This is a genomic window from Azospirillum soli, from assembly GCF_017876165.1.
GTDB classification, from domain to species: domain Bacteria; phylum Pseudomonadota; class Alphaproteobacteria; order Azospirillales; family Azospirillaceae; genus Azospirillum; species Azospirillum soli.
The window spans coordinates 223978-339320 of record NZ_JAGINQ010000001.1 but is presented as its reverse complement, the minus strand read 5'-3'; the positions used below and the strand labels follow the sequence as shown (position 1 = coordinate 339320).

99 protein-coding genes and 1 riboswitch (2 of these 100 only partly in view) are annotated in these 115343 nt (G+C 68.3%); of the genes, 71 read left to right on the top strand and 28 right to left on the bottom strand.

Annotated elements, in window-relative coordinates:
* The 6 genes in view from J2852_RS01605 to J2852_RS01580 are tightly spaced (at most 42 nt apart) and all read left to right on the top strand, a layout consistent with a single transcriptional unit that may run on beyond the window.
* On the top strand, positions 1-466 hold the final stretch of the coding sequence (locus J2852_RS01605; RefSeq protein WP_209869894.1) for an ABC transporter permease. Its footprint begins 509 nt before the window's first position; the window shows 466 of its 975 coding nt (coding positions 510-975); its start codon lies beyond the left edge, outside the window; it ends in the stop codon at positions 464-466.
* Positions 466-876 (top strand): cytidine deaminase, encoded by a 411-nt coding sequence (gene cdd / locus J2852_RS01600; RefSeq protein WP_209869891.1) that lies wholly within the window; start codon positions 466-468, stop codon positions 874-876. Before J2852_RS01605 ends, cdd begins: the two co-directional genes overlap by 1 nt.
* Positions 877-878: 2 nt before the next feature.
* Positions 879-1712: a purine-nucleoside phosphorylase gene (locus J2852_RS01595; protein ID WP_209869889.1), complete on the top strand. Its 834-nt coding sequence runs from the start codon at positions 879-881 to the stop codon at positions 1710-1712.
* Complete coding sequence (deoC, locus tag J2852_RS01590) at positions 1709-2527, top strand: deoxyribose-phosphate aldolase (protein ID WP_209869886.1); 819 nt, start codon at positions 1709-1711, stop codon at positions 2525-2527. The genes J2852_RS01595 and deoC overlap by 4 nt, the downstream gene beginning before the upstream one ends.
* 42 nt (positions 2528-2569) lie before the next feature.
* Entirely contained in the window at positions 2570-3892 is a 1323-nt protein-coding gene (gene deoA, locus J2852_RS01585; RefSeq protein ID WP_209869883.1) for a thymidine phosphorylase, read from the top strand.
* 4 nt (positions 3893-3896) lie between these two features.
* Positions 3897-4796: a DMT family transporter gene (locus tag J2852_RS01580; protein WP_209869878.1), complete on the top strand. Its 900-nt coding sequence runs from the start codon at positions 3897-3899 to the stop codon at positions 4794-4796.
* Here the strand turns inward: J2852_RS01580 and J2852_RS01575 are convergent.
* The gene (locus J2852_RS01575; protein ID WP_343206658.1) at positions 4775-6931 is read right to left on the bottom strand and encodes a phytoene desaturase family protein; all 2157 of its coding nucleotides are present in this window, start codon (positions 6929-6931) and stop codon (positions 4775-4777) included. The two genes, J2852_RS01580 and J2852_RS01575, sit on opposite strands and share 22 nt — an antisense overlap.
* A 210-nt stretch (positions 6932-7141) precedes the next feature.
* Between J2852_RS01575 and J2852_RS01570 the strand changes: the two genes are divergently transcribed.
* Together J2852_RS01570 and J2852_RS01565 are read left to right on the top strand one after the other, a co-directional pair.
* Positions 7142-8089 carry a DMT family transporter gene (locus tag J2852_RS01570; protein WP_209869876.1) on the top strand — a complete coding sequence of 316 codons (948 nt, stop codon included), beginning with the start codon at positions 7142-7144 and terminating at the stop codon, positions 8087-8089.
* Between the two features lie 52 nt (positions 8090-8141).
* Positions 8142-9035 (top strand): DMT family transporter, encoded by an 894-nt coding sequence (locus J2852_RS01565; protein WP_209869873.1) that lies wholly within the window; start codon positions 8142-8144, stop codon positions 9033-9035.
* 16 nt (positions 9036-9051) lie between these two features.
* Here J2852_RS01565 and J2852_RS01560 read toward each other — a convergent pair whose 3' ends face one another.
* Together J2852_RS01560 and J2852_RS01555 are read right to left on the bottom strand one after the other, a co-directional pair.
* The gene (locus tag J2852_RS01560) at positions 9052-11133 is read right to left on the bottom strand and encodes a methyl-accepting chemotaxis protein (RefSeq protein ID WP_209869870.1); all 2082 of its coding nucleotides are present in this window, start codon (positions 11131-11133) and stop codon (positions 9052-9054) included.
* Positions 11134-11272: 139 nt separating this feature from the next.
* Entirely contained in the window at positions 11273-11587 is a 315-nt protein-coding gene (locus J2852_RS01555) for an STAS domain-containing protein (RefSeq protein WP_209869859.1), read from the bottom strand.
* A gap of 215 nt (positions 11588-11802) precedes the next feature.
* Positions 11803-11903: riboswitch (TPP riboswitch) on the top strand.
* 56 nt (positions 11904-11959) lie between these two features.
* Between J2852_RS01555 and J2852_RS01550 the strand changes: the two genes are divergently transcribed.
* The 6 genes from J2852_RS01550 (at position 11960) to J2852_RS01525 (ending at position 19847) form a co-directional block, all read left to right on the top strand.
* Positions 11960-13081: an ABC transporter substrate-binding protein gene (locus J2852_RS01550; protein ID WP_209869856.1), complete on the top strand. Its 1122-nt coding sequence runs from the start codon at positions 11960-11962 to the stop codon at positions 13079-13081.
* A 157-nt stretch (positions 13082-13238) separates the two neighbouring features.
* Positions 13239-14111: a branched-chain amino acid ABC transporter permease gene (locus J2852_RS01545; RefSeq protein WP_209869853.1), complete on the top strand. Its 873-nt coding sequence runs from the start codon at positions 13239-13241 to the stop codon at positions 14109-14111.
* Positions 14104-15864, top strand: coding sequence for a branched-chain amino acid ABC transporter ATP-binding protein/permease (locus J2852_RS01540; RefSeq protein WP_343206657.1), 1761 nt, complete (start codon positions 14104-14106; stop codon positions 15862-15864). Before J2852_RS01545 ends, J2852_RS01540 begins: the two co-directional genes overlap by 8 nt.
* Positions 15861-16583, top strand: coding sequence for an ABC transporter ATP-binding protein (locus tag J2852_RS01535; protein ID WP_343206656.1), 723 nt, complete (start codon positions 15861-15863; stop codon positions 16581-16583). The genes J2852_RS01540 and J2852_RS01535 overlap by 4 nt, the downstream gene beginning before the upstream one ends.
* Positions 16584-16816: 233 nt before the next feature.
* A complete protein-coding gene (locus tag J2852_RS01530; protein WP_209869850.1) occupies positions 16817-17959 on the top strand; it encodes a hypothetical protein in 1143 nt (380 codons plus the stop codon).
* Between the two features lie 91 nt (positions 17960-18050).
* Complete coding sequence (locus J2852_RS01525; protein ID WP_343206655.1) at positions 18051-19847, top strand: chloride channel protein; 1797 nt, start codon at positions 18051-18053, stop codon at positions 19845-19847.
* Here the strand turns inward: J2852_RS01525 and J2852_RS01520 are convergent.
* Positions 19832-20665, bottom strand: a complete 834-nt coding sequence (locus J2852_RS01520; protein ID WP_209869843.1) for a polyphosphate kinase 2 family protein — start codon at positions 20663-20665, stop codon at positions 19832-19834. The genes J2852_RS01525 and J2852_RS01520 overlap by 16 nt on opposite strands.
* A gap of 146 nt (positions 20666-20811) precedes the next feature.
* Here J2852_RS01520 and J2852_RS01515 point away from each other — a divergent pair, with 146 nt between their 5' ends.
* Both J2852_RS01515 and J2852_RS01510 read left to right on the top strand, forming a co-directional pair.
* A complete protein-coding gene (locus J2852_RS01515; protein ID WP_209869840.1) occupies positions 20812-24159 on the top strand; it encodes a maltotransferase domain-containing protein in 3348 nt (1115 codons plus the stop codon).
* Between the two features lie 227 nt (positions 24160-24386).
* The gene (locus J2852_RS01510; protein WP_209869837.1) at positions 24387-25106 is read left to right on the top strand and encodes a hypothetical protein; all 720 of its coding nucleotides are present in this window, start codon (positions 24387-24389) and stop codon (positions 25104-25106) included.
* Positions 25107-25152: 46 nt separating this feature from the next.
* On the opposite strand, the gene J2852_RS01505 is transcribed toward J2852_RS01510, so the two are convergent.
* Entirely contained in the window at positions 25153-26091 is a 939-nt protein-coding gene (locus J2852_RS01505) for a glycosyltransferase family protein (protein ID WP_209869835.1), read from the bottom strand.
* A 168-nt stretch (positions 26092-26259) separates the two neighbouring features.
* Here J2852_RS01505 and J2852_RS01500 point away from each other — a divergent pair, with 168 nt between their 5' ends.
* The 7 genes from J2852_RS01500 (at position 26260) to bfr (ending at position 39255) form a co-directional block, all read left to right on the top strand.
* The gene (locus J2852_RS01500; protein ID WP_209869832.1) at positions 26260-26556 is read left to right on the top strand and encodes a hypothetical protein; all 297 of its coding nucleotides are present in this window, start codon (positions 26260-26262) and stop codon (positions 26554-26556) included.
* A gap of 134 nt (positions 26557-26690) precedes the next feature.
* Positions 26691-29990: a maltose alpha-D-glucosyltransferase gene (gene treS, locus J2852_RS01495; RefSeq protein WP_209869830.1), complete on the top strand. Its 3300-nt coding sequence runs from the start codon at positions 26691-26693 to the stop codon at positions 29988-29990.
* A 223-nt stretch (positions 29991-30213) separates the two neighbouring features.
* Positions 30214-32460, top strand: a complete 2247-nt coding sequence (gene glgB / locus J2852_RS01490; protein WP_209869827.1) for a 1,4-alpha-glucan branching protein GlgB — start codon at positions 30214-30216, stop codon at positions 32458-32460.
* A 560-nt stretch (positions 32461-33020) separates the two neighbouring features.
* Positions 33021-35174, top strand: a complete 2154-nt coding sequence (glgX, locus tag J2852_RS01485; RefSeq protein ID WP_209869824.1) for a glycogen debranching protein GlgX — start codon at positions 33021-33023, stop codon at positions 35172-35174.
* 73 nt (positions 35175-35247) lie between these two features.
* Positions 35248-36270 (top strand): response regulator, encoded by a 1023-nt coding sequence (locus J2852_RS01480; protein ID WP_209869821.1) that lies wholly within the window; start codon positions 35248-35250, stop codon positions 36268-36270.
* Positions 36271-36456: 186 nt separating this feature from the next.
* A complete protein-coding gene (malQ, locus tag J2852_RS01475) occupies positions 36457-38643 on the top strand; it encodes a 4-alpha-glucanotransferase (protein ID WP_209869818.1) in 2187 nt (728 codons plus the stop codon).
* Positions 38644-38778: 135 nt separating this feature from the next.
* Positions 38779-39255, top strand: coding sequence for a bacterioferritin (bfr, locus tag J2852_RS01470; protein WP_209869815.1), 477 nt, complete (start codon positions 38779-38781; stop codon positions 39253-39255).
* Between the two features lie 171 nt (positions 39256-39426).
* On the opposite strand, the gene J2852_RS01465 is transcribed toward bfr, so the two are convergent.
* Positions 39427-39891 carry a hypothetical protein gene (locus tag J2852_RS01465; RefSeq protein WP_343206654.1) on the bottom strand — a complete coding sequence of 155 codons (465 nt, stop codon included), beginning with the start codon at positions 39889-39891 and terminating at the stop codon, positions 39427-39429.
* Positions 39892-40137: 246 nt separating this feature from the next.
* Here J2852_RS01465 and J2852_RS01460 point away from each other — a divergent pair, with 246 nt between their 5' ends.
* Positions 40138-41877: a putative bifunctional diguanylate cyclase/phosphodiesterase gene (locus J2852_RS01460; protein WP_209869812.1), complete on the top strand. Its 1740-nt coding sequence runs from the start codon at positions 40138-40140 to the stop codon at positions 41875-41877.
* Positions 41878-42316: 439 nt separating this feature from the next.
* On the opposite strand, the gene J2852_RS01455 is transcribed toward J2852_RS01460, so the two are convergent.
* On the bottom strand, positions 42317-42757 hold the full coding sequence (locus tag J2852_RS01455) for a pilus assembly protein TadG-related protein (protein WP_209869809.1): 441 nt from the start codon (positions 42755-42757) through the stop codon (positions 42317-42319).
* Positions 42758-43240: 483 nt separating this feature from the next.
* On the opposite strand from J2852_RS01455, the gene J2852_RS01450 reads away from it, so the two are divergent.
* The 11 genes from J2852_RS01450 (at position 43241) to J2852_RS01400 (ending at position 54927) form a co-directional block, all read left to right on the top strand.
* Positions 43241-43447 carry a Flp family type IVb pilin gene (locus J2852_RS01450; protein WP_209869806.1) on the top strand — a complete coding sequence of 69 codons (207 nt, stop codon included), beginning with the start codon at positions 43241-43243 and terminating at the stop codon, positions 43445-43447.
* 163 nt (positions 43448-43610) lie between these two features.
* A complete protein-coding gene (locus J2852_RS01445; protein ID WP_209869803.1) occupies positions 43611-44099 on the top strand; it encodes an A24 family peptidase in 489 nt (162 codons plus the stop codon).
* Positions 44100-44113: 14 nt separating this feature from the next.
* A complete protein-coding gene (cpaB, locus tag J2852_RS01440) occupies positions 44114-45115 on the top strand; it encodes a Flp pilus assembly protein CpaB (RefSeq protein WP_209869800.1) in 1002 nt (333 codons plus the stop codon).
* A 41-nt stretch (positions 45116-45156) separates the two neighbouring features.
* Positions 45157-46608, top strand: a complete 1452-nt coding sequence (locus J2852_RS01435; protein ID WP_209869797.1) for a type II and III secretion system protein family protein — start codon at positions 45157-45159, stop codon at positions 46606-46608.
* An 8-nt stretch (positions 46609-46616) separates the two neighbouring features.
* Complete coding sequence (locus tag J2852_RS01430) at positions 46617-47072, top strand: CpaD family pilus assembly lipoprotein (protein ID WP_209869793.1); 456 nt, start codon at positions 46617-46619, stop codon at positions 47070-47072.
* Between the two features lie 2 nt (positions 47073-47074).
* Positions 47075-48298 (top strand): CpaE/TadZ family protein, encoded by a 1224-nt coding sequence (locus J2852_RS01425; protein WP_209869790.1) that lies wholly within the window; start codon positions 47075-47077, stop codon positions 48296-48298.
* Positions 48298-50232, top strand: a complete 1935-nt coding sequence (locus J2852_RS31375) for an ATPase, T2SS/T4P/T4SS family (protein ID WP_246499238.1) — start codon at positions 48298-48300, stop codon at positions 50230-50232. The genes J2852_RS01425 and J2852_RS31375 overlap by 1 nt, the downstream gene beginning before the upstream one ends.
* 1 nt (position 50233) lies before the next feature.
* On the top strand, positions 50234-51229 hold the full coding sequence (locus tag J2852_RS01415) for a type II secretion system F family protein (protein ID WP_209869787.1): 996 nt from the start codon (positions 50234-50236) through the stop codon (positions 51227-51229).
* Positions 51226-52203, top strand: coding sequence for a type II secretion system F family protein (locus tag J2852_RS01410; protein WP_209869784.1), 978 nt, complete (start codon positions 51226-51228; stop codon positions 52201-52203). The genes J2852_RS01415 and J2852_RS01410 overlap by 4 nt, the downstream gene beginning before the upstream one ends.
* A gap of 115 nt (positions 52204-52318) precedes the next feature.
* The gene (locus J2852_RS01405; RefSeq protein ID WP_209869781.1) at positions 52319-52996 is read left to right on the top strand and encodes a hypothetical protein; all 678 of its coding nucleotides are present in this window, start codon (positions 52319-52321) and stop codon (positions 52994-52996) included.
* Between the two features lie 596 nt (positions 52997-53592).
* Positions 53593-54927 (top strand): exonuclease domain-containing protein, encoded by a 1335-nt coding sequence (locus tag J2852_RS01400; RefSeq protein ID WP_209869778.1) that lies wholly within the window; start codon positions 53593-53595, stop codon positions 54925-54927.
* Here the strand turns inward: J2852_RS01400 and J2852_RS01395 are convergent.
* Positions 54896-55360, bottom strand: a complete 465-nt coding sequence (locus J2852_RS01395) for a YaiI/YqxD family protein (protein ID WP_209870677.1) — start codon at positions 55358-55360, stop codon at positions 54896-54898. The genes J2852_RS01400 and J2852_RS01395 overlap by 32 nt on opposite strands.
* Before the next feature lie 124 nt (positions 55361-55484).
* Between J2852_RS01395 and ettA the strand changes: the two genes are divergently transcribed.
* Entirely contained in the window at positions 55485-57161 is a 1677-nt protein-coding gene (gene ettA, locus J2852_RS01390; protein ID WP_209869775.1) for an energy-dependent translational throttle protein EttA, read from the top strand.
* A 162-nt stretch (positions 57162-57323) separates the two neighbouring features.
* Here the strand turns inward: ettA and J2852_RS01385 are convergent, their stop codons facing one another.
* The 3 genes from J2852_RS01385 to J2852_RS01375 form a co-directional block, all read right to left on the bottom strand.
* Positions 57324-58805 carry a pentapeptide repeat-containing protein gene (locus J2852_RS01385; protein WP_209869772.1) on the bottom strand — a complete coding sequence of 494 codons (1482 nt, stop codon included), beginning with the start codon at positions 58803-58805 and terminating at the stop codon, positions 57324-57326.
* Between the two features lie 152 nt (positions 58806-58957).
* Positions 58958-59575: an MlaC/ttg2D family ABC transporter substrate-binding protein gene (locus J2852_RS01380; RefSeq protein ID WP_209869769.1), complete on the bottom strand. Its 618-nt coding sequence runs from the start codon at positions 59573-59575 to the stop codon at positions 58958-58960.
* Positions 59576-59657: 82 nt separating this feature from the next.
* Positions 59658-60434: an MlaA family lipoprotein gene (locus J2852_RS01375; RefSeq protein ID WP_209869766.1), complete on the bottom strand. Its 777-nt coding sequence runs from the start codon at positions 60432-60434 to the stop codon at positions 59658-59660.
* Between the two features lie 385 nt (positions 60435-60819).
* Here J2852_RS01375 and J2852_RS01370 point away from each other — a divergent pair, with 385 nt between their 5' ends.
* The 6 genes from J2852_RS01370 (at position 60820) to J2852_RS01345 (ending at position 68416) form a co-directional block, all read left to right on the top strand.
* Positions 60820-61803, top strand: a complete 984-nt coding sequence (locus J2852_RS01370) for an ArsR/SmtB family transcription factor (RefSeq protein ID WP_209869763.1) — start codon at positions 60820-60822, stop codon at positions 61801-61803.
* On the top strand, positions 61800-62681 hold the full coding sequence (gene metF, locus J2852_RS01365) for a methylenetetrahydrofolate reductase (RefSeq protein WP_209869760.1): 882 nt from the start codon (positions 61800-61802) through the stop codon (positions 62679-62681). The genes J2852_RS01370 and metF overlap by 4 nt, the downstream gene beginning before the upstream one ends.
* A 42-nt stretch (positions 62682-62723) precedes the next feature.
* On the top strand, positions 62724-66215 hold the full coding sequence (gene metH, locus J2852_RS01360) for a methionine synthase (protein WP_209869756.1): 3492 nt from the start codon (positions 62724-62726) through the stop codon (positions 66213-66215).
* Between the two features lie 50 nt (positions 66216-66265).
* Positions 66266-66760 (top strand): thioesterase family protein, encoded by a 495-nt coding sequence (locus tag J2852_RS01355; RefSeq protein WP_209869753.1) that lies wholly within the window; start codon positions 66266-66268, stop codon positions 66758-66760.
* 41 nt (positions 66761-66801) lie between these two features.
* On the top strand, positions 66802-67302 hold the full coding sequence (locus tag J2852_RS01350; RefSeq protein ID WP_209869750.1) for a pentapeptide repeat-containing protein: 501 nt from the start codon (positions 66802-66804) through the stop codon (positions 67300-67302).
* An 85-nt stretch (positions 67303-67387) separates the two neighbouring features.
* A complete protein-coding gene (locus J2852_RS01345; RefSeq protein WP_209869747.1) occupies positions 67388-68416 on the top strand; it encodes a GGDEF domain-containing protein in 1029 nt (342 codons plus the stop codon).
* Between the two features lie 883 nt (positions 68417-69299).
* On the opposite strand, the gene J2852_RS01340 is transcribed toward J2852_RS01345, so the two are convergent.
* The 3 genes from J2852_RS01340 to J2852_RS01330 all read right to left on the bottom strand — a co-directional run bounded on the left by J2852_RS01340 (position 69300) and on the right by J2852_RS01330 (position 74817).
* Positions 69300-70367, bottom strand: coding sequence for an NAD(P)H-dependent flavin oxidoreductase (locus tag J2852_RS01340; protein WP_209869745.1), 1068 nt, complete (start codon positions 70365-70367; stop codon positions 69300-69302).
* A gap of 101 nt (positions 70368-70468) precedes the next feature.
* Positions 70469-72520 (bottom strand): molybdopterin-containing oxidoreductase family protein, encoded by a 2052-nt coding sequence (locus J2852_RS01335; protein ID WP_209869743.1) that lies wholly within the window; start codon positions 72518-72520, stop codon positions 70469-70471.
* 89 nt (positions 72521-72609) lie between these two features.
* Positions 72610-74817: a DNA topoisomerase gene (locus J2852_RS01330; RefSeq protein WP_209869740.1), complete on the bottom strand. Its 2208-nt coding sequence runs from the start codon at positions 74815-74817 to the stop codon at positions 72610-72612.
* A 20-nt stretch (positions 74818-74837) separates the two neighbouring features.
* On the opposite strand from J2852_RS01330, the gene J2852_RS01325 reads away from it, so the two are divergent.
* From J2852_RS01325 to J2852_RS01310, 4 genes are all read left to right on the top strand, one after another.
* The gene (locus J2852_RS01325; protein ID WP_209869738.1) at positions 74838-75608 is read left to right on the top strand and encodes a trypsin-like serine peptidase; all 771 of its coding nucleotides are present in this window, start codon (positions 74838-74840) and stop codon (positions 75606-75608) included.
* An 87-nt stretch (positions 75609-75695) separates the two neighbouring features.
* Complete coding sequence (locus J2852_RS01320; protein WP_209869735.1) at positions 75696-76043, top strand: RidA family protein; 348 nt, start codon at positions 75696-75698, stop codon at positions 76041-76043.
* 232 nt (positions 76044-76275) lie between these two features.
* Positions 76276-78423 carry an elongation factor G gene (gene fusA, locus J2852_RS01315; RefSeq protein WP_209869732.1) on the top strand — a complete coding sequence of 716 codons (2148 nt, stop codon included), beginning with the start codon at positions 76276-76278 and terminating at the stop codon, positions 78421-78423.
* 341 nt (positions 78424-78764) lie between these two features.
* Positions 78765-79298 (top strand): tetratricopeptide repeat protein, encoded by a 534-nt coding sequence (locus J2852_RS01310; RefSeq protein ID WP_343206670.1) that lies wholly within the window; start codon positions 78765-78767, stop codon positions 79296-79298.
* Positions 79299-79456: 158 nt separating this feature from the next.
* On the opposite strand, the gene pyk is transcribed toward J2852_RS01310, so the two are convergent.
* The gene (pyk, locus tag J2852_RS01305) at positions 79457-80899 is read right to left on the bottom strand and encodes a pyruvate kinase (protein ID WP_209869727.1); all 1443 of its coding nucleotides are present in this window, start codon (positions 80897-80899) and stop codon (positions 79457-79459) included.
* Positions 80900-81238: 339 nt separating this feature from the next.
* Between pyk and rpsM the strand changes: the two genes are divergently transcribed.
* The 5 genes from rpsM to J2852_RS01280 all read left to right on the top strand — a co-directional run bounded on the left by rpsM (position 81239) and on the right by J2852_RS01280 (position 84463).
* The gene (gene rpsM / locus J2852_RS01300; protein ID WP_209869724.1) at positions 81239-81607 is read left to right on the top strand and encodes a 30S ribosomal protein S13; all 369 of its coding nucleotides are present in this window, start codon (positions 81239-81241) and stop codon (positions 81605-81607) included.
* 15 nt (positions 81608-81622) lie between these two features.
* Positions 81623-82021, top strand: coding sequence for a 30S ribosomal protein S11 (rpsK, locus tag J2852_RS01295; protein WP_209869721.1), 399 nt, complete (start codon positions 81623-81625; stop codon positions 82019-82021).
* 131 nt (positions 82022-82152) lie between these two features.
* Complete coding sequence (locus J2852_RS01290; RefSeq protein WP_343206653.1) at positions 82153-83172, top strand: DNA-directed RNA polymerase subunit alpha; 1020 nt, start codon at positions 82153-82155, stop codon at positions 83170-83172.
* 149 nt (positions 83173-83321) lie between these two features.
* The gene (gene rplQ, locus J2852_RS01285; protein ID WP_209869715.1) at positions 83322-83741 is read left to right on the top strand and encodes a 50S ribosomal protein L17; all 420 of its coding nucleotides are present in this window, start codon (positions 83322-83324) and stop codon (positions 83739-83741) included.
* 143 nt (positions 83742-83884) lie between these two features.
* Entirely contained in the window at positions 83885-84463 is a 579-nt protein-coding gene (locus tag J2852_RS01280) for a YqaA family protein (protein ID WP_209869712.1), read from the top strand.
* 43 nt (positions 84464-84506) lie between these two features.
* Here the strand turns inward: J2852_RS01280 and J2852_RS01275 are convergent, their stop codons facing one another.
* Positions 84507-84770: a hypothetical protein gene (locus J2852_RS01275; RefSeq protein WP_209869710.1), complete on the bottom strand. Its 264-nt coding sequence runs from the start codon at positions 84768-84770 to the stop codon at positions 84507-84509.
* Positions 84771-84891: 121 nt separating this feature from the next.
* Here J2852_RS01275 and J2852_RS01270 point away from each other — a divergent pair, with 121 nt between their 5' ends.
* Together J2852_RS01270 and J2852_RS01265 are read left to right on the top strand one after the other, a co-directional pair.
* Positions 84892-85287, top strand: coding sequence for a hypothetical protein (locus tag J2852_RS01270; RefSeq protein ID WP_209869707.1), 396 nt, complete (start codon positions 84892-84894; stop codon positions 85285-85287).
* A gap of 1 nt (position 85288) precedes the next feature.
* On the top strand, positions 85289-86611 hold the full coding sequence (locus J2852_RS01265) for a replication-associated recombination protein A (RefSeq protein WP_209869704.1): 1323 nt from the start codon (positions 85289-85291) through the stop codon (positions 86609-86611).
* 169 nt (positions 86612-86780) lie between these two features.
* Here J2852_RS01265 and J2852_RS01260 read toward each other — a convergent pair whose 3' ends face one another.
* Positions 86781-87410 carry a hypothetical protein gene (locus J2852_RS01260; protein ID WP_209869701.1) on the bottom strand — a complete coding sequence of 210 codons (630 nt, stop codon included), beginning with the start codon at positions 87408-87410 and terminating at the stop codon, positions 86781-86783.
* Here J2852_RS01260 and J2852_RS01255 point away from each other — a divergent pair.
* On the top strand, positions 87409-88389 hold the full coding sequence (locus tag J2852_RS01255) for a hypothetical protein (protein WP_246499236.1): 981 nt from the start codon (positions 87409-87411) through the stop codon (positions 88387-88389). The genes J2852_RS01260 and J2852_RS01255 overlap by 2 nt on opposite strands.
* Here the strand turns inward: J2852_RS01255 and J2852_RS01250 are convergent.
* Positions 88386-88961, bottom strand: a complete 576-nt coding sequence (locus tag J2852_RS01250; protein ID WP_209869698.1) for a cysteine hydrolase family protein — start codon at positions 88959-88961, stop codon at positions 88386-88388. The two genes, J2852_RS01255 and J2852_RS01250, sit on opposite strands and share 4 nt — an antisense overlap.
* Before the next feature lie 99 nt (positions 88962-89060).
* On the opposite strand from J2852_RS01250, the gene crcB reads away from it, so the two are divergent.
* The gene (crcB, locus tag J2852_RS01245; protein WP_209869695.1) at positions 89061-89462 is read left to right on the top strand and encodes a fluoride efflux transporter CrcB; all 402 of its coding nucleotides are present in this window, start codon (positions 89061-89063) and stop codon (positions 89460-89462) included.
* Positions 89462-90484, top strand: a complete 1023-nt coding sequence (locus J2852_RS01240) for an RluA family pseudouridine synthase (protein ID WP_209869693.1) — start codon at positions 89462-89464, stop codon at positions 90482-90484. The genes crcB and J2852_RS01240 overlap by 1 nt, the downstream gene beginning before the upstream one ends.
* Here J2852_RS01240 and J2852_RS01235 read toward each other — a convergent pair.
* Positions 90441-92246 carry a 50S ribosomal protein L11 methyltransferase gene (locus tag J2852_RS01235; protein WP_209869691.1) on the bottom strand — a complete coding sequence of 602 codons (1806 nt, stop codon included), beginning with the start codon at positions 92244-92246 and terminating at the stop codon, positions 90441-90443. The genes J2852_RS01240 and J2852_RS01235 overlap by 44 nt on opposite strands.
* Before the next feature lie 114 nt (positions 92247-92360).
* Between J2852_RS01235 and J2852_RS01230 the strand changes: the two genes are divergently transcribed.
* Positions 92361-93092: an HAD-IA family hydrolase gene (locus J2852_RS01230; protein WP_343206652.1), complete on the top strand. Its 732-nt coding sequence runs from the start codon at positions 92361-92363 to the stop codon at positions 93090-93092.
* Positions 93092-93787: an ATP12 family chaperone protein gene (locus tag J2852_RS01225; protein WP_209869687.1), complete on the top strand. Its 696-nt coding sequence runs from the start codon at positions 93092-93094 to the stop codon at positions 93785-93787. The genes J2852_RS01230 and J2852_RS01225 overlap by 1 nt, the downstream gene beginning before the upstream one ends.
* A 74-nt stretch (positions 93788-93861) precedes the next feature.
* On the opposite strand, the gene J2852_RS01220 is transcribed toward J2852_RS01225, so the two are convergent.
* The 3 genes from J2852_RS01220 to J2852_RS01210 form a co-directional block, all read right to left on the bottom strand.
* Complete coding sequence (locus J2852_RS01220) at positions 93862-94437, bottom strand: PRC-barrel domain-containing protein (RefSeq protein ID WP_209869685.1); 576 nt, start codon at positions 94435-94437, stop codon at positions 93862-93864.
* A 152-nt stretch (positions 94438-94589) separates the two neighbouring features.
* Entirely contained in the window at positions 94590-95495 is a 906-nt protein-coding gene (gene ygfZ / locus J2852_RS01215) for a CAF17-like 4Fe-4S cluster assembly/insertion protein YgfZ (RefSeq protein WP_209869682.1), read from the bottom strand.
* A 130-nt stretch (positions 95496-95625) separates the two neighbouring features.
* Positions 95626-96024 (bottom strand): GreA/GreB family elongation factor, encoded by a 399-nt coding sequence (locus J2852_RS01210; protein WP_209869678.1) that lies wholly within the window; start codon positions 96022-96024, stop codon positions 95626-95628.
* A 241-nt stretch (positions 96025-96265) separates the two neighbouring features.
* On the opposite strand from J2852_RS01210, the gene J2852_RS01205 reads away from it, so the two are divergent.
* From J2852_RS01205 to J2852_RS01190, 4 genes are all read left to right on the top strand, one after another.
* A complete protein-coding gene (locus J2852_RS01205) occupies positions 96266-97831 on the top strand; it encodes an ABC transporter ATP-binding protein (RefSeq protein ID WP_246499235.1) in 1566 nt (521 codons plus the stop codon).
* Between the two features lie 213 nt (positions 97832-98044).
* Positions 98045-99136 carry an ABC transporter permease gene (locus J2852_RS01200; protein ID WP_209869675.1) on the top strand — a complete coding sequence of 364 codons (1092 nt, stop codon included), beginning with the start codon at positions 98045-98047 and terminating at the stop codon, positions 99134-99136.
* Entirely contained in the window at positions 99133-100065 is a 933-nt protein-coding gene (locus J2852_RS01195) for an ABC transporter permease (protein ID WP_209869672.1), read from the top strand. Before J2852_RS01200 ends, J2852_RS01195 begins: the two co-directional genes overlap by 4 nt.
* 73 nt (positions 100066-100138) lie before the next feature.
* On the top strand, positions 100139-101215 hold the full coding sequence (locus tag J2852_RS01190; protein WP_209870666.1) for a BMP family ABC transporter substrate-binding protein: 1077 nt from the start codon (positions 100139-100141) through the stop codon (positions 101213-101215).
* Positions 101216-101278: 63 nt separating this feature from the next.
* On the opposite strand, the gene J2852_RS01185 is transcribed toward J2852_RS01190, so the two are convergent.
* Together J2852_RS01185 and corA are read right to left on the bottom strand one after the other, a co-directional pair.
* Positions 101279-101677, bottom strand: a complete 399-nt coding sequence (locus tag J2852_RS01185) for a hypothetical protein (protein ID WP_209869671.1) — start codon at positions 101675-101677, stop codon at positions 101279-101281.
* A gap of 29 nt (positions 101678-101706) precedes the next feature.
* A complete protein-coding gene (gene corA, locus J2852_RS01180; protein WP_209869668.1) occupies positions 101707-102696 on the bottom strand; it encodes a magnesium/cobalt transporter CorA in 990 nt (329 codons plus the stop codon).
* A gap of 168 nt (positions 102697-102864) precedes the next feature.
* Between corA and J2852_RS01175 the strand changes: the two genes are divergently transcribed.
* From J2852_RS01175 to J2852_RS01165, 3 genes are all read left to right on the top strand, one after another.
* Positions 102865-103194 carry a hypothetical protein gene (locus J2852_RS01175; RefSeq protein WP_209869665.1) on the top strand — a complete coding sequence of 110 codons (330 nt, stop codon included), beginning with the start codon at positions 102865-102867 and terminating at the stop codon, positions 103192-103194.
* 234 nt (positions 103195-103428) lie between these two features.
* The gene (locus tag J2852_RS01170; RefSeq protein WP_209869662.1) at positions 103429-103908 is read left to right on the top strand and encodes a hypothetical protein; all 480 of its coding nucleotides are present in this window, start codon (positions 103429-103431) and stop codon (positions 103906-103908) included.
* 115 nt (positions 103909-104023) lie between these two features.
* Positions 104024-104641, top strand: a complete 618-nt coding sequence (locus J2852_RS01165; RefSeq protein WP_209869660.1) for a hypothetical protein — start codon at positions 104024-104026, stop codon at positions 104639-104641.
* Between the two features lie 133 nt (positions 104642-104774).
* On the opposite strand, the gene J2852_RS01160 is transcribed toward J2852_RS01165, so the two are convergent.
* Together J2852_RS01160 and J2852_RS01155 are read right to left on the bottom strand one after the other, a co-directional pair.
* Entirely contained in the window at positions 104775-105656 is an 882-nt protein-coding gene (locus J2852_RS01160) for a diguanylate cyclase (RefSeq protein WP_209869657.1), read from the bottom strand.
* A gap of 63 nt (positions 105657-105719) precedes the next feature.
* Positions 105720-106949: an MFS transporter gene (locus tag J2852_RS01155; RefSeq protein WP_209869654.1), complete on the bottom strand. Its 1230-nt coding sequence runs from the start codon at positions 106947-106949 to the stop codon at positions 105720-105722.
* A gap of 130 nt (positions 106950-107079) precedes the next feature.
* Between J2852_RS01155 and J2852_RS01150 the strand changes: the two genes are divergently transcribed.
* On the top strand, positions 107080-107967 hold the full coding sequence (locus J2852_RS01150) for a LysR family transcriptional regulator (protein WP_246499234.1): 888 nt from the start codon (positions 107080-107082) through the stop codon (positions 107965-107967).
* Between the two features lie 55 nt (positions 107968-108022).
* Here the strand turns inward: J2852_RS01150 and J2852_RS01145 are convergent, their stop codons facing one another.
* Together J2852_RS01145 and J2852_RS01140 are read right to left on the bottom strand one after the other, a co-directional pair.
* On the bottom strand, positions 108023-108265 hold the full coding sequence (locus J2852_RS01145; protein WP_209869649.1) for a helix-turn-helix domain-containing protein: 243 nt from the start codon (positions 108263-108265) through the stop codon (positions 108023-108025).
* The gene (locus tag J2852_RS01140; RefSeq protein WP_209869646.1) at positions 108265-108819 is read right to left on the bottom strand and encodes a DUF2975 domain-containing protein; all 555 of its coding nucleotides are present in this window, start codon (positions 108817-108819) and stop codon (positions 108265-108267) included. The genes J2852_RS01145 and J2852_RS01140 overlap by 1 nt, the downstream gene beginning before the upstream one ends.
* Positions 108820-108894: 75 nt before the next feature.
* On the opposite strand from J2852_RS01140, the gene J2852_RS01135 reads away from it, so the two are divergent.
* The 5 genes from J2852_RS01135 to J2852_RS01115 form a co-directional block, all read left to right on the top strand.
* Positions 108895-109551, top strand: coding sequence for a hypothetical protein (locus J2852_RS01135; RefSeq protein ID WP_209869643.1), 657 nt, complete (start codon positions 108895-108897; stop codon positions 109549-109551).
* 190 nt (positions 109552-109741) lie between these two features.
* Positions 109742-110632, top strand: coding sequence for a ribose-phosphate diphosphokinase (locus J2852_RS01130; RefSeq protein WP_209869640.1), 891 nt, complete (start codon positions 109742-109744; stop codon positions 110630-110632).
* Positions 110633-110681: 49 nt separating this feature from the next.
* A complete protein-coding gene (locus J2852_RS01125) occupies positions 110682-112256 on the top strand; it encodes an MBL fold metallo-hydrolase (protein WP_209869637.1) in 1575 nt (524 codons plus the stop codon).
* A 127-nt stretch (positions 112257-112383) separates the two neighbouring features.
* Positions 112384-112890: a hypothetical protein gene (locus J2852_RS01120; RefSeq protein ID WP_209869634.1), complete on the top strand. Its 507-nt coding sequence runs from the start codon at positions 112384-112386 to the stop codon at positions 112888-112890.
* A gap of 170 nt (positions 112891-113060) precedes the next feature.
* On the top strand, positions 113061-115343 hold the 5' portion of the coding sequence (locus J2852_RS01115; RefSeq protein ID WP_343206649.1) for a bifunctional diguanylate cyclase/phosphodiesterase. 492 nt of this gene lie beyond the right edge of the window; the window shows 2283 of its 2775 coding nt (coding positions 1-2283); the start codon lies at positions 113061-113063; the stop codon falls past the right edge of the window.

The window sequence follows — 115343 nt, the reverse complement described above, 5'->3', positions numbered from 1 at the left end:
CGTGACGCATTGGGTGCTGACCCGCTCCCGCTTCGGGCTGCGCCTGCGCGCGGTGGGGGAGAGCCCGGCCGCCGTGGACACCGCCGGCCTTTCCGTCACCAAGCTGCGCTATCAGGCGGTCATCCTCACCGGCGTGCTGACCGGCATGGCCGGGGCCTACCTGTCCACCGCCCACGGCGCCGGCTTCGTGCGCGACATGACGGCGGGCAAGGGCTATCTGGCGCTGGCCGCGCTGATCTTCGGCAAGTGGCGGCCCTGGCCGACCCTGTTCGCCTGCCTGCTGTTCGCCTTCACCGATGCCGTTCAGGTGCGGCTGCAAGGCGTGCCGCTGCCCATCGTCGGCGTGATCCCGGTACAGTTCATCCAGATGCTGCCCTATGTCCTTACCGTGCTGCTGCTCGCCGGCTTCGTCGGCAAGGCCATCGCGCCGAAGGCCAGCGGCATCCCGTACGTGAAGGAACGCTGATGCCCGATCTGAACGCCCTCATCGACGCCGCCCGCGACGCCATGGGGAATGCCTACGCCCCCTATTCGAATTTCAGCGTCGGTGCCGCAATCCTCGGCCCCTCGGGCCAGATCTTCGCGGGCGCCAACGTGGAGAACGCGGCCTACCCGCAGGGCCAGTGCGCGGAAACCTCGGCCATCGGCGCGATGATCCTGGGCGGCGACCGCGCCATCCGGGAAATCGTCGTGATGGGCGGTAAACCGGGCGACGGGCTGCTCTGCACGCCCTGCGGCGGCTGCCGCCAGCGCCTGCGCGAGTTCGCCGCGCCCAACACCCCGATCCACGTTTGCGGCCCGGAGGGGTTGCGCCGCACCTTCACGCTCGCGGAGCTGCTGCCGCACTCCTTCGGCCCCGATAACCTGGATTTTTAACGATGACCGCCGCACGCGCCGCCGCCGAAATCCTGCACCGTGCCCCCGGCGTCAAGCCGAGGGTCGGCATCGTGCTGGGCTCCGGCCTCGGCGGCGTCGCCGACCGCATCGCGGACGCCGTCGCCATCCCCTACACCGAACTGCCCGGCTTCCCGGTCCCGAGCGTGGAGGGTCACACCGGCCGCCTCGTGCTCGGGACTCTCGGCGGCCAGCCGGTCGCCTGCATGCAGGGCCGCGTCCACGCCTACGAGGGCGCCGGATTCGACACGCTGAAGACCGCGATCCGCGCGCTGAAGCTCGCCGGCTGCGACATCCTGGCCCTCACCTGCGCCGCCGGTTCCCTGCAACTTGATGTCGGTCCCGGCTGCCTGATGGCGATTTCCGACCACATCAACATGCTGGGTGCCAACCCGCTGACCGGCCCCAACGACGACAGCTTCGGCCTGCGCTTCCCCAGCATGACCGACGCCTGGGACCCGGCCCTGCGCGCCCTTCTGAAAGCCAAGGCAGCAGCCATTGGCATCGACCTTGCCGAGGGCGTGTACGTCGCCTATCCCGGCCCGTCCTTCGAGACGCCGGCCGAGGTCCGCATGTTGAAGCTGCTGGGCGCCGACGCTGTCGGGATGTCCACGGTTCCGGAATGCATCATCGCGCGCCATTGCGGCCTCCGGGTGGTGGGCTGCGCGGTCATCACCAACCTGGGCGTGGGGCTCGGCGACGGGCCGGTGGACCATGACCAGACCCTGCGCGCCGCGTCGGCCGCCGCCTCCGAGCTGGAGCGGCTGCTGGTCGGCTTTCTGGAAGGGCTGCACGAAAAGGACGGACCCCGGCCATGAAACTCTCCACCGACCTGCAACGGGCGCTCGACGCCGCCGCCTCGGCCAAGGCCACCGCCAAGCTGGCCGCCCGCGCCATCGGCATGCTGGACCTGACCAGCCTGAACGACGACGACACCGAACACACGGTGGAGAAGCTCTGCAAACGCGCTGTCACGCCGGCCGGCAAGGTCGCCGCCGTGTGCATCTGGCCGCGCTTCGTGAAGCCCGCGCGCAAGGCGCTGAAGGGCTCCGGCATCAGGATCGCCACGGTGGTCAACTTCCCCACGGGGGAGGGCGACGCCGCCTCCGTCGCGGCGGAGACCAAGGCCGCCGTGAAGGACGGCGCGCACGAGATCGACGTGGTTCTGCCCTACCGCGCCTTCATCGATGGCGCCCGCACCCAGCCGATCAACGTCATCCGCGCCTGCCGCGAGGCCTGCGGCGCCGACACGACCATGAAGGTGATCCTGGAGTCGGGCTGCTTCCCCGATCCAGAACTGCTGGCCTGGGCCGCGCGCGACTGCATCGCCGCCGGGGCCGACTTCCTGAAGACCTCCACCGGCAAGGTCCAGCCGGCCGCGACGCTGGAGGCCGCCGCCGTGATGCTCCACACCATCCATGAATCCGGCAAGGAGCTGGGCTTCAAGGCGGCGGGCGGCATCCGCGACGCCGATGGTGCCGCCGCCTTCCTGGCGCTGGCCGACGCCATCCAGGGCAAGGGCTGGGCGACGGCGAAGACCTTCCGCTTCGGCGCGTCGAGCCTGCTCGATTCCCTGCTCGCCGCCGCCGGCCACGGCACCCCCACCGCCCAGCCGGCGACCGCCGGCTACTGAACCGCCCAGCCGGCCACTGCCGGCTAATGAACAGAAGGCACCATGCTCCCCCAGGAAATCATCCGCCGGAAGCGCGACGGCGCACGCCTCGACCCCGCCGAGATCGACGCCTTCGTGCGCGGCATCACCGACGGTTCCGTGACGGAAGGGCAGGCGGCGGCCTTCGCCATGGCCGTCTTCTTCCGTGGCATGGAGCTGGAGGAGCGCGTGGCCCTGACCCGCGCCATGACCGGCTCCGGCACGGTGATGCGCTGGGACCACCTGTCGCTGCCCGGCCCGGTGATGGACAAGCATTCCACCGGCGGCGTCGGCGACAAGGTCAGCCTGATCCTGGCCCCGGCGCTGGCTGCCTGCGGCGGTTTCGTGCCGATGGTGTCGGGGCGCGGCCTTGGCCACACCGGCGGCACGCTCGACAAGTTCGAGAGCATCCCCGGCTACCGCGCCAAGCCCGACCGCGCGACGCTTGAAAAAGTTGTGAAGGACGTTGGCTGCGCGGTCATCGGCGCCACCGACGACATCGCCCCGGCCGACAAGCGCCTGTACGCCATCCGCGACGTGACGGCGACGGTGGAGTCCATCGACCTCATCACCGCCTCGATCCTGTCGAAGAAGCTGGCCGCCGGCCTCGACGCGCTGGTCATGGACGTGAAGTTCGGCTCCGGCGCCTTCATGCCGACCTTCGAGAAGTCGCGCGAACTCGCCCAGAGCATCGTCACGGTGGCCGAGGGCGCCGGCCTGCCCACGGTCGCCCTGCTGACCGACATGAACGAGGTGCTGGGCCTGACCGCCGGCAACGCGCTGGAAATGCGGGAGTGCATCGACATCCTGCGCGGCGGCGAAGCGGAGCCCCGCCTGTACGAGGTCACCGCCGCGCTGGCCGCCGAACTCCTCGCTCTCGCCAAGCTCGCGCCCGACGCCGCCGCCGGCCGCGCGATGTTCGACAAGGCCATGCGGAGCGGCGCCGCCGCCGAGCGCTTCGCCCGCATGGTTCACGCGCTGGGCGGCCCGGCCGACCTGTTGGAGGCGCCCGACCACCACCTCGACGCCGCCCCCATCGTCCGCCCCGTTTACCCGGACCGTTCCGGCGTCGTCTCCGCCATCGACACCCGCGCGGTCGGCATCGCCGTGGTGGCGCTGGGCGGTGGCCGGACCAAGACGACTGATCCCATTGACTTCGCCGTGGGTCTCGCCGACGTCGCTGGCCTCGGCGCCTCGGTCGCTCCCGGCGGACGTCCGCTCGCCATCGTGCACGCCCGCAGCGATGCCCAGGTGGAGGACGCCACCCGCCTGTTGCGCCAGGCCTTCACCATCGCCGACGTGGCTCCGGCCAAGGGTCCTCTCATCGCCGAGCGCATCGGCCGGTAGAGTGATGAGCGGGGACCGGCGCACCAACCTGCGGGCCATCGGGATCATCCTGGTCGGCTTCGTCGGCCTCGCGATCACCGACGCGCTGATGAAGTTCCTGTCCGGCAGCTACCAACTGCCGCAGACCGTCTTCTTCAACGCGCTGTTCTCGCTGGTGCCCATCGCCGGCTTCGCCCTGTGGCAGGGTGGGCCGCGCATGCTGGCGACCCGGAGGCCGGGGCTGCAACTGCTGCGCGGGCTGCTCGGCCTCGGTTCCGGCTATGGGGCGTTCTTCGCCTTCGCGCGCATGCCGCTGGCCGACGTCTACGCGATCCTGTTCTCGTCGCCGCTCATCATCACCGTCCTGTCCGCCCTGTTCTTCCGCGAGCGGGTGGACGCCCGGCGCTGGCTGGCCGTTCTGGTGGGGTTCGGCGGCGTGCTGGTGATGCTGCGCCCGACCGAGGCGATCATCGACACCGGGGCCATGGGTGCCATCGTCAGCGCCCTGTGCTTCTCCTCCTCCGCTCTGCTCGTCCGCCATTGGGGCCGGCAGGAGACGACGGCGTCCTTCCCCTTCTACGGCAATCTGCTGGCCGTGCTGCTGCTGGGGCCTGTGCTGCCCCAGGTTTACATCCCGCCGGCTCCGCAGGACTGGGCGCTGATGGCGCTGTGCGGCCTGAGCGCCGGGGTGGCGCTGCTCTGCCTGCTGACCGCCTTCCGCATCGCCCCGTCGCCGGTCGTCGCTCCCTTCCAGTATTCGCAGATCGTCTGGGGCGTGCTGATCGGGCTGGTCGTCTTCGGCGACGTGCCGAGCCCCTGGCTGGCGCTGGGCACCGCCATCGTGGTGGGCAGCGGCCTCTACCTCCTGCGCCGCGAGGCGGAGGCCGCCCGCCAAGCCCGCTCTCAAGCCGCCCAGACCGCCTGATCCGGTTCCGGCACCTCCGACTGCTCCCAGTTCCCCTTCAAGGCCTCGGCCGCCAGCCGGCCGGAGATGACGCAGGCCTCCACCCCCGGACCGGGGAACACCCCGCCGCCCGCTAGGCACAGCCCCGGAATGGGCGACTTGCGCGGCAGCGGCCGCTGCGCCGGATCGACGCCGTAGATCGCGCCGCCCGTCGTGTGGGCGTAGCGGGCGAAGGTCGCGGCGGTGGCGTCCTGGCGGTGGACGATGTGCCGCTTCAGGTCCGGAATCGCCCGCGCGGCGGCGGCGATCATGGCGTCGCCCACCCGTGCCTTGCGCTCCCGATAGTCGTCCGCCGTCCGGTCCCACCCGCCATCGGCCGGGGCCAGCCGCATCAGCGTCACCGCCGCACACCCCGCCGGAGCCAGCGAGGCGTCGTGCACCGACGGCACCGCGATGCCGACGCCCGGCTCGTCCAGCACGAAGGACATGGCTGGCAGGTCGGGCAGGATGTCCAGCCCCAGCGTCACCATGAAGGCCGAGGCGGACGGACGCAGAGCCCGGCAGCGCGCCGCATAGTCGGCCGGCAGATGCTCCGCCCCCACCAGTTCCAGCATAGTCCGCCGCACGTCGGCGTTGGACACCACCGCCGGGGCCGCGATCCGCCGCCCATCGGCCGTCTCGACCCCCGCCGCGCGTCCGCCTTCCACCAGGATTCGCCGCACCGGCGTGCGCAAATGGACCTCTCCGCCGTTCTCCCGGATCGCCTCGACCAGCGCGTCGGCCAGCCGTTGCGACCCGCCCTCCGGGTAGAAGCCGCCGTCGAAGAAATAGCCGAAGATCGGCGCCATTTGGTTGGCGCGCAGCAACTCCGGCCGGTCGGACAGATAGCAGGTCAGGCTCGCCAGAAAGGCCCGCGCCCCGGCGTCCGGCACGAAGCGTTCCAGCATCGTCAGGAAGCTCGTGTCCTTCCAGCGGAAGGCGGTCGGGCAGGTGCGGGGATAGGCGCGCATCGCCTTCACATCGCGCGGGATGTGCGGCAAGCCCGTCTCGGCGCAGCCCAGATACAGGTCGCGGTAGATGCCGCGCATCTCCTCCACGAAGGCGGCTACGCCCGCCGCACTGTTTGGATAGTCCCGCGCGATCATGGCGACCAGCCCGTCCGCGTCGTCCGGCAGGCGGCGAAGCTGCCCACCCACGTACACGCCCCGGTTCACCGCCTGCCAGTTCACCCGGTCCGCCACCCCGACCGTGCGCAGCAGGTGGCCGACAGGGCCGTTCTTATGGGCGCCGCTGATGTCGTGCACGCCCGCGTCGAAGACGAAGCGCCCGACCGTCCCGTCCGCCCCGCGCACTTTGCGCTCCCAGGAGGAGCAGTAGCCGCCCGGCCGGTCGTGCGCCTCCACCACTGTCACCCGCGCCCCGTCCGCCGCCAGCTGCGCCGCCGCCGTCAACCCGCCGATGCCGGCCCCGACCACCACCACGTCCCGTGCATCGCCGTCTCTTGAACCGATCACTACCGGTGCCGGCCAGTCATAGGGCTCCATGGCGGCGAGCTGCTTGGCGATGGCCCGGCCGGATAGCCAGTTCGGCAGCTTCCGGTTCAGCACGATCCCGACCACCGTCGCGGCCATGCTCATGAACGGCGCCCACAGCGGGGCCAGCCAGAAGGCCGCCGTGCTGACCAGGAAGATGGCGCCCCACACCGCTGTGATTGCCGAATTGATCGCAACGAACTGCGGCATTTGCCAATAGTCGCGCGGCCACGCGTCGCGGGCGTATTGCAGGGTGAAGGGGCTGCCCGTCGCCAGCGTGCCGAAGGCCATCCCCGCCAGCACGAGGTGGATGACCAGTCCGATGTTCTCCCCCGGCCAGCTCCAGCCCAGCAGCCCGCAAGCCGGAAGCACCGCGAAGAAGATGGCGGCCACCAGCTCCGGCGCCTTCAGCGACCCGCCCCGCCGATCCACCGCGCAGAGGATGACGCTGAGCAGGAACGCCGCCGCCGTGGCCCATAGGCCGCCGGCCGGCTGCAACGCGCCGAAGGCGATCCAGGGGGAGAAGCCGAGAAGGATGCGCAAGCCGGTCGAATGGATCATGGCCGTGCCTTTCATGCAGAAGATGCCGGCGGCCAGCCTCTCCAATCCGGCGATCCTCGCCACCGTCGATCCGCGAAAGGCAGGGAATCCTTCGCAAAACAGCCGTTCCCGCGTTTCGCGAAGCGCGAGTTGCAGGGGAGGGGATGGAGCATTCGCCCCACCGCCACGCTCGGACATCGGGGACAAAGGGCGGGCATCGGCGGTTCGCACCCCGGGATCACGGGCATTCGCCTAAAAAGCCGGTAATCGTTAACTATAATTGCCGGTGTGGCCATGCCCTCGGACACCGCGTTGATCGGCGCTCTTCCGGTTCCTGTTTCCACCCCCGTCTCCATTCCTTCTCCCCGCGCGGACAACCCGGTGCGGCGCGGGGTGGGGTGGATGCTGCTCTGCCTGTTCCTGTTCGCCCTGATGGACGTGCTGCAAAAGGAACTGGTCGCCCATTACCCGGCGATGGAGGTGATGTTCTTCCGCTCCCTCTTCTCGCTGGCGCCGCTCGCCGTGGTTCTGGCGCGCATGGGCGGCTGGGGCGCGCTGGCGACGCGGCGACCGCTCGGCCATCTGCTGCGCTCCATCGTCGGCGCTCTGTCGGTGGCCGGCTTCATCCACGCCTTCGGCGGTCTGCCCTTCGCCGACGTCTACGCGATCAGCTTCGCCGGCCCGCTGTTCGTCACCGCCCTGTCCGCCCCGCTGCTGGGGGAGGCGGTGCGCGCCCGCCAATGGGCGGCGGTCGGTGTCGGCTTCCTCGGTGTGCTGGTGATGCTGAATCCGGGGGCGGGCCTGCTGTCCGGCACGGCGCTGCTGTGCGTCGTCGCCACGCTGTTCGGCGCGCTCGCCTCCATCTGCGTGCGCCGGCTGTCGCGGACGGAAACGAACGTCTCCATCGTCTTCTACTTCACGCTGGCCTGCGGGGTGTTGGGCGGCGTCGGCATGATTCCGGACTTCGTCATGCCCGACGCGCGCGGCCTTGCCCTGATGGCCGGGGCGGGGCTGCTGTCCACCGTGGCGCAGCTTGCCATGACGCAGGCCTACCGGCTGGCTCCGGCCGCCGTGGTGGCGCCTTTCTCCTACAGCTCCATGCTGTGGGCGGTGATGTTCGGCGCGCTGCTGTTCGGCGAGATGCCCGGCCTCGCCACCCTCGTCGGCACGGTGATCGTGATGGGAAGCGGCCTGTACCTCCTGCAAGGAGGCAGCTTACAAGGAGGCGGCGCGCGGGCCTGACCTGCGGTTGCGGCATTGGGCCGTATGGGCGCGGTTCGGTTAGGGTGCGACCATGACCCGGACCGACGCCCTCCCGACCATCCAGACCGACGACACGCGCCAAGCCATCGGCTGTTTCCTGCTGGCGATCCTGCTGTTCGCCGGTATGGACACGCTGATCAAGTATCTCAGCGCCGGCTATCCGGTGGCGCAGCTGATGTTCGTGCGCTCGGCGGTGGCGGTGTTGCTGGTCGGCGGCATCTCGATCGCGCGCGGCGGCTGGAGCGGCATGCGCACCCGCCGTCCGCTCGCCCATGTCTGGCGGGCCTTCGCCGGACTGCTGTCCATGGGCTGCTTCTTTTACGCCTTCAAGCATCTGCCTCTGGCCGAAGTGTACGTCCTCAGCTTCGCCGGCCCGCTGTTTATCACCGCGCTGTCCATGCCCCTGCTGGGAGAGCCCGTGGGCTGGCGCCGCTGGGCGGCGGTGCTGGTCGGATTCGGTGGCGTCGTGGTGATGGCCCGGCCCGAGGCCGACGCGCCGCTCCTGCCGGTGCTGGTCGGCTTGGCGGCCGCCTTCTTCTACGCGCTCGCCATGATCGCCGTGCGCGGCCTGTCGCGGACGGAGAGCAACACCGCCATCGTCGTCTATCTTCTGCTGACGACCACGGTGGTGAGCGGCATCGCCGCCGTGCCCGTGTGGCAGGCCCCCGGCCTTGCCGATGCCGGCCTGATGCTGCTGGTCGGCACGCTCGGCGCCGGGGCGCAGGTGTTGATGACCCAGGCCTTCCGCCTCGCCCCCGCCGCCGTGGTGGCGCCGTTCGAGTACACGGGCATGATCTGGGCGACCCTGTTCGGCTTCCTGGTGTTCGGCGACGTGCCGACGCCGACGGTGCTGACGGGTGCGGGCGTCATCATCGCCAGCGGCCTCTACATCCTCCACCGCGAGACGATGCGCCGCCGCGCGTAAAGCGCGAAGGGCAGGGCTACCCCTCGCTGCCGATGCGGAAGGCGCCCCAGTGCTTGCCCTTCACGTAGACCGGTGCCGACACGTCCTTCATCGAGGCGACCAGCCCGCCGCCCATGTCGCGGCGATAGGTCTGGATCAGCACCGGCTGCCGGTTGCGCGCGGCGGCGAGGCCGGTCGCGTCGTCGAACATGCGGCGGTTGCGGCAATGCGCCTTGTTCCAGTCCGGATCGCCCGGCCGTTGCGGCTCCGAATATTTCCTGTTGTGGGTCGGCAGGTAGCCATTGCGGTCCACCGCCGCGCAGAAGACGATCCGCCGGTGCTTGCCCAGCACGGGTTCCTGAAGGCTGGGCAGCAGCCGGTCGCACAGCTCGGTAAACGTGGTCGTGAACTGCTGCGGATCGCTGCCCGGCACCGGTTCGTAGTCGGTGGAGAAGATCTGCTCGAAGCTGGTCTGCCCCTTGTCGATGGCCGCGTCGAACAGCGCGCCGATGGATTTGGCCGTATCCTGGGCGAGGCCGACCAGCTCCGCGTCCGCCGCGTTCCAGCGGGTCAGCGCCTGCGTCAGCCGAGCCGCGAAGTCCGGGGCCAACGGATCGAAGCGCACATGGGCGATGTCGCGTTCGGTCGCCACGATGGTGCCGGTGGTGCGGCCCTGCCCCTCGATGTCCAGCTTGATCGCGTAGCCATCCGCGCTCGCCAGCTGCAACTCCCGCACTTGGCAGCCGCCCATGGAGATGTTGTCCAACCGGCTCTGGAACCTCAGCCCGTCCACCTCGACCGTGCAGGCGATGTCCACGGCGATGCGGTCCTCCCGGCGGCGGTTACCGAAGCGGGTGCCGCGCAAGCTGGCCGTCACGCGCCGCTTGATGCCGTAGATCTGCTTCACGAGGCCCGTGGCGTTCTCCCACAGCTCGCTGGCCTTCTTGGTGGAGCGTTCGGCCGCCTGCGCCACGTTCTCGATGCGCTCGTGGACGCTCTGCATGCTCTCGGCCATCTCGTCGGCGTTGTCCGCGATGTCGCGGGTGACGATGGCCTGTTCGGCGACGGATTCGGTGATGGAGGCGATGTCGTCGGTGACCGTCAGCACGCGATGGGCCACGGACTCGATGGCCGTGACGGTCTGGTTGATGGAGGCCTGCATCGCCTCGATCTGGGTGCGGATGTCGCCGGTCGCGTTGTTGGTCTGGTCGGCGAGGTTCTTGACCTCGTTCGCCACCACCGCGAAGCCCTTGCCGGCGTCGCCCGCCCGCGCCGCCTCGATGGAGGCGTTGAGCGCCAGCAGCCGCGTCTCCTTGGCGATCTTCTCGATCAGCTTGACGACGCTGCCGATGCGCTCCGACGCCTCGGCCAGGGTGGTGGCGTAGACCTGCGCCTCTTGCGAGCGGGTGGAGGCGTCGCGGGAGCTTTCGGTGGCGTGCTCCACCTTGGCGGTGATCTCGCTGAAGGATTCCGACAGCCCGCGCGCGGCCAGCGCGATCAGGCGGGCGTTCATGTTGGTCTGTTCCGACGCCTGGGTAACGTGCTCGCCCTCGGTCGCCACCTTATTGGCGGCACCCAGCACCTCGTCGGCGGCACCCTCCATGCTGGCAGCGTTGTGACGGACGAGGTCCACCGTCTCGCGCAGCTCGCGCTCGAAGCTCTCGGCGAACTCCTCCATCTCGCGGGTCATGTCGGGAGACGCGACGGCCTCCGGCTGCGCCGCCAGCGACGCTTCCACCCCCAGCAGCACGCCGCGGATCAGCGCCCCGACCTCCACCGCCGCGCGTTCCCGGTCGAAGCGGTGGGCGCGGATGACGTGCGCCGCCATGCGCTCCAGCAGCAGCGCCCGCCCGGCCAGCGCCGAGTCCACGCCTCTCGCGCTTTCCATGAACCCGGAATCGAACCGTGCCGCGAGCACGGCGTCCAGATGCGCCCGCAGAGCCCGCCGCTGCTCGTCCGAATCCGCCGCTTCCCCCAGGGTCCGCTCGACCACCGGCCCCAACGCCGCCCCCAAAGCCTGCAACGCCGCCTCGGTGCGCGCGTCGATCCGCCAAAGCGCGCGGTCGGGAGCCGTCGCCTCATTCCGTGGGGCCTGCGCGGCGGCTGCGGTGGGGGGCATCAGGCGTCCTCTTCGGCGATGAAGTCTGCCCTCGGTTCGCTAAAAACTCTCAAACCGAAGGAACGGTTCATTTGTCCGTAGAGATTGGCAGAATATTGCTCGCGCATACCGGGCGACCAATTGCCGCAGAGCACCTCCGTCACGCCGCGCAGGGCTGCCCCGGCCAGGAAGGCGCCGACCAGGACTGCTCCGGCGCGGCGAGGGCGGCGACCCCGCTGCGCTCCAGAATCCGCCGGACGCGCGGCGTGAGGTTCTCAAACCCGATGCTGCCGCCCTTTTCCCGCACCGTGTTGCGCATCGCCAGCAGAAGCCCGATGCCGCAGGAGTCCATGAACTCCACCGCCGACAGATCGAAGCGGACGCACAAGCTCGCGCTCTCCTCCACATGGCGGAGCAGCGGCCTCATCGCGGCTAGCGCGGTGTAGTCGATGCGCCCGGCCAGCCGGACGCGCACGCACCGTGCCTCGTCCTCCGGCCCATGTCCCGAGGTGCATCGTGTCGAAGTCCACATGGTCGAGCGGCTTTCCCTTATGCGGCGGAGCGCCGCGGATCGGCCGCCGGACATGACCACAGTCGCTCTGCGGTTTCGTGGCGTTTCGATTGCAATTTTGTGATTCCCGGACGCAACGCCCTTTCTTGACAGCGCCGCCGCCGGGTTCCACTGTGCGGTCATCACGGCTGGGGTGCCCGCTTCTCCGGGGCGGGCTGAGACCACACCCATCGAACCTGATCTGGGTCATGCCAGCGAAGGGAGCCGACCGTGCGAAGCGCCGCCACGGCAGTGACTTCGCGACGGCTTCCCGCCGGCCAGGAGGAGTTTCCATCCATGCGGCGGTTGCTACCCGTTCTCCTTGGTCTTGCGATTGCGGCGGCCGGTCCGGCGCGGGCCGAGAGCTTGTCCTTCCCCGTCCTCGTCCCGCTCACCGGCTTCCTGTCGCTGGAGGGCACCAGCCAGCGCAACGGCGCGGTGTTGGCGCTGAAGGACGCGCCCGCCAGCGTGACCATCTCCTCCGATGTGATCGACACCGGTACCTCGCCGGAGGCCGCCGTGACGGCGCTGGAGCGCGCGGCCGGCCGGAACGTCGCCGCCGTCGCCGCCAGCATGCTCGGCACGCAGATGCTGGCAATGCTGCCGCTGGCCGCCGAGTATAAAATCCCGCTGGTCACCGTCTCCGGCACCGCCAGCATCACAGAGCAGGGCAACCCCTGGGTCTTCCGCTTCTTCCCCGGCGACGCCGTGACGAAGGAGGCCCACGCCCGCTACGTGGTGGAGGAACTTGGCAAAAAGCGCCCCGCGCTGATCTACCAGACCACCGCCTATGGCCAGTCCGGCAAGGCCCACCTGACCGAGGCGTTCAAGTCCCTCGGCGCCGATCTCGTCTTCGAGGAAGGCGTGGACCCCGCCGCCAAGGATCTCCTTCCCGTGCTGACCAAGGCGCTGGCCGCCAAGCCCGACGTGCTGGTCCTGCACCTGCATTCCGGCCCGACCGCCCTGTTCATCCGGCAGGCCGCCGCCAACGGCGTGGAAGTTCCCATCGTCGCCGGCTCCGCCATGCACCAGCCGAGCACCGCCGCCTTGCTGGAGCCCGCCGAGCTGAAGGGCGTGTGCGCGGAAACCGCCGCCTCGCCCATCTCCGGCGGCAGCCCGGAGGTGGAGGACTTCACCGCCGCGTACCGCAGTGCCTTCAACACGGAGCCCGACGCCTTCGCGCTCGGCCAGTACGACGGCATGCGCATGGTGCTGGAAGCCGTGAAGGCCGGCGCCCGCACCCCCGACGACATCCGCAAGGCGCTGTCCACCGGCACGCACCGGGGCCTCGCCATGACCTACAGGTCCGACGGCAAGGGCAACATGGCCCACTCGGCGGTGATCGTCTGCTACGACGGCACGTCGCGCGTCCCGAAGATCGCCAAGCGCTACGACAACGTGACCGGTGTGGTGAAGTGAGGGGAGTGGTCGCCGCAAGCCCCCTTCCTCCCAGCCTTCGGTTGGGCCCCTCCTTCCCCCACTGCGTGGGGGCAGGTTTGATTCCCTCCCCCGCCGTCAGGTGGGGGAGGGTTAGGGTGGGGGCTCGCCGCGCGGCTTTCCCGTGGGGCAAGTCACCATGATCACCCTGCAACTCCTCATCAACGGCGTTGCCCTCGGCGCGGCTTACGCGCTGGTCGCGCTCGGTTTCGTCCTCGTCCTGAACGCCACCTCTGCCGTGAACTTCGCGCAGGGCGACCTCGTCATGGCCGGCGGGCTGCTCGCCGTGGCGCTGGCGCCGCATATTCCCTTGCCCGGCATCGCGCTGCTGCCTCTCACCATCCTCCTCATGGCCGCGCTCGGCCTGATCCTCGCGCTGGCCGCCTACCTTCCCCTGCGCAACCGCCCACCGGTCGGCGTTTTCATCAGCACAATCGCCACCGGCATCATCCTTCAGAACGGCGCCACCATCCTGTTCGGGCCGGAGCCGCGCGCCGCACCACCCCTGTTCTCCGGCGGCACGGTCAGTGTCGGCGGACTGACCGTCGCGGAACAGTCGCTCGCCATCATCGCCGTGGCCGCTATCCTGATCGCCGCCCAGCAATGGGTCTTCGCCAGGACGCAGCTCGGCCGCCGCCTGCGCGCCACCGCCCAGGATCCGGAGATGGCCCGCGCCTGCGGTGTGCCCGTCACGGCGATGATCCTCGTCACCTTCGCGCTCGGCACGGCCTACGCCGGGGCGGCGGGGCTGCTGCTCGCCAACCGCTATTTCGTGACGCCGACGGCGGGCGGGGATCTGATCCTGAAGGCCTACATCGCCGTGACCATCGGTGGCTGGGGCTCGGTGCCCGGTGCCGTGGTCGGCGCGCTGCTGATCGCCCTGTTCGAGGTCGGAGTCTCGTCCGTCCTGTCCTACCCCGTTGCGCTCGGCGCCCTTTACGCCACGCTGCTGGTCATCCTGGTCGCCCGCCCGCAGGGCCTGTTCGGGGAGGCGGCGCGGCGCCGTGCGTGAGACCGTGTCGAAGCGAGCACCCACCCTGAACCTCCCCCACATTGCGGCAGGGGAGGGGATCGTTGCTGTCGTCGTTGTCGCCCTTGTCGCCTACGCCGCCCTCTACGCGTCGCCCTACGGCCTGCGCGTGCTGACCGTGGCCGGCGTCTACGCGCTCGCCACCATCGGATTCCAGATCGTCTTCGGCCTGGGCGGAGCCCTGTCGCTCGCGCAAGGCGCCTTCTTCGGCCTCGGCGCCTACGCCACGGGCATTCTCGGCAGCCAGTGGGGATGGACCTTCGCCGCGACCTTCCCGGTCTCCCTCCTCGTCCCCCTCGCCGTAGCGCTGCTCGTCGGCCTGCCGGTGCTGCGCCTGGAATCGCACTACTTCGCCCTCGCCACGCTCGGCATTGCCCAAGTCGTGCATCTGCTGGCGGTCAACAGTCCCGGCCTGACCGGCGGCGCCAACGGCCTGCCCGGCGTCCCCGGAATCGTCCTGTTCGGCTGGGCCGTGCCGCGCGGCCTGCCGCTCGCCGCCATCGTCTGGAGCTTCGTCGCCATCGGCGGCCTGATCGCGTGGACGCTGGCGCGCGGGCGCTGGGGCCGCGCCCTGACGCTGGTGCGCGACGACCCGCTCGCCGCCGGCACGCTGGGCCTCGACGTCGGGCGGCTGCGCCTGACCGCCTTCGCGCTCAGCGCCGTCTACGGCGGGGCGGCCGGAGCGCTCGCCGTGCACACCCAGCGCGTCGTCTCGCCGGAGGTGCTGGAGTTCCCCGTCATGGTCTCCATCCTGACCATCGCGGTGGTCGGCGGGCGCGGCCGGGTGGCCGGCGCGATCCTCGGCGCGGTGCTGCTGATCCATTTGCCGGAGTGGTTCCGCTTCCTGGAGCGCAGCTATCTGCTGGTCTACGGCGTGGCCCTCCTGGCGGCCATCGTTCTGGCCCCGCACGGCCTGACGGGCCTCATCGACCGCCTGTTCCCGCCGCGTCCGAAGCCGCTCCCCATCCCTGTCGCACCCCCGGTCCCCCAACCCGCCACCGGCCCGGTCCTCCAGATCGCCGACCTCGGCAAATCCTTCGGCGGCGTGCGCGCGGTGGATGGCGTGTCGCTGGTCCTCGACGCAGGCTCGATCACCGGCCTGATCGGCCCGAACGGGTCCGGCAAGACGACGGTCATCAACCTCGTCTCCGGCCTGGAGCGCCCCGACCAAGGCCGCATTCTCCTGTCCGGCCAAGACATCACGGGTTCCGACATCTCCGGTTGGCGTCCCGACCGCATCGCGCGGGCCGGCATCGCCCGCACCTTCCAGGCCGTCAGCCTGCCGCCGGGCGCCACGGTGCTCGACGCCGTCGCCGCCGCCCGCCTGGACCGCGATCGCTCCATCGTCGAGGCCGAGGCCCACGCCCTCCACATCCTGGGCCGCCTGAACGCCGCCGACCTCGCCCCGCGTCCCTGCGCCGACCTTCCGGCCGCGCTGCGCCGCCGTGTCGAATTGGCTCGCGCGCTGGCCCGCCAGCCGTCCGTCCTGCTGCTGGACGAACCCGCCGCCGGCCTGACCGATGCGGAGAAGGCCGACCTCGCCACCCACCTCCGCGCCATCGCCGCGACCGGCACGGCGCTGCTGGTGGTTGAGCACGACATGGGCTTTCTGCTGCCGCTCGCCGGTCACGTCCTGTGCCTCGACCAGGGCCGCATCCTCTACGATGGCCCGCCCGAGGGCGTGCGCAGCGACCCCACCGTTGTCGCCGCCTATCTGGGGGAGGGCGCCGCGTGACCGAACCCCTCCTGACCGCCCCCCTCCTGAGCATCGACGGCCTCACCGCCAGCTATGGCGGCGCCACCGCCCTGCACGGCATCTCGCTCTCGCTCCGCGCCGGAGAGGCCGTCGCCCTGCTCGGCGCCAACGGGGCCGGCAAGTCCACGCTGCTGAAGACCATCCTCGGCCTCATTCCTGCCAGCGCGGGCCGCGTCCAACTCGACGGCGACGACATCACCAACCTCGCCACTGAACGGCGCGTGCGCCGTGGCCTCGGCTATGTTCCCGAGGGCCGGCGCGTCTTCCCCGGCATGAGCGTGCGCGACAATCTGGAGGTCGCCAGCCCCCTCGGCCGCGCCGACCGCGCCCGCGACGTGGAGCGCGTCTTCACCCTCTTCCCAGCGCTGGCCGAGAAGACCGCCGATCAGGCGTGGCGCCTCTCCGGCGGTCAGCAGCAGATGCTCGCCGTTGGCCGCGCGCTGATGGGCCGTCCGCGCCTTCTCCTGCTCGACGAGCCGTCGCTCGGCCTGTCGCCCAAGCTGGCCGGGGAGGTTTTCACCGCCGTCCGCGCCATCGCCGCCGAAGGCACCACCGTCCTCGTCGCCGAACAGAGCGCCGCCCGCGCGCTGTCCGCCACCAGCCGCGCCGTCCTGCTGCGCCTCGGCCGCATCGTCCACGACGGCCCGGCCGACAGCCTTCCCCAGGAAACCTTGCGCGAAGCCTTCCTCGGCGGGTAAGGGCGAAGCCTCCCGGTGGGGCATGGAAGACACGGCTAGACGCGAATCAAGAGCACCGGAAATCCGTGTCCATCCGATAGAATCCGTGTTTATCCGTGTTTTGAAGGGACTTGACCGCCGTGCCCCTCCCTCGAGCCCCAAAAACCACCCCCGAAGCCTGGCCCCTTTTGCTTGCGGAGGTCGGTTGCTGCGGCTAGCCTCCGCCGTCGCTTTGCCCGAATGGACTAATTCTTATGATTCGCAAGCCTGCCGCCGCGCTCTCCGCCCTCCTGCTGCTGGGCGCCACCGCCGTCCACGCCGAGAACGCGCAGCTGGCCGAACTCGTGCCGGTCGATCCGCCCGGCCTCTACTACCCGCTGCCCGCGTCGGAACCGCCGCCCCCGCCGCCCGCGCCCGTGAAGACCGGCCCGGCGGCTCTGGAGGACGGCTGGGTTGGCGGCCCCGCCAAGGACAAGGACGGCAAGTTCTCCTACTGCGTCATCGAAGGCCGCTTCGATTCCGGCCATTCCCTGATGATCGCCCGCAACGCGAAGGGCGAGGTGAACCTGGGCGTTGCCATTCCCGGCGCCGAACTGCCGGGCGGGCAGCAGTGGCCGGTCAAGATCTCGGTGGACGGCAAGCTCACCCGCGAGCGCACCGCCGTGGCCCCGCAACCCGACATGCTGGTCGTCCCGAACGGCAAGGACGAGGAGCTGTACTCGGCCCTGACCAACGGCAACGAGCTGACCTTCATCTCCGCCGCCGATCGCATCTCCTTCACCCTGAAGGGGACCAAGAAGATCCTGGCCGATCTGAAGACTTGCGTGGAGAAGTCCGGCAACGTCCCGCCGCTGACCACGGCGACCAAGCCGCCGGCGCCTAAGGAGACCGCCAAGCCCGGCGCGCTGCCGCCCGGCCTGACCGACCTGCTTCTGGCCGCCGGCCTGCGCGAGGTCGAGCCGGTGTCCATGGACAAGATCCCGAAGGAAGAGCGTCCGGCCGACGTCGCCTGGCGCTTCGGCCCGGTGGTCGGCGGCATCCGCGAGCGCGTGGTGGGCGAGGACGCCAAGCTCGCCGATCTGTCCGGCAGCTTTGCCGAGGCCATGAAGAAGCGGTGCGACGGCACCTCAACCATCAGCCTCAACCCGGTCGAGACCGTGTCGGGCGTGTCGCTGCGCACCGGCGCGGTGGACTGCACGATGAAGGACGGCGCGAAGATGCACGTGTCGCTGACCTTCTTCCTGTCGCCGGCCCGCCTGTTCACCGTGCTGTTCCACGAATCCTCCGACACCGACAAGGCGCTGGCCGACAAGGTCCGCGACAACCTTGCCGAGGTTCTGCGCAAGGCCGCCACGGCTCCCGCTCCTGCGGCCCCCGCCCAGACGAGCAAGCCCTAACGGGTAAAGCATACCCCGCGCGCTGGAACCGACCGGCGCGCGGACCGGTTTTCCCGTCATGCCGGACGATGTGACGGGTATCAGAGGCGCCGTGAACCCCACGTGCGCCACGGCCGCCGAGCGGCCTGCGGGGGCGCAGGCCCGGCGGATGCTGCGCGACAGCCCGCTCGGTCTCGTGCTCCTGTCGGGGGTGATCGGGTCGGGCGTCGGCTTGGCCGTGGCCCTGCTGCACGAGGTCGTGGTCTGGGCGCAGGCCACCGCCTTCGCCCTGCCCGAAGGCGAGCAGCTCGGCCAAGCCGTGGTCGGCGACCCCTGGTGGCGCGTGCTGGCGATTCCCGTCCTCGGCGGGCTGGTGCTCGGTCTGCTGGTCAAGCTGGTCCGCCGCTGGCGCCCCAACGACATTGTGGATCCCATCGAGGCGAACGCGCTCTACGGCGGCAAGATGTCGTTGATCGACAGTCTGCGCCTGACGCTTGCCACCATGCTGTCCAACGGCTCCGGCGCTTCGGTGGGGATGGAGGCCGCCTACACCCAGGCCGGATCCAGCATCGCCTCGGCGCTCGGCCAGCATTTGCGGCTGCGCCGGGCGGATCTGCGCACGCTGGTCGGCTGCGGGGCGGCGGCGGCCATCGCGGCGGCCTACGGCGCTCCTCTTGCCGGGGCCTTCTACGCCTTCGAATTGGTGCTGGGCGGCTACACCATCGCCACGCTGGCCCCCATCGGCGCGGCCTCGGTCGCCGCCGTGGCGGTGGCCAATTGGCTGGCCGACCCCGGCATCCCCTTGCTGTTCGACCGCCCGGTCCAGATCGAGGGCTGGGACTACGCCGCCTGCGGAGCCCTGGGTTTCCTGGCCGGCTGGCTCAGCATCGCCGCCATGCAGGCGGTCACGGTGGCCGAGCGTGCCTTCCGCGCGCTGCCCGTTCCGGTCTGGCTGCATCCGGCGCTGGGCGGGCTCTGCGTCGGCCTGTTGGCGCTGGTCGTGCCGCAGGTGATGGGGGCGGCCAGCCCCGACACCGTGCCGGCCTCCCTCACCGGCGGTGCGGCGCTGCTGGCGACCGTGCTGGCGGCGAAGGTCGCGGCCTCGGCCGTGTCGCTGGGTTCCGGCTTCCGGGGCGGGCTGTTCAGCGCCTCCCTGCTGCTGGGCGGCGTCTTCGCCGGCCTGCTCTCGGCCCTTGCCGGCGGCCTGCTGCCGGAGTTCGGGGTGGACCGGAATCTGCTGGTCCTCGTGGGCATGGGCGCGGTGGCTGCCGGCATCATCGGGGCGCCGGTGACCATGGTGCTGCTAGTGCTGGAATCGACGCAGGATTTCTGGGCGGCGTCCGGCGTGCTGATCGGCGTGGCGGTCTCCACCACCATCGTCCGGCAGTTCTTCGGCTACTCCTTCGCCACGTGGCGTTTCCACCTGCGCGGCGTGCCGATCCGGGGTGCCTACGACATCGGCTGGGTCTCGGAACTGACGGCGCTGCGTCTGATGCGCGCCGACGCCAAGACGATCCTGAACACCCAGACGGTGGAGACGCTGCGCCGGCTCTATCCCCTGGGTTCCGCCAAGATGGTCTATGTGGTGGACGGCAACGGCCACTACGGCGGGCTGATCGACATGGACCTGATCCACGACCCGACGCAGGGCGAGGACGGTGCCGACCGGCCGGTGGGCGAACTGGCCCGCCACGCCGGCAGCTTCCTGCTGCCGGGCGACGACGTGCGGACCGTGCTGAACCGCTTCTGCGGCGCGGAGGTGGAGGCTTTGCCCGTCCTGACCGCGCGCGGCGACCGGCGCATCGTCGGCTACGTCACCGAAGCCTACGCCCTGCGCCGCTACAGCCAGGAGCTTGAACGCCGCCGTGGCGAAGAACTGGGCGAGCGCGGCCTTTACGGCGGCGACTGAGCGTCGGTCTCCATCTGCATGTGGATGCCCAGCACCTCGGCGGCGATCTTGGCGACGGAGATGTCCACCGGCGGCGGGGCCACGTTGACGTCCTTCTTCAAAGCCTCGGTCACGATCTCCAGCACCCGCAGGCGGGCGTACCATTTGGAGTTCGCCTCGACCGCCTGCCACGGGGCGTTCTCGGTGGAGGTCTTGTCGAACATGCCCTCGATGGCCTTGACGTAGTCGTCCCAGCGGGCCCGGTTGCGCAGGTCTTCCTCGGTCAGCTTCCAGCGCTTGTAGGGGTTGGACAGCCGCTCGCGGAAGCGTTCCAGCTGCTCCTCCGGCGAGATGTGCATGAAGATCTTGATGATGCGCGCCCCGTCGTCGGTCAGCATCTTCTCGAACTGGTTGATCTCATCGTAGGCGCGCTTCCATTCGTCCTTGGACGCGAAGCCCTCGACCCGCTCCACCAGCACCCGGCCGTACCAGGAACGGTCGAAGATGGCGAAGGAGCCGGGGGCGGGCAGGCGGGTCCAGAAGCGATAGAGGTAGTGCTTGCCCTGCTCGTCCCGCGACGGGGCGCCGATCGGCCAGACGTGGAAGCCGCGCGGGTCGAGCGGCTCGGTCAGGCGGCGGATGCAGCCGCCCTTGCCGGCGGCGTCCCAGCCTTCGAACACGATGATCGCCCGGCGCTTCTCGTGCCAGTAGGTCTGCTGGATGCGCAGCAGCTCCTTCTGGAGCTTGCCGAGTCGGCGCTCGTACTCCTCCTTGCTGTCGAAGTGCGCCGCCTTCATGTCGAGCTTGTCGAGGCGAATCTTGCCGTTGCCGTTGGCCATGCTGGTCCTTCCACAATTTTGCGGTCGCGGAACCTTCGCGCCGTCCTGGGGTTGAGCGCGTGCGCCCCGCCGAGCCTCCGTTGCGCCCCCTGGGTTGTCAACCGGCCAAGGCGTCGCGCGCCGCAGCCGACCCATGAGGAGCCCCGATGGCCACCGCCGGACCGCGCATCTACAACCTGTTTCCCACCCTGATCGGTCCGGTGCGCGACTGGGCCGGACACCTGCCGCGCATCCAGGGCATGGGGTTCGACTGGGTGTTCCTGAACCCGATCCATTACCCCGGCTTCTCCGGCAGCCTCTACGCCGTGAAGGACTATTACCGGCTGCACGACCGCCTTCAGGGCGGCGCGCCGGAGCACCCGGACGAGCTGCTGCGCGGCTTCATCGCCGAGGCGCGGCGGCACGGCCAGTCGGTCATGCTGGACCTCGTCATCAACCACACCTCCAAGGACGCGCTGCTGGCCGGGGAGCATCCGGACTGGTACCGGCGCGACGGCAATGGGGAGCTTTACAGCCCGCGCGCCGTGGACCCGGTGGACCCGTCGCTGGTCACGGTGTGGGGCGACCTCGCCATGCTCGACTACGACAAGGCGGAGGCGCGGGCGGGACTGATCGACTATTGGACCCATTACCTGCGCCACTGCATCGGGCTGGGCGTGAAGGGCTTCCGCTGCGACGCCGCCTACCAGATCCCGGCGGAGATCTGGAAGACGCTGATCGACCGCTCCCGCGAGGTCGATCCGGAGGTCAAGTTCTTCGCCGAGACGCTGGGCTGCACGGTGGAGCAGGTCCGCGACCTGTGCGGTGCCGGCTTCGACTTCCTGTTCAACTCCGCCAAATGGTGGGACTTCAAGGCCGACTGGCTGCTGGACCAGTATGAGGAATACCGCTGGATCGCCCCCAGCATCGCCTTTCCGGAAAGCCATGACACCGACCGTCTCGCGGCCGAGGTCGGCAGCCAGGACACCGAGCGTCTGGCCCGGCACCTGAAGATGCACTACCTGTTCACGGCCAGCTTCTCGACCGGCGTCATGATGCCGGTCGGCTTCGAATACGGCTTCACCCGCAAGCTCGACGTGGTCAACACCACGCCCGAGGACTGGGAGCAGCCGAAGCTCGACCTCACCGGCTTCATCGGCAAGGTCAACGCCATGAAGGCGGAGACGCCGGCCCTGAACGTCGAGGGGCCGCAGCGCCGCGTCACCTCGCCCCACAACCCGGTCGTTGGCCTGATCCGCAGCACCGATGGCTGGGCCAACGGGGCGGGGGAGGGCTGCGCCGTGATGGTCATCAATCCCGACGAGGGCCAGCCGCACCCCATCGACCCCGGCCCGCTGCTGGCGGAGACCGGCGGCACCTTCAGCGACTTCGAGGACGTGACGCCGGAGGCCGAACCGCTGCCCTTCGACCCCGGCCAGACCATCCGCCTGCGCCCGCTGGAGCTGCGCGTCTTCCGCGCCCGCCAGCAGCAGCGCCGGCCCATCGAGCTGAACCACTTAGGCGAGCAGGGGCCGCAGCACGACAAGGACTCCCGCGCTTGGATGGACGAATTGGCCGCCCGCCGCGTGACCATCGAGAACGTCTATCCGGAGATCGATTCCGGCCGCTTCCCGGTCAAGCGGGTGGTCGGCGACCTGATGGACGTGTGGGCGGACATCTACACCGACGGCACCTTCGTCCTGTCCGCCGTCGTCACCTACCGCCCGGTGGACGAGGAGGCGTGGCGCGAAGTCCCCATGACCCTCTTCGAGAACGACCGCTGGGTCGGCAAGGTGCCGCTGACCCGCAACACCCGCTACGTCTACACCGTGCTGGCGTGGCGCGACGTGTGGGAAAGCTGGCGCGCCGACTTCAAGAAGAAGTTCGACGCCGGCCTGGACGTCAGCCTCGAACTGGTCGAGGGCCGCCGCTTCGTCGAACACGCCGTGGGCATGAACGAGGGCGAGGGCCGCGCCGCGCTGGAACGCGTGGTCGAGCGGATGAACACCCTCCAGGGCAAGGACCTGACCGACTACGCCCTGTCCGACGAGCCACGGCAGATCATGCACAAGTACGGGGAGCGCCAGTATCTCTCCCGCTACGGCTGCGAGCTTGAGGTCTATGTGGACCGCACCGCCGCCCGCTATTCCGCGTGGTTCGAGATCTTCCCGCGCTCCGCCTCGCCCGACCCGTCGCGGCCGGGCACCTTCGACGATGTGTCGAACATGCTGCCCTTCATCCGGGACATGGGCTTCGACGTTCTGTACTTCCCGCCGATCCACCCCATCGGCCGCAGCTTCCGCAAGGGCCGGAACAACACGCTGAACCCCGGCCCGGACGATCCCGGCGTGCCTTACGCCATCGGTGCCGACGAGGGCGGGCACACCGACATCGACCCGATGATCGGCGACTTCGACGGATTCCGCCGCCTCGTGAAGGAGGCCAAACGCCACGGCATCGAAATCGCGCTGGACTTCGCCGTGCAATGCTCCCCCGACCACCCGTGGATCAAGGAGCATCCGCAGTGGTTCTACTGGCGCCCGGACGGCACGATCCGCTACGCCGAGAACCCGCCGAAGAAGTACCAGGACATCGTCAACGTCAGCTTCTACCGCGAATCCTACCCGGATTTGTGGTACGCGCTGCGCGATGTCGTCCTGTTCTGGTGTGACGAGGGTGTCCGCATTTTCCGCGTCGACAACCCGCACACCAAGCCTTTCCCCTTCTGGGAATGGATGATCCGCGAGGTGCAGGACCGCTACCCCGACGCCCTTTTCCTGGCCGAGGCCTTCACCCGGCCGAAGCTGATGCGCCGCCTCGCCAAGATCGGCTTCACGCAGTCCTACAGCTACTTTACCTGGCGCAACACCAAGGCGGAGTTGACCGAGTACCTGACGGAGCTGACCCAGGGCGAGTCCAAGGACTACATGCAGCCCAACTTCTTCGCCAACACGCCGGACATCCTGCCGCCGATCCTGGTCCACGGCGGGCGGCCCGCGCACATGATGCGCGCGGTGCTGGCGGCGACGCTGTCCAGCACCTACGGCCTCTACACCCCCTACTTCGTGTGCGAGGCCGACCCGTACCCCGGCAAGGAAGAGTACAACCACTCCGAAAAGTACGAGGTCCGGCACTGGGACTGGAACAAGCCCGGCAACATCGTCGAGTACATCACCAAGCTGAACGAAATCCGCCGCGAGAACCCGGCGCTGCATCGCTTTACGAACCTGCGCTTCTACAACGCTTTCGACGACAACATCCTGCTCTACGGCAAGATGACGGAGGCGAAGGACAACATCATCCTGATCGCCGTGAACCTCGACCCGCACAACGGCCACGGCGGCACCATCGAGGTTCCGCTGTGGGAGCTTGGCTTGCCCGACGGCGCCCACGTCCAGGTGGAGGATCTGTTCAGCGGCCACCGCTTCACCTGGATCGGCAAGTTCCAGCACGTCTGGCTCGACCCGCAGCAGAATCCCGCCGCCATCTGGCGTATCAAGCCACCGGGGGCGTGAGCGGGCATTTTCTCCCTCTCCCCTCCGGGGGAGAGGGAATCCACATGCAGCCGGCGCCATCTCATGGTGTGAAGGGAACTTGCTCGTCGGCGCAGCCATTGGGCAAGCAAACGAGCAAAAAACAACTTTTCTTCTTCATTGCCCCCCAATTCCTATGAGACTATCCAGCCCCGCAGGTCAGGCCCCGAACCATTGGGTGCGCGCGCCTTGACGGGCGAAGTGCGGGGATGATCGCGCAGGAAAGGCCAGCGGGCGTTTCTCTGGATCGTCTTTCCACAAAACCAATACTCTCCGCCTTTTCATCAAGGATCATCATGCGCGGTTTCGGCGTTCTTGCGGTTGTTTCCCTTATTCTCGCCGGTTGTCAGACGAGTGGCTCGGGCGGTTCATCCGCCACCGCCACGGTGGTCGGGCCTGCGCCGCAGCTTCCGCCGTCGCACCTGCGTTGCCCCAAGGACGGGACCATCTTCGCGACCTCGCAAGGGGAGGTTCGCTTCGAGGACTCCGAAGGCGCGCTCTGCAAGGCCGAGGCTCGCAGCCGGGAAATCAACACCATCTACGGCTTGCTGCCGGCTCCGGAGCGCGCACAGTGGGCCTCCAGCAAGCGGCACCTGGAGGAAGGAGCCAAGGCCCTGGGAGAGCTGGTGTTGCAGGTCGGCAAGAGCGTCTCCTACGCCAGCATCGGCGGTCTCGACTGCCAGAAATGCATGTGGGAAAACACCTTCACCGTTGAGCGGACCGAGCGGATTCAGATCCGTGCCGGCGTCTTCGATACTTTCGTCATTCGCTGGAACCAGGCCAGCGGCGGCTTCGAACGGGATGTCTGGTACTGGTATGCGCCCGACGTCGGTTTCCCCGTGAAGCGGGCAGCCCAAATTCATCGCGGCGGCGCCGGCGGTGACGTTAGACCTTACGAAGCCAAGAAGATCGTCGTTCCGAACAACTGATGCGCGCGGTTGGGGAGCCGCACCCACAGCACCCCAGCGCCGAGCGTCAGCCGACCTTCTCCGCCTGCCGCGCCCAGGCCGGATAGCGCAGGCTCAGCATGTGCTCGCGGTCGTTCATGTCCAGCACGGGTCGGCGCACGGTCGGGTCGGCGCGCATGGCGTCCTCGCCGGCCATGTGCACGATGCCCAGGCGGCGGTTCGGCAGATAGTATTCGACCAGTTCGTTCGTTTCCGGATCGAAGCGCCAGGGGCCGATGTAGTTGCACCATTCCGGCAGCAGCTCGATGGGCAGCCCGTCCAGATAGACCGCGCCGGCCATCGCCAGCTGGTCGGAGGTGAACAGCCGGCCCTTCTTCAGCACCCGCGCCTGCCAGCGCTGGAACGCCTCCCAATGTGGGGCGTCGGATTTCAGCGCGTAGGCGCCCGCGTTCAGCGTCGGCCGGGTGGCCAGCGCGCGGCATTCCGCCGTCGTCAGGCCGGCGCGGCTGGCATTCTTGTAGAGGATGGAGCGCACTCGCGCGAACGGCCCGAACAGCCAGTTGAGGCGCAGCTCCGTCTCGGCGAAGCGGCCGAACTGGGCGACGATGGCGAAACGGCCGGTCGCCGCACCCCGGCGCAGCAGCTCGATGGCTTCCCAGTCCTGCACCCAGGCGTCGGCGTCGATCCAGATCACCGTGTCGTAGCCCGGGAAGTAGGTCGGCAGGTGCAGCTTGGCGAGGTTGGCCTTCAGGTGGATGCGGTTGCGCAGCCGGTGCGCCGGAATGTCCACCGGCCAGGGCGGGGTGACGACCTTCACGCCGTCCGCCTTCAGTTCTGCCTTCTGCTCGTCGGTCAGGCCGGCGTCCACCACACCGACCGGGCATTCTCCAGCGGCATTCAGGGAGGCGGGTTTTAGGGCGCGCAGCGAGGCGATCAACTCCCGGATCAGCGGGCAGTAGCGGGAATCCCCGCCGGTGACGATGATGAAGGAGCCAAGCGGGGCCATGGGTTCTTGCGCTCCGGCAGCCTGATCGGAAGGGTTTGCCCTCGAACCTGGACGGGGCACATATCGAAAGTCAAGGAGACCGCGACCGCCTCTGCCGAAAGGCTGGTTTTTGTCCCAAATCGGCGATAAACAGGTACCACCTTTCGTTTTGGTTCGACCTTCAGGTGCATGTTGAAGTACCGGCTCGACGACGAGGCGTCGCTGTGCTCGATCGAGATCCTGGCCGAGGCGGTCGATCTCGTCTGCGTGCAGGGTGTGCTGGAACTGCGCATGCTGCGCAACGCGTTGCGCGAGGCGGCGGCCAACCCGTCGAACGAGGCGATCAAGACCGCATTCGCCATGTTTTCGCGCGTGGACCGCGACTACCGCCGCCGCATCGCGCATGAGGCGCTGACCCTGGCGAACCGGCAGCGGGGCCGCTACGCGCCGAGGCCGCGAGTCTTCCGGCGGGCGAAGGTGGGGTAGCGGAGCGCCGGGCCTCTGCCGAAAGGGATTCTTCCTTCGAAGGTGTGGATGGTACGCTTCGCTATGCAACTTCGCTGGCTGTTCGTTGTTGTCCGATGCGACCCACCATCACCGTCGCGAAAGCGCAAAGCCCCATGATCGATCGGCAGGACCGGCTCTGGTACAAGGACGCGGTCATCTACCAGCTCCACGTCAAGGCGTTCTTCGACGCCGACAACGATGGCATCGGCGACATCGCCGGGCTGACGCAGAAGCTCGACTACATTCAGGAGCTGGGCGTCACCACGCTGTGGCTGTTGCCCTTCTATCCCTCGCCCTTGCGCGACGACGGATACGACATCGCCGACTACAAGGCGGTCAATCCGTCCTACGGCAACGTGCAGGACTTCAAACGCTTCCTGCGCGAATGCCACGACCGGGGCCTGCGAGTGATCACGGAGCTGGTCATCAACCACACCTCCGACCAGCACCCCTGGTTCCAGCGGGCGCGGCTGGCCAAGCCCGGATCGAACCACCGCAACTATTACGTCTGGTCGGATACCGATCAGAAATACCAGGGCACGCGCATCATCTTCTGCGACACGGAAAAGTCCAACTGGACCTGGGATCCGGAGGCGCAGGCGTATTTCTGGCACCGCTTCTACTCGCACCAGCCCGACCTGAACTTCGACAACCCGAAGGTCCTTCAGGAGGTGCTGAACGTCATGCGCTTCTGGCTGGACATGGGGGTGGACGGGCTGCGGCTCGACGCCGTGCCCTACCTGAAGGAGCGCGAGGGCACCAACAACGAGAACCTGCCGGAAACGCACGACGTCCTGAAGCAGATCCGCGCGGAGATCGACAAGGGCTACGCCGACCGCATGCTGCTGGCCGAGGCCAACCAATGGCCGGAGGACGTGCTGCCCTATTTCGGCGACCTGGAGAAGGGCGGGGACGAATGCCACATGGCCTTCCACTTCCCGCTCATGCCGCGCATCTACATGGCCGTCGCCATGGAGGACCGGCACCCCATCGCCGACATCATGCGGCAGACCCCGGACATCCCCGACCCCTGCCAGTGGGCCATCTTCCTGCGCAACCATGACGAGCTGACGCTGGAGATGGTCACCGACAAGGAGCGGGACTATCTCTGGGACTTCTACGCGACCGACCGGCGGATGCGCATCAACCTGGGCATCCGGCGACGCCTCGCCCCGTTGCTGCAGAACGACCGCCGCAAGATCGAGCTGCTGAACAGCCTGCTGATGTCGATGCCGGGCACGCCGGTGCTCTACTACGGCGACGAAATCGGGATGGGCGACAACATCTACCTGGGCGACCGCGACGGCGTGCGCACGCCCATGCAGTGGTCACCCGACCGCAACGGCGGCTTCTCCCGCGCCGACCCGGCGCGGCTCTACCTGCCGGCGATCCAGGACCCGATCTACGGCTTCCAGGCGGTGAACGTGGAGGCGCAGGCGCGCAACCCGTCGTCGCTGCTGAACTGGATGAAGCGCCTGATCGCCGTGCGCAAGCAGCAGAAGGCCTTTGGGCGCGGCGCCTTCCACCTGCTCTATCCCGGCAACCGCAAGATCCTGGCCTATCTGCGCTGTTTCGAAGAGGACGGCCGGGCCGAGATCATCATGTGCGTGGCGAACCTGTCGCGCTCGGCCCAGGCGGTGGAACTGGACCTGAAGCAGTTCCGCGGCCGCGTGCCGGTGGAGATGCTGGGCCGCACCGTCTTCCCGCCCATCGGCGATCTGCCCTATCTGCTGACCCTGCCGGCCTACGGCTTCTACTGGTTCGCGCTGGCCGCCGAGGCCGAGCTGCCGGCCTGGCACGAGACGACGCCGGAGCCGGTGCCCGACCTGCTGACCGTGGTGGTGCGCGACGGCTGGCACAGCCTGATCACCGGCCGCGCGCAGGCGGAACTGGCGCGCGACATCCTGCAGGCCTTCCTGCCCAACCAGCGCTGGTTCGCCGCCAAGGACCGCCGCATCGACAGCGCGCATGTCCCGCTGTGGGCGCAGATGAAGGGGCCGGGCGACGGCTTCATGCTGGTCGTCACCGACGTGCAGCTGGCCGGCGGCGGGACGCAGTCCTACTTCCTGCCCCTGGCGATGAGCTGGGAGGAGAACGCCGGCGGCGCCGGCTGGCCGATGCTGCCCTACACGCTGGCCAAGGCGCGGCGCGGGCCGCGCACCGGCGCGATCTTCGACGCCGTGCAGACCGACGCCTTCGCGCTCGGCCTTCTGGACGCGCTGCGTGCCGGGCGGGAGCTTCAGGCCTCCCACGGCACCCTGCGCTTCGCGCCCACCGCACGCATGTCCGAGCTGACCCTGTCGGAGGAACCGGAGGTCCGCCGCCTGGGCGTCGAGCAGAGCAACAACTCCGTCCTCGTCGATTCGCAGGTTGTCCTGAAGGTGTTCCGCCGCCTGACCTCCGGCGCTCATCCGGAGCTGGAGGTGGGCCGCTTCCTGACCGAGGTGGTCGCCTTCCCCAACACGCCGCCGCTGCTGGGAATGGTGGAGCACATCGCCGAGGACGGCACGCCGACCGCGCTGGCCGTGGTGCAGACCTTCATCCGCAACCAGGGCGACGGCTGGTCCAGCACCGTCGATTCACTGCTGCGCGAGCTGGAGGACATCCGCCTTGGCCTCGCCAGCACCGCCGAGGAAACGGCGAGCGGGGAGACCTTCGGCATCCATCTCGCCATGATGGCGACGCTGGGGCAGCGCACGGCGGAACTGCACCGCGCCCTCGCCCAGACCACCGGCGACCCGGCCTTCGATCCGGAGCCGGTGACGGACGACGACCTGAAGGGTTGGGTCGCCTCCGTCCGTCGTCAGGCCGAGGCCGCCTTCGAATGCCTGCCCGGCGCGCTCGACCGCATGGCTCCGGCGGTGCGCGAACAGGCCGAAGGGCTTCTCGCCCGCCGCGCCGAGGTGATGGAGCGGCTGTCCGAACTCGCCGACCTTCCGGTGGCGGCGATGAAGACGCGCATCCACGGCGACTATCACCTGGGGCAGGTGCTGCGCGCGCAGAACGACTGGTACATCATCGACTTCGAAGGTGAGCCGGCCAAGACGCTGGAGGAACGCCGCGCCAAGCACAGCCCCCTGCGCGACGTGGCGGGAATGCTGCGCTCCTTCAACTACGCGGCCTGGGCGGCGCTGTTCCGCCTGGACGAGACGGGCGAGCCGGCCTCTCCGGCCGTGCTGGAGGCCGCCCGCGATTGGGAGCGCCGCAGCGTGCAGAGCTTCCTCGACGCCTACCATGCCGCCATCGGCGACTGCCCCAGCGTGCCCCAGGACGAGGCCGCCGGCCGCCGCCTGCTGTCCCTGTTCCTGATGGAAAAGGCTCTTTACGAGATCCATTACGAGGCGGCCCACCGCCCGAACTGGATCGGCATTCCCGTCAAGGGCGTGCTGGGCCTTCTGGACGAGGCGCTCTAAAGCCCTTCTCCCCTGTGTGGGAGAAGGGTTGGGATGAGGGGGCGGCCGTCAGGCCGGAGAGAATTCGCTGTGCCAGCGTTTACCCCTCACCCCACTCCCTCTCCCACAAGGGGAGAGGGCTTTGAAACGGTAGGGACATATGTCCGCACCCCCATGGTGTGACAAACGCCATGGCGGTATGTTCACGCCTAAAATGAGAAGTGGGCAGGGGAAAGGTCAGCCGATGCCGAACGACATCCGCAAGGGGATCAAGGCCGAGGAGCAGAGGTCGTCGTCGCTGCGCGGCGGGATCGAGGCGATCGTCCGCGCCGACCACGGCGACCCCTTCGCGATCCTGGGCATGCACCAGGACGGGCCGGACGCGCCGGTCGAGGTCCGCGTCTTCATCCCCGGCGCGCGGCGCGTCTGGGTGGTCGACAGCGCCACCGGTGAACCGGCGGGCGAGGCCGAGCAGGTCCATGATGAGGGCTTCTTCGTCGCCACCCTGCGCGACCGCAAGCAGCGCTTCCGCTACCGCCTGCGCGTCGAATACCCGCTGACGACCCTGGAGTTCGAGGACGCCTACCGGTTCGGCAACGTGCTGGGCGAACTGGACATCCACCTGCTGGCCGAGGGCACGCACCTCAAGAGCTATGAGCGCCTTGGCGCCCACCCGCGCGAGATCGACGGGGTGCCGGGCGTGGCCTTCGCCGTCTGGGCGCCGAACGCCCGGCGGGTCAGCGTCGTCGGCGACTTCTGCGACTGGGACGGCCGCCGCCTGCCGATGCGCAAGCGCGTCGAGGCCGGCGTGTGGGAGATCTTCGTCCCCCACGCCAAGATCGGCGAGCGCTACAAGTACGAAATCAAGGGCGCCGGCGGCGACCTGCTGCCGCTGAAGTCCGACCCCTACGCCTTCATGGCGGAGATGCGTCCGCTCACCGCCTCCGTCGTGCACGGCCTGACCAAGTACGAGTGGCAGGACCAGGACTGGGTGCGGACGCGCGCCAACTGCGCCGACCTGACCGCGCCCATCTCGATCTACGAGGTCCACTTGGGCTCCTGGGCGCGGGTGCCGGAGGAGGGCAACCGCTATCTGACCTACGGCGAGCTGGCCGAGCGGCTGGTCCCCTACGTCAAGGAACTGGGCTTCACCCACATCGAGATGCTGCCGATCACCGAGCATCCCTTCGACGGCTCCTGGGGCTACCAGCCGATCGGGCTGTACGCGCCGACCAGCCGCCACGGCACGCCGGACGAGTTCAAGCAGTTCGTGGACGCCTGCCACAAGGCCGGCATCGGCGTGCTGCTGGACTGGGTGCCGGGGCATTTCCCGACCGACCCGCACGGGCTCGGCTGGTTCGACGGCACGCACCTGTACGAGCACGCCGACCCGCGCCAGGGCTATCACCAGGACTGGAACACGCTGATCTACAATTTCGGCCGGACGGAGGTGCAGAACTTCCTGCTCGGCAACGCGCTGTTCTGGATGGACCAGTACCGGCTGGATGGGCTGCGCGTGGACGCCGTGGCCTCCATGCTCTATCTCGACTACAGCCGCAAGGCGGGGGAGTGGATTCCCAACCAGTTCGGCGGGCGCGAGAACCTGGAGTCCATCGCCTTCCTGAAGCGCATGAACGAGCTGACCTACGGGCACCACCAGGGCATCATGACGGTGGCGGAGGAGTCCACCGCGTGGCCGGCGGTGTCGCGGCCCGTGTATCTCGGCGGCCTGGGCTTCGGCTACAAATGGAACATGGGCTGGATGCACGACACGCTCCAGTACATGTCGAAGGACCCGATCCACCGCCGCTACCACCACCACCACCTGACCTTCGGGCTGCTCTACCAGTTCTCGGAAAACTTCGTGCTGCCGCTGAGCCATGACGAGGTGGTGCACGGCAAGGGATCGCTCATCAACAAGATGCCGGGCGACGACTGGCAGAAGTTCGCCAACCTGCGCGCCTACTACGGCTTCATGTTCGCGCATCCCGGCAAGAAGCTGCTGTTCATGGGCGGCGAGTTCGCCCAGTGGCGCGAATGGAGCGAGGACCGCAGCCTCGACTGGCACCTGCTGGAAGAGCCGCTGCACAAGGGCCTCCACACCCTCGTCCGCGACCTGAACCGCATGTACCGTTCGCTGAAGCCGCTGCACCAGACCGACTGCGACCCGGCCGGTTTCGAGTGGATCGAGGCCAACGACAGCGACAACTCCGTCCTGGCCTTCCTGCGCAAGGAAAAGGACGACCCGGATCACCACGTCGTCGTGGTCTGCAACTTTACGCCGCTCCCGCGTCATGACTACCGCGTCGGCGTGTCGCTGCCGGGCCACTACGCGGAGGTGCTGAACACCGACGCCGGCGAATACGGCGGCAGTGGAGTCGGCAACGGCGGCGGGGTGGTGTCGGAGGAGATCTCCTGGCACGGCCGCCCGCACTCCCTGAACCTGACGCTGCCGCCGCTGGGCGTGGTGGTGCTGGAGCGGAAAGGATAGGGCCACCCGCCAAGTCAACCGCGTGAGAGGCAGCATCCGGGATGATCGCATGGGGAAATCGCGCTCCGTCGATGAGACGGCCGTCGTCCCCGTGCGGGCGCATAGGTGCTTACGTAAGCAGATTAAGGCGTATCCGTGCTGCAACCACCCTCTCTCGCCGTCATCCCCGCGCAGGCGGGGATCCAGATAACTTCGCACGGAAGTGCCTGTGTGCCCTGGATTCCCGCCTTCGCGGGAATGACGAATTGAGGGATGGCGGGCTCCGCGAAGGACGGACGCTGTTTGCAGAGATCAGCGCAAAAACAATCCAACCACTTCCAGAACTTAGCCCCGTTCCCCGGACAGCCATGCCCGCGACCGGGAACATCCACCCCGCGACTCCCTGCCGCGATGAGATGCTTTGGCGTGATCGCCTTGGGCGCTGCCGCGCTTGACGTGCCACGCGTGCCTCTCCTTTATTGCAGCAGGCGCACGGTCGCTGCGGTTATCCCGCGTGCCGTGCCCGTTCCGTCCCTTTCGCCATCCCGTCCGATGAGCGTGCCTGTGGGGAGTCTCCCCTGATGCCCACCTTCGCCGCCCCGCGCACGGCCGTCTGGCCCGGAAAGCCCTATCCGCTGGGCGCCAACTGGGACGGGTTCGGCGTCAACTTCGCCCTGTTCTCCGCCCACGCGGAGAAGGTGGAACTGTGCCTGTTCGACAAGACCGGCCAGCGGGAGATCGAGCGAATCGTCCTGCCCGAACACACCGACGAGGTGTGGCACGGCTATCTGCCCGACGCCCGGCCGGGCCTCCTGTACGGCTACCGCGTCCACGGCCCCTACGACCCGGCGGCGGGGCACCGCTTCAACCCCAACAAGCTGCTGCTTGATCCCTACGCCAAGGCGCTGTTCGGGCCGTTCAAGTGGTCGGACGCCCATTACGGCTACCGCGTCGGCTCGACGCGCGAGGATCTGTCCTTCGACCGGCGCGACAACGCGCGCGGCATGCCGAAATGCCGGGTGGTGGACCGGGCCTTCACCTGGGGCAATGACCGGCACCCGCTGGTTCCCTGGTCGGACACGGTGATCTATGAGACGCATGTGCGCGGCTTCACCATGCGCCATCCGGAGGTGCCGGCCCCCCTGCGCGGCACCTTCGCCGGCATGTCCACCCACGCGGTGATCGATTACCTGAAGGCGCTGGGCATCACGTCGGTCGAACTGCTGCCCGTGCAATCCTTCGTGGACGAGCGGCATCTGGCGGCGCATGGCCTGCGCAACTACTGGGGCTACAACACCATCGGCTTCTTCGCGCCCGAGCCGCGCTATATGACCACCGGCGTCCTGTCGGAGTTCAAGACCATGGTCGCCCGCCTGCACGAGGCGGGGATCGAGGTCATCCTGGACGTGGTCTACAACCACACGGGCGAGGGCAACCACCTCGGCCCCACCCTGTCCTTCAAGGGCATCGACAACCTCAGCTACTACCGGCTGCTGCCCGACAACCCGCGCTTCTACATCAACGACACCGGCACCGGAAACACGCTGAACCTCAGCCACCCGCGCGTCCTGCAGATGGTCATGGACAGTCTGCGCTATTGGGTGACGGAGATGCATGTGGACGGGTTCCGCTTCGACCTCGCCACCGTGCTGGCGCGGGAGAGCTACGGCTTCGACCCCGGTTCGGGCTTCCTCGACGCGGTGCGGCAGGACCCGGCACTGGCCGACGTGAAGCTGATCGCGGAGCCATGGGACGTCGGCCCCGGCGGCTATCAGGTCGGCAACTTCCCGCCGGGCTGGGCGGAATGGAACGATCGCTACCGCGACACCGTGCGCCGCTACTGGCGCGGCGACGAGGGCATGCTGCCGGAACTGGCCGGGCGCATCGCCGGCTCCAGCGATCTGTTCGAGAAGCGCGGGCGGCGGGCATGGTCGTCGGTGAACTTCGTGACCGCCCACGACGGCTTCACGCTGAACGACGTCGTCTCCTACAACGACAAGCACAATCAGGCGAACGGCGAGGACAACCGCGACGGCCATTCCGCCAACCACTCCTGGAACCACGGGGTGGAGGGGGAGACGAGCGATCCCGCCGTCAAGGCGTTGCGCGCCCGGCAGCGGCGCAACCAGCTGGCGACCCTGTTCCTGTCGCAGGGCACGCCGATGATGCTGGCCGGCGACGAGATCGGCCACAGCCAGAAGGGCAACAACAACGCCTATTGCCAGGACAACGAGGTTTCCTGGCTGGACTGGACGAAGCGGCAGGGCGACGGCCACGACCTGCTGGCCTTCGTCAAGCGGCTGATCGCGCTGCGCAAGGCGCATCCGGTGCTGCGCCGCCCGGTCTTCCTGCACGGTCGCCAAACCTCGGCCAACGGGCTGAAGGACATCGTGTGGTTCACCCCGCAGGGCGTGGAGAAGGCGGCCGAGCACTGGCGCAACACCCACGCGCGCTGCATCGCCCTGCTGCTGAACGGGCACGCGGGATCCTACACCGGGGCGGACGGCGCGCCCCAGGACGACGGCGTTCTGCTGATCGTGCTGAACGCCCACACCGACACGGTGAACGTCACGCTGCCCGACGTGGCGCCGGACGCGCGCGGCTGGCGTTGCGTGTTGGACACCCGCGTGCCGGACGGGGCGGGGGACGAGCGCATGCAGCTTGCCGGGCGGTCCATCCCGGTGGACGGGCGCACGGCGCTGGTCTTTGTGCTCGTGGAATCGCCCGAGCGTTGACGGTTGTCGGTGAGCGGCGCCCGCCGCTTGTGCTAAGGTCGCCTCCGGAGCAGCCCGCCCTTCGGAAGTGATCATGCCCGAATATGACTTCTCCCTGGTCGACGCCGCGATCATCGACACCCAGCACAACACGCTGCGCGTCTTCCGCGACGTGCTGTCGCGCCTGGGCCTGAAGCGGGTGGAGACCTACGGGTCGGTCAAGCAGGCGGCCGACATGATGAACAGCACCACCCCCGACCTGATCCTGGTGGACGCCGACGGGGAGGAGGCGGAGACGCTGAAGCTCGTCCGCACGCTGCGCAACGAGCCCGGCACGCGCAATCCCTACGCCTGTCTGGTCGTGACGACGTGGCAGCCGACGCCGGTGCTGCTGATGCGCGTCACCAACTGCGGCGCCGACGACCTGCTGGTGAAGCCGGTCTCGCCCAAGCAGGTGCAGGACCGCATCACCACCCTGATCGAGGCGCGCAAGAAGTTCGTGGTGACCGCCGACTACACCGGCCCCGACCGCCGCAAGTCGCCGCGCGACGGCACCCAGGTGCCGCTGCTGGACGCGCCGAACACGCTGCGCCTGAAGGCGACTAACCGCTGGGCGCACACCAACACCCGCCAGCTGATGGCCGAGGCCAACAGCTTCGTGAACGAGCAGAAGCTGCTGCGCGCCAGCATCCAGATCGCCTTCCTGATCGAATTCGCCGTCCCCGGACTGTCCGCCCCGGTGCCGGAGCGCATGGCGGTGGAGCATCTGGCCCGCGTCCCCGGCTTCCTTGACGATCTGCAGCGCCGCATTGCCGACAGCGGCGAACCGGCGGCCATCGAGGCCACCGCGAATTCCCTGAAAATGCTGGTCGAGCGCCTGCGCTCCCAAGCCGAATCCGGCACCATCGCCGTCGAGGAGGTGGAGCGCGTCCAGGGCCTCGCCCGCGATCTGATGCAGGCGGTCGATCCCAACCGTCCCCTGGACTCAATGACCGGCGAGGTGTCCGTCGCCGTCGCCGGCTACCGCGCCCGCCTGGAGCAGATGGCCCAAGCCAAAGCGGCTGCGGCCGCTGCGGCGGAAGGGGCGGAAGCGCCGAAGGCAGCCGCGGCGGAGTAGCCACCCCCTTCATTATACCGAAGACGCCGGATCAACCGCCCGCCCGCGCTGTTGTCAGCGTGCCCGGTGCTCCACCCTGAACGAAAGTTTCGAATGTTCGGGACTGGACGGGAGAGCGCCGACGCGCGATCTTCCCGGCCGGGCGATTCCCGTCCGCCAACACCGAACCACCCGCGGGGACCGTGCATGAGCGCTCTCGACCGGCTTGCCGAATTGGTCGGCATCGAGCCCTTCTATCATGACATCTGGGGCAACCGGCGGGACACCTCGGACGCGACCAAGCGGGCGCTGATCGCCGCCATGGGCCTGCCCAGCGGCAGCGACGCGGAGGTCGAAGCCAGCCTGCGTGCGGTGGAGGAGCGGGCGTGGCGGCGCATGCTGCCGCCCGTGGTCGTGCTGGACGAAGGCGCGCCGCTGACCCTGTCCATCGCCGTCCCGGCCGGGCTGGAGGACGCCGACCTGTATTGGACCCTGGCCGAGGAATCGGGTGCCGCCCACCGGGCGTCCCTGACGCTGGGCAAGTTACCGCTCGCCGAGACGGCGGTGCTGGACGGGGTGGCCTACGAGCGGCGCACGGTCGCCACCGCGCTGCCGGCCACCCTGCCGCTCGGCTATCACCGCTTGTCGGTGGAGATCCGCCCGCGCGGTGTCGGCGGTTCGCTGGAAGGCTCCACCACCCTGATCGTGGCGCCCGAGCGCTGCCTGACGGTGGAGGAGGCGGTTCCCGGCGGCAGGACCTGGGGCATCGGCCTGCAACTCTATGCGCTGAAGAGCGGCGACGACTGGGGCATCGGCGATTTCGACGACCTCGGCCGCTTCGCGGAGATCGCCGGCGGGCTCGGCGCCGGGCTGGTCGGGCTGAACCCGCTGCACGCGCTGTTCCCGGCCGACCCCAACCACATCGGCCCCTATTCGCCGTCCAGCCGCAGTTTCCTCAACATCCTCTACATCGACGTGGAGCGGGTGTCCGAACTGGCCGGCACGCCGGACGCGCAGGCGCTGATCGCCTCGGACGACTACCGCAACCGCCTGTCCACCGCCCGCGCGGCCGAACTGGTGGACTATCCGGCGGTGTCGGCGCTGAAGCTGCCAGTGCTGGAGGCGCTGCACGCCACCTTCCGCGCGCTCCCCGAATCCGACGCGCGCCGCCAGGCCTTCGAGGCGTTCCGCCGCGAGATGGGGGAGGGGCTGCGCCGCCACGCGACCTTCGAGGCGCTGCACGAGCATTTCTACCGCCGGGATCCGGGCCTGTGGATGTGGCGCAACTGGCCGCCGGCCTTCCACGACCCGAACAGCCCGGAGGTCCAGGCCTTCGTCGCCGAAAACGCCGCCCGCGTGGACTTCTTCGAATACCTTCAGTGGGAGGCCGACCGCCAGCTGGGCGCGGCGGCGGAGCGCGGTCGCAAGGCCGGGCTCTCCATCGGCTTCTACCGCGACCTCGCCGTGGCGGCGCATCCCGGCGGGGCGGCGGCCTGGGCGGATTCGGGCATTCTGGTGCAGGGTGCCAACGTCGGCGCGCCGCCGGACCAGTTCAACATGAAGGGCCAGAACTGGGGCCTCTCCCCGCTGTCGCCGGTCGGCCTGCGCGAGAGCGCCTACGCCAGCTTCGTCGCCATGCTGCGCGCCAACATGCGCCACGCCGGCGCGCTGCGCATCGACCACGTCATGGCGTTGCAGCACCTGTTCTGGATCCCGGAGGACGGCAGCGACGGCGCCTATGTCGAATACCCGATGCACGAGTTGCTGCGCATCATCGCCCTGGAAAGCCGTCGCAACCGCTGCATCGTCATCGGCGAGGATCTGGGCACCGTGCCGGAGGGCTTCCGCCCGGCCATGGAGCGCGCCGGCATCCTCAGCTACCGCGTGCTGTATTTCGAGCGCGGGCCGGACGGCGGCTTCAAGGCCCCGCAGGACTATCCCGTGGAGTCCATGGTCACGGTGACCACCCACGACCTCGCCACCTTCAAAGGCTTCTGGACCGGCAACGACCTGGATTGGCGCCGACGCCTCGACCTCTATCCGGACCAGGGGGCGCTGGACAAGGATGCCTGGGATCGCGGCGTGGACCGCTGGCGGTTGCTTCAGGCTCTGTCCGCGCAAGGTCTGAAGCCCGCCAGCTACCCGACCGACGAGGGGTCCCAGCCCTTCTCGCGCGAACTGGCGGAGGCGGTGCACCGCTACCTCGCCCGCTCGCCGGGGCGCATCGCCATGGTGCAGATCGAAGACGCGCTGGGCGAGGTCGAGCAGCCGAACCTGCCCGGCACGGTGGACCAGCACCCGAACTGGCGCCGCCGCCTGGGCCTGTCCCTGGAGGCGATGGCTGGCGACGAAGGCGTTCGCGCGCTGGCCGCCGCCGTTCGCACCGAGCGGTAATGGCCACGAAAAACGCAATATCTACTCAGTAAAAGCGGTTTTCCGGCCGGGTGTTCTTGCTTAGACTTCCGGTCACCGACCACGGGAAGGGTGTCTTGCGCCCGCCCGTAAGGGCGCCGAAGACGGAGGGGAACAATGAAGGGCGATCCGAAGATCATTCGTCATCTCAACACGATTCTGACGAATGAGCTGACGGCGGTTAATCAGTATTTCCTGCACGCCCGCATGCTGAAAAGCTGGGGGCTGAAGCGGATCGCGCACAAGGTCTACGAGGAGTCGATCGGCGAGATGAAGCACGCCGACAAGCTCATCGAGCGCATCCTGTTCCTGGAAGGGCTGCCCAATCTTCAGGACCTGCACAAGCTGAAGATCGGCGAGGACCTGCCGGAGATGTTCACCGCCGACCTCGGCATCGAGAGCCACAACCGCGGCAATCTGCTCGACGCCATCGCCGAATGCGAAGCGGTTCGCGACTATGAGAGCCGCGAGATCTTCGAAGACATTCTGCACGACACCGAGGAGCATATCGACTGGCTGGAAACCCAGCTCGACCTGATCCAGCGCGTCGGCCTGACCGCCTACCAGCAGGAGCAGATCTACGGGGACGACTGAACGGTCGTTGTTTAATACCAACTCCCAATGAGGCCAACTCATTGGGAGTTGGTATCGGCGGCGACTGCCGCCGCGCGGGCACATGCCCGCGGAGCCAAGCGAGCGGACGCTCGCGCCGGCGATTGAGGCCCGGTGATCGGTTCCGATCACCGGGATTTGGTATAAGGCCGCTTACACGCTGACCCGGCTCACCATGGCCGCGCCGCTGTCGGGACCGGCATCGGCGCGGCGATAGGCCTGGATGGCCGCCGGCCAGGGTTCGATGTGCAGGCCGGCGCCCATCGCGTCCTGGTGGATGCTCTGCGCGATGAAGGGGGCGCTTGGCGTCGCGGTCATCGGGACGGGGCCCGGCGTGACCGGCCCGTCCTGCTCCTTGTCCTTGAGCGAAAAGCCCCCGGACGACTCGGAGCGTCGCGCGCGGCGCTCGCTCGTCTCGTCCAGTTCCGCCCGTTTGCTGCCCTTCAGCGCGTCGTCGGTCGCCTCGACGCCGTCGAACCGCTTGCGCTCCTGCTCGCCGGGAATGCGGCGGATCGGCTGCACGGCAATGGCTTCGCTGGCCAGCATCTGCCGCAGCTTGCCGAGCCCGGACGGGCTTTGCAGGCTCATGGGCGAGGGGAGGGCGGGGATGCTGGACACTGGCGGATGTCGGCCGGTTGCGGGTTGCGGATGTTACGACGATACAGCTTACCAGGGAAACGGTTCTCGAAAACTTAAAATGTCGGATAAATGCTATAGAGTGGGGCGGGCTCATCCGGCCGCTCATTGGAATGCCTAAGGTTTATCCTTAATACTGTTTAAACCAGGGCGGGGTAGCGTCGGGATCCCGAAAAGGCCGAAAAATTGTGCCGTACGGCGCACCCCATCGGCGGAGAGCCCAAGAGCATGACGCGACCGACCGACGCGATCCCCCCGGATCAGAGCACAGCGACCGACATCCGGGTGATGGCCGCCGCCATGGACGCCTCCGGCGACGTGGCCTACGCCTGGGATTTCGCGGACGACACCATCGCCTGGGCTGGCGGCGCGGCGGTTCTGCTGGGCCCGGACCTTGCCGATGGCGAGGTTCTGCGCGCCCGGATCGAGGCGGAGGACCGCGCGCGGCGGCGCCTCGCCCTGTCGCAGCATATCGAGACCGGAGCCACCTACGATTGCGACTACCGGCTGCGTCTGGCCGACGGCGGGGTGCATTGGGTCCATGACCGTGGCCGGGTGGAGCGGGGCGACGACGGCATGCCGCTACGCCTGCGCGGGGTCCTGCGCCTGATCGACCGCCGCAAGGCCTACGAGGTCGAACTCGAACACCAGGCCCATTTCGACCCGCTGACCGGGCTGGTCAACCGCCACCGCCTGCGCGAGACGCTGCTCCGCGCCACCGGCGACGCGGACACCTTCAACCGCTTCGCCATCTATCTGGCGGTCGGCATCGACAAGCTGGGGCTGGTCAACGACGCCATGGGCCACGCCGTCGCCGACGCCGTGGTGCTGGAGGTCGCGCGGCGGCTTCAGCTGGTGCTGCGGCCGGGCGATGCCGTGGGGCGCGTCGGCGGCGACATCTTCGGCGTCGTGCTGCCCCACTGCCCGGAAGAGAGCATGGCCCATGTGGCCGAGAAGTTGCTGCGCGCCGTGCGGGCGACTCCGGTGGCGACTCCCGCCGGGCCGGTCCACGTCACGGTGTCGGTCGGCGGTCTGTCCGCCGGTTTCGACGATTGCGGCGTGGACGAGGTGATGACCCGCGCCGAAACCGCCCTTCAGGAGGCCAAGCGCCAGGGCCGCGACTGCTTCTGGCCGCACCACGCGACCAGCGCCCAGCAGAGCGAGTTGCGCAACGCGCTGTCCGTCGGGCAGACGGTCAAGGCGGCGCTGCAAAGCGGGGCCTTGCGCTTTGCCTTCCAGCCGGTGATCAGGGCGGACGGCGCCTCGGACGGCGCCTCGGACGGCGCCTCGGACGGGGTGGGCCGGGTGGCCTTCTACGAATGCCTGCTGCGGATGGTCGGCGCGGACGGCCTGCCGCTTGCCGCCGGGGCCTTCATGCCGGCGGTGGAACGGCTGGGCATGGCCCGGCGGCTCGACCACCACACGCTGGGCCTCGCCGTGCGGGAGCTGGAGGACAGCGACGACGTGGTGCTGGCCCTCAACCTCTCGGCCACCACCACCGCCGACCGCACTTGGCTGTCCGCCCTGGAAGGCCGGATCGGCGGCCGGCCGGACCTTGCCCGGCGCCTGATCGTCGAAATCACCGAGACCGCCGCCATCGAGGATCTGGAGGAAACCGCCGCCTTCCTCACCGCCGTGCGGACGCTCGGCTGCCGGACGGCGCTGGACGACTTCGGTGCCGGCTACCTGTCCTACCGTCATTTGAAGGCTCTGCCGGTGGACATCGTGAAGATCGACGGCTCCTTCGTGCGCGAACTGAAAGAGGGGCCGGACGCCCTGCTGTTCATCCGCACGCTGATCGGGCTGGCCAAGGGCTTCGGCCTGACCACCGTGGCCGAATGTGTCGAGGACGACTGGCAGGCCGACATCCTGCGGCGCGAGCGCGTCTGCCTGCTCCAGGGTTACCGCTTCGGCCGTCCAAGCCTCGACCGCCCCTGGGCGGAGGCGCGCTCGCTCGCCGCCGACTGAAGGATCGCTACAGAAGACTTCCGTTGGATGACAACGCCTTTCCAACGTAATGGCCGGGCTTGACGCAGGCATCCACGGCGAAGCCGGCACCTCCTCGCGCGGGCGCATGGCTGTGCGATGAAACATTGCCGCTCGAAGTCCACGCCTCTCCCTCTCGTCATCCCCGCGTAGGCGGGGATCCAGGAGTTTGACGGATAAGCGCTTAAACGGACTGGATTCCCGCCTTCGCGGGAATGACGAGTTGGAGACTGGCAAGCTCCGTGAAAAGCAGTGCTGTTTTCGGAGACCTACGCAAAGCAAATCATCCGCATCAAAGCCTTGGTCCCGTTCCTCAGACAGCCGTGCGCGCGGGCATGACGATCGGGAGACGTGCTTGATAGAGGACGGACATTCACAGAAGGATGAGCAATAGGCTTGCCGAGTTGATCGGGCGCCGGCCTCAGGCCCCCTTGCGGGTGGCGCGGCGGACCACCGACTGCGCTTCCACCGTCAGGTCGCCGCCGCCCAGCAGGCGCAGGAACACCCCCCTCACCGTGGCGCGCCCACTGACCGTCAGCGTGCCGGCGCGCGGATCGTCGGAAATCGCCAGTGGATCGGTACGGGAGCCCAGGAAGCCGCTGGGGAAGGCCGTGGCGAAGAAGGTGCGGATGTGGCCGTCGCGCTGGTTGTCGAACATCACGCGGCCGCCGGCCAGCGCCGCCGCGTCCACCGCCTGCGACAGCCGCGCCTGCACCGCGTAGCCGCGCACCGTGTCCACCGTGTAGCCGACCCCCACGACCAGCGGCAGGCCCAGCGCGAACGCCAGCGCCAGCAGAGCCTTGCGGCTCGCCCGCCGTTCCTCGTGATGCCCGAACGGGTGGGGGTGGTACACCATCACCATTGCCAGCCTCCAAATAGTGATGAAAGAGAATATGCCAAAAGTCTGCCCTTGATTGCTTAAAAAGAGATTAACATCTTGCCGGGTAACTTTCTGATGGTAAGATAAGACGGAAGATCGAAGACTAAGCGGCGATATTTTCTTGCATAGTTCTTCTGGTTTGCCGGGAATGTACCGTCGAAATGCAGGCGGAATAGATCGGATTTCGAAACATTTTGCACGCAAACAGGATGCGTACTGCTTGCATACCTCTGCGATTTCCGCAGTAAACTTAAATGAATGTATAAAAGTCTCATTCGCAAAACCTGAGACAAAAAGGGGCCAAAAAGACGGCTAAAATGGCATTACTATGCCGCTTGAAAGTTTTTCTCTGGTGAATGTTGCGCGTTAATTTGTCGTTAACTTCTGGCGCGCTAAATGGGCTTACCGCGAACGAGCAAATCTCCTGCTCTTTCCAAACAAATGACCGACCCAGTGGAGAGTCCCATGCGCACCATCCGCTCGCTGACCAAGAACGAGTCCGGCGCCACCGCCATCGAATACGCGATCCTCTGCGCGCTGGTGGCCGTGTTCATCATCGGCGGCTTTGCCGGCGCCGGTGACCAGATCACCAAAATCGGCGGAACGATCGTCGAGCAGCTGACGAAGGCCAACAGCACCGGTACGGGCGGCGGCACGGGCGGCGCTGACTGACCAAGGCCGGGCTTTAGCCCACGCTTAAAACGCACAAGGCCGAAAGCGCATTGGGTCGACGTCCGGGCGGGTGGCAAACGGCCTCCCGCCTGGGCGGACCCGGCGGCCTCATCAGGACGCCATCCCCCGTTCTGCGCTTGGTGACGATGTGGGGGATTTGCCTATGACACCCACGACCTTTCTTCTTGCCGCGTCAGCGGCTGTTTTCGTCTGGGCGGCTGTTTCCGACGCTCGGCGCTATCTTATTCCGAACGCCACCAGTCTTCTGCTGGTCGGCCTCTTCGCGGCTTTTGCGATTTTCTCTCCGTCCGACATTCCGGTGCTTGGTCACGTCCTGGCCGGCTCGGCCGCCTTCGCGGTCGGCGCCGGCCTTTTCTATGGCGGCCTTATGGGCGGCGGCGACGTGAAGCTTATGGCCGCCGCAACGCTGTGGGCGGGTCCCAATCATGCGGCCGACCTGCTGCTGATCACCGCGCTGGCCGGCGGTCTTCTGGGGGTGGGCATGCTGCTGGCCCGCCGTCTGGCGCGCCGTGCCGCTCCGGCACCGTCCGGAGAGGCGGCGGCCACCGCGATGCAGGCGCGGCTGCCCTATGGCATCGCCATCGCCGCCGGCGGCCTGTGGACGCTGCTGTTGCTCGGGTTCGGCGCGTAAGGAAGAGGTGAGCCATGTCCGTCCGCAAGATCGTCCTCGTTCTGCTCGCTCTCGTGATCGCGGGGGCGACCGTGCAGTTCACCCGCGCCGTCCTGTCGAACAACCGCGCCGCGCCGGTCCAGGCAGAGACGGCGCCGCAGGCGCCCAAGGGCAAGCGCATCCTGGTGGCGGCGAGCGACCTGCCGGCCGGCACCCTGGTCCAGCCGTCGCACCTGCGCTGGCGCGCCTGGCCGGCCGACGACGGGCTTGAAAAGACCTACATGGTCGAAGGGGCCCGCAGCGCCGACGAGTTCGCCGGCGCCGTGGTCCGCCAGGGACTGCGGGCGGGCGAGCCGGTGACCGCCGGCCGTCTGGTGAAGCCGGGCGACCGGGGCTTCCTCGCCGCCGTGCTGACCCCCGGCACGCGGGCCGTGTCGGTCGCCATCAACGGCGTGACGGGCATCGGCGGCCTCGTCTTCCCCGGCGACCGTGTTGATCTGATTTTGACACAGCGCGTGAAGAACCCGGACGGCGGCGAAGGGCCTGACCGCCGGGCCAGCGAAACCGTGCTGTCGGACGTCCGCGTGCTGGCGATGGACCAGCGGACCAACGACCAGAAGGGAGAAGCGAAGGTCGCCCAGATCGCCACGCTGGAGGTTTCGGCCCGTCAGGCCGAGGCGGTGGCGCTGGCGGTGGAAATCGGCCATTTGTCGCTGTCCCTGCGCAGCCTCGGCACTCCGGCGCAGGACGGAATCGAAATGGCGGCAGCGGAGTCGCTGCCCGCCACCGTGACGGACGCGGTGGTGGGGGAGGGCGCGGCGCCCCTTGCCGGAACCGCTGCCGAAACCGTCACCGATGCGCTCGTCGGACCGTCCCACACCATCACCTGGGACAGCGACATCAGCCGCGCGCTCGGCGCCACACCCGTTTCCGCGGTCAAGTTCGAGGTTAACCAAAGCGAAAACGCTGCGGCTGTAGTAAAGGTGCAAGTCGTCCGTGGCCGAGAATCCGCGGAGGTTTCGTTTCCGCAGCGCTAGCGCGCCCGAAAGGCGCGCCGGGGCTTCACGCCGGTGTTATGATGACGCATCGCCTTTCGTCCTGGCTCGCCGTTTCGGTCCTGGTTTCGGCCGTTTTGGGGGCCACTCCCGTGCTGGCGCAGAAGCGGACGACTCCGGTCGTTCCCGCGACGCCGGTCCAGACGACGGAGCCCGACCGGACGGCCGCCGCCGCCGACGCGATGCAGGTCGAGCAGGACAAGGGCGAGGTGATCCGGCTGCAACAGCCCGCCGCGTCGGTCTTCATCGCAAACCCGGACATCGCCGACCTTCAGGTCATGTCGCCGACGATGGTCTACCTGTTCGGCAAGCGGCCGGGCGAGACCTCGCTGATCGCGGTGAACAACAACGAACAGGTGGTGTTGAACCGCAAGATCGTCGTCACCCAGAACCTCAGCGGGTTGGAGCGCGCGTTGCGCCAGCGCCTGCCGAATCGCCGCATCACCGTCTCCTCCCTCGACGGCGCCGTCGTCCTGTCCGGCGAGGTGGTGAGCCAGACCGAGGCGGAGGACGCCCGTTCCATCGCCCGCAAGTTCGCCGGGGAAAACGGCGAGGTCGTCAACCGCCTCGCCATCACCGGCACGACCCAGGTCATGCTGCGCGTGCGCGTGTCGGAGGTGGGCCGCGACGTGCGCGAGGAGTTCGGCATCAACTGGGAGAACATGCTGAACGTCGGCGGTTTCCGCTTCATTCTCGGGTCTGGCCTCACCGACATCACCTTCCAGGACGGCGTGCTCGTCCGCCCGCAGGAGAAGATGAGCCTCTACGCGGGCACGAACGGCAAGAACTACGACATCAACGGCCTGATCGACGCGCTGGCGCGCGACGGCCTGGTCACCGTCCTGGCCGAGCCGAACCTCGTCGCCCAGTCGGGCGAAACGGCCAGCTTCCTGGCCGGTGGCGAGTTCCCCATCCCCGTTCCGGGCGACAACGGCTCCATCGGCATCGAATACAAACAGTTCGGCGTGTCGCTGGCCTTCACGCCGACGCTGGTCGGCACCGACCGCATCAGCATGCGCGTGCGGCCCGAGGTCAGCCAGTTGACCGAGGTCGGCGGCCTGTCGGTCACCGTGGGATCCAACATCGGCTTCCGCGTCCCCGGCCTGTCCACCCGCCGCGCCGAGACGACCATCGAACTGGGCAGCGGGCAGAGCTTCGCCATCGCCGGCCTGCTGCAGAACAACATCGACCAGGCGATCGACAAGTTCCCCTTCCTGGGCGACGTGCCGGTGCTTGGCACCCTGTTCCGCTCCACCCGTTTCCGGCGCAGCGAGACGGAGCTGGTCATCATCGTGACGCCCTATCTGGTGCGCCCGGTCGCCTCGCCGGGGATGATCGCCGCGCCAACCGACACCATCTCGCCGGCCTCGCTGGTGGACCGCCTGCTGTTCGGGCGGATGACCGTTCCCGGACCGGGCACCCGGCCTCCCGCCCGCCTCGGCCTGACCGGCCCGGTCGGCTTCTCCGTCGAATGAGGACCGCCATGCCCCCGCGCCGCTTCCCGTCCGCATTCGCACCCGCTCTCGCCCTCACGGTCCTCACGGCCGGCTGCACCATGCACCAGAACGTGACGGAACTGCGGGAATTCCCCATCACCGTCGCCCCGGCGGCGGACAACCCGCGCCGGCTGACCGTCGTGCCGCCGGACTGCGACGTGGCTGCTCTGCCGCCGCCGCGCGACGACGTGGGGGCTTGGCACAACCCGGACCTCAACATCGGCTGTTCCAGCGCGCGCAACCTCGGCCTGATGGTCGCCCGGCCGCGCGATCTGCTGGTCGGGCGCGATCCCGGCCCGGCCGATGGCCAGCGCGGCGCCGCCGCCACGGACCGTTACCGCCGGGGCCAGGAAAAGCCGCTGATGCGCGAGCAGGCGGGTTCCATGGCCGCGGTCGCCCCCAGCAGCGGCGGGGCCATGGGCGGCTCTCCGGGAGGGCAGTAGCCATGTCCGGCGTCGTTCCCCTGTTCAAGGGTTCCGCCGACCAGCCGGCGGGCGAAGTCTTCCTGGCCTACGTGTCCGACGACGCCTCCTATCAGGTGGCGCGGACGGTGGCGGGGGAGATGGGCTGGTCGGCCGGCGCCGTGCAGCGCGGCGGGGCCGGCGACGTGCTGGACCTTCTCGGCGGCCACACGCTGGCGCCGAAGATCCTGCTGGTCGATCTGGACGGCACGGCCAATCCGGTCGTCACCATGGCCCGGCTGGCCTCCACGCTGGGGCCGGACAGCCGCACGGTCGGGCTCGGCACGCCGAACGACATCGACCTCTACCGCGACCTGCTGGCCGCCGGTGCCGCCGACTACCTCGTCAAGCCGCTGACGCCCGAGGCGCTGCATCAGGTCATCCGCGCCGCCAATCAGGCGCCCAAGCGCGTCCAGCAGCAGGAGGTGACGCCGGCCCGGCTGGTCGTGGTGGTCGGCGTGCGCGGCGGGGTGGGCGCCAGCACGGTGGCGGTCAACACCGCCTGGATGATCGGGCACGAGTTCAAGCGGAAGACCGCGCTGCTCGACCTCGACCTGCATTTCGGCACCGACACGCTGGCCCTGGATCTTGAGCCGGGGCGCGGCCTGCGCGAGGCGCTGGAGACGCCGAACCGCCTGGACAGCCTGCTCGTCAAAAGCTCCATGGTGAACGAGAGCGACTGGCTCTCCGTCCTCGGCGCGGAGGAGCCGGTGGAGGACAGCGTCTCCTTCGGCCCGACGGCGGTCAGCGCGCTCTTGGAGGAACTGCGCAGCGGCTTCCAGGTGGTGGTGGTGGACATGCCGCGCCATCTGCTGCCGGTGCACCGGCCGGTGCTGGGCTCGGCCGATCAGGTCATCCTGGTGTCGGACTTCTCGCTGGCCGGCATTCGCGACACGGTGCGGCTGATGGGCTCCATCAAGGTGCTGGGCGGTCCCGCCTGCCATGTCGTGGTCGGCGGTCCGCGCAAGGCGCAGGTGGACAAGGCGACCTTCGAGCGCGGCATCCAGGGCAAGATCGCCCACGTCATCCCGGAGGACGACAAGGCCATCGCGGCGGCCACCAACCAGGGCAAGGCGGTGGCGTCGATGACGCCGCAGGCGTCCTCGGTGAAGGCGATGCGCGAGCTTGCCATGACCATGGCCGACGCCCGGCCGCCGGCCAAGAAGGGCTTCGACCTCGTGGGCTGGCTGAAGAAGGACAAGGGCTGATGTTCGGGCGGCGTGGAGGTGGCGGGGCAGGGGGAGGGGCAGGGGACGGCGATCCCCCGCGCGGACGGGTCTCCGGCGAGCCCGACCAGGGCCTGACCGCGCTCCGCGACCGCTATCTGCCGGAGATCGCCAAGCGCCTCGACCCCGCCCGCGCCGCCCACCTGCCGCGCGGCGACGTGGCGCGCGAGGTGAAGACAGTCCTGCTGGAGCTGCTGAACCGCGACCGCCGCGACCTGAACCTGCTCGACCAGCGCGACCTCGTCACCCTGCTGATCAACGGCGTCCTGTCCCTGCGCCCGGTGGACAGCAGCGAGGTGCTGGCCGCCGTTCGTCAGGTCGTCGTCCCGCTGCCCCTGCGCCGCGAAGATCCGGCGGAGACCGCCGACACCACGGCGCCGGCCCCCACGGCGCTGCCGGTCCCGGACTTCCCGCCCCGCCTTCCCGAGCCGCCCGCGCTTGAGCTTTCCCCTCTTCCGGACCCCGAACCGGACCCCGTTCCCACCCCCGAGCCGGCCCCGGCGCCTTTCTCCGTCTCGGCGATCCTGAAGGCGGTGGGCACGCCCACGGTGCAGGCCCCCTTCAGCCCGCAGGGGTTCGCGCCGCTCGCGCCGGAGCCCGAACCGCCGCCCGAGGAACCGAAGCCGCAGGAGCCGCCCGCGCGCACCGCCGCGACCCACCGGGCGACCGTCGATCAGGCCAAGGACCGCATCCAGCCGCTGCTGCTGGCGCGCATCGACACCTCGGCCGCCGCCACGCTCAGCCGCATGGAGCTGACCCGCGACGTCGGCGACATCGTCCATGAGCTGTTGGCCGAGCAGAAGCTCCAGCTCAACCTCGCCGAACGGCAGGAGTTGGTGGAGCGCCTGCTCGACGACATGCTGGGCCTGGGGCCCCTTGAGCCACTGCTGGCCGACGAGGCGGTCACCGACATCATGGTGAACGGCCCCAAGCAGGTCTATGTGGAGCGCAAGGGCAAGCTGACCCTGACCGACGTGCAGTTCCGCGACAACGCCCACGTCATGGCGATCGCGACCCGCATCGTCACCGGCGTCGGCCGGCGCATCGACGAAAGCTCCCCGCTCTGCGACGCGCGCCTGATGGACGGCAGCCGCGTCAACATCATCATCCCGCCGCTGGCCATCGACGGCCCCAGCATCTCGATCCGCAAATTCTCCAAGAAGAAGATCACGCTCGACGTCATGGCGCGGACGGAGAACATCTCCCCCGCCATGTGCACGGTGCTGAAGATCGCCGCGCGTTGCCGCCTGAACATCCTGATTTCCGGCGGCACCGGCTCGGGCAAGACGACGCTGCTGAACGCCATGTCGCAGCTGATCGACCACACTGAGCGCGTCGTCACCATCGAGGACGCGGCGGAACTCCAGCTTCAGCAGCCGCATGTCGTCCGCCTGGAAACCCGCCCGCCCAACCTGGAAGGGCACGGCGAGATCACCATGCGCGACCTCGTGAAGAACGCGCTGCGCATGCGCCCCGACCGCATCATCCTGGGCGAGGTGCGCGGGTCGGAGGCGGTGGACATGCTCCAGGCCATGAACACCGGCCACGACGGCTCGCTCGGCACCATCCACGCCAACCGCCCGCGCGAGGCGGTGACCCGTCTGGAGAACATGTTCGGCATGGCCGGCCTGAACATGCCGTCCAAGGCGGTGCGCACGCAGATCGCCTCGGCGCTCGACATCATCGTGCAGATCAGCCGCATGCGCGACGGCATCCGCCGCGTGACCGCCATTTCCGAGGTGGTGGGCATGGAAGGCGACGTCATCACCATGCAGGACCTCTTCACCTTCGACTTCAAGGGCGAACGCCCGGACGGCCGCCTTTACGGCGAGTTCAAGTCCGCCGGTCTCCGCCCGCATTTCCTGCCGAAGGCCGCCTATTTCGGCCTCGACAAGGCGCTGCTGGAGGCGATGTGAGATGGCCGATCTGCCCCCCATCGTCTGGCTGGTCGTCCTCGCGGCGGTCGTCGTCGTCCTTCTCCTCGTGCTCGCCTTCACCGGCGACGGCGACCGGGAGCTGAAGCGCCGCCTCGCCCGCGTCGGGGCGGAAGGGCAGGCGCAACGCGGGCGAGGCGGCGCCAAGGCCGCCGGTCCCGTGCGCATCCAGAAGCAGGACACCGGCTCCATCCCCACGCTGGATCGGCTGCTGAAGACGCTGCTGCCCAACCCGGAGCGCATCCGCGACCGGCTCGACCGCACCGGCCGGCGCATTCCGTTGGGTGAATACGCGGTGGTCAACCTGCTGGCCGTCGCCATGACGTGGCTCGTGCTGTCGCAGGTGGCGCGCCTGCCGGGGCCGCTGCCGCTGTTCGGCGCGCTGTTGATCGGGCTCAGCGTTCCGCACGTCGCCGTCCGGATCATGGGCGACCGCCGCGTCGCCGCCTTCATCGCGCAGTTCCCCGACGCCATCGACCTGATCTGCCGCGGCCTGCGCTCCGGCCTGCCGGTCACCGAGTCCATTTCGGCCGTGGGGCGGGAACTGCCCGACCCCGTGGGCATCGAGTTCCGCCGCGTTGGCGATTCCGTCCGCCTCGGCCAGTCGCTCGACGCAGCACTCTGGGACGTGGCGAAGCGCATCGACGTGCCGGAATACCGCTTCCTGGTCGTCGCCATGGCCATCCAGCGGGAAACCGGCGGCAACCTCGCCGAGACGCTCGGCAACCTGTCCGACCTGCTGCGCAAGCGCCGCCAGCTCAAACTCAAGATCCGCGCCCTGTCGTCGGAGGCGCGGGCGTCGGCCTACATCGTCGGCGCGCTGCCCTTCCTGGTGTTCGGCATCGTTTATGTGATGAACACCCAATACATCATGCTGCTGCTGACCGACCCGCGCGGCCAGATCATGGGCGGCGTGGCCCTGGCGATGATCGCGATCGGCGCCTTCATCATGTACCGGCTGGCGAATTTCGAGCCATGATGAACCTCGACGGACTGATCCCCGGCATGACGATGGAGGACTTGGCCGCCTGGGTCGCGGGGGCCGGGGCCTTTGCCGTCGTGCTGCTGATCTGGTCCGCATTCGTCGAGCGCGATCCCCTGACCGCCCGGCTGAAGTCCCTGCAATCCCGCCGCGACGTGCTGAAGGGCGACCTGTCCCGCACCGCCCGCAAGGTCGAACGGCCGACCACGAAGATGAGCGTCATGCGCCGCATCGTGGAACGGCTGAAGCTCGCGCGCGGCAAGACGGCGACGGATGCGGCGACGAAGCTCTCACAGGCCGGCTTCCGCTCCAAGGACGCGCTGACCGTCTATCTTTTCGCCAAGGCGTGCCTGCCGTTGCTGCTGGGCGGCGCCAGCGTCTTCGTGGTCTATGTTCTGAAGCCCTTCACGCTCGACCAGACTCAGTCGCTTGCCGCCTGCCTGACGGCGATGCTGCTCGGCTCCCTCTCGCCCGATTATTACCTGCGCAAGGTGGCGGAGCGGCGGCTGACCGTGATCCGGCGCAACCTGCCGGACGTCTTCGACCTGCTGGTCATCTGCGCGGAAGCCGGCCTCAGCCTCGACGCCTCCTTCGACCGTGTGGCGCGCGAATTGGGGGAGGGCTGCCCCGAGCTGGCCGAGGAGGTCGGGCTGACGGCGGTCGAACTCGGCTTCCTGCCGGATCGCAGCAAGGCGCTCCAGGGCTTCGCGGAGCGCGTGCCGCTGGACGGCGTGCGCGCTCTGGTCACCACCCTGGCGCAGACCGAACGCTACGGCACGCCGCTGGCCCAGGCGCTGCGCGTCCTCGCCACCGAAATGCGCAACGAGCGCATGCTGAAGGCCGAGGAAAAGGCGGCCCGCCTGCCGGCGATCATGACGCTGCCGATGATGATCTTCATCCTGCCGCCGCTGTTCATCGTGCTGATCGGCCCGGCGATCCTCCGCACCATCGACGGCATGGCCAAATTGTAGGGGCCAAGCCGTAGAGCGCCAAGTTGCAGGGCGCGACGCTGCCGGATGGGAATAAACCGGCATCCGCCGGCGTCATGGTCCTCATAGGGTTCGCACAACCTTGGGGAGGAACGACATGAACCGGGCAACCCGCATCCCGATGCTGACCGCGGCCGTGCTGCTGTCGCTTGGCCTGAGCACCGGGGCGCAGGCGCAGCAGAGCGGTGCCGCCAACATGAGCTTCTTCGTCACCAGCACCGGCCTCGGCAAGGGCGCCGACCTCGGCGGGCTGGAGGGGGCCGACCGCCATTGCCAGCAACTGGCCCAGGCGGCCGGTGCCGGCAACCGCACCTGGCGGGCCTATCTCAGCACCCAGGCGACCGGCGGCCAGCCGGCGGTGAACGCCCGCGACCGCATCGGGCGCGGCCCCTGGCAGAACGCCAAGGGGGAGGTGATCGCCCGCAGCGTCGAGGACCTGCACGGGACCAACAACCTCACCAAGCAGACCGCCCTGAACGAGAAGGGGCAGGCCGTCAACGGGCGCGGCGACACGCCCAACATGCACGACATCCTGACCGGCTCGCAGCCGGACGGCACCGCCTTCGCGGGCGCCGAGGACCGCACCTGCGGCAACTGGACCAAGAGCGGCACCGAGGGCGCGGCCATGCTCGGCCACCACGACCGCACCGGTTTGGATGAAAGCCCGCCGGCCAAGTCCTGGAATTCTTCGCACGCCTCGCGCGGCGGGTGCAGCCAGGACGCCCTGCGCGGCACCGGCGGCGCGGGATTGCTGTACTGCTTCGCGACGAATTGACGGTGTAAGGCCGGATGGAGAGTCACCACCAAGACACCAAGGCACCAAGATCTTTGGCTTATGCCGCCCTTCCGAAACCAGGGCCGGCACGCCGCACTTGGTGCCTTGGTGTCTTGGTGGTGAATCCCCAACGCCTCTCGCGGTCTTGTTGAAAGCCCAAGCGCTGGGGTATCATCATCGCCGACAACGCCCGACGTGCGTCCATCGGCCACCCGAAAACCCCGTTCATCCGTACACAAATCGTTGTGCAGCCGATGCACAATGGGCGTGCACGAACAATGGCCCGCAAGTCTCTGACACCGTTCAACAAAACGGCGATTTTCGCCATTGTGCAGATTTGAGGATCTGCACAATCTGCACAACGATGCACAACAACCACCCGCTCCGGCGCGGACGGATTCGCCCGCCCGCTCCCTTCCCGACGGGCGCCGGGACGGCTACAGTCGCCCCCTTAAAGCGAATTTGCATTCGCTTTAGATTCACATGGACTCATGTGCCGGCCGGGCTTCGGCCGCACGTGCGGCCGGGACCGCCGTCGCGGTCCAAAGCGGATCGAAATCCGCTTTAACGAAAAGGCTGACAGGGGAGACGGCCCGATGACGGGCGGCGCGCGGCGTGTGGTGATGTTGGGTCTGGCGATGGCGGGGTTGGCGTTCGCCTATCTCGGGATGGAGGCCAGCCGGCTGCTCGCCGGGGATCCCATCGCCTACTACACGGACATCGCTGTGGTCGCGGCGGGCATCGTCGCCCTGTGGGCGGTCTTCGCCCGGCTCGGCCGGCACTTCCGCGACCTCGAACGTCTGGGCGACCTGCTGTCCATGCCGCATGGGCGCGGCGGGCCGGACTTCGCTCAAGCCGCCGGGAAAGACGAAGCCGGACGCCTCGCCCACGCCCTGGCGGAATTCCTGCGGCACGACCGCCAGGGTATCGCCCGTTCCGGCGACCGCCTGTCCGGCGTCGTCTCCGTGCTGGAGGAACCGGTGGTGGTCATCGACGACCTCGGCCGGGTCGAGGTTCTGAACGCCGCCGCCTCCGCCTTGCTGGGCATTGAGGCCGGGGGCGATGTTTACGACCGCCTGTCCCGCCCGGAACTGTTCCGCGCCATCGAGCGGGCGCGCGAGGACGGACAGGCCGTTTCCGCCGTCCTGCGCCGGGCGGAGGGGGCGGAGGTGCCCGTCCGCGTCAAGGATCTTGGCCTGCAAGCCGGCTTGGTCCTGGTCTTCCCGGTCCGGGGCGCCGACCGGCACCTGTTGCTGAGCGGCGAGCGAACGGTGATCCGTCCGGCCGCGCGGGCTCCACACCTTGGCGACGAGGAGCCGTTGCCGGCCCTGCCGCTCGTCAGCCTGTGGATCGCCACCACGGCGCCGACCCCGGACGAAGGGGGCGTGATCGCGGTCGGCACGGTGCGGCTGGCCGGTCCGCGCGTCTTCCGCACCCTGTCGCTGGACCTGTTTGTGGACCAAGGCGGGCCGGTGCCGGCGGAGGCGACGGCGGTCCACGGCGTGACCTCCGCCATGGTGGAGGGGGCGCGTCCCTTCCACGCCGCGTGGCCGGTGATCGCGGAGGCTCTGCACGGCTGCGTGGTGGTCGGTGTCGGGGTGGAAACGGCGCTCGCCGCGCTGACCCGCGCCTGCGTTCGGGCCGGCTTGCCCGAACCGGAGCCGCCGCCGTCCCTCGACCTCGGCCGGCTGGCGGCGGCGCTGGATCCGGCGTTGGACGGGGCGTCGCTCGACCGCTTGGCCACCGCCTTCGGCATCGCGCCAAACCCGCGCTCAGGCCCCTTCACGCCGGCGCTGGTGCAGGCCGAACTGGCCGCCGCGCTGCTGTCCCGGCTGGGCGAGCGGGGTGTGACCACCCACGGCGAGGCCCGCGCGGTCGCCGCTGATCAGGCCCTGCCGCTCACCGCCACTTCGGACGACGGCCGGCCTTGAGCGCCTGGATCGCCTGGTCCAACGCCTGAAGGAACTGCGATTTGTCCTGCTGGCTCATCGGCTTGTTGCCGCCGCTGACCACGCCCATGTCCCGCAAATCCTGCATCAGCGCGCGGGTTGCCAGCGCCGAGCCGATGGAATCCTCGGTGAAGGGCCGGCCGGTCGGGCCGATGACGACGGCCTTGCGCTTCACGCAGCGGTCGGCCAGCTGGATGTCGGCGGTGACGACGATGTCGGTTTCGGTCGCCCGCTCGGCGATCCAGTTGTCGGCGGCGTCGAATTCCGACCCGACGACGACCAGTTCGGACAGGCATTCGGTCGGCAGGCGCAGCGGGCCGTTGCTGACGATCCAGACCTTCAGTCCGTTGCGGCCGGCAACCCGGTAAATTTCGGCCTTTACTGGGCAGGCATCGGCATCCACATAGACCTCCACCACCCGCTTCCCCTCCTTCGTCGTTTAACGATGCGTCCTTATGCGCTAAAACGCAGGGCAAGCGAAGCGGCGCCGCGGGTGGCGTCCTTATTTTCTCTCCCGTGCAGAAGGGTCGGAGCGGCGCATGGCGTCCTACCAATACGTTTATGTCATGAAGGGCCTGACCAAGGTCTATCCCGGCGGCAAGAAGACTCTCGATAACGTCTGGCTGTCGTTCCTGCCGGGGGTGAAGATCGGCGTGCTCGGCGTCAACGGCGCCGGTAAGTCCACGCTGCTGAAGATCATGGCCGGTCTGGACAAGGATTATTCGGGCGAGGCCTGGGTCGCCGAGGGCGCCAAGGTCGGCTACCTGGCGCAGGAGCCGCAGCTCGACCCGACCAAGACCGTCCAGGAAAACGTCATGGAGGCCTTGGCCGAGACCAAGGGCCTGCTGGACCGCTTCAACGAAGTGTCCAACCTGATGGCCGAGCCGGACGCCGACTTCGACGCGCTGCTGGCCGAGCAGGCCGAACTGCAGGAGAAGATCGACCACGCCGACGCCTGGGACATCGACCGCACCGTCGAGATCGCCATGGACGCGCTGCGCTGCCCGCCGGGCGACGCCGACGTGACCAAGCTGTCGGGCGGCGAGAAGCGCCGCGTGGCGCTGTGCAAGCTGCTGCTGGAAAAGCCCGACCTGCTGCTGCTCGACGAGCCGACCAACCATCTGGACGCCGAGTCCGTGGCGTGGCTCCAGAAGCATCTTGAGGACTACAAGGGCACCGTCGTCCTGGTCACCCACGACCGCTACTTCCTGGACAACGTGACCGGCTGGATCCTCGAACTCGACCGTGGCGCCGGCATCCCGTACGAGGGCAACTACTCCTCGTGGCTGGAGCAGAAGCAGAAGCGCCTGGAGCAGGAAGGCCGCCAGGAGGAAGCCCGCCAGAAGCAGCTGGCCACCGAACTGGAGTGGATCCGGCAGTCGCCGCGTGCCCGCCAAGCCAAGAGCAAGGCGCGCATCTCGGCCTACGAAGCGCTGCTGGCCGAAAGCGGCAAGGAGACGACCGGCGAGGCCAAGATCGTCATCCCGACCCCGCCGCGCCTCGGCAACGTGGTCATCGAAGCGGAGGCCATCGCCAAGGGCTTCGGCGACCGCCTGCTGATCGACGATCTGTCCTTCCGCCTGCCGCCGGGCGGCATCGTCGGCGTGATCGGCCCGAACGGCGCCGGCAAGACCACGCTGTTCCGCATGATCACCGGCCAGGAAGGCCCGGACGGCGGCACCTTCCGCGTCGGCGAGACGGTGAAGCTTGGCTACGTGGACCAGAGCCGCGACGCGCTGAACCCGAACAAGACCGTGTGGGAGGAGATTTCCGACGGGCTCGACGTCATCGACCTCGGCAAGAAGTCCATGCCGTCGCGCGCCTACGTCTCCAGCTTCAACTTCCGCGGCCCCGACCAGCAGAAGAAGGTCGGCCAGCTGTCCGGCGGTGAGCGCAACCGCGTCCACCTCGCCAAGATGCTGAAGTCCGGCGCCAACGTGCTGCTGCTCGACGAACCGACCAACGATCTGGACGTCGACACGCTGCGCGCCCTGGAAGAGGCGCTGGAGGGATTCGCCGGCTGCGCCGTGGTCATCAGCCACGACCGCTGGTTCCTCGACCGCATCGCCACCCACATCCTCGCCTTCGAGGGCGACAGCCATGTGGAGTGGTTCGAAGGCAACTTCGAAGCCTACGAGGCCGACAAGAAGCGCCGCCTCGGCGCCGAGGCCGACCAGCCGCACCGCATCAAGTACAAGCCGCTGGTGCGGGCGTAAGGGCAAAAGAAAAGCCCTTCTCCCCTTGTGGGAGAAGGGTTGGGATGAGGGGTGATTACGCCCGGCAGGGCGGAAGGAAAATTTCCGGCCGGCATTTGCCGGTGCCACCCTCACCCCAACCCCTCTCCCATCAAGGGAGAGGGGCATTTTTTATTTTGCCGTTCAGCCCGCCTGCTTCTGGTGCTCCAGGAAGGCGGTCTTCAGCAGCACCTTCAGCTCGTCGCTGTATTGATGGAAGCGCACCGACACCTGACCCTTGGCCTTGTTCTGGTGCAGGACAATGAACTGGGCGGTGGCCGTGACGTCCTGGCGGTCGGCCATGGTCACGCGGGCCTCGATCATCTCGCCCCGCTCGAAGGGCTGCTCGGGCGCCCGCAAGCACATGCCGCCGATGGACCAGTTCCGGGTCTGGTGCGTGCCCCGTGCGGTCTGGACCACAAGGCCGGGCCGCACGAAGCGCTTCTGCCGGCGCCGCTCCTGCGGATCGGCCGGCGGGGGCGGGGAGGTCGCCTCGGGCATGGCGATGCCGGAGCCTTTGAGCTTCGCGCCGGCCAGCGTGGCGGAGTGCAGCACCGCCTCGCCCATGCGGGCGTCCCGCAGGTCGGCGGCCGAGAAATCCGCGCCGTCGAAATTGGCCGGCCACGCCCGCCCACCGGCAAGGCTGGCCGGGCGCGCGTCCGCCTTCCTCAGAACGGCGCGGGCAAGACAGGCCCGGCGCAGGTTCGTGCCGCGCAGGTCGGCCTCGGTCAGGTCGGCCCCATTCAGGTCGCTGTAGGAAAGATCGGCCATCTCCAGCCGCGCCCCGGCGAGCTTGGCGCCCGGCAACCGGCAGCGGCGCAGGCGGATGGCGGACAGCATCCGGCCGCTCAGGTCGGCCCCGGACACAGAAATCAGGTCGAGGTCGAGCCGGCGCCCATCGGCTCCCTGGCTGTCTACCCAGCGTTCGTGCGCCGCGACGGCCGTCAGGAAGTCGGGCAGCGTCATCGGCTTATAGCTGGGCTGAACGATGGCGTCCGGGGGCAGGGCGAAGGGGATGTAGGTGCGCGCCAGCGTGGCTTGGTCGATCACCGTTCCGCCGAAGGTGGCGCCGTCCAGCGTGGCGCCGTGCAGGTCGGTGCCGACCAGAACGGCGGAGCCAAGCTCGGCGCCCGACAGGTCGGAGTCGTTGAGGTCGGCGCCGCTGAGGTCGCAGCCGTTGAAGTTGGCCCCGGCCAGAATGGACCGCTCCATCTTGGCCTCGGTCAGCCGGGTGGTGCCGTTGCCTTTGGTCGAGTCGGGGGCATCCCCCATCAACGCGCCCGCCCGGAAATCGGCGCCGCGCAAGTTGGCGTCGGTCAGCACGGCCCGGTGCAGGTTGGCGCCGCGCAGGTCCGCGCCGGCCAGGGTAGCCCCGACCAGATTGGCGCCTTCCAGGTCGGCGCCGAACAGGTCCGCCTGCGACAGGTCGGCCTTGGCGAGCCGAGCACCCGCGAGGTTGGTCCCGGCCAGTTTGGCGCCCATCAGGCTGACCGTCTCCAAATTCAGCCGCGACAGGTCGCGGAAGCTGAGATCGGCGCGCTTGCCGCCACGCCGCTTCAGCCAGTGCTGATGGGCGACGATGATCGCCTTGATCTCTTCGATCTCCTTCGGATCTCGCTCGGCCATCGGCTGTGTGCGCCCATCATCGCGTAAAAAGGAAGCTGTGGCGGGAAGGATAACCCGCCGGGCGTGTTCCGTCACCGTATCGGCGTTGCCTCTGGACACAAAAAAGGCCGCCAAAACGGCGGCCTTGATTGCGGTTCCCGATGGTTGTTCGGTCAGCCCGCCTGTCCAACCTTCCGGCGCAGCGCCTGGATCAGGCCTTCGACATTGCCGCCGCTCTGCTGGATGACGGACGCGAACTCCTGGCGCTGGGTGATGCCCATGCTGACGCCCTCGACCATCACGTCGATGATCTTGTACTGGTTGTCGCGCTTGCGCACGCGCCAGTCCACGTTCACCGGGGGGCCGTTGGGGCGAACGATCTGGGTGGTGACGGAGGAATCGGTCTCGCCCGCCGGCTGGTTGCCGACGATCTTGAAGGTCTCGCCCGAATACTCAACGAATCGGTCGGCGTAGGTTTTGACGATCAGCTGCTCGAACAGTTTCTGGTATTCGGCCTGCTGCTGTGGGGAGGCGCTGTTCCAGTAGCGTCCCAGCACCCAGCGTCCGATGTAGGGCACGTCGAAGCCCTGATAGAGCAGGCCGCGGAAGCGCTGGACCGCCTGATCGCGCGGCACGCTTTTGTTGGAGAAGGTGGAGACGGCTTCGTTCCCCAGATTCTGGATGAACGCGGCCGCAGCCGGGTCGGCCGACTGGGCGTTGGCGGGGCGGACGGCCCAGCTGCTCACCGCGAGCAGGGCCGCGCACACGAGGAACAGGCGACGTGTCAGCATGGCAAGGCAAAAGTGGCAGCCGCAGACGCTTTGTCAACGGTCAATGACCGCATGCCCGGCATCCGCGGCGTTTCGCCGGTCCTCACTTCGTCGGGGTATCGTTGAACTCCGGGAATTCCGGAGTCGCCGTGGCCGCGTTGTCGCGAATCGCGGCCGCACGCTGCTGCGCGTACAGGCTGCGCGCCGTCGCGTAGAAATCGAGCGAGTTGCGGCGCAGGTCGTCGATCTCCTTCAGCACCTGCGAACGGCGGTCCACCACGGCGGCGCCGGTGCGTGCGTACAGAAGGTTCTTGTGATCGGTGGCGTAGCCCCAGATGCGCAGCGGGTCGCCGATGGTGTCCACGCCGAGGCCGACCGTGTCGCGGACGTTGGACGGACCGACCAGCGGCAGCACGATGTAGGGACCGGAACCGAGGCCCCAGACCGCGAGCGTCTGGCCGAAGTCCTCCGGCTGCTCCGGCAGGCCGGCTTCCGCCGCGACGTCGGCGAGGCCGCCGATGCCCAGGATGCTGTTGGTCATGAAGCGGCCGGTGGCGATCTGCGCGCCCTCGAAATCGCCCTGCAGCAGGTTGTTGGCGATGTAGAGCGGGCTCAACAGGTTCTGGATGAAGTTGTGCACCGCCTGCCGCACCGGGTCTGGGACGACGCCCACGTAAACCTCGGTCGTTGGGCGAATCAAAAGGATGTCGGCCGCCTCGTTGACGGCGAAGACGAAGCGGTTCGGGACCTCCAACGGGTCGCTGATCGTGGCGTCCGCTTCGCTGGTGGCGGGCGTGCTGGCGCAGCCCGTGGCGGCAAGGGCGAACACGGCCACGGCGGCCGAGCGAAGGAAGGAGCGGGTGAAATTGGCCAGCTTCATCGGCGACGGCTCTTTCTGGAGGCTCAACTCTGTTCGGTCTGCCGGTCCCGTCCGCAATGTGAAATCAGGGTCGGGACTGGCGTGTCGGTGCCGGACATCACCCGGTGGAAACCGCGCAACGCCCGCTCTTTCAGTCCACTAGCACAGGCGTCGCCGTTTGACCAGCGTGCCACATGAGGTCACGGGCGGTCCACGCGCAAACGTGGTAGAATCGCTGCGCCGGGATTGTCACCTGCGGACGGCCGCCGCGAATTGTGATGGGCTTTGTGCGCTTTGTGCGAAAACGGGTTTACGCTGCATAAAGATATCTTTATATCTGTATCCAGGGCGGCGGGCCGTGGTGGCTCGCCCGTGCATGGGCGGTGGCGGAACGTTGGTCAGCGGCATGGACGATCTGCTTGCGACGTTGAAGGCGGCGGCGGAAACCACACGGCTCCGGCTGCTGGCCCTGTGTGCGCATGGCGAGCTGACGGTGACCGAGCTGACCCAGATCCTGGGTCAGAGCCAGCCGCGTGTGTCGCGCCATCTCAAGCTGCTGTGCGACGCCGGGCTGCTTGACCGTTTCCGCGAGGGCACCTTCGCCTTCTATCGGCTGGCCGAGGCGGGAGCGTCGGCGGAACTGGCCCGCGTCCTGGTGGACGCCATTCCGGCCGACGACCCGACACTGACCCTGGACTTGGAGCGGCTTGAGGCGATCAAACGCTCCCGCTCCGAGGCCGCCGCGTCCTATTTCCGCGAGAACGCCGCCCGCTGGCACGAGATCCGCTCCCTGCACGTCCCGGAACGAGAGGTGGAGGAGGCGCTGCTGCGCCTGCTGCCCGCGGAGGGGGTGGGGGAACTGCTGGACATCGGCACCGGCACCGGCCGCATGCTGGAGGTGCTGGGGCCGAACGCCCGCCGCGCCGTCGGCGTGGACCAGTCGCGCGAGATGCTGGCCATCGCCCGCACGAAGCTGGAGGACGCGTCCTTGCGTCACTGCCACGTGCGGCAGGCCGACATGTACCAGCTGCCGTTCCCGTCCGGCTCCTTTGATGCGGCGGTGATCCATCAGGTGCTCCACTTCGCCGAGGCTCCGGCCGACCTTCTGATGGAGGCCGCGCGGGTGCTGAAGCCCGGCGGGCTGCTGCTGATCGTGGATTTCGCCCCGCACGGGCTGGAGTCCCTGCGTGCCGAGCACGCCCATCGTCGCCTGGGCTTTGCCGACGAGGAGGTTGCGGCCTGGTGCCGCCAAGCCGGCCTCGACTGCGGCACGGTCGTGCATCTGCCCGGCGAGCCGCTCACCGTTTCCATCTGGCCGGCGGTCCGCACCGCCAAGGGCGCCCCGGCCGCGACCCCTCTCATCCTCTCCACCAGCGGAGCCCAGCCATGACGTCCGGCACCCCGTCGGTCAGCTTCGAGTTCTTCCCGCCCAAGTCGGAGAAGATGGAACAGAGCCTGTGGCAGGCCATTCAGCGCCTTGCCCCGCTGGGCCCGTCCTTCGTATCGGTGACCTACGGTGCCGGCGGCTCGACCCGCGAGCGCACCCACAACACCGTCTGTCGCATCCAGAAGGAGACCGGCATTCCGGCCGCCGCGCATTTCACCTGCGTCGGCGCGACGCGGGAGGAGATCGACGCCATCGCCCGGACCTATTGGGACGCGGGCATCCGCCACCTCGTGGCGTTGCGCGGCGATCCGCCGGAGACCGAAGGCGGGGTGGGTGGCCGCTATGTGCCGCACTCCGGCGGCTACGCCTACGCCGCCGATCTGGTGGAAGGCATGCGCAAGGTCGCCGATTTCGAGATTTCGGTGGCCGCCTATCCGGAAACCCACCCGGAGGCGCCGAGCGCCCAGTTCGACCTGGACAACCTGAAGCGCAAGGTGGATGCGGGGGCGACCCGCGCCATCACGCAGTTCTTCTTCGACAACGACGCCTATTTCCGGTTCCTCGACCGCTGCACGGCGGCGGGCATCAACGTGCCCATCGTGCCCGGCATCCTGCCCATCACCAACTTCGCCCGCGCGGTGGAGTTCGCCGGAAAGTGCGGCGCCTCCATGCCCAAGCGCGTCGCCGAGACGTTCGAGGGGCTGGACGACGATCCGGAGACCCGCCAGCTCGTCGCCGCCACGGTCGCGGCCGACCAGTGCCAGGCGCTCCAGGCCCAGGGCGTCAAGGAATTCCATTTCTACACGCTGAACCGGTCGGAGCTGACCGTCGCCATCTGCCGGATGCTCGGCGTGAAGGCGAAGCAGCCCGTCACCAACTGAACCGTTTGTCGCCGTCCATTTCTTACTTGAGGCGTTTTCTCCATGCCCCACATTCTCGACACCCTGCGTGACCGCGTTCTGCTCTGCGACGGCGGGTTTGGCAGCCGCATCCAGGCGCTCGACCTCGACGTCGAGAAGGATTACTGGGGGCACGAGAACTGCACCGACATCCTGCCGCTGTCGCGCCCCGACATCGTGCGGGAGATCCACCGCGGCTATTTCGAGGCCGGCGCGGACATGGTGGAGACCGACACCTTCGGCGCCTCCCCGGTGACGCTGGGCGAGTTCGGCATTTCGGAAAAGGCCTTCGAGATCAACCAGCGCGCGGTCGAACTGGCGCGCGAGGCGGCGGAGACCTTCAAGGACGGGCAGCCGCGCTTCGTCATCGGCTCCATCGGGCCGGGCACCAAGCTGCCGAGCCTGGGGCACATCGCCTATCAGGAGCTTGAGGACAGCTTCTTCGTCCAGGCCTCCGGCCTGATCGCCGGCGGGGCCGACGCGATTCTGGTGGAAACCTGCCAGGACCCGTTGCAGATCAAGGCCGCCGTCAACGGCATCAAGCGCGCCCGCAAGGAGGCCGGCTCCGACACCCCGGTCTTCGTGCAGGTGACGGTGGAGACCACGGGCACGCTGCTGGTCGGCACCGACATCGCGGCGGCGGCCACGGTGATCCAGGCGCTCGATGTGCCGCTGATGGGGCTGAACTGCGCCACCGGGCCGCTGGAGATGAGCGAGCACGTCAAGTGGCTGACGCAGAACTGGCCGGGCCTTGTGTCGGTGCAGCCGAACGCCGGCCTCCCGGAGCTGGTGGACGGCAAGACCCACTATCCACTGCGCGCCGACGACTTCGCCCACTGGCTGGAGCGCTTCGTGACTGAGGACGGGGTGAACCTCGTCGGCGGTTGCTGCGGCACCAACGTCCCGCACATCGCGGCGGCCAACCAGATGCTGCGCAAGCTGGCCCCGGCGGGCAGCCATCGCCCGGCGCCGAAGGGGCGCACGGTGCATTGGGTGCCGGCGGTGGCTTCGCTCTACTCCCAGGTCACGCTGCGGCAGGAGAACGCCTTCTTCGCCATCGGCGAACGCTGCAACGCCAACGGCTCCAAGAAGTGGCGCGAGCTTCAGGAGCGTCACGACTGGGACGGCTGCGTCGAGATGGCCCGCGAGCAGGTGAAGGAGGGCAGCCATTCGCTGGACGTCTGCACCGCCTTCGTCGGCCGCGACGAGACCGCCGAGATGCAGGCCGTGGTGCGGCGCTTCGTCGGCTCGGTGACGGCGCCGCTGGTCATCGACTCCACGGAGTACGGGGTGCTTGAGAAGGCGCTGGCGCTGTACGGCGGCAAGGCCATCATCAACTCCATCAACTTCGAGGACGGCGAGGAGCCGGCGCGCAAGCGCCTCGCGCTCGCCAAGAAGTTCGGCGCCGCGGTCATCGCCCTGACCATCGACGAGGAGGGCATGGCGAAGACGCCGGACCGCAAGCTCGCCATCGCCAAGCGGCTCTACGATCTGGCGGTGAACGAGTACGGCCTCGCCCCGGCCGACCTGCTGTTCGACCCGCTGACCTTCACCATCGCGACCGGCAACGAGGACGACCGCAAGCTGGCTGTCTGGACTCTGGAGGGCATCGAGGCCATCGCCCGGGAGATGCCCGGCTGCCAGATCATCCTGGGCCTGTCGAACGTCTCCTTCGGCCTGAACGCGGCGGCGCGGCACGTCCTGAACTCGGTCTTCCTCGACCACGCGGTGAAGCGCGGGATGACCGGCGCCATCGTGCACGTCTCCAAGATCATGCCGCTGCACCAGATCCCGGAGAACGAGGCCAAGGTCGCCGAGGATCTGATCTTCGACCGTCGCGCCGAGGGCTACGATCCGCTTCAGGTCTTCCTGTCGCTGTTCGAGGGCCGCAAGGCCGCCGACACCAAGAAGAAGGCCCGCGCCGAGACGGTCGAGGGGCGGCTGAAGGAGCGTATTGTCGACGGCGACCGCACCGGCCTTGAGGACGACCTCGCCGAGGCGATGAAGACCCATTCGCCGCTGGAGATCATCAACACGTTCCTGCTGGACGGCATGAAGGTGGTGGGCGAGCTGTTCGGTGCCGGCAAGATGCAGTTGCCCTTCGTGCTCCAGTCGGCGGAGACTATGAAGGCCGCTGTGGCCTACCTGGAACCGCACATGGAGAAGGTGGAGGGCCAGCAGAAGGGCACGCTGGTTCTGGCCACCGTGAAGGGCGACGTCCACGACATCGGCAAGAACCTCGTGGATATCATCCTGACCAACAACGGCTACAAGGTCGTCAACCTGGGCATCAAGCAGCCGGTATCGGCAATCATCCAGGCCGCCAAGGAGCATAAGGCGGACGCCGTCGGCATGTCCGGCCTGCTGGTGAAATCCACGGTCGTCATGCGGGAAAACCTGGAGGAGATGACCCGCGAGGGGCTGGAGGTGCCAGTTCTGCTGGGCGGTGCCGCGCTGACCCGCGCCTATGTGGAGGAGGACTGCACCAAGTCCTACGGCACCGGCCGCGTGGCCTACGCGGGCGACGCGTTCGACGGGCTGACGCTGATGGATCAGGTGGTGACGGGCAGCTTCGACCAGCACCTTGCCATCCAGCAGGCCAAGCGGGCGGGCAAGGCGGTCAACCGCCGCCGCGTGCTGGGGCAGGCGACCAGCGCCGCCACCGGCCCCGTGGACAAGGAGGCGGTGCGTGCGCGCCGCCACCGTCTGGCCGAGGGCGTTCCGGTGCCGACCCCGCCGTTCTGGGGCGCCAAGGTCATCGAGCATGTGCCGCTGAAGACCCTGGTCACCTATCTGAACGAGCGGATGCTCTACCAGCTCCAGTGGGGCTACCGGAAGGACGGCAAGTCCTTCGAGGAGTTCAAGGAGTGGTCGAAGAAGGAGCTGCGGCCGGTGCTGGACCGCATCCTTCAGATCGCCGCCAAGGAGGAGATCCTGCGGCCGCAGGCGGTCTACGGCTACTGGAAGGCGGCGGCGGACGGAAACGACGTGATCCTGTTCGGTGAGGACGGGACCACCGAGGCCGCCCGCTTCACCCTGCCGCGCCAGGGCAAGGAGGACGGGGAGTGCATCGCCGACTTCCTGCGGGACGTGAACGACCCGGAGCGGGACGTGATCGGCCTGCAGATCGTCACCATGGGCCAGCATTGCGCGGACGTGGCGCGGGACTGGTTCGCGGAGAACCGGTACCAGGACTATCTCTACCTGCACGGCCTGTCGGTCGAGATGACCGAGGCGATGGCGGAATACGTCCACGCCCGCATCCGCGCCGAGCTGGGCTATGGAGCCGAGGACAGCCGGGACAAGGAGAAGCTGTTGCAGCAGGCCTATCGCGGCAGCCGCTACAGCTTCGGCTATCCGGCCTGCCCGAACCTTGCCGACCAGGAGCAGCTTTTGAAACTGCTGGACGCCGGCCGGATCGGGGTGGAGATGTCCGACGAGTTCCAGCTCCACCCGGAGCAGAGCACCTCGGCCATCGTGCTGCACCATCCCAAGGCCAAGTACTTCTCGGTCTGACGGCCTAGGACGGTTCCCAAGGGCTGGCCGGTTCGCGTATCGTAACGGACATGAGCCAGCCAGCCCCCCTCGACCTGCACCGGGAGACGGTCCGACCGGACTGGATCGACTACAACGGCCACATGAATGTGGCCTACTATCTGCTGGCCTTCGACCACGCCACGGACGCGGTGCTCGACCACTTCGGAATTGGCAAGGACTATGCCGAAACCGAGGGGCGGTCGATGTTCGTGGTGGAGGCGCATCTGACCTACGCGCGGGAGGTCACGGAGGGAGACGGGCTGCGGTTCTCTTCGCGGATCCTCGGGGCGGATGCGAAGCGGCTGCACCTGTTCCATGAGATGATCCACGCCGAGGACGGATTCCTGGCTGCGACGGCGGAATTCATGCTGGTCCATGTAGACCTGTCCGAACGCCGGGCCATGCCGTTCCCGACCGCGACGGCCGAGGCGTTGGGCCGCGTGGCGGCAGAACATGCGAAACTGCCGGTTCCGCCGCAGGTGGGGCGTTGCATCGGCCGCAAAACCTCGAAGTCGAACGCCTAAAGGGTTTGGCAATCGGCGAGCGCCACCCTATGTCTTGGCGCATGAAGACGACAATTTTCGCCGCCTTCGCGGTTATTGCCACCCTCCTTGCGTCGGCCGAAGCGCTGGCCGACTGCACCGACCCCCCTCAGGCCAAGGTCAACTGGCGCCGCTGCTATTTCGACGGGCGGGACCTGACCGGCGTCGCCCTGTCCGAAGCCATGCTGCGCGACGCCACCTTCCAGCGCGCCACCCTCAAGGACGCCGACCTCAAGGGGGCCGACGCCTACCGCGCCAAGTTCGTCAGCACCGCCATGCCCGGCGTGAAGCTGGACGGGGCCCGCCTGATCGAGGCCGACCTGACCCGCGCCGACCTGACCGGAGCGTCGCTGAGGGACGCCGACCTGCGCAACGCCAAGCTGGTGAACGCCACGCTGGTCAAGGCCGACTTCACCGGCGCGAAACTGGTGGGCGCCGACCTCCGCCAAGCCGACCTGTCGGGGGCGACCTGGATCGATGGAAAACACGTCTGCGCCGAGAAATCGGTCGGGCAATGTAATTGAAGGGTGTACTGATAATAAGGATGCTTGCCCCTTTCTTTATTGCCGCGCTAACGTTCGTGCGCCGATCATTGAAGGGGCATTTGCCGTGGCGAGCACCGACGATTTCGAAAAGGCCAGCGGCATCGCGGCCCAGGCCATGGAACGGATGCTCGCCGACCGGCTGCCGCCCAACCCGGAAAATTTCACACTGTGGTACGCCTATTTCGGCGGCCAGCTTCCCGACCTGACCCGCGCCATCGACATCGCGCAGCGCGACGGCGCCACACTGTCGCAGAGCCACTGCGACGAGCTGTTCAAACGCTTCTTCACACTGGACGCCGAGGCGCTGGCGATCCGCGAAACGTCGGAAAAGGCGCGGGTGGCGCTCGGCCGCATCCTCGACCAGTTGGGGACCGTGGGGTCGGAGACCGACCGCTATGGCCACACGCTCGCCGGTTTCCGGGGAGAGCTGGAGGAGCCGATGAGCGTGGAGGAGCTGCGCGCCATGGTCGCCGCCATCGCCGCCGAGACGACGGCCATCGTGGACCGGCAGACGCGGCTGCAAACCCAGCTCCTCGATTCCAGCCAGCAGCTGGCGGAAATGCGCGTCAGCCTCGACACTGCCCGGCGTGAGGCGATGACGGACGGGCTGACCGGGATCGCCAACCGCAAGGCCTTCGATCAGGCGCTCGAAGCCGCCGCCAAGGAGTCTGAGCGGGAGAAACTGCCGCTCACCCTGCTGATGGTGGACATCGATCACTTCAAGCGGTTCAACGACACGCACGGGCATCTCGTCGGTGACCATGTGCTGAAGCTGGTCGCCAAGGTGCTGACCGAGTGCATCAAGGGCCGAGACACCGCCGCGCGCTATGGCGGCGAGGAGTTCTCCATCATCCTGCCGCGTACCGAACTGGCCAACGCCCTGAAGGTGGCGGAGCAGGTCCGCGCTTCGGTCGGGTCGCGGCAGATCGTCAACCGGGCGCGCAATGCGGCCTACGGGTCGGTCACCCTGTCCATCGGCGTCGCCGAGTACCGGCCGGGCGAACCGCTCGCCGCTCTCATCCGCCGCGCCGATCAGGCCCTCTACACCGCCAAGCGCGGCGGCCGGAACCGCGTCTACGCCGAAGAGGGGTAAGGGCGGCTCAAGGACGCCGCTATTGTGCATCCCCCCATTGTGCACCGTTGTGCAGATTGTGCAGGGGAGCGAATCTGCACAATGGGATTTTTTGGGGTTTTGTTGTTTGATTTCAGGGGGATGGCGGGGTTTGTTCGTGGGCGTATGTTGTGCAGGGGGTGCACAACGGTGCGGGTGCGAATGATCGTCGGAGTGTTGCCCCCATCCTTCCCACGGCTTTGCCGTGGGCCCCTTCCTTCCCCCGCTGCGCAAGGGAAGGATCGGCGGCAACGGGCGGTCTAGCCGGCTCTCGTCGTCGGGTGGCAGGGTCCAGGAGGGAGCGAGCAGGGCGTTGTGCCGGCGGAGTTTGGCGCGGGCCTCGCGGACCAGCGATACGTATTCCCAGTAGGTGCGGTAGCGGAAATCGGTGTGCTCCTGCCAGGCGCCCCAGATGGTGGTGCGGTGCAGGCCGACCTTGGCTCCCGCTTCGGTCGGCGAGTAGCCGGCGGCGATCAGGCGGGCGACGCGGGTCCAGACTTTGTCGGGGTAGGGCGAGCGCGGGACGAGGCGGCCTTCCTCGCATTGCGGAAGGGGTGGGCCGTCCAGTGCGTCGGGGCCGGTGGTCGGGGCGCGGCCGTCCTGGGCGTAGCGCACCACGCAGCTGTCCCGGCAGCGCGGGTCGGAGCGGTTCCAGGCCGCGACCAGGGTTGGGTGGGAAAAGCCGAGCGCGGCCAAGCCCTGCGCGCGGTCGCGGGGGATGCAGCTCTTGCCTCGGCGGAAACCCAACGCGACGGTGATGGGCGGTCTTCCTTGGTTTTGTAGGTCTTAAATCCTATATCGGTATGTCTCTGTGGTCAACTTCTTCTCTCACAGGGAAAGAGGGACACACGAAGACTCGAAGACGTTATCCCTTCAAGCCGGCAATCACCGCCTCGGTCTCCTCGGCGAGGCGAGCGACGAGATCGGCGGCGGTTTGACGGCGGGCCATGCGCAGACCTTGGCCAGCCCAGAGCGACAGGAACTCGGCGCGGCCCTGCTGGGCGGCGGCGGTGCGCATCGGGCGGGTCAGCGTGTTCTGGAGCGGGAAGGGCAGGGCCGCGTCATCCGGCACCTCGGCCAGGAAGCGGTTGACGATGCCTCGCGCCGAACGGCCGGAGAAGGCGCGGGTCAGGCGCGTTTCATGTTCACCGGCGGACAGGATGGCCTGCTTGTGGACGTCGGGGGCGCCGGCCTCGTCGCAGGTCAGGAAGGCGGTGCCCATCTGCACGCCGACAGCACCAAGGGCCAGAGCGGCAGCGATGCCCCGGCCGTCCATGATGCCGCCGGACGCGATGACCGGCAGACGGACGGCGTCCACGGTCTGCGGCACCAGCGCCATGGTGCCGATCAGGCTGGAGGCGACCTCGCCCGCGAAGGTCCCCCGATGGCCGCCGGCCTCGCTGCCTTGCGCGACGACGGCGTTGAAGCCGGCGCGTTCGATGGCGATGGCCTCTTCGACGGTGGTCGCGGTGCCGATCAGCAGCATGCCGCGTTGCTTTATGGCCGCGAGGACATCGGCCGGCGGGATGCCGAAGGTGAAGCTGAAGGCCGCCGCTCCGCTGTCGAGCGCGGCGGCGACTTGAGCCGGGAAGACATCGGGGGCGAGGGCGGGAGCGGTGGGGGCGGGTAGGCCCAGTTCGGTGTGGTATGGGGCAACGCGGTTTACCGCCGGGGTCGGGTCGGCGGGCGGCGTCGGCGCCGGAAGCGGGGCGAAGAGGTTGATGCCGAAGGGCCGGGACGTGCGGGCACGGATCGCCTGCGCGCGTTCGGCAATCTGGGCCGGGGTGAGGTAGGCGGCGCCGATAAAGCCGATGCCGCCAGCCTCGCCGACCGCCGCCACGAGATCGGCCGTGTCTCCGCCGCCCGCCATGGGCGCCTGGATGATGGGGTGGGTGAGGCCCAGCCGCTGGGTCAGGGTGGTTTGGACCGGCATGCTCCGCCCTCCGGTGAGTGGTGTTGGGGAGCAGGCTAGGACGGCTGAGCTATCTTGAAAAATAATTTGTTGTGATGGAGGCGTTCGCTTTCAGTGAATGGCTACGCCGCCCGCAGCCACACCGCCGTGTCGTGGAAGGCGGCACCGCCGGCCGGGGGGACGGGTTCGGGGGAGGTCAGGGTGTTGATGCCCAGGCCCTCGACGAAGGCGGTGTTCGGCCAGATGCCCTCGACGATCACCACGCCGGGCTGCACGCCGGGGAAAGGCTTGGCATGGACGACGACGCTGCCCTGGCGGTTGCCGACGCGGACGGGGGTGCCGTCGGTCAGGGACAAGGCCGCCGCATCGTCGGGGTGGATCAGGGCGGTCGGGCGCCCCTCGCGGCGCTGGGACGTGACGGTTTCCGTGAAGCTGGAGTTCAGGAACTGGCGCGCCGGGGCGGTGACGAGGCGGAAGGGGTGCTCGGCGTCGGTCCGCCCGGCCGGGAGCATGTGGTCGGGGAGGCTGGGCAGGATGTCCGTGCCGTAGGGGCCGAGTTCGGACCAATCCGGCGCGAAGCGGAAGCGTCCATCGGGATGGGCGAAGCCGGTCAGGAAATGCGAGGTCTCGAAATCCGGCTGGGCGTCTATCCAGCGCTGTTCGGTGAGAGTCGCGGCGTCGCCGAGGTCGGATGCCTTCAGCATGGCGTCGATGATCTCCAGCGCCGTCATGCCGAAGCCGGGATGCTCGGCGCCGACGCGGCGGGCGAGTTCGGAGATGACCCAGTGGTTGTCGCGGGCCTGATGCTGCGGCTCGATCACCTTGCGGCCGATCAGGATGTGCATCTGGCCGCCGCCCCGGTAGATGTCGTCGTGCTCCAGGAAGGTGGTCGCGGGGATGACGAGGTCGGCGAGGCGGGCCGTGTCGGTCATGAACTGCTCGTGCACCGCGACGAACAGATCCTCGCGCAGGAAACCCTGGCGCACGCGGGCGGAGTCCGGGCAGATGGCCGCCGGGTTGGTGTTCTGGATCAGCATCGCCGTGACGGGGGGACCGGATTTGATGTCCTCGCCGGTCAGGACGGCGCCGATACGCGCCTGGTCGAAGCCGCGGACGGAGGTGTCAAGCCGGTCGAGGCCTTCGGACAGCGTCTTGTCGATCTTGTAGATGCCCGACGAGCAGTAAAGCGCGCCGCCGCCGCGATGCACCCAGGAGCCGGTGACCACGGGCAGGCAGGAGACCGCGTGCATCTGCGCGGCGCCGTTGTGCGCGCGGGTCAGCCCGTAGCCGAGGCGCAGATAGCTGCGCGGCGTGCCGCCGTAGAGGCGGGCGAAGGAGACGATCTCCTCCACGGAAAGGCCGGTGATGGCCGAGGCCCATTCGGGCGTGCGGGTGGCGAGGTGCGCTTCCAACCGCTCCACGTCGGCGGCGTAGCGGGCGAGGTAGGCACGGTCGGCGAAACCCTCCTTGAACAGGACGTGCATCACCGCGCAGGCCAGCGCGCCGTCCGTGCCGGGCCGCAGCATGAGGTGGAGGTCCGACACCTCCGCCGTGCCGGTGCGGTAGGGATCGATGGTGACCAGCTTCGCCCCGCGCGCCTTGCGGGCGCGGCTGACGTGGGTCATCACGTTGACCTGGGTGGCGACTGGGTTGCCGCCCCAGTTCACGATCAGGTCGCTGTCCGCCATCTCGCGCGGGTCGGCGCCGCGGATGTCGCCGTAGCCGGCCAGCCAGCCCATGTTGGCCGGCGTGTCGCAGACCGTGCTGATCTGTCGCGAGTAGCGCTTGGCGTGGCGCAGGCGCTGGATCGAGCCGCGCTGCACGAGGCCCATGGTGCCGGCGTAGAAATAGGGCCAGACGGCTTCGGGGCCGTATTGCCGTTCGGCGGTCAGGAAGGCGTCGGCGATGCGGTCCAGCGCCTCGTCCCAGCCGATTTCCGTCCACTGGCCGGAGCCCTTGGGGCCGGTGCGGAGAAGCGGCGCCTTGATGCGGTCGGGGGAGTGCACGCGCTCGGCGTAGCGGCTGACCTTCGCGCAGATGACGCCGGCCGTGTAGCTGTTGTCGGCGGCCCCCCGGACCTTCCCGATGCAGTCGGGGGCGAGCCGTTCGACCTCCAGGGCGCAGGTGCTGGGGCAGTCGTGCGGGCAGGCGGTCGGCAGATAGGCGGAGGTCACGGCGGGGCGCCTTTGGCAAGGGATATGCGGTGGAAAGCTTAGGACGGCGCTTTGTCGCCTTCAACCATCGCCGGTTTGCGGGATAGAACTCAGCGCGCGTGCTGGTCGAGGAATTGGCGGCAGTGATCGAAGTCCTGCGTGACGATGTCCGGCAACTCCACGCCCTTGCGTTCGGCGAGGCTGCGGGCGTAGGCGACCATGCGGTCGGTCGGCGCCTTGCGCCGCGCCGAGATTGAGGGCGCGGGGGCCGGCGTTTCCGGGGAGGTGGCCGCGACCGGAGCGGCGGTGGCTTTGGGCTTGCGCGTGCGGCGCGTTTTGACGGGGGGCGTGCCGTCGGTGGGAATCGTTGCCTTGGCGGTCTTGGCAATTTTGGCGGGTGCGCGGGTGCGGGGGGCGCCGGTGGTGCGGCGGCGGCCGAAGCCGCCACGGCCGGCGCGGACCGGTCCCTTAACGCCAAGATCGACGGCGGGCCCTCGGTTGCCAAGAAGGGCGCCGATCAGGCGGGCGGCCTCATCGGAAATGCCGTCGATGACCGCGCGGAAGTCGGCGCGGCCGGTCACCACCTCGTCCAGGCGCATTTCCCAGACGGCGGTGGTGCCGGGATCGACCAGGGTGGGGGCGGCGGCGCGCAGCGTCTCGAACAGTTGCAGGCCGGCGGGGGTGGGGACCAGCCACTTGCCGTCGGCGCCCAGTAGGTTCTGCTTTTTCAGGCCTTTGATGACCTCGGCGCGGGTGGCGGGAGTGCCGATGCCCTTGGCTTCCTTGAGGCGGTCGCGCAGAGCCGGATCCTCGACGAAGCGCCAGGCGTTCTGCATGGCGTCCACCAGCGTGCCTTCGTTGTAGCGCGGCGGTGCCTGGGTGCGCTTGGCTTCCACCTTGGGGTCGGAGAGGGTGGCGGGTTCGCCGTTGGCGAGGGGCGGGAGGGTCTGTTCGGCCTCGTCCTCCGGCTTGGAATCGATTTCGGCGGAGGCGAAGGCGGCCTTCCAGCCGAGCTTCAGCGGGATGCGGCCGACCGCGCGGAACGGCACCGGCCTGCCGTCCACGGGAACGTCCATCAGGACGGTGGTCTGGCGATACTCGTAATCCGGCATCACGGCGGCGAGATAGGAGCGGCAGATCAGCGCATAAAGCCGCTTCTCATCGTCGGTCAGGCGATTGAGGCGCGACTCCAGGTCGTCCAGCACGTTGACGTTCGGGACGATGGCGTGGTGCGACACGCCTTCCAGCGCGCGGTCGCAGAAATGCCCGGACTTGCCCTTGCGGATCACCGGTTTGGAGATGTCGAGATGCGCGAAGCCGCGCAGGCGTGTCAGCGCGCCGACGATGGCCGGCACGTCGGCGATCTGGTTCTCCGACAGGTAGCGCGCCTCGGCGCGGGGGTAGGTGATGAGCTTCTTGCCCTCGCCGTCGTAGAGTTCTTGGGCGACGGAAAGGGTGCGATCGGCGGTCCAGCCCCAACGCTGGCCGCAGGTCTTCTGGAGGGAGGGGAGGTCGTAGAGTTTGGGCGGGGCCTGCCGCTTCTCCTCGACCTCGACCGAAAGGGGGCCGCTGTGGCCGGATGCCGCCTTGGCGATGGCCTCGGCGCGGGCACGGTCCTTGATGCGGTCTTTCGGCGGCGGGGCGTGGCGCATCTGGAAGGAACCGGCGGCGACGGTGGCGGTCGCCACGACCTCGAAATAGTCCTCCGGCTTGAAGTTGCGGATTTCCAGCTCGCGCAGGCAGACGATGGCGAGGGTGGGCGTCTTCACCCGGCCGATGCCGATGACGCCGCGCGCGCCGGGGGCGAGCAGCGTCTTGGTCGCCGTGCGGGTCAGGGAGAGGTTGAAGATCTGGTCGGCCTGCTGGCGCGCGACGGCGGCCTCGTACAGCGGGCGCAGTTCGGCGTTGGGCTTCAGCCGGGCGAAGGCGTCGCGGATCGTCTTGGGGTCCTGCGCGGTGAACAGCGCACGCTGCACCCGGCCACGGTACTTGTAATGTTCAAGAATTTCCTGGCCGATCAGTTGCCCCTCGCGGTCGCAGTCGGTGGCGAGGATGACCTGATCGCAGGCCTTCAGGGCGGCGGCGATGGCGCTGAGCTTGGCCGCCTTGTTGCCGCCGCTGTCGGGGCGGGTGGGGTAGAGGCCGTCCGGCTTCAGCAGGGTGGGCGCCCAGCGCTTCCAGGCCGGATCGACCTCCTCCGGCTCGGCGAGGCGGAGCAGATGCCCCTCGGCCGGCAGGATGCGGCCGAAGCGCTCCCCGAGCGCGGCGCGGAGATCCTTTGCCTGGCTGGATTTCTCGGTGATGATGAGCGTGGCCATGGCCGGAGATTACGCCGAAAATGAAAACGTATCAAGAACGCGCAATCCTTCTTTTGATGATGCTCGTCGCCGCGCCGGCCTGGGCGCAGAAGCCGCAGCTGCCGGGGGTTGGGGCGGATGATCGGCGGGTGACGGTGGACGCGGGGAAGGATCCGTGGCGCAGCCTCGTGCGGGTGCAGACGAATCTGGCCGGGCGCTGCACCGGGGTGCTGGTGACGCCGACGCGGGTCGTCACCGCCGCGCATTGCCTGTTCAACGGGCGGACGCAGCGCTACCTGCCGGCCTCGTCGCTGCACGTCCTGTTCGGATACGCGAAGGGCGAGTACCGGCAGCACGTGACGGTGGCCTCCTTCACGACCGACCCCGCGCACGATCCGGCGCAGCCGGCGGGACGGGCCATGGCGACGGACTGGGCGGTGCTGACGCTGAACAAGCCGGCCCCGGCCGACGTGCCACCGCTGCCGCTGTCCGAGTCCCATCCGCCGCCGGGCATGGCGTTGCGGCTGGGCGGCTACAGCCAGGATAAGGCGCAGATCCTCATGGCCGATACCGATTGCCGGGCGCTGGGCGTCGGGCAGGCGCCGGGCGGGCCGGTGCTGGTGCACGACTGCGCGGGCACGCGCGGAACGAGCGGCGCAGCGTTGCTGGCGGAACGTGGCGGCATTTGGAGCGTTGTCGGAATCGCCGTGGCGGTCGCGGCGGACAGCGGAGCGAATCGCCGCAATTTCGCGGTGCCTTCCGCCGTTTTCGCCCCCGTCATACGGGAAAACGCCGGCGCGGGGCAGCCTTGAGCGGCAGCACCGCATTTTTTGCTAGGTCGGCGCTTCTGAATCGCATAGACGTACGCGCGTCGAAGTCCCGTCACCGGAGCCGTATCCATGTCTATCCAGCGCTTCCATTCCGGACCGCGCATGAGCCAGATGGTCATCCACAACGACACGGTCTATCTGGCCGGTCAGGTGGCCGATGATCCGACTCCGGACGTGGAGACGCAGACCCGCCAGATCCTGGGGCAGATCGATGCCCTGCTGGCCGAGGCTGGCACCGACAAGAGCAAGCTGCTGTCCGCCACGATCTACCTGACGGACATCGCGACGTTCGGCGCCATGAACAAGGCGTGGGAAGCGTGGGTCGATACGGCCAACACGCCGGCCCGCGCCACGGTCGAGGCTGCCCTCGCCGCGCCGGAGTATCTCGTTGAAATTCAGGTTATCGCGGCTAAATAAGGCCGCGTGAACGGGGCGACCCGGCTACCTCGGTTGGGGTTTGCCGGCGTGGCCCACAAGCTGTGAGGGCCTCGCGCTTCGAAAATTCCGGAAGGGTTATCCCTTTCGGTTTACGGAATGTTAATCACGCCTTAACAGATCGCCCGTAAAAACCCCGACCAACCACCCAGCCGCCGGAGCGGACGACCGTCGTTGCGCTTCGATAGCCGCGTTACAGTAATGGACCCGCAACATGCCGCGCCAAACGCCTCTCTCTGACATCCGTAATATCGGCATTATCGCGCACGTCGATGCCGGCAAGACGACGACGACCGAGCGCATCCTGTACTACACCGGCCGCAAGCACACGATCGTCGACGTGCACGCGACCAAGGACCTGAAGTCGTCGACCACGACCGACTACATGGAGCAGGAGCAGAAGCGCGGCATCACCATTCAGTCCGCCGCCGTCTCCGTGTTCTGGCGCGGCAAGAAGATCAACGTCATCGACACCCCGGGCCACGTGGACTTCACCATTGAGGTGAACCGCTCGCTCCGCGTGCTCGACGGCGCCGTGGTGGTGTTCGACGGCGTGGCCGGCGTCGAGCCGCAGTCCGAGACCAACTGGCGTCTGGCCGACAACTACAACGTTCCGCGCCTCTGCTACGTCAACAAGATGGACCGTTCGGGCGCGAACTTCCGCCGTTGCGTGGACATGATCCGCAACCGCCTGGGCGCCCGTCCGCTGTGCGTGCAGGTCCCGCTGGGCTCGGAAGACAACTTCCGCGGCATGGTCGACCTCGTCGAGATGAAGGCCTACGTCTGGTTCTCCGACGACAAGGACGCCAAGTGGGAAGTCTGGGAGATCAACGAGGACGAGCTGATCTCCAAGCTGAACCTGACGGTTCACGAGGACATCGAGAACATCAAGAGCATCCGCGGCCTGCGCACCGAGCTGATCGACACCTGCCTTGAGCATGACGAGGCGGCGATGGAAGCCTACCTGGATTCGGGCGAGGAGCCGTCGGCCGACACCCTGCGCGCCTGCCTGCGCAAGGGCACCATCGGTGGCGCCTTCAACCCGGTCCTGTGCGGTTCGTCCTACAAGAACAAGGGCGTGCCCCAGGTTCTGGACGCCGTCGTCGACTACCTGCCGGCGCCGACCGACGTCGAGGCCATCAAGACCGTGGACGAGGACGGCAACCCGAACGGCGAGCGCATCAGCTCGGACGACGCGCCGTTCTCCGCGCTGGCCTTCAAGGTGATCAACGACACCTACGGCTCGATGACCTTCATCCGCGTCTATTCGGGCGTGCTGACGAAGGGCATGTCGGTCCTGAACTCGACCCGCGGCAAGCGCGAGAAGATCGGCCGTATGGTCGAGATGTTCGCGAAGGAAGCCAACCCGATCGAAGAGGCGCGCGCCGGCGACATTCTCGCGCTGGTCTCGCTGACCGAGACCGACACCGGTGACACCCTGTGCGACGCCTCCTCGCCGGTGATCCTGGAGCGCATGCGCTTCCCCGAGCCCGTCATCAGCGTCTCGGTCGAGCCGAAGACCAAGGGCGAGCAGGAGAAGTTCTCCAACGCGCTGGGCAAGCTGGTCCGCGCCGATCCGTCGCTCCGCCTGGAGACCGACCGTGAAACCGGCCAGACCATCCTGCGCGGCATGGGTGAGCTGCACCTGGAAGTGACGCTGGACCGCATGCGCACCGAGTTCGGCGTGGAAGGCAACATGGGCAAGCCCCAGGTCGCCTACCGCGAGGCGATCACCAAGCCGGTCGAGTACACCTACACCCACAAGAAGCAGACCGGCGGTTCGGGCCAGTTCGCCGAAGTCAAGATCGTGTTCGAGCCGCTTGAGCGCGGCACGGGCTTCGAGTTCGTGGACGAGACGGTCGGCGGCACGGTTCCGCGCGAATACGTCCCGTCGGTCAAGAAGGGTCTGGAGATGCAGAAGGAGGACGGCGTGCTCGCCGGCTATCCGACTGTGGACTTCCGCGCCCGCCTGGTGGACGGCAAGTACCACGACGTCGACTCGAACGCCCTGACGTTCGAAATCGCCGCCAAGGCCTGCTTCCGCGAGGCTATGCCGAAGGGCGCTCCGATCCTGCTGGAGCCGGTGATGAAGGTCGAGGTCGTGACGCCGGAGGATTACCTGGGCGACGTGATCGGCGACGTGAACCGCCGCCGCGGCACGGTGCTGGGCCAGCTGGAGCGTGGCGCCAACATCGCCGTCGAGGCGAACGTCCCGCTGAACGAAATGTTCGGCTACATCGGTCAGCTGCGTGGCATGACCTCGGGTCGTGCGTCCTACACGATGGAGTTCAGCCACTACGAGCCGGTGCCGCGCAACGTCACCGAGGAAATCGTGGCCGGCCGCAACAGCAAGGCCGCCTAACTCCCATACCGAACGGCGTTTGATGGTTCCCATCGAACGCCATCGGTTGGGCCCTGACAGCGCATTGCACAGCTCTCGCCCTTTGCTTTCAGCAAAGGGCTGCCGCTAGCGCTTTCATTCTGAAAGCGCGATATGCAATGTACGAAGGGGGGCGCCCTGCTGGGCTTGGACCTAAGGAATACGGCCGGCGGAGCGATCCGCCGGCCGTTTTTCATGTGTACGAACGTTCGGGGGATTCCCTTAGGGACGCTTCGGCCTGATGGGGCATGTCCGAATTGAGGGTGTTGCGCGTGGGTAACGCAACCCATCTTTCGGTTATGATCCGCAGAATCTCCTTGGCTGTGGCCTTTGTGGCCCTCTCGTTCCTCGGTGCCCCTGCGCTGGCGGGGCAGGAGGACGCTCGCCTCGATCCGCTGTTCCGCGACCTTCAGGGCACCGCCGACCATGTCGCGGCGGAGGCCGTGGAGGATCAGATCTGGGAGATTTGGCTGGAGCATCCCGGCCAGGATCTGCTGGTTCTGATGCGCGACGGCGTGCAGAAGCTGAACGATGACGAGTACGAAGCGGCGCTGGCCGACTTCAACCAAGTCATCGCCAAGGATCCGAACTACGCCGAAGGCTGGAACAAGCGCGCCAATGCCCATTACCTGATGGGCAACTATGCGGCGGCGGTCCAGGACATCCGGCGCGTGCTGCTGCTGGAGCCCCGGCATTTCGCGGCGCTGGCTGGATTGGGGTTGGTCTATCTGGCGGTGGACGAGCCGACGGGGGCGCTGAGAGCCTTCAACGCGGCGTTGGCGATCAACCCGCATCTGGACGGCGTGCGCGAGCAGGCGATGAAGATCCGCCAGCAGATGGCCGGGGCGGCGTTGTAGGTATCGCATCCCTCTCCCGTCTCGGGAGAGGGTGGCCGCGCAGCGGCCGGGTGAGGGTCGTACGAGGATAGCACGCTGATTCTTGGCGGTACCCTCACCCTTCCGTCGCAAGGCGACGGGTCCCTCCCTCTCCCGGGGCGGGAGAGGGGAGTTGACCGCTACTCCGCCTCGACCCAAGCAATGCGCAGGATGTTGGTGTTGCCGGGGGTGCCGAAGGGGACGCCGGCGGTGATGACGAGGCGCTGGCCTTCCACGGCGATGCCGTCCTCGTGCGCGGCGCGGGCGGCTTTCTGGACCATTTCGTTGAAATCATTCACGTCGGCGGAATGCACGCTGTGCACGCCGTAGGCGAGTTGCAGGCGGCGCGCCGTTTCGATGTTGGAGGTCAGGCAGAGAATCGGCACCTCCGGCCGCTCGCGGGCGGCGCGCAGCGTGGTGGAGCCGCTGGTGGTGTAGGTGACGATGGCCGCCGCCTGGATGGTGTGGGCGACCTGACGCGCGGCGGCGGTGATGGCGTCGGCGGAGGTCTGCTGCGGGTCGGGATGCTGCGCGTCCATGATCGTGCGGTAGAGCGGGTCATGCTCCACCCGCCGCGCGATGCGGTCCATGATCGACACCGCCTCGACGGGGTAGGAACCGGCCGCAGTTTCCGCCGACAGCATCACCGCGTCGGCGCCGTCATACACGGCGGTGGCGACGTCGGAGGCTTCGGCGCGGGTCGGGGCGGGGGCGCCCACCATCGATTCGAGCATCTGCGTGGCGACGATCACCGGCTTGCCGGCGCGGCGCGATTCGCGGACGATGCGCTTCTGGATGGTCGGCACATCCTCCGCCGGCAGTTCGACGCCGAGGTCGCCGCGCGCCACCATCACGCCGTCCGACAGTTCGATGATCTCGTCGAGGTGCGAGACGGCCTGCGGCTTTTCCAGCTTGGACAGCAGGGCGGCGCGGCCGGCGATCAGCTTGCGCGCCTCGGCCACGTCCTCGGGGCGCTGCACGAAGGAAAGGGCGACCCAGTCCACCCCTTGGTCCAGCGCAAAGACCAGATCTTCGCGGTCCTTCCGGGTCAGGGGGGAAAGCGGCAGCACGACGCCGGGCACGTTGACGCCCTTGCGGTCGGACAGGCGGGTGCCGGAGACGACGACGGTGTCGGCATGGTCCGGGCTGCAATCCACGACGCGCAGGCGCACCTTGCCGTCGTCGAGCAGCAGGTCGGTCTCGGGCTTCAGCGCCGCGAAGATCTCCGGATGGGGCATGCCGACGCGGCTGGAGTCGCCGGGGGTGGTTGAGAGGTCCAGGCGGAAGCGCTGTCCAACCTTCAATTCGATAGGGCCTTTGGCGAAGGTGCCGACGCGCAGCTTGGGGCCTTGGAGGTCGGCCATGACCGCGATGGGGTGGTCCAGCTCGGCCTCCAGCGCACGGATGGTGGCCAGGCGCTGGGCGTGGTCCTCGTGCGTGCCGTGGCTGAAATTCAGGCGGAAGACGTCCACCCCGGCGTCGAACAGGGCGCGGATCATCTCCGGCGAGGAGGAGGCCGGCCCCAGCGTGGCCACGATCTTGGTGAGGCGGAAGCGGCGCACCGGGTTGCCTGGACGATTCATCGGACCTGCCTTCAAGCTTCTGGTTGTTGGGGCGTCAAGCGAACAATCCACGCGCGGCGTTGTTGCCCGGCCCGGCTCCTTTGCGGCTATCACAGAGTGCCTCCCCCGGCTTGTCAATCGCCCGGAGAGGGATTAATGAGGACGGGCGATCGGGAAGGGCGGGTTTGGCCGTTGTTCGGCCTTGACAAGCTTTCGGCTTTTTCTATAGTCGCACCCTCTCGCGCCCCGACCGGGGGCGGGAGGTACTTTTGCGTTCGGAATTCAGGTCACCTGAACTCAGGACACATCGGTGTGTAGGTGGCCCATAAGGGCTGCCGTTGAGATATCGAGGAGAGCAGCGTGGCGCGTATCGCTGGCGTCAACATCCCCGCGCAGAAGCGCGTGGAGATCGCGTTGACCTACATTCATGGCATCGGCCCGTTCAAGGCCAAGCAAATCTGCACGAAGCTGGCCATCCCGGCCGAGCGTCGCGTGAACCAGCTGACGGACGACGAGATCCTCAAGATCCGTGAGACGATCGACGCCGACTATCAGGTCGAAGGCGACCTGCGTCGCTCGGTCGCGATGAACATCAAGCGTTTGATGGACATGGCCTGCTACCGCGGCCTGCGTCACCGCAAGGGCCTGCCGGTCCGCGGCCAGCGCACCCACACGAACGCCCGTACCCGCAAGGGTCCGGCCAAGCCGATCGCCGGCAAGAAGAAGTAAAGAGGACCTCCGTCAATGGCTAAGCCCTCCGCCGCTTCGCAGCGTCTTCGCCGTCGTGAGCGCAAGAACATCACCGCCGGCGTCGCGCATGTGAACGCCTCCTTCAACAACACGATGATCACCATCACCGACGCGCAGGGCAACACCATTGCCTGGTCGTCGTCGGGCACCATGGGCTTCAAGGGTTCGCGCAAGTCGACCCCGTACGCCGCCCAGGTCGCTGCCGAGGACGCGGGCCGCAAGGCTCAGGAACACGGCATGAAGACCCTTGAGGTTGAGGTGAAGGGTCCGGGTTCGGGCCGTGAGTCGGCGTTGCGCGCTCTGCAGTCGATCGGCTTCACCATCACCTCGATCCGCGACGTGACGCCGATCCCGCACAACGGCGTTCGCCCGCCGAAGAAGCGTCGCGTCTGATCGCTTAGACGACTCCGCACCCGCGGGGGTCAGCCGTTCCGGGACAGGCGCCGCAGCCATCGCGGCGTCTTCGGATGGGAACGGCCGGCCGCCGCGGGTTTGCGTTCAACCCGATGGCAAGAGGTAGACCCGTGGCTCTCCAGAGAAACTGGCAGGAACTGATTAAGCCGAACAAGCTGGACATCCAGCCCGGTGACGACGCCGATCGCGTTGCGACGGTCGTTGCCGAGCCGCTGGAGCGCGGCTTCGGCCTGACGCTGGGCAACGCGCTGCGCCGCGTGCTGCTGTCGTCGCTGCAGGGTGCGGCGGTGACGTCGATCCACATCGACGGCGTTCTGCACGAGTTCTCGTCGATCCCCGGCGTCCGCGAGGACGTGACCGACATCGTCCTGAACATCAAGTCGATGGGCCTGCGTATGGGCGGTGAAGGCCCGAAGCGCATGCGCCTGCGGGCCGAAGGCCCCGGCGAGGTGAAGGCCGGCATGATCGAGACCGGCGCGGACATCCAGGTGATGGATCCGGATCTGGTCATCTGCACGCTGGACGCCGGCGCGCGCCTGAACATGGAACTGACGGTCGAGACCGGCAAGGGCTACGTCCCGGCCAGCCAGAACCGCCCCGAGGACGCGCCGATCGGCCTGATCCCGGTGGACGCCCTGTTCTCGCCGGTGCGCAAGTGCTCCTACAAGGTCGACAACGCCCGCGTCGGGCAGGTCACCGACTATGACCGCCTGTCGATGGTCGTGGAGACCAACGGTTCGGTGAAGCCGGACGATGCGGTGGCTCTGGCCGCCCGCATCCTCCAGGACCAGCTGCAGCTGTTCATCAACTTCGAGGAGCCGACGCACCACGTCGCCGAGGAGAAGCACGAGGAGGTTCCGTTCAACAAGAACCTGCTCCGCAAGGTGGACGAGCTGGAACTGTCGGTCCGTTCGGCCAACTGCCTCAAGAACGACAACATCGTCTACATCGGCGATCTGGTGCAGAAGACCGAGGCGGAGATGCTCCGCACCCCGAACTTCGGCCGCAAGTCGCTGAACGAGATCAAGGAAGTGCTGGCTCAGATGGGCCTGCACCTGGGTATGGAAATTCCGAACTGGCCGCCCGAGAACATCGAAGAGCTGGCCAAGCGTCTGGAAGAGCCGTACTAAGTCTCGTGTGTTTACCCGCCGGGGCCGCAAGGTCCCGGCGTTTTCCAGGGCCGGATCGGCCCACCCCGCGCCGTACCAGCGTTTCCGACTGGGCGGCGGGGTTCACCATCGGCTCCCCGAGGGGGGTCATGCCATGAAGGAGGACCGTCATGCGTCACGGCGTTTCCGGACGTAAGTTCAGCAAGACCAGCAGCCACCGCAAGGCGATGTTCGCCAACATGGCGAACGCGCTGATCAAGCACGAGCAGATCAAGACCACTCTGCCGAAGGCCAAGGATCTGCGCCCGATCGCGGAAAAGCTGATCACGCTGGGCAAGAAGGGTGGCCTCGCCAACCGTCGTCTGGCCTTCGCGCAGCTGCGCGACAACGACATGGTCTCCAAGCTCTTCACCGTGCTGGCCGACCGTTATAAGGACCGCCAGGGTGGCTACACCCGCGTCCTGAAGGCCGGCTTCCGCTACGGCGACGCCGCCGCCATGGCCGTGATCGAGCTGGTTGACCGCGACGTCGACGCCAAGGGCCAGGATTCGGGCCCGGTGGAGATCGCCGACGAAGAGACCGAGGGCTGAATTTAGCCCCATCGGTGTCGTTGCCATCACGGCTTCGGCAACCGATATAGGTGCCTGACCGGCCCTCCCTCCGGGTTCATCCCCGGAGGGAGGGTTTTCGGTTTCTGGAGCCTTCACTTCCGGGGGAGCGCCGCGCGCGCGGTATGCTGAAACCTCTCTACAATCGCATTCTGCAGCTCTCCGCACGCAAGGACGCCGTGTGGTGGATGGCTGGGGTGTCCTTCGCGGAAAGCTCCTTCTTTCCGCTGCCGCCGGACATCATGCTGGTGCCGATGTGCCTGTCGGAGCCGAAGAAGCTCTGGCGCTACACCAACATTTGCGCGCTGGCGTCGCTGATCGGCGGGCTGTTCGGATATGCGGTCGGCTTCTACCTGTTCGAGAGCGTCGGCCGGCTGATCATCGATTTCTACAACGCCCAGGATTCGTTCCAGCGCTTCCAGGACATGTTCGCCGAGTTCGGCCCCTGGTTCCTGATCCTGAAGGGCGTCACGCCGATCCCCTACAAGCTGCTGACGATCACCGCCGGATTCGCCCATCTGGACCTGACGGTGTTCATCCTATGCTCGATCGTCGCGCGGTTCTCGCGATTCTACATGATCGCGATCCTGCTGCACTTCTACGGGCCGCAGGTGCGCGACATCATCGAGAAGCGGCTGATGCTGGTGACCACCGTGCTGCTGGTGATCGTCATCGGGGGTCTGCTGAGCTTCAAGTTCGTGTGAGGGAAATGCCGCGCTGACGCGGCATGCCCCGGACCTGCCGCGCTTAGCGCGGCATCCCACGATCTTGCGTGTCGCGCTGCGACGGGGGCAGGGCGTTGCGCTCGCGCCGGTCGCGCATGACGATCACGGCGATGGCGGCGGCCATGCCGACGCCGGCCAGAAGCGGCAGAATGACTTCGCCGAGGCTGACCGTCGGCACGGAGAGCATGCGGACGACGAGGAGCAGCAGTCCGCCGACCAGCAACGCCGCGAAAATCGCGATCGAGCTACGACGGCGTGGAGGCTGTCCTCCGCTGTTGGGGTTCATTTGGGTCATTCCCTTATCACTGGCGTTCCCGGCATATTGGGGCCCGAACCCGTGGGGGTCCAGCGCGGACCTTCCCGACAAGAACAATGGCCTCGCAAGAACAATGGGAGCCGTAGCCGAGATGTTCCGTCCGATCACCATTCTGGGGCCGATGCTGGCCCTTGCCCTGGTCGCGCTGTCCGCCTGTTCGGACGCGCCGGCGCGGCGTTCCGGCCCGGTCGCCGGCAGTCCCGCTACGACCGCCGCCCCGGCCACGCCGGCTCCCGCCCCGCGCGCCACGCCGGCCCCCAATCAGGGCACCGACGACCAGTCGCTGCGTCTGAATGGCGGGGTGGATGGCGGCGACTCGTGCCGGGCGCAGTGCGAGCGCAGCAACAATTCCTGCATGGATTCGGTCGCCGCCCGTTCGCAGAGCGGTGCCGAGCGTCCAGACCGGCTGGCGCCCTTCACGCCGACCGACAACTGCCAGTATTCGCTGCGCCAATGCTATCAGCGCTGCGGGGCCGCGGTTCGCTGACATGAGCAGGCGCGGGGACACCGGCGGCGGGCTGTTCGAGGCGGGCGCGCCGCGTCCGCTGGCCGACCGGCTGCGCCCGCGCACCCTGGACGAGGTCGTCGGGCAGGAGCATCTGCTGAAGCCCGACGGCCCGCTGGGCCGCATGGTGGCGGCGCGGCGGCTGGCCTCCATGATCCTGTGGGGGCCGCCGGGCTGCGGCAAGACGACCATCGCGCGGCTGCTGGCGCAATCGACCGACCTGCATTTCGAGCCGCTGTCGGCGGTCTTCTCCGGCGTGGCCGACCTGCGCAAGGTGTTCGACGCCGCCAAGGCGCGGCGCGCGGCGGGTCAGGGCACGCTGCTGTTCATCGACGAGATCCACCGCTTCAACCGGTCCCAGCAGGACGGCTTCCTGCCCTATGTGGAGGACGGGACGGTCACGCTGGTGGGTGCGACCACCGAGAATCCGTCCTTTGAGCTGAACGCGGCGTTGCTGTCGCGCGCCCAGGTGTTCGTGCTGAACCGGCTGGACGACGCGGCGCTGGAAAAGCTGCTGGCGCGCGCGGAGGCGGAGATGGGACGCCCCCTGCCGGTGGACGCCGACGCACGCGCCGCGCTGAAGGCGATGGCGGACGGCGATGGCCGCTTTTGCCTGAACCTGTGCGAGGAGCTGTTCGCGCTTCCAGAAGGCACCGTGCTGGACAACAACGGGCTGGCGACGACGATCCAGCGCCGGGCGCCGATCTACGACAAGGCGCAGGAGGGGCACTACAACCTCATCAGCGCGCTGCACAAGTCGCTGCGCGGGTCGGACACGGACGCGGCGCTGTACTGGTATGCCCGCATGCTGGAGGGCGGCGAGGACCCACGCTACATCGCGCGGCGGCTGACGCGCTTCGCGGTTGAGGACATCGGGATGGCCGACCCCAACGCGCTGACCCAAGCCACGGCGGCGTGGGAGGCCTACGAGCGGCTGGGCAGCCCGGAAGGCGAACTGGCCATCGCGCAGCTGGTCATCTATCTGGGCACGGCGCCGAAGTCGAACGCGGCCTATACGGCGTATAAGAGCGCGGTGCGCGCGGCGAAGGAAACCGGCTCGCTGATGCCGCCCAAGCACATACTGAACGCGCCGACCAAGCTGATGAAGCAGATCGGCTATGGCAAGGGCTACGAGTACGACCACGACACGGCGGATGGCTTCTCGGGCCAGAACTATTTCCCGGAGGGCATGGCCCGGCGTGCGTTCTACCAGCCGGTCGAGCGCGGTTTCGAGCGGGATATCCGCAAGCGGCTAGACTATTGGGCGCGGCTGCGCGAGCGGCGGGAGAACGGGTCGGAGGGTTAGAGCGGGTTTTGATCCGCTCTGGACCGCGACGGCGGTCCCGGACGCCCATGCGTCCGAAGCCCGGCCTCTCGCGGGAACGCAGTTCCCGCGAGAGGCAGGCGGATGCCACAGCATCCGCTGAGAGCCGGCGAATGAGGCCATGTGAATCTAAAGCGAATGCAAATTCGCTTTAGAACCGGCAGGAGCGGGCGATGGCGTAGAGGAAATCCTCGTCCCGAATGAGCTGCCCGATGTTGTCCGACAGGACCTTCGACAGCTGTTCGGAGGCGACGTGGTGTGTAATGTCCGCCTGGGGAGCGGTCGGGGCGACGGCGGCTCTGGCCTTGTAAGCCGCGATTTCCGCATCCGTGGGGACGTCGGCGAAGCGTACGGCCTTGGTGGTGTCGTGAATGGAGCGGTTGTTGGCGTCCGCGAGGACGTAGCGGATGACGCTCTCATAGGCGGTGCCGTGTTCGATGGGGCTGACCTGGAGCGTCTTCACCGTGCCCTGGAGCATGCAACTCCGGCCGGTCGCGGGATAGCCCTTCGACGCCGTGACACCGGCCTTCAGCAACTCCTGCCGGACCGCGTCGGCGACGAAATGATCCACCGGCCGCTGAATCGAGGCGTTGCGAACGGCCGGCGCGGTGTTCAGGATCTGGTACGGCGCGACGCCCTTCGGGGCGTGGTAGTCGAACGGGAGCACCGCCACGCGGCCGGAGGCGCGCGCCGTGGTCGCGGCGTCGTAGGGCAGGACAAAGGTCTGGGTGCAGGCGGTCACCGTTCCTGCGCAGAGGATGGGAAGCAGAACGCGGCGCATGATGGATCCTTCGCAGGCAGACGGTTGGACGGAGCGTAGCCAACCTGCGCGGCATCTCCAAGTGACCATGGTGCCGGACTTCCCCCGCTTCGTCGCCATCGACTGGTCGGGCGCGCGCGGCAAGCGCTACGCGGGCGTCGCGGTGGCCGAGTGCGCGGTGGGGGACGCTCCGCCCCGGATCGTGGAGCCGCCCGGCGGCTGGTGGTCGCGGACGGCGGTGTTCGACTGGCTTCTGGCGTCGCTGGAACGGGGGCCGGCGCTGGTCGGGATCGACTGCGCCTTCTCGTTGCCCTTCGTCGTGGCCGGGCGGTATTTCACCGATCCGGAGACGGCCACCGTGTTCGACCTCTGGGACCGGGTGGAGGCGGTGGCGGGCGGAGAGTCGGATTTCGCGGGCGGCGCCTTCGCCGAGCATCCCGACTATGGGACGGATTTCTGGCGGTCGGGGCTTCAGCCGGACTGGTACAGGGATCCGCACCGATTGGCTGAACGGGTGTGCCGGACGGACGGCTACGGCAGCCCGCAGAGCCCCTACAAGCTGATTGGCTCCAAGCAGGTGGGGAAGGGAGCGCTGGCCGGCATGCGCATGCTGCGAGCGCTGAGGCGTGCGGCGCCGGAGCGGGTGGCGGTGTGGCCGTTCGAGGCGGCGGCGCCGGACAGGACGGTGTTCTGCGAGATCTACCCGCGCCTGTTCCTGAAACGGGCGGGGTTCGGGCTGCGGAAGATCCGCGATGCGGCGGACGTGGACGCGGCGCTGGCCTTCCTGGGCTCGCGGCCGGTGGGGCTGGCTGGGGCGGTGACGGACCACGACGCGGACGCGTTGGTGTCGGCAGCGGGGATGCGTTGGCTGGCGGGACGGCCCGAGGTATGGTCTCCGCCGGTCATGGACGCGCGGGCGCGGCGGCAGGAAGGGTGGATCTTCGGGGTGGGGGACCAAACCCCTCTCCCTCTCCCGCCGGGGGCGGGCGAGGGGAGTTAGAGCGCTGCCAGGGCCGACGCAGTGTCCATGATGGTCGCGTATTCGCCGGAGAGGTTGGCGAGGGACAGGTCGTGCACCTCCTCCGCCGTGCGCAGGCGGCCGGAAAAGTCCTTTTTCGGGAAGGTGAAGGTCGCGTCGCCAACCACGCGGGTGTCGAAGCCCAGGTTGCCGGCCATGCGGGCGGTGGCCTCGACGCTGTTGTTGGTGATGACGCCGGCGATCACCAGGACCCAGACGCCGCGTTCGCGCAAATACACGTCCAGGTCGGTGCCGATGAAGGCGCTGTTGGTGGTCTTGGGCACCACGCGCTCGCCGGGTTCGGGCTGCGCCTCCGGCTTGAAGGCGTGACCGGCGCCGTAGGGGTGGTAGGTGGAATCCGGCTCCGTCGAATCGTGGCGGACGTGGATCACCGGGCGGCCGGTGCGGCGCCAGCCGGCCAAGAGGGCTGCGACGTTGGCCTCCGCCTGCGGGTTGTTGCGGGGGCCGAGGGCCGACCAGCGCGGGTCGTCGATGGCCCGTTGCAGGTCGATCAGGAGGAGGGTGGCGTTCGCGGGGAGGGTGCTGGTCGGCATGTCAGCCATCTTGCCAAAGGCCGGGCGTGCCCGACGCGTGACAAGCCGCCGCATTTCTGGCTCTAATCCGGGCGCGAACCTGTTCCCTCCGGAGGTCCCGTGATCGCATCCCCTGCCTCGCTCGTCGCGGTCGCCATCGGCGGCGCCGTGGGGTCGGTGGCGCGCTATCTGGTGATGACGGCGGCCGGCCACTGGCTCGGCACGCAGTTTCCCTATGGGACACTGATCGTCAACGCGCTCGGCTGTTTCACCATGGGCGCGCTGGCGGAGCTGGCCGCGCTGGTGTGGTCGCCCTCGCCGGAGCTGCGCGCGCTGGTGATGGTGGGCGTGCTGGGCGGGTTCACGACGTTTTCCTCGTTCACGCTCGACGTGGGCGTCCTGGTGTCGCGGGACGATCTGCTGTCGGCGGCGGGGTATGTGCTGGCCTCGATGGTGTTGACCATCGTCGGCTTCTTTGCCGGCCTCGCGGCCGTGCGTTCTCTTGTTTCGGTGTCCGTCTGATGAGTGAGTCCAAGCCCGCCGCCGTCGAAACCCGGACCGTCGCGTCCGACGAGGCCGACGTCCGCCTCGACCGCTGGTTCAAGCGCCATTTCCCCGACGTCGGGCACGGCTATCTGCAAAAGCTGCTGCGCACCGGCCAGATCCGCGTGGACGGCAAGCGGGCGGAGACCTCGACGCGCCTCGCCGCCGGACAGGCCATCCGCATCCCGCCGCTGGCCGACTGGGCCAAGCCCGATCCGTCGGCCAAGGCGCACGCGGCGCCGAAGAAACCGGCCATGTCGGACAAGGACATCGCGGCGCTGCAGGCGCTGGTGCTCTACAAGGACGCCGACGTGATCGCCATCGACAAGCCGGCGGGGCTGGCGGTGCAGGGCGGCACGGGGACGAGCAAGCATCTGGACGCCATGCTGGACGCGCTGAAGTTCGACGCGACGGAGCGGCCGAAGCTGGTGCACCGGCTGGACAAGGACACTTCGGGCGTGCTGCTGCTGGCGCGGAACACCTTCGCGGCGTCGAAGCTGACGGAGCTGTTCCGGGGTCGCGACGTGCGCAAGATCTACTGGGGCGCCACCGTCGGCGTGCCGAAGCCCTATCAGGGCAAGATCGACATTCCGCTGGCCAAGGAAGGCGGCCCGCGCGGCGAGCGGGTGGCCGGCGACGACGACGACGGCAAGCGCGCGCTGACCTATTTCAGCGTGCTGGAGAACGCGGGCAAGGAAGCGGCCTTCGTGGCGATGTGGCCGCGCACCGGCCGCACCCACCAGCTGCGCGTGCACATGAACGCCATCGGCACGCCGATCCTGGGCGACGGCAAGTACGGCGCGCAGGGCGCCTTCCTGCCCGGAGCGGAGGTGCCGAAGAAGCTGCACCTGCACGCCCGCCGCCTGATCCTGCCGCACCCGCGCGACGGCGGGCGGACCATCGACGTGACGGCGCCGCTGCCTGATCACATGGTCAAGACCTGGAAGTATCTGGGCTTCAGCCCGAATCTGAAAGGCGACCCGTTCGAAGACGTGGAGTGAGCTGAAAGTCCCCCTCTCCCGCCGGGGGCGGGAGAGGGGATGTGATCGACACCACCAGCCGTCCGGCCACGTAGCGCATGCGGGCGGGAAGGGTGTCGCCGGGGGTGACGTCCACCGTCCGGTCGAGGAACTGGACGGCTTGCAGCCAGTGGCGGCACTCGCCCTTCGGGCCGGTGGAGACGGTGATCTCCGCGTCCAGATGCAGGTCGTACCAGAAGGCGACGGCGTGGACGGTGCCCGGGGCGGCGATGGCGAAGGTGCAGTCGCCGACCGGGCCGGGCAGCGGCGGGTTGGCGAGGTCGAAGCGGGCGACCATGGCCGGTTCGGCCAGCCGCCGGTGCGGCAGGTCGGTCAGCGACAGGGCGCTGTAGGCGGGGTTGCGGTAGGCCTCCAGCCGCGACAGGTCGAAGCCGCAGACGCTGCGGATCGGGTGGGTCGCGGCCAGGGACGGCGCTTCGATGGGAACGGCCCAGAGCGTCGCGGCGGCGGGGATGACCGTGGCGCCGGGCTTCAGCAGTTCGGCCACTGCGTGGCGGACGCTGGGCGCGTGCCCCTCGCCGAGCAGGCCGGAATCGAGGATTTCCGAGACGAGAATATCCGCGCGGTCGGGCAGGTCGGCGCCGACGCGCAGCTCGTTGGAGCGCTTGTGGTGGACGGTGACGCGGTTGGCGTAGCCGTTGTCCGCCACGACTCCGCGCGCGACGGCGGCGAGTGGGGCGGACAGCTCGCAGGTGTGGACCTCGCCCGCACCGGCGCGGGCGGCGATCAGGGCGAGCAGGCCGGCGCCGGTGCCGATCTCCAGCACGCGGCAGCCGGGGGTGACTGCCTTCTCGATGGCGCGGCGGTAAGCCTCGTTGCGGGCGGAATCGGCCAGCATGGTGAAGTGCCAGGAGGGGATCTCCCGGCTTTGCAGGAAGCGCAGGTCGAGGTGGGCTTCCTCGAAGTCCGGACGGACAGCCAGTGCGCGGCGGTAGCGGGCGACGGCGGGACCGAGGCGCTGCGCCTCCTTGTCCAGCGTGGCGAGCGCGTACCACGCGTCCGCATCGGCGGGTTCCAGGGTGAGGGCAGTGCGGAAGCCGGCGGCGGCCTCGGCCATGCGGCCTTGTTCCTGAAGCAGGGCGGCGCGGTTGTGGTGCGCGGCGGCGAGGTCGGGGGCGTCCGCGATCAAGGCGGAGAGGATGCGGTCGGCGGCGCCGTCGCCGAAACGGGCATGCAGCGTGGCGGCGGCGAGTCGGGAGGACAGCAGGGACGGCGAAATCGCGGCGGCGCGGCTGTGGGCGGCAAGGGCGGCGCGCGGGTCGCCGAGGGCTTCGCAGGTGAGGGCGAGCGTGTGCAGCACCTGCGCGTCGGTGGGGGCGAGCAGAAGCGCTGTTTCGAAGGCCCGGCGGGTGGCGGCGGCATCGCCGTTCTGCCGGTGGGCCATGCCGAGGTGGCTCCAGCGCCGGGCCTCGGGCGGGGCGAGCAGGGCGGCGCGGCGCAGGACGGCGGGAACCTCGGTTAGGCGGCCGGCGGCGCGGAGCGCGTTGGCGAGGTTCGTGTGGTAGTCGGGAACCGTGCCGTTCACGGCGATGGCGTGGCGGATAAGGGCGATGGCGCGGTTCGGGTATCCGCATTGAGCGGACAGCACGCCCAGGAAATGCAGCGTGTCGGGCTGGTCGGGAACGGCGTCGAGGATGCGGCCGTAGAGGGTCTCAGCCTCCGCAAGGCGTCCGGCCGTGTGGTGGTCCACCGCCAGGAGCAGCGCTTCTTCCACCGTCGCCATGGCCGCTGATCCTTGTTCCCTGGCCCTTGTTTCTCGGGCGTTGCGCTTTGCGCCTCGGGGTAGCATAAGACGCTGTCCGCCCGCCAGACCTCCCCGCTTTCCGGAGACGAAGCCGTGAGCCCGCCCCTGCGCCTTGCCCTATTCGACTGCGACGGGACGCTGGTGGACAGCCAGTTCGCCATCATCGACTCCATGACCACCGCCTGGGCCGCTCATGGCTTGGGCGAGCCGGACCCGCTGGAGGTGCGGCGCATGGTCGGGCTGCCGCTGGTGCAGGCGATCGCGCTGCTGCTGCCGGACCTCGACTCCGGGAAGTACGCCGAGGTGGCGGACAGCTACAAGGACGCCTTCGCCGCGCTGCGCCGCAAGGGGGACCTGCATGAGCCGATGTTCCCCGGCATCCGCGACACGCTGGACGCGCTGGAGGCGGAAGGCGTGCTGCTGGGCGTGGCGACCGGCAAGTCGCGCCGGGGGCTGGACGCGGTGCTGGCGCATCACGGGCTGACGGAGCGCTTCGTCACCTTGCAGACCAGCGACATCGGTCCCGGCAAGCCGCACCCGGACATGGTGCACCGGGCGCTGGCCGAAACGGGCGTCAACCTCGTCGACACGGTTGTGATCGGCGACACCACCTACGACATTCAGATGGCCCGCAACGCGCGGGTGGCGTCGGTCGGCGTCTCCTGGGGCTACCACGCGGTGGCGGAGCTGGAGAAGGCCGGGGCCGACCGCATCGTCCATCGCGGCCGCGAGGTGGCCGAAGCGGTGCTGTCGCTGTTGGACAAGACAAACGAATCCGAAGGCCTGCTGAGAAACGAAGGCCCGTTGAGAAACGAAGGACTGTGATGAAGCGTTTCTACAAGACCGTCTCCGTCGAGGCTGTTCCCGGCGGTTTCGAGGTGCGCCTGGACAACCGCCCGATCCGCAGCCCGGCCAAGGCGCCGCTGGTCTTCGCGGCCGAGCCGCTGGCCCGTGGCGTCGCCGAGGAGTGGGATGCCCAGGCCGACGACATCAACCCGAACGCCATGCCGCTGATGCAGCTGGCCAGCACGGCGGTGGACCTGATCGGCAAGGGACGCGAGGCCATTGTGGACGGCGTGGTCGCCTACGCCGAGACCGACCTGCTGTGCTACCGCGCGGAGCACCCGCGCAACCTCGTGGAGCGGCAGGCGCAGGCGTGGCAGCCGCTGCTGGACTGGGCGACGCTGCGCTTCGACGCGCCGCTGCACGTCAACACCGGCCTGATGCCGAAGCCGCAGCCGCCCGAGGCGCTGCGCGCGCTGCGCCGGGCGGTGGAGGCTTACGACGACTGGACGCTGTCGGCGTTGCAGACGGCGACGGGCGCCTGCGGGTCTGTGGTGGTGGCGCTGGCCCTGATCGAGGGGCGGATCGATGCCGGGGAGGCGTTCGACGTGTCGCAGCTGGACGAGACCTTCCAGATCGAAGCCTGGGGCGAGGACCCCGAGGCGACCAAGCGGCGCGCCAACCTGCGGGTGGACATCGACGCCTGCCGGCGCTTCGTGGATCTGCTGCGGGCGTGAGGAAACCCTCCCGCCGCCGGATGGGGCGGCGGGAGGGCCTTGCCGTTACGCCGCAGCGTTACGCGGACTTCTTGTTACTCGGACTTTTTCTGGGTGTCGGCGGGCGCGCCCGTGCCGGTCGTGGAGCCGACGCCCGTGTTCGCCGGGCTGGCGGCGTCGTTCGACGAACCGGAGTGCCTGTCCTTGTTGCGGTTCAGCGACGTCGTGGTGTCGGAGTACTTGAATTCCGGCATGCTCTTGACGTCGTCGCGGCTCATCCCGGACAGGTGGATGCGGTTCTGCTGCTGGTCCCACTGGGCCTGGTTGTAGTCCACGGCGATCTGCTTCTCGCCGATGCCGAGGAAGCCGCCCGAGGAGATCACCAGCTGCTGGGCCTTGCCGCTGGAGTCGAGGATGACGTCCTCGACCTCGCCGACCTTTTCGTTGTCCTTGCCATAGACGTTCTTGCCCATCAGCTCTTCGGCGCTGGCCATCTGACCGCCGGTCAGGTTGCTCGGATTGGCCGAAGTCTGGCCGGTCTGGTTCATGTTGGTGGCCGTCGGGCCGCCTGCGGCCGGGTTGCCGGTGGCCGGCGCCGTCGAGGACTGCGCCAAGGCCGAGCCGGTCATGAGGGCCAGTACGGACGCGGCCGCGATGATTGTCCTCCGCATGTTCGTTCCTTTCGGCGTTGTTGGTAGAAATTGCCGGTGGCAGCCCCAACAACACCTGTCGAACGGATTGGTCACGCCTAAGGGTGGCTCTCTTTTGGTGCACCCCGATCAGAATTAATGGGACAGTACAGGCAGCAGAGTAGAACAAGAACTCAGAAGCTGGCCCAGGCCGGCTTGCGCGGCGTGAGTGTCGCGCCGGCGGCCTTGAGCGCGATCTGTTCTTGTTCGGCGCGGGCGATGTCTTCCAGACGCAGCAGCGCGAGTGCGACGGCGCCGCACCCGCTGCGCACCTCGCCCACCTCGCGGTCCTCCAGAGTTACCGGCGTGCCGGGGGCGGGCAGGGGGCCGTCCACGGCGACGGGGAACAGCTTCTTCCTGATGAGCGCGCGGTATTTGGTGCGGGCCGTCAGTTCCTGGCCCATGTAGCAGCCCTTGTCCCAGGAGATGGCGTTGAGGTCGTCCAGGTCGTTCTCCAGCGGAATCGACTTGTCGGGGACGAGATCGGCGGTGCCGTCCGGAACGCCGAGGGCGAGGCGGTGCCGGTCGTAATCCTCAGGCGTCCTTTGAACGAAGCCGGCGGCCTCCAGCGCGGCGACGGCGTCGGCCTTAGGCAGGAAGGCGCGGGCGCCGAGGGCGGGGAGGCGCGGGTCAGTGAAGGCGATGCCGCCCGCGAAGGGCACGGCGGCGCCGGGCTCCTCAGACAGGCCGAGACGGGCCAGCGCGTCACCGCCGAACAGAGCGACGACGGCGTGGTTGGCGGCGCGGTCCTCCAGCGTGATTTTGGAGCGCAGCTTGTACATCTTCAGCTTGCGCAGGAAGTCCTCGCGGCGGGCCGTCTCCGGGTCGAGCAGCAGGGCGCCGCCCGATTCGGCGATTCGGAAGTCGTGCAGGAACTTGCCCTGTGGGGTGAGCAGCAGCGCGTAGGCGGCGCGGCTTTCGCTGATGCGCAGAACGTCATTGGAAACCAGCCCTTGCAGGAAGGCCGCGCGGTCCTCGCCGCCGACCGCCACCACGGCCCGGTTTTCCAGCACCGCGTAACCCGCTTGATCCGCCGTCATTCCTCGCACTCCGCACGTCTGCTCCGGTCCCGATAGTTGGGCGGGCAGCGGGGGCGTGGCAAGGGTGTCGCGTGCGGTGCGCGCAATGGGCGCGCCCGCTTGAGGTGGCGGACGCGCCAGGCCGCCGACGTCAGGCGGTGGTGTCGTGGATGCTCAGGATGCGCACCGATTTGGTGCGTCCGTCGAGCGTCCCGTAGGTGATGCTCTGCCCCTCCGACAGGCCGAGCAGGGCGGCGCCGACCGGGGTCAGGATGGACATCCCGTCCGCGCTGGCCGATGCCTCGCCGGGGGGAAGCAGTGTGGCCGTGTGCTGGACGTTCTGGTCGTCGGCGAAGGTGACGCGGGTGCCCAGTCGAACGAAGGGGGTGGGCGCACTGTCCGTGACGGCGGCGCGGTCGACCTCGCGTTGCAGATATTCGACCACGGCGGTGGGCCGGCTGAGCTGGGACAGAAGAAGGTCGAGGCGTCCGAGATCCTGGGGGGTGATGCGGATCGGCGGGGGATCGCCCAACATCGTCTTGCGATTCATGACGGTTCTCCATAAACAGCCGCCGGGAATGGCAGCATGCTTAGCTGACGGCTGCGGGGTGCAATTGTCAACCGGTGTGCATCGTCAACCGATCTCCGGTTGCCGTGCGTTTGTGCGTTTGATCACGGGGTGGGCGTTATTTGGACCGTTGACGGCTGGCGCGGACCGCGCGCAACTGTGTTAAAAGGTGGCACGGCGTTGGCATCGCCGCGCACCAACCACCCCTAATTGGGTTCCTTCCTTGGATTCCGCAACCCTGTCCAATCTTCCGCACCGTCTTGAGCTGCGCGGCATCACCAAGCGCTTTCCCGGCTGCCTGGCGAACGACGCGGTCGATCTCGTCCTGAAGCCGGGCGAGATTCACGCGCTGCTGGGCGAGAACGGCGCCGGCAAGTCCACGCTGGTGAAGATCATCTACGGCGTGCTGCACGCTGATTCCGGCACGATCCGCTGGCAGGGGGAGGAGGTCACCATCCCCAACCCGGCCGGCGCGCGGCGGCTGGGCATCGGCATGGTGTTCCAGCATTTCTCGCTGTTCGACACGCTGACGGTGGCTGAGAACATCTCGCTTGGGCTGGAGAATCCCGGCCCGATGGACGCCCTGTCGCAGCGCATCGCCGAGGTGTCGGAACGGTACGGCCTCGCGCTCGACCCCGGCCGGCACGTCCACAACCTGTCGGTCGGCGAGCGGCAGCGGGTGGAAATCGTGCGCTGCCTGTTGCAGGACCCCAAGCTGCTGATCATGGACGAGCCGACCTCGGTCCTGACACCGCAGGAGGTGACGAAGCTCTTCGAGACGTTGCGCGTGCTGGCGGCCGAGGGCTGCACGATCCTCTACATCAGCCACAAGCTGGAGGAAATCCGCGCGCTGTGCGATCGCGCCACCGTGCTGCGCGGCGGCCGGGTGGTCGGCGACTGCGACCCGCGCCAGGAAACGGCGCGCAGCCTCGCCGAGATGATGATCGGCACCGAGCTGTCCACGCCGGAGCGCATCCCGCAGGGGCAGGCCGGTGCGCCGAAGCTACAGGTGCGGCATCTGTCCACGACCTCGGACAATCCCTTCGCGACCAATCTGAAGGATGTATCGTTCGAGGTGCGGGCGGGGGAAATCCTGGGCATCGCCGGTGTTGCGGGCAACGGGCAGGCCGAGCTGATGGCCGCGCTGAGCGGCGAGGAACTGGTGCCGGACCCCGGCTCGGTCAACATCGAGGGGCGGCCGGTCGGGCACCTTGGCCCGCGCGAGCGGCGCGAACTGGGCCTCGCCTTCGTGCCGGAGGAGCGGCTGGGGCGCGGCGCGGTGCCGGAGTTGAGCCTGTCGGAAAACGCGCTGCTGTCCGGCTACGCGCGCGAACCGCTGGTGCGCAGCGGTCTGGTGCATTTCGGCCGGGCGCGGTCCTACGCCGAGCGCATCATCGGCGCCTTCAACGTGGTGACCCACGGGCACCGGGCGGAGGCGCGGTCGCTGTCCGGCGGCAATTTGCAGAAGTTCATCATTGGCCGCGAGATCCTTCAAAAACCCCGCTTGCTGGTGGTCGGCCAGCCGACCTGGGGTGTGGACGCGGGGGCGGCGGCTGCCATTCACCGGGCGCTGATCGACCTTGCGCGCGGGGGGGCGGCGGTTCTGGTCATCAGCCAGGATCTGGACGAGCTGTTCGTGCTGAGCGACCGCATTGCCGTGCTGTTCCACGGCCGTCTGTCGGAGAGCAGCCCCACCCACCAGACCAGTGTGGAGGAGATCGGCCTGCTGATGGGCGGCCTGTTCAACCGCCCGCCGGACGAGGACGAGGAGGTGGGTCGTGGGGTTTGAGCATGACCATCGCCTTTCTCTTTCTATGAGCCGCAATGCGAGGATCAAGCTCCTGAACATTTCCGTCATTCCCGCGCAGGCGGGAATCCAGGACACATCGACAAGTCCCCGAATTGCCCTGGATCCCCGCCTGTGCGGGGATGACGGTGGAACGTCGTTTTCGCAAAGCCTTCGGGGCGCGAGAGAGATTATGAGTTTCCCCGGAGCTTTGGCATGAGCCTCCTTCGTCTTGAGCCGCGCGGGCAGGCGTCGCGCGTCATGGTGTATCTGACGCCGGTCATCGCGGTGGCGCTGACGCTGGTCAGCGGGTTCCTGCTGTTCTGGGCCATGGGCTTCGATCCGGTGAAGGCGCTGCACGCCTTCTTCATCGCGCCGCTGATGTCGGTGCGGGGCCTGGGCGAGCTGGCCGTGAAAGCGACGCCGCTGGTGCTGTGCGCGGTGGGGCTGGCCATCGGCTTCCGCGCCAACGTCTGGAACATCGGGGCCGAGGGACAGCTGACGCTGGGCGCCATCACCGGCGGTGGGTTGGCGCTGGCCTTCTACGGCGACGGCGGCTGGTGGCTGCTGCCGCTGATGATCGTCGCGGGCATGGCTGGCGGCGCGCTGTGGGCGGCGATCCCGGCCTTCCTGCGCACCCGCTTCAACGCCAGCGAGATCCTGACCAGCCTGATGCTGACCTACGTGGCGTTGCTGCTGCTGAATTACATGACGCACGGGCCGTACCGCGATCCGGAGGGCTTCGCCTTCCCCGAGTCCCGCCTGTTCGAGGCGGACGCGGTGATGCCGATCCTGATCCAGGGGACGCGCGTGCATCTGGGATCGCTGTTCGCGCTGCTGGCCGTGGCGGGCGGCTGGGTGCTGATCGCGCGGACCTTCATCGGATTCCAGATCAAGGTCATCGGCCTGACCCCGGCGGCGGCCGGCTATGCAGGCTTCAACGAGAAGAAGATTATCTGGCTGACGCTGCTGCTGTCCGGCGCACTGGCGGGCCTGGCCGGGCTGGGCGAGGTGGCGGGGCCGATCGGGCAGATCACGCCGACGGTGTCGCCCGGCTATGGCTTCACGGCGATCATCGTCGCCTTCCTCGGCCGGCTGCACCCGGTCGGCATCCTGCTGGCGGGGTTCCTGATGGCGCTGTCCTTCATCGGCGGCGAGGCGGCGCAGATCGGCCTAGGCCTGCCCAAGGCGATCACGGGGGTGTTCCAGGGCATGCTGCTGTTCTTCCTGCTGGCGACTGACGTGCTGATCCGCTATCGCGTCCGCTTCGGAGCCCAAAAGAAAGCGGCTGGGAAGGTGATGGCATGAGCGCGGAACTGGCCCTTCTCGGCCCCATCCTGGCGGCCATGCTGGCGGCGGCGACGCCGCTCCTGTTCGCGGCGCTGGGCGAGCTGGTGGTGGAAAAGTCCGGCGTCCTGAACCTGGGCGTCGAGGGCATGATGCTGGTCGGTGCCGTCTGCGGATTCGCTGTGACGGTGAAGACGGGCAGTTCGACGGCGGGCTTCGCCATGGGGGCGGCGGCGGGGGCCGCGATGGCGGGGCTGTTCGCCGTGCTGACGCTGCTGCTGCTCGCCAACCAGGTGGCGACGGGCCTCGCGCTGACGCTGTTCGGAGTCGGGCTGTCGGCGCTGATCGGGCAGGGGTTCGTCGGCATTCCAATTCCCGACGTGCCGGAGCTGTACATCCCCGGCCTGACCGACATTCCGGTGATCGGCAAGGCGCTGTTCGGGCAGGACGCGCTGGTCTATCTGGCGCTGGCCATGGTGCCGGCGGTGCACTGGTTCATGTACGGCACGCGCAAGGGGCTGGTGCTGCGCGCGGTCGGTGAAAACCACGCGGCGGCCCACGCGCTGGGCTACAAGGTCATCCGCATCCGCTTCCTGGCCGTGCTGTTCGGCGGAGCCATGAGCGGCATGGCCGGGGCCTATCTGTCGCTGGACTACACGCCGATGTGGGCGGAAGGCATTACCGCCGGGCGCGGCTGGATCGCGCTGGCGCTGGTCGTCTTCGCGACCTGGAAGCCGGCGCGGGTGCTGCTGGGCGCGTGGCTGTTCGGCGGCGTGACCATCGCGCAGCTGCACGTGCAGGGGCTGGGCATCGACATCCCGTCGCAGGTCTTGTCGATGCTGCCGTATCTGGCTACCGTTCTGGTTCTGGTGTTGATTTCGCGGGACATCGCCCGCATCCGGCTCAACGCGCCGGCGAGCCTCGGGAAGGTGTTCCATCCCGATGCCTGACCGGCCGCGGATTCGTATCCATGTTCATGCCCAACCAATCGATTCAGGGAGCATTCACGTGAACAGAAGGACCATGGGCAAGACCCTGATGGGTCTGGCCGCCGGTGCGGCGGTGCTGGCGCTCGGCGCGGGCGCGGCGGTCGCGCAGGAGAAGATGAAGGTCGGCTTCGTCTACGTCGGCCCGATCAGCGATCACGGCTACAGCTACCAGCACGACCAGGGCCGCCTCGCGGTCGAGAAGGAGCTGGGCGACAAGGTCACCACCACCTTCGTCGAGAACGTGCCGGAAGGTGCCGACGCCGAGCGCGTGATCGAGCAGCTGGCCTCCTCCGGCCACAAGCTGATCTTCACGACCTCCTTCGGCTTCATGAACCCGACGCTGAAGGTGGCCCAGCGCCATCCCGACGTGAAGTTCGAGCACGCCACCGGCTACAAGCGCGCCGCCAACGTCGCCACCTACTCGGCGCGCTTCTACGAGGGCCGCACGATCCTCGGCCTGATCGCCGGCAAGATGACCAAGTCGAACGTCATCGGCTACATCGGCTCCTTCCCGATCCCCGAGGTGGTCAGCGGCATCAACGCCTTCACGCTGGCGCTGCGCGAGGTCAACCCGAAGGCTGAAGTGCGCGTCGTGTGGGTTAACAGCTGGTACGACCCCGGCAAGGAAGCCGAGGCGGCCAAGGCCCTGATTGACCAGGGCGCTGATGTCATCTCCCTGCACACCGACAGCCCGGCGGCCATCCAGGTCGCGCAGGAGCGTGGGTTGTGGGCGTTCGGCCAGTCGTCGGACATGACCCGCTTCGGTCCGAAGGCGCACCTGACCGCCATCGTGGACGACTGGAACACCTACTACGTCGACCGCGTCAAGGCGGCGATGGACGGCACCTGGAAGGCCGTGGACACCTGGGGCGGCTTCAAGGACAAGATGCTGTTCCTCGCTCCGTACAACCCGGCGATCCCGCAGGACGTCGTCGCGCTGGCCGAGAAGGCCCGCACGGACATCATGGAAGGCAAGCGTCATTCCTTCCAGGGCCCGGTGAAGGACCAGTCCGGCAAGGTCGTGATCCCGGAGGGCAAGAGCGCTACCGACGAGCAGATCCTGAAGATGGACTGGTACGTCGAGGGCGTGCAGGGCAAGGTTCCGAAGTGAGCCGGTTGGCTTGACGGAAAAGAAAAGGGGAGGCGAAAGCCTCCCCTTTTCTTTTCGGCGCCTTTACTCCGGCGTCCGCCCGACCGCCGCCCAACCGTTGGGGGCGAGGCGCATGACCTCCGGGCCGCTGCCGGCGGGGTTGGGCTCCAGCGTGACCAGCTCGCGGTTCTCGAACCACGCCCAGCGGGGCACGTCGGCGGTCGTCGGCTCCCAGCCATCGGCCATGCGCTTCAGCACGTCGAGGTCGGCGGCGGCGATGGGGAACTTCGGCCTGGCCTGAGCGGGCTTGGCGGCCGGGTCCTTCGGCGGCGGGGCGTCGGCACCGGCGCGGGCGCAGATCCAGTCGGTCTGGTAGGCGCACAGGGCCTGGTCCAGTTCGCCGCGCGCCGGCTCGGTCGGGCAGCGCAGATAGGTGTCGAGGAGGGCGCGCAGGGAGGCGGCGGTGGGCGTCTGCGTGGTCATGATGCGTCGTTTCCTTGAAACCAGTCGTCCTACAGCCATCCGGTCCGCTTGAAGCGGCGGTAGAGGGTTATGCACACCACCGCGATGACGGCAAGCGCCGTCGGATAGCCGTAGCGCCAGTGCAGTTCCGGCATGTGGTCGAAGTTCATGCCGTAGATGCCGGCGATGGCCGTCGGCACGGCGAGGATGGCGGCCCAGGCGGCCAGCTTGCGCGTCACGTCGTTCTGCCGGGAGGAGGCCAGCATCATGCTGGATTCAAAAACGAAGGAGAGCAGTTCGCGCAAGCTGCCGATGGCCTCGTTGACGCGAATCACATGGTCCTGGACGTCGCGGTAGTAGGGCCGGATCTCGTCGTCGATGATCGACAGGTCGAAGCGTTCCAGCCGCGAGCACACGTCCAGAAGCGGCGAGGCGACGCGGCGCAGCCGCTCCAGGTCGCGGCGGAGTTGGTGGATGCGCTCCACTTCGTTCTCAAGGGGAGGGCGGAGCAGGAGGACGGCCTCCAGATCCTCGACCTCCGCTTCCAGCTGGTCGAGGATCGGAAAGTAGCAGTCCACCACATAGTCCATGACGGCGTAGACGACGAAATCCTCGCCGTGGCGCAGCAGCTTCGGCGCGCTCTCGCAGCGCGCCCGCACCGGCAGGTAGCTGGAGGAGGCGCCATGGCGGACAGTGACCACATAGCCTTGGCCGGCGAAGATGTGGGTCTCGCCGAAGCTGACGCGGCCGTCCTCCAGCCTTGCGGTGCGCAGCACGATGAAGACGCAGTCGCCGTAGACCTCGACCTTCGGGCGCTGGTGGGCGTGCAGGGCGTCCTCGACCGCCAGTTCGTGCAGGTTGAACTGGCGCTTGACCTCCAGCAGTTGGGTCTCGGTCGGCTCGTAGAGGCCGAGCCAGACGAAATGCCCGTCGCGCCCCGCCCAGGCGCCGGCCTCGGCCAGGGGGACGTCGGCGACGCGCCGACCCTGAGTGTAGGCGGCGGAGGCGATCACAGTGCCGGGGGCGAAGCTGTCGGTCATGGGGCGGGTGGGGGATTGTGGAGTTTCGAGAGCTTGCAACGGCGACGCCGCGGCAACAAGCCCCCGTCGGCAACAAGCCTCCGTGATTGAGACGAACAGGGCCGCGCCTTGTTGGTGCCGGCGGGAGCGGCGGCGCTCCGGCCCGTATGAAGGGATGGGGAGGAAGGGATGGGGACGATGCGACGGGTGATGACGGCCGGCGCTTGCGCGCTGGCTCTGCTGGGGATTGCCGGCTGTGCGGACACCAACTCCTGGTTCGGCGGGGCCGGGCCGTCCGCAGGCACCGCTGGGACAAGCGGGAGCAGCGCGACCGCCGCGCCGGATGATGCCGTTTCCGGGCAATCGACGCCGACGACCGGACGGTCGCCGATCAAGCTGGGCAACCGGGGTGCCGGAGTGGCCGACGATTCGGCGGAACGCAACCGCGCTTACTACCCCGGCACGCTGTCGGGCGACGGACGGTGGAACGCCGACAGCGATGCGCCCGGCGCGAATTGACGGCTTGTATGGACGAAAGGAAGGCTCCGTCCCTGACGTGAGGCGGCGGAGCCTTCTCCGAGGCACAAATCTCCTGTGCGGCATCCGGTAAACACCCAGGCGGGGCATCCGGTTCCTCCGTAGGAGGGAGCGGCGGTCCGAACGCGTCCGTCGCGCGTTCCCCAGAACAAAGTGATGTTTTGGGGCGACGTTTCGGGGCGATGTTTTGGGGCCGATGCTCGTCGCGGGAGGACCATGATGCGCGTGTTTCAGGTCGCGGCGCGGGCCATGTACATGCTGGCCGCCGCCGTCTTGACCCTGTTCTCGTTGGTGTTCGTCGGGGTCGCGGCGCTGGCGGTGGTGCAGGGGGTGGTCGCGCTGGACGCCCAGGCGGCGACGCACGGGCTGCTGGACGGCGTCGGCCTGATCGTACTGGCCATCGCTGTGTTCGAGATCGCCAAGTACCTCTACGAAGAGGAAATCGTCCGCGACCGCGAACTGCGCAACGCCGACGAGGCGCGCCGCACGCTGACCAAGTTCCTGACCACCATCATCATCGCCGCCAGCCTGGAGGGCCTCGTCCTGGTGTTCGAGGCGCGCACCACCGATTTCGCCGCGATGGTATACCCCGCCATCCTCCTTCTGGTCATCGTCTTCATGGTGCTGGGGCTGGCGCTGTTCCAATTGATCAGCCGCCGCGCCGAGACCATCAACCCGACCGAGGGCGACGCGTGAGCGCCCAAACGGCCTATGCCCGGTTGGCGGGGCGGGTTCCCGCGCCGTGCCGCCGCGCCCACTTCTCTATCGGAGCGTGTTTGTTTCCTTTCTCCGTCAGCGGAGTCCCTTGCCCATGTTCGACCCCAGCGAGATCGGCCGCATCTCTCCCGACGAGCAGGCCGATGCCCTGCGCACGTTGATCGCCGTCTTCGCCACGTCCGTGGTGCGGCCGGGCGAGCGAAGGCCCCGCAACGCGGTCAGCGCCGAGATCATCGACATCCTGGACGAGGTGCCCAGCGACCAAGCGGAGGCCGTCGCCCAGCTGTTCACCATGATGGCGCTGCGCCTGCGCCGGAAAGGCCGGCCGCGCCGGACCACCTTCCGCCTGACGCTGGAGACGGCCCTGCTCGCCCGCTCCTACGTCGGTGAGCCGGCCCCAAACAACGAGACGTCCTACCTGTCCTCCGACCGGCCGGGCCTGGGGATCATCGATCTGGCCTGTTCGGACATTCTGGAGCGCATGGCCGGCGTGCCGGACGCGGAACAGCGGGCGTGGTTGACCGCACAGGTGATCGCCACCGGCCTGATCGACGCCGACCGCCGCCACACGCTGGGCGGCGCGGACCGCGACCTGGGCGACATGGCGGTGGCGGAGTTCCTGCTGCGCTCCGCCGCGCAGTATCTCGCGGCGACGGCGGTCCGCTCGCCGCCGCAATCGCCCGAGGGTTCTTCGGAAGGTGGGGCGGGGTAGGGCAAAGTCCTGTCGTTGGGCCCCCACCCTAACCCTCCCCCATGCTGCGCACGGGGGAGGGGATAAATGCTCCTTCCCCCGCCGTCAGGTGGGGGAAGGCTGGGATGGGGGCCCGTCGCAACCTTGAAGCATCCTATTCCGCAATCACCACGCGGTTCCGGCCGGTTTCCTTGGCGCGGTAGAGCGCGGCGTCGGCCTCATTCAGCGCCGCCTCGATCATGCCGTCGCGCAGATCGACGGCGGCGACGCCGATGCTGACCGTCATGTGGAAGCTGATCCCGTCATGGACCAGTTCAGCGCCCTCGACCTTGGCGCGCAGGCGCTCGGCGACGGCGGGGGCGTCGGCAAGCTCGGTTTCCGGCAGCAGAACCACGAACTCCTCCCCGCCGTAGCGGCCGATCAGATCGCTGGGGCGCAGGTCGTCGCGCAGCAGGTTGGCGAAACGCTTCAGCGCCTCGTCCCCGGCGGCGTGCCCATGGGTGTCGTTGATGCGCTTGAAATGGTCGATGTCGGTCATCAGGACGGACAGGGGATGGCCGTAGCGGCGGGAACGGGCGATCTCCTCCTGCGCGCGCTCCAGGAAGAAGCGGCGGTTGGCGGCGCCGGTCAGCGGGTCGGTGTGGGCCTGCTCCAGCAGTTGCCGGTGCATCTCGGTGATGCGGCCGCCGGCCTTCAGCCGCGCCTTCAGATGGGCGGCGTTGACCGGCTTGTGGATGAAGTCGTCCGCCCCGGCGTCGAGCGCCTTGAACTCGTAGAAGGCGTCGTCGTGGGCAGTCATCAGGATCAGGTACTTGTAGGCCGTGCGCGGGTCGGCGCGCAGGTGCCAGCAGACCTCCAGCCCGCACAGCTTCGGCATTTCCCAATCGATGATGGCGATGTCGAAGGGCTCCGCCCGTGCGCGGTCCAGCGCCTCCTGCCCGTCCTTGGCCAGGATGACCTCATGCCCATAGGACGCCACCTGTTCCGACAGCATGGCGCGCATCAGGACGGTGTCGTCGGCGATGAGAACGCGCATGGGGGCGAGGATGCCCCGTTGCTTTGCGTACGGTCAATGAGGCGGATCGGCGCAGGGAGGGCCTCACCCGGCCGTGCGGCCGGCGCGAGCGAACGACGGGACGGCGAGCGCCGCGACCGCCACCGCGAGGGGGGCGAACGAGACCCAGAGGACCGTGTCCCATCCATAGGTCGCCAGCAGGCCGCCGGACGCGAAGGAGCCCAAGGCCATCGTCCCGAACACGATGAAGTCGTTGAGCGACTGCACCCGCGTCCGCTCATCCGGATGGTGGCACTCCAGCACGAGGGCAGAAGCGCCCAGGAAGCCGAAGTTCCAGCCGACGCCCAACAGAATCAGGCTCAGCCAGAAATGCGCCACGTCCACCCCCATCAGCCCGACCGCGGCGGCGGCGGCGGTCAGCGCCAATCCGGCGGCCACCATGCGCGGGGCGCCGAAGCGCGCGATCAGCCGCCCGGTGAAGAAGCTCGGCCCGTACATCGCGATCACGTGCCATTGCAGGCCGAGGTTGGACGCCTCCTGCGACAGGCCGCACAGCCGCATCGCCAACGGGGCGGCCGTCATGATGAAGTTCATGAGCAGGTAGGACACCAGCCCGCAGACCACGGCGGTGACGAAGCGGGGCTGGCGCGCGATGGCGCCGATCGGGCGGCCGCCGGCAACCTCCGCCGCCGTCGGCATGGGAAGCCGGACGCCGACCAGGACCAGGGCGGACACGACGGCCACGGCGGCCTGCGCCAGATAGGTGGCCGCGAACAGGAAGGGCGGCGACAGATCCATCGTGTAAGTGACGAGCTGCGGACCGATGACCCCGGCGAACACCCCGCCCGCCATCACGGCGGACATGGCGCGCGGACGGCGCTCCGGCGGGGCGCAATCGGCGGCGGCGAAGCGGAAGGAGAGAACCACGGCGGCATAGGCGCCTCCGAAGACCATCGCCGCGCAGAACAGCCAGAAAGACCCCAGCACGACCGCCAGCGCGGACAGCAGACCGACGAGAACGCCGCATCCCGTTCCCGCCAGGAACGCGGCGCGACGACCATGGCGCCGGGCAATGGCGCCGGCCGGCAAGGTGCACACCGCCATTCCCACCACGAAGATGGAGAGCGGCAGCGTCGCCAGCGTCGGGCTGGGCGCGAGCGTGTTGCCGACGATGGCGCCCGTTGCGTAGACGACCACCGAATTCGCGCCGGCGAGCGCTTGTGCGACGGACAGCCGCAGAACATTGCCCAGCTCATGCCCGTAGGGGTTCGCGGGCAGGACCCCGGTCTGGGTGCTGGCGTCGGCTTGAGACATGGGAACCTTTGGGCAATGTGTTGGCGGGCGATGCGTTGGCAGGCTGTGCGCGCGGTTGATCCAGGATTAGCGGCCATCCATTATGAACGGAAATGGTTTGTTCTCATGGATGAATGAGCGGGAGTCATGGATGCTTGATCGCCAGCTTCTTGCGATCCTGCGGGAGGTGGACCGCCTGGGCAGCGTCACCGCCGCCGCCAACCGGCTGAACGTCAGCCAGTCGGCGCTGAGCCACACGATCCGCAAGTTCGAGGAGCGCACCGGCATCGAGATCTGGATGAAGAAGGGGCGCAGCCTCCGCTTCACCCAGGCCGGGGACTACCTGCTGTCGCTGGCGCAGCGCGTGTTGCCGCAGTTCGAGCATGCCGAACGGGTTCTGGCCGACTTCGCCTCCGGCCAGCGCGGGGCGTTGCGGGTGGGGATGGAATGCCACCCCTGCCAGAAATGGCTGATGCGGATGACGGCCGCCTATCTCGCGCGGTGGCCCGATGTGGATTTCGAAGTCCGCACCGCCTTCCGCTTCGACGGTATCGCCGCGCTGCTGGACAATGAAATCGACCTGCTCATCACCCCCGATCCGGTCGATGTGCCCGAGGTGCATTTCACGCCCGTCTTCGATTACGACCTCGTCCTGGTGGTGCCCGAGGCGCATCCGCTGGCGGTGCGCGGCGTGGCGCTGCCGCACGACCTGCTTGCCGAGGAGCTGATCACCGTTCCGGTCAGCCTTGAGCGGCTGGACGTTTTCACGCGGTTCCTCGTCCCGGCCCATTGCCGGCCGCGCCGCCACAGGACGGCGGAAACGACCGATCTGACGCTGCAACTCGTCGCCGCCGGGCGCGGGGTTGCCGTCCTGCCGGACTGGCTCGTCCGCGAGGAGGGCTCGGGCCTGCCCATCCGCACCGTGCGCCTCGGTCCGGACGGGATCGGGAAAAGCATCCATCTCGGCGTCCGCCGTGGCGAAGAAGGGGTGGAGCACATCGCCGGTTTTCTGGCGCTGGCGCGGGAAACCGGCCAGTAGGACAGAGACAGAGGGAAAAAGCGTTCCGGTTGACCGCCGGGTGCCGAGGTTTGGTTTAAGCGCCGCCGTCCTCCGGCCCGGATGCGTCCTCGTCGCCCGGCTCATAGGAGAGCAGGTCACCGGGCTGGCAGTTCATCGCGGCGCACAGCGCGGCCAGGGTCTGGAAGCGCAGCCCTTTGACCTTCCCGTTTCGCAGGAGGGACAGGTTGGCTTCGGTGATGCCGATCTTCTGCGCCAGTTCCCGTCCGCGAATCCCGCGCTGCGCCATGACTTTGTCCAGGGTCACGCGAATGGGCATCAGACGAATTCCGCGTTTTCTTGAGCGATGCGCGTGGCCTCGACCATGACCTGGGCAATCACGAGGATCGCCACGCCGATCAAGGCGAACCCGACATCGTCGCCGCCGATCCCCACGACAAGCTTGCGGACGCCGGGTGGGCGGCCCATCGACAACGCCGTCGAAAGCCCAATGGACGCGGCCGGTCCCGCCGTCGCCAAAACCATCAGGGCGATGCCGCAGCGCCGCAGCCGCTTGGCCGCCGCGACCGTGAAGACCTCGCCGATTGCAAAGCCCTGGAACAGCCGGCGCAGTTCCCACAGTCCCCAGAAGATCGGCGCCGAATAGGCCAGCAGCACCGCGATCACCGCTACGGCGGTCAGGGGCGGGAAGGGTGCCGGTTCGAACCCGGCGATGGCGACCCAGCCCCAGGTCACGATCTGGTGGGGGAACAACTGGACGTAAGCCACGATGCCCGGCGGCAGTGCCAGCAAGGCCAACGTCAAGATCCAGGCAACCCGCCCGGATATCCGCGCGATGGCGGCGTTGTCGGAACCGGTGTCGGGCGCGGTCATGAAAACCTCTTCCTCTCTCCAAAGTTTTCTGCAATACGATAATTTTTATCGTCACACGATAAATCGGAGCATGCCATGCGTAGCCCATCGCCGTCCAGTGCCGCAGCCCGCACTCCCTTGATTTCCGCTGCCTTGTCGATCCTGCTGCTGGCCGGTTGCGCGGAAACGCGCATGACGGACCGGGTTGCCGTCGGTGGTGTCCCGTCCTCCAGCCCGCCATTGCTCAATCCGGTGGTACAGGCCGTGGATCTCGGCCGGACGCTACTGGTTCCGATCACCGGTTTCCGGTCCGGCGACCCCGATCAGGTCCGGCGGGAAGCGGAGGTCGAGCGGGTCGTCCGGGAAACCGTCGCCGGCCTGCCGATCCGCCAGACCGTTACGCCGGACACGCTGTTGGGCGCACCGCCGGAGGGCGGATGGGCCGGCATCGACGAGGGGCGGCTGGTCGCGGCGGCCCGCGCCGCCGGTTTGGATACGGTGCTGATCCTGCGGGTGGACGATTATGCCAGAACGGGGGCGATCACCGTTGCCCTGGCGGTTCCCCCGGTCACTTGGGAAACGGAAACCAAGGTGGCCGTTCAGGTTCGGCTTTTGGACGTGCGCAGCGGAACGGTGCGGACGGATCTCCGCCGCCTTCGTGAGCGGGGCGGGCTGTTCGCGTTGCGCGGCCATGACGAACTGCCGGCCGAGCTGAGCGCGACGGTCCGGTCTCTGATTGCGTCGAAGGAGTGATGGGCCGGGGCTGCCGTGAAAAGCGAAACGGTTTCCGGCAGCCCCACACCTCCTCCCGACCGGCATGCCGCGCGTTACCGCCTTCACGCCAACGTTGCACCGAATTTCCGGGTCGCCCAAAATCATTCGCCGGGCGATAGTGGTGGCCGCGCCGCGTCCGGCGAAGAATGGTTAATCGAGAGGGAACATCATGGCCCGCTACACGGGCGTCTACGGATTTCCGGAGTCGGCGGACGGCGCCCGGCGCCTTGCCCAGGCATTGGGCGTGCCGTGCCACATCGCCGAACTGCACCGGTTCCCGGACGGCGAAAGCCTCGTCCGGCTGCCGCAGGCGGTGGAGCGGGCAGTCGTCTACCGCTCGCTGGACCGGCCGAACGACAAGCTGGTGGAACTGGCGCTGGCCGCCTCCGTGCTGCGCCGCCAGGGGGCGACGGAGCTGTGCCTGGTCGCGCCTTACATGGCCTACATGCGCCAGGACGCCATCTTCAAGCCGGGCGAGCCCGTCAGCCAGGCGGTGATCGGCGACTGGCTGGGGCGGCTGTTCGACCGCTTCGTCTGTGTCGAGCCGCATCTGCACCGCACCCACACGCTGGATGAGGTGTTCGTCGGGCGACCCTCCGTCGCGCTGACGGGGGCGGGGCCGATCGCCGAGCGGCTGCGCGCGGACGGCGCACCGGCCGACACGGTGATCGTCGGGCCGGACGAGGAGGCGGAGCCGCTGGTTTCCGCCGTGGCGGGGCCGTTGGGCTTCACGCCGGTGGTCGGGCGCAAGGAGCGGCGCGGGGACCGTGACGTCACCGTGGTGCTGCCCGATGGCGCGCCGCTGGCCGGGCGGCCGGTGGTGATCGTGGACGACGTCATCAGCTCCGGCGAGACGATCTTTTCCTGTGCCCGCGCGGCGCGGGTGGCGGGGGCGGCGTCGATCCGGGTGTTCGGGGTGCATGCGCTGTTCGGCAGCGACGTCGCCGCGAAGTTCGAGGCCGAGGGGCTGGGCGTTCCCATCTCCTGCGACGGCGTCCCGCACCCGACCAACGAACTCCCGCTCGCCCGGATGATCGCCGAGGCGCTGACGAACGGGTAAGGATTTGTCGGTACACTGAGGGACAGGGCAATAGGGCGGGAGGATCGCCATGAAACTGTCCCTCACCTTCCACGGCGCCGCCGGCACAGTCACCGGGTCCTGCTTTCGCCTGCACACGGGCGACGGCGACGTGCTGATCGACTGCGGCCTGTTCCAGGGCACCAAGACGGTCAAGGAGCTGAACTACCGGCCCTTCCCGTTCAACCCGGCCGCCGTAAAGGCGGTGCTGCTGACCCACGCGCACATCGACCATTCCGGGCTGCTGCCGAAGCTGGTGCGCCAGGGCTTCAAAGGGCCGGTCTACGCCACCGCCGGCACGGCCGACCTGCTGGCCTACATGCTGCCTGACAGCGGCTATATCCAGGAGACGGAAGTGGACCGCCTGAACCGCCGCAATCGCCAGCGCGGGCGGCCAGCGGTGCAGCCGATCTACACCCAGGCGGACGCGCAGGCGGCCATCACGCGGCTGCGCGGGGTGGAGTATGGGGAGTGGGTCCCGGTGCTGGCCGGCGTGCGGGCGCGTTTCTGGCAGGCCGGGCACATCCTGGGCTCCGCCTCCGTCGAGGTGGAGGTGACGCGGCGCAACGCCGAGACTCGCATCCTGTTTTCCGGCGATCTGGGGCCGGGCGGCAAGACCTTCCACGGCGACGCGGAGGGGCCGGCGCGGCCGGACTGGCTGGTGCTGGAAACCACTTACGGCGATCGCGAGCGCATCGAGGTGGGCGAGGCGGAGCGGCAGGCGCGCCTGCGCGAGGAGGTGCGGACGGCGCTGGAGGCCGGGGGCAACCTGCTGATCCCGGTCTTCGCGGTGGAGCGCACGCAGGAACTGCTCTACGACCTGCACCGGCTGTTCGACCGGGGCGAAATCCCGCTGACCAACGTGTTCCTCGACTCGCCCTTGGCCGACGCGGTGACCGGTGTGTTCCGCCAGCATCTGGACGAGCTGGGGACGAAAGGCGACCCCTTCGGGCGGTCCAACATCCACCGGGTGCGGTCGGCGGCGGAAAGCCAGAAGCTGAACGCCGTGACGGGCGGGGCCATCATCATGGCGGCCAGCGGCATGTGCGACGCCGGGCGCATCCGCCATCACCTGAAGAACAACCTGTGGCGCCCGGAGGCGACCGTCCTGCTGGTCGGCTATCAGGCGCCGGGCACGCTCGGCCATCTGCTGGAACACGGCGCCCAGCGCGTGCGCATCCACGGGGAGGAAATCCAGGTGCGCGCCCGTGTCCACTCGTTGGACGTCTACTCCGGCCACGCCGACCGCAGCGGCCTGCTGTCCTGGGTCGAGGCCCGGCAGGGCGTGGGACGCGGGCTGTTTCTGGTCCACGGCGAGGACGCCGCCCGCGAGGGCATCCGGGCGGGGCTGGTGGAGCGGGGCTGGGATCCGGCGCTGATCCGCACGCCGGACCTGGACGAGACGGTGGACCTGACCGCGCCCGCACCGGCCAAGGCGCCGGGCGACGCGCCCCGCCTGGAACCCGCGGCGCTGGCCGCCGCCACTGACTGGCACAACCGCTACGCGGAACTGATGCTCGACCTGAACCGGGCCATGGAAAGCGCTGCCGACGACGCGGCGCGGGAGGCGCTGCTCGCGCGGTTGCGGGAAGGGTTGGAGCGGTAAGGCAAAAAGCACCACGTCCCCCGCGTCGAACCGACGCGGGGGACGTGTTTCACAATGGCAATCTCCACAACGGTCCCGCAGATGGTGTAGGGTAAGAAAAAGAGCATTTCGCGAGGTGGAGAGGTCGATGTCGAAAGTGGCGACCGTCGTTAAGCAGATGGCGCGTAAGCTGACCGAAGACCTTGCGAGGCTCGGCCGCCTGCGCGATGCCGGCACGCCCAAAACCTTTCCCATCTTCCGCGAGATCCGCAACGCGCACTTGGACATCCAAGGCCTGATCTTTTCGATTCAGGAGCGGATCGAACCGGCGGGAAACGAACTGCCGCCGAACTTCCCGCAGTGGGTGATCCGGCAGAAGCTGAACGACATCGCCATCTTCACCGACATCAGCCACGCCTTCATCAGCAACCCGCCGCTGGCGCTGACCTCCTCGCTCGGCGCCTTCGACGTGTTGCAGGCGGAGCAGAAAGCCTTCAACGAGACGCTGAACGCCTTCGACATGATGCTGATGGAAGCGGGCATCGACGACAAGACCGCCGACGAGCTGGACGCCACCCGCACCAAGATCGAGCAGATCCTGGGCATGATCGACACCTTGTTGGAAAAAAGCCCCAAGGTGCTTCAGGAATTCTAGAAGACCGCCGGATTGTTTCAAATTTGATGCTTTGCGTGTACGTCCGATCTGGCTAATGTCGTGGTGTATGTGGGGGCTTTCCGTTCCCGACATCGCCCCACCGACGTCCATCCCACGCGCAAGGCCGGTCCGGTACGAAGATGCAGAGGCCCGCTCGACCCGAACCGAACGTGTCCGTGGCGGGATTGGCCGACCCGGCACCGCCGCGCTGGCTGGACAGGCTGGTCGCTTGGCGCATTCCCTGGCTGGTGTTGCTGGCATCGCTGGCGCTGACGGGGCTGGCGTGGTTCCAGACCTCCAGGTCGGTCGCCGAGGACGCCGAGAGCCGCTTCGCTCTGCGCGTGGAACAGCTTCAGCACCAGTTGGACGACCACATCAAGGTCTATGTGCAGGTGGCCCGCTCCGCCGCCGCGCTCCACAGCGCCTTCCCCGAGGTGCGGCGGACGGAATGGATCCGGTTCGTGGACGGCCTCGACCTCTACGAGCGGTATCCCGGCATGCAGGGCGTCGCCTTCGCCCGCTTCGTCAAGCCGGAGGCTGTGCAAGACGTGATTGCGGGCGTCCGCGCCGATGGCGTCAAGAGCTTCCGCATCTGGCCGGACATCGGCGGGCCGGACCGCGTGGTCAACGTCTACTCCGCCCCGGTCAACGACCAGAACGTTCGCGCGCTCGGCTACGACATGTTCTCCGAGCCGGTCCGCCGCACCGCCATCGAGCAGGCGCGCGACAGCGGGGAGCCGGCCTTCACCCGCTCCATCGCGCTGAAGATCGACGACGCGACCGGGCCGCAGCCTGCCTTCATCATCTATCAGGCGGTTTACCGCAACGGCCAGCAGCCGCGCACGGTGGAGGAACGCCGGGCGACCTTCGCCGGGGTGGTGGTGACGCCGATCCGGGTCGCCCCGCTGGCCAGCGCCATCTTCGATTCCAGCACGCGCGACGTCGGCGTGACCATCATCGAGGGCACGGCCACCGACGCCGAGTTTCCGCTGTACCGCAGCCGCGCGCCGTCGGCGGAACCGCCCCTGCTGACTGCGGTGCGTTCGGTCGCGCTGGGCGGTCATGTGTGGACCGTGCGCTATGAGAGCCGGCCGGGGTTCGAGGCGGGCATGCAGGGGTGGAAGCCCATCTTCGTGCTGGTCGCCGGGTCGGCGTTGAGCGGGCTTCTGTTCACGCTGCTGTGGGCGCTGACCACGACGCGCGGGCGTGCGGTGGAGATGGCCGGCCGCATGACCGCCTCGCTGCGCCGGCGCGAGGCGGAACTGCACCAGCTGTTCAACCAGGCGCCGCTGGGCATCGCCATGCTCGACCGGGATGCCAAGCTCATCGACTGCAATCCGGCCTTCGCCCGCGCCGTGGGGGCCGCGCGCGACGGGCTGGTCGGCATCGACACGCGGCTGCGGGCGCAGGACCCGGCGCTGGTCGCGGCCATCGACAACGCCATCGCGGGGCAGAGCGCGCGGCTGGAGGTCGATCAGCTCCTCCTCGCCGGGGGGCGGCACAGCCACTTCAACGTCCACCTGCAACCCGTCGCGACGCCGGACGAGCCGCCTTTCGTGCTGGCCTTCGTCGAGGACATCGGCGAGAAGCGCCGGGCCGAGCAGCACATCCACTATCTGGCGCATTTCGACGCGCTGACCGGCCTGCCCAACCGCGTCCTGCTGTTCGACCGCATCGGGCAGGCGAGCCGGCAGGCGCGCCGCGATGGCACCAAGGTGGCGGTGCTGTTCATCGACCTGGACCGCTTCAAGGTCATCAACGACAGCCTGGGCCACAGCTTCGGCGACGAGGTTCTGCGGTCGGTCGCCCGGCGCCTGCACGCGGGCCTGCGCGAGAGCGACACGGTCGGGCGGCTGGGCGGCGACGAATTCCTGATCGTCGTGCCGAACCTGGAGCAGGCCTCCGACGCCGCCGCCGTGGCGGAGAAGGTGCTGTCGCAGCTGTCCAGCCCCTTCGCGGTCGGCGGGCAGAGCTTCGTCGTCTCGCCCAGCATCGGCATCAGCCTGTTCCCCGACGACGCGGAGGACGCCGAAGGGCTGATCCGCTGTGCCGACATCGCGATGTACAACGCCAAGGACGCCGGCCGGAACGCCTTCCGCTTCGTCACGCGCGAGATGGGCGCCCGCTCGCGCGAGCGGCTGGATCTGGAGGCGGCGCTGCGCCGCGCGCTGACCAACGGCGAGCTGTTCATCGTCTACCAGCCGCAGGTCCGGATATCCGACGGGCAGGTGGTCGGGGTGGAGGCGCTGCTGCGCTGGCGCCACCCGGAGGCGGGGCTGATCATGCCCGGCCGCTTCCTGCCCATCGCCGAGGAAACGGGCCTCGTCCAGGCCATCGGCGATTGGGTCTTGCAGGAGGTCTGCGCGCAGATCCGCCGCTGGAAGAATCATATCGGCCTGTCGGTCCCGGTCGCGGTCAACGTCGCCGCCCAGCAGTTCCGCGACGGGCAGTTG

Coding starts and splice junctions, on each gene's coding strand:
- cdd (WP_209869891.1), top strand. CDS start 466: ATGCCCGATCTGAACGCCCTCATCGACGCCGCCCGCGACGCCATGGGG.
- J2852_RS01595 (WP_209869889.1), top strand. CDS start 879: ATGACCGCCGCACGCGCCGCCGCCGAAATCCTGCACCGTGCCCCCGGC.
- deoC (WP_209869886.1), top strand. CDS start 1,709: ATGAAACTCTCCACCGACCTGCAACGGGCGCTCGACGCCGCCGCCTCG.
- deoA (WP_209869883.1), top strand. CDS start 2,570: ATGCTCCCCCAGGAAATCATCCGCCGGAAGCGCGACGGCGCACGCCTC.
- J2852_RS01580 (WP_209869878.1), top strand. CDS start 3,897: ATGAGCGGGGACCGGCGCACCAACCTGCGGGCCATCGGGATCATCCTG.
- J2852_RS01570 (WP_209869876.1), top strand. CDS start 7,142: ATGCCCTCGGACACCGCGTTGATCGGCGCTCTTCCGGTTCCTGTTTCC.
- J2852_RS01565 (WP_209869873.1), top strand. CDS start 8,142: ATGACCCGGACCGACGCCCTCCCGACCATCCAGACCGACGACACGCGC.
- J2852_RS01560 (WP_209869870.1), bottom strand. CDS start 11,133: ATGCCCCCCACCGCAGCCGCCGCGCAGGCCCCACGGAATGAGGCGACG.
- J2852_RS01550 (WP_209869856.1), top strand. CDS start 11,960: ATGCGGCGGTTGCTACCCGTTCTCCTTGGTCTTGCGATTGCGGCGGCC.
- J2852_RS01545 (WP_209869853.1), top strand. CDS start 13,239: ATGATCACCCTGCAACTCCTCATCAACGGCGTTGCCCTCGGCGCGGCT.
- J2852_RS01530 (WP_209869850.1), top strand. CDS start 16,817: ATGATTCGCAAGCCTGCCGCCGCGCTCTCCGCCCTCCTGCTGCTGGGC.
- J2852_RS01520 (WP_209869843.1), bottom strand. CDS start 20,665: ATGGCCAACGGCAACGGCAAGATTCGCCTCGACAAGCTCGACATGAAG.
- J2852_RS01515 (WP_209869840.1), top strand. CDS start 20,812: ATGGCCACCGCCGGACCGCGCATCTACAACCTGTTTCCCACCCTGATC.
- J2852_RS01510 (WP_209869837.1), top strand. CDS start 24,387: ATGATCGCGCAGGAAAGGCCAGCGGGCGTTTCTCTGGATCGTCTTTCC.
- J2852_RS01505 (WP_209869835.1), bottom strand. CDS start 26,091: ATGGCCCCGCTTGGCTCCTTCATCATCGTCACCGGCGGGGATTCCCGC.
- J2852_RS01500 (WP_209869832.1), top strand. CDS start 26,260: ATGTTGAAGTACCGGCTCGACGACGAGGCGTCGCTGTGCTCGATCGAG.
- treS (WP_209869830.1), top strand. CDS start 26,691: ATGATCGATCGGCAGGACCGGCTCTGGTACAAGGACGCGGTCATCTAC.
- glgB (WP_209869827.1), top strand. CDS start 30,214: ATGCCGAACGACATCCGCAAGGGGATCAAGGCCGAGGAGCAGAGGTCG.
- glgX (WP_209869824.1), top strand. CDS start 33,021: ATGCCCACCTTCGCCGCCCCGCGCACGGCCGTCTGGCCCGGAAAGCCC.
- J2852_RS01480 (WP_209869821.1), top strand. CDS start 35,248: ATGCCCGAATATGACTTCTCCCTGGTCGACGCCGCGATCATCGACACC.
- malQ (WP_209869818.1), top strand. CDS start 36,457: ATGAGCGCTCTCGACCGGCTTGCCGAATTGGTCGGCATCGAGCCCTTC.
- bfr (WP_209869815.1), top strand. CDS start 38,779: ATGAAGGGCGATCCGAAGATCATTCGTCATCTCAACACGATTCTGACG.
- J2852_RS01460 (WP_209869812.1), top strand. CDS start 40,138: ATGACGCGACCGACCGACGCGATCCCCCCGGATCAGAGCACAGCGACC.
- J2852_RS01455 (WP_209869809.1), bottom strand. CDS start 42,757: ATGGTGATGGTGTACCACCCCCACCCGTTCGGGCATCACGAGGAACGG.
- J2852_RS01450 (WP_209869806.1), top strand. CDS start 43,241: ATGCGCACCATCCGCTCGCTGACCAAGAACGAGTCCGGCGCCACCGCC.
- J2852_RS01445 (WP_209869803.1), top strand. CDS start 43,611: ATGACACCCACGACCTTTCTTCTTGCCGCGTCAGCGGCTGTTTTCGTC.
- cpaB (WP_209869800.1), top strand. CDS start 44,114: ATGTCCGTCCGCAAGATCGTCCTCGTTCTGCTCGCTCTCGTGATCGCG.
- J2852_RS01435 (WP_209869797.1), top strand. CDS start 45,157: ATGACGCATCGCCTTTCGTCCTGGCTCGCCGTTTCGGTCCTGGTTTCG.
- J2852_RS01430 (WP_209869793.1), top strand. CDS start 46,617: ATGCCCCCGCGCCGCTTCCCGTCCGCATTCGCACCCGCTCTCGCCCTC.
- J2852_RS01425 (WP_209869790.1), top strand. CDS start 47,075: ATGTCCGGCGTCGTTCCCCTGTTCAAGGGTTCCGCCGACCAGCCGGCG.
- J2852_RS31375 (WP_246499238.1), top strand. CDS start 48,298: ATGTTCGGGCGGCGTGGAGGTGGCGGGGCAGGGGGAGGGGCAGGGGAC.
- J2852_RS01415 (WP_209869787.1), top strand. CDS start 50,234: ATGGCCGATCTGCCCCCCATCGTCTGGCTGGTCGTCCTCGCGGCGGTC.
- J2852_RS01410 (WP_209869784.1), top strand. CDS start 51,226: ATGATGAACCTCGACGGACTGATCCCCGGCATGACGATGGAGGACTTG.
- J2852_RS01405 (WP_209869781.1), top strand. CDS start 52,319: ATGAACCGGGCAACCCGCATCCCGATGCTGACCGCGGCCGTGCTGCTG.
- J2852_RS01400 (WP_209869778.1), top strand. CDS start 53,593: ATGACGGGCGGCGCGCGGCGTGTGGTGATGTTGGGTCTGGCGATGGCG.
- ettA (WP_209869775.1), top strand. CDS start 55,485: ATGGCGTCCTACCAATACGTTTATGTCATGAAGGGCCTGACCAAGGTC.
- J2852_RS01385 (WP_209869772.1), bottom strand. CDS start 58,805: ATGGCCGAGCGAGATCCGAAGGAGATCGAAGAGATCAAGGCGATCATC.
- J2852_RS01380 (WP_209869769.1), bottom strand. CDS start 59,575: ATGCTGACACGTCGCCTGTTCCTCGTGTGCGCGGCCCTGCTCGCGGTG.
- J2852_RS01375 (WP_209869766.1), bottom strand. CDS start 60,434: ATGAAGCTGGCCAATTTCACCCGCTCCTTCCTTCGCTCGGCCGCCGTG.
- J2852_RS01370 (WP_209869763.1), top strand. CDS start 60,820: ATGGACGATCTGCTTGCGACGTTGAAGGCGGCGGCGGAAACCACACGG.
- metF (WP_209869760.1), top strand. CDS start 61,800: ATGACGTCCGGCACCCCGTCGGTCAGCTTCGAGTTCTTCCCGCCCAAG.
- metH (WP_209869756.1), top strand. CDS start 62,724: ATGCCCCACATTCTCGACACCCTGCGTGACCGCGTTCTGCTCTGCGAC.
- J2852_RS01355 (WP_209869753.1), top strand. CDS start 66,266: ATGAGCCAGCCAGCCCCCCTCGACCTGCACCGGGAGACGGTCCGACCG.
- J2852_RS01350 (WP_209869750.1), top strand. CDS start 66,802: ATGAAGACGACAATTTTCGCCGCCTTCGCGGTTATTGCCACCCTCCTT.
- J2852_RS01340 (WP_209869745.1), bottom strand. CDS start 70,367: ATGCCGGTCCAAACCACCCTGACCCAGCGGCTGGGCCTCACCCACCCC.
- J2852_RS01330 (WP_209869740.1), bottom strand. CDS start 74,817: ATGGCCACGCTCATCATCACCGAGAAATCCAGCCAGGCAAAGGATCTC.
- J2852_RS01325 (WP_209869738.1), top strand. CDS start 74,838: ATGAAAACGTATCAAGAACGCGCAATCCTTCTTTTGATGATGCTCGTC.
- J2852_RS01320 (WP_209869735.1), top strand. CDS start 75,696: ATGTCTATCCAGCGCTTCCATTCCGGACCGCGCATGAGCCAGATGGTC.
- fusA (WP_209869732.1), top strand. CDS start 76,276: ATGCCGCGCCAAACGCCTCTCTCTGACATCCGTAATATCGGCATTATC.
- pyk (WP_209869727.1), bottom strand. CDS start 80,899: ATGAATCGTCCAGGCAACCCGGTGCGCCGCTTCCGCCTCACCAAGATC.
- rpsK (WP_209869721.1), top strand. CDS start 81,623: ATGGCTAAGCCCTCCGCCGCTTCGCAGCGTCTTCGCCGTCGTGAGCGC.
- rplQ (WP_209869715.1), top strand. CDS start 83,322: ATGCGTCACGGCGTTTCCGGACGTAAGTTCAGCAAGACCAGCAGCCAC.
- J2852_RS01280 (WP_209869712.1), top strand. CDS start 83,885: ATGCTGAAACCTCTCTACAATCGCATTCTGCAGCTCTCCGCACGCAAG.
- J2852_RS01275 (WP_209869710.1), bottom strand. CDS start 84,770: ATGAACCCCAACAGCGGAGGACAGCCTCCACGCCGTCGTAGCTCGATC.
- J2852_RS01270 (WP_209869707.1), top strand. CDS start 84,892: ATGTTCCGTCCGATCACCATTCTGGGGCCGATGCTGGCCCTTGCCCTG.
- J2852_RS01265 (WP_209869704.1), top strand. CDS start 85,289: ATGAGCAGGCGCGGGGACACCGGCGGCGGGCTGTTCGAGGCGGGCGCG.
- J2852_RS01255 (WP_246499236.1), top strand. CDS start 87,409: ATGATGGATCCTTCGCAGGCAGACGGTTGGACGGAGCGTAGCCAACCT.
- J2852_RS01260 (WP_209869701.1), bottom strand. CDS start 87,410: ATGCGCCGCGTTCTGCTTCCCATCCTCTGCGCAGGAACGGTGACCGCC.
- J2852_RS01250 (WP_209869698.1), bottom strand. CDS start 88,961: ATGCCGACCAGCACCCTCCCCGCGAACGCCACCCTCCTCCTGATCGAC.
- J2852_RS01240 (WP_209869693.1), top strand. CDS start 89,462: ATGAGTGAGTCCAAGCCCGCCGCCGTCGAAACCCGGACCGTCGCGTCC.
- J2852_RS01235 (WP_209869691.1), bottom strand. CDS start 92,246: ATGGCGACGGTGGAAGAAGCGCTGCTCCTGGCGGTGGACCACCACACG.
- J2852_RS01225 (WP_209869687.1), top strand. CDS start 93,092: ATGAAGCGTTTCTACAAGACCGTCTCCGTCGAGGCTGTTCCCGGCGGT.
- J2852_RS01220 (WP_209869685.1), bottom strand. CDS start 94,437: ATGCGGAGGACAATCATCGCGGCCGCGTCCGTACTGGCCCTCATGACC.
- ygfZ (WP_209869682.1), bottom strand. CDS start 95,495: ATGACGGCGGATCAAGCGGGTTACGCGGTGCTGGAAAACCGGGCCGTG.
- J2852_RS01210 (WP_209869678.1), bottom strand. CDS start 96,024: ATGAATCGCAAGACGATGTTGGGCGATCCCCCGCCGATCCGCATCACC.
- J2852_RS01200 (WP_209869675.1), top strand. CDS start 98,045: ATGAGCCTCCTTCGTCTTGAGCCGCGCGGGCAGGCGTCGCGCGTCATG.
- J2852_RS01195 (WP_209869672.1), top strand. CDS start 99,133: ATGAGCGCGGAACTGGCCCTTCTCGGCCCCATCCTGGCGGCCATGCTG.
- J2852_RS01190 (WP_209870666.1), top strand. CDS start 100,139: ATGGGCAAGACCCTGATGGGTCTGGCCGCCGGTGCGGCGGTGCTGGCG.
- J2852_RS01185 (WP_209869671.1), bottom strand. CDS start 101,677: ATGACCACGCAGACGCCCACCGCCGCCTCCCTGCGCGCCCTCCTCGAC.
- corA (WP_209869668.1), bottom strand. CDS start 102,696: ATGACCGACAGCTTCGCCCCCGGCACTGTGATCGCCTCCGCCGCCTAC.
- J2852_RS01175 (WP_209869665.1), top strand. CDS start 102,865: ATGGGGACGATGCGACGGGTGATGACGGCCGGCGCTTGCGCGCTGGCT.
- J2852_RS01170 (WP_209869662.1), top strand. CDS start 103,429: ATGATGCGCGTGTTTCAGGTCGCGGCGCGGGCCATGTACATGCTGGCC.
- J2852_RS01165 (WP_209869660.1), top strand. CDS start 104,024: ATGTTCGACCCCAGCGAGATCGGCCGCATCTCTCCCGACGAGCAGGCC.
- J2852_RS01160 (WP_209869657.1), bottom strand. CDS start 105,656: ATGCGCGTTCTCATCGCCGACGACACCGTCCTGATGCGCGCCATGCTG.
- J2852_RS01155 (WP_209869654.1), bottom strand. CDS start 106,949: ATGTCTCAAGCCGACGCCAGCACCCAGACCGGGGTCCTGCCCGCGAAC.
- J2852_RS01150 (WP_246499234.1), top strand. CDS start 107,080: ATGCTTGATCGCCAGCTTCTTGCGATCCTGCGGGAGGTGGACCGCCTG.
- J2852_RS01145 (WP_209869649.1), bottom strand. CDS start 108,265: ATGCCCATTCGCGTGACCCTGGACAAAGTCATGGCGCAGCGCGGGATT.
- J2852_RS01140 (WP_209869646.1), bottom strand. CDS start 108,819: ATGACCGCGCCCGACACCGGTTCCGACAACGCCGCCATCGCGCGGATA.
- J2852_RS01135 (WP_209869643.1), top strand. CDS start 108,895: ATGCGTAGCCCATCGCCGTCCAGTGCCGCAGCCCGCACTCCCTTGATT.
- J2852_RS01130 (WP_209869640.1), top strand. CDS start 109,742: ATGGCCCGCTACACGGGCGTCTACGGATTTCCGGAGTCGGCGGACGGC.
- J2852_RS01125 (WP_209869637.1), top strand. CDS start 110,682: ATGAAACTGTCCCTCACCTTCCACGGCGCCGCCGGCACAGTCACCGGG.
- J2852_RS01120 (WP_209869634.1), top strand. CDS start 112,384: ATGTCGAAAGTGGCGACCGTCGTTAAGCAGATGGCGCGTAAGCTGACC.